Origin of the sequence: Rhizobium sp. BK196 (assembly GCF_014193255.1) — a bacterium.
In the GTDB taxonomy this organism is placed as follows: domain Bacteria; phylum Pseudomonadota; class Alphaproteobacteria; order Rhizobiales; family Rhizobiaceae; genus Rhizobium.
Genome location: NZ_JACHZB010000003.1, coordinates 562315 through 672555, shown reverse-complemented (window position 1 = coordinate 672555; position 110241 = coordinate 562315). Strand labels below are relative to the sequence as shown.

The following is a 110241-nucleotide window of genomic DNA, read 5'->3' as shown; positions in this document are numbered from 1 at the left end:
ATGAGGATGAGGGGGATTGAGGATGGAGTTCGTGGCTGAAACCCCCTCCCCAACCCCTCCCCACAAGGGGGAGGGGCTCCTTCGCCTCAACCTCGGTGCTCCCTTTGAAGCGATCCGGTGGCATCGGCAGTCTAGTCCCTCCCCCTTGTGGGGAGGGGTTGGGGAGGGGACTTTTCCCTTGGTCGGAGGCTCAACATGAAGGCTTTCGCCGATCTCCTCGACCGCCTGGTTCTCACCCCCAGCCGCAACGGCAAGCTGAAGCTTCTGACCGACTATTTCCGCGATACGCCGGACCCTGACCGCGGTTACGGCCTTGCCGCCATCGCCGGCACGCTCGAAGTGCGCGACGTCAAGCCCGCCATGCTGCGCGATCTGGTGCTGGAGCGCATGGACGAGGTGCTCTTCCACTATTCCTATGATTATGTCGGCGACCTCGCCGAAACCATCTCGCTGGTCTGGGACAACGAGCGCGATATCGACCGCTCCGCATTTGCCCAGCCGCGCCTCGGGGAAGTAGTCGTCAGGATGAATTCGCTCGGCCGCACCGAGGTGCGCGGCTTCGTGCGCGACCTGCTCGACCGCCTCGATTCCTCCGGTCGCTTCGCCTTCATCAAACTCACGACCGGAGCGCTGCGCATTGGCGTTTCCGCCCGGCTTGCCAAGCAGGCGCTCGCCGATCTTGGCGACAAGGATGTCACGGAGATCGAGACCCTCTGGCACGGCCTGCAGCCGCCTTATGAATCGCTCTTCAAATGGCTTGAGGGCAGAGAAGGAAAGCCGGTGCTCGCAACGCCCGCCATCTTCCATTCCGTCATGCTTGCCAATCCGGTGGAGGAGGGTGATCTGAGTGCACTCGACCCTGCCGATTACGCTGCCGAGTGGAAATGGGACGGCATCCGCGTCCAGCTGTCGCGCGCTGGAGAGACACGCAAGATTTACTCCCGTTCCGGCGACGATATCTCCGGTGCCTTCCCGGACATTCTGGAATCGATCAGCTTTTCCGGTGTCATCGATGGCGAGCTTCTGGTCGGCGGCACGGCGCGCTCCAATAGTCCGACCCGCACTTTTTCCGATCTGCAGCAGCGCCTGAACCGGAAGACGGTGACGGCAAAGATGCTGGACGAATACCCAGCCTTCATCCGCGCCTATGACATGCTCTTCGACGGCGAGGAGGATGTGCGCGGCAGGAATTATGTCGAGCGCCGCGACCGTCTCTCCGAAATCATCGAGCACGCGCCCCACGATCGCTTCGATCTTTCACCGCTCGTGCCTTTCTCGACCTGGGAGCAGCTGGACGATCTGCGGGCCGCGCCGCCCGATCCCGTCATCGAAGGCGTAATGATCAAGCGCCGCGACAGCATCTATCAGGCCGGTCGCATGAAGGGGCCGTGGTTCAAGTGGAAGCGCAACCCCTATAATGTCGACGCCGTGCTGATGTATGCCCAGCGCGGCCACGGCAAGCGTTCCAGCTATTATTCGGATTTCACCTTCGGCGTTTGGGCGGAGGACGAGGATGGGGAACAGCTCGTCCCGGTTGGCAAGGCGTATTTCGGCTTCACCGATGCCGAGCTCGAAGTGCTGGACAAGTTCGTGCGCAATAATACGACCGAACGCTTCGGCCCAGTCAGGGCAGTGCGTGCGGACAAGGAGTTCGGCTTCGTGGTGGAAGTCGCCTTCGAGGGGATCAATCGCTCCACCCGCCACAAGTCAGGCGTCGCCATGCGCTTCCCCCGCATCGCGAGATTGCGTCCCGACAAGCCGTCCTACGAGGCCGATCGCCTGCGCACGCTCATTGCCATGATCGACGCCAAAGCGGGCTGATATTATCTGCCTGCGCAAAAATGACGCAGACACCATGTTTTCAACAGCATGTGTATTGGCGGCAACGCTCTTCCGGTGCAGGTTTTTTGAGCCGGGGAAACGATGGGTGCCGCGTATGAGCTCGCAAGAACGAAATGCCTTTTTCCGTCAACGCCGCGGCCTGCTTGCAGGCATGGCCGGCTCTCTTCTGCTGCCAAACCTTGCGAAAGCCTTCGATGTGCCCGACGTCCCGAGGCTCGCTAAGCATGACTATGCCAGTGTTCGTCGTCACTTCCGCACGAAGCTGCTGCAGAAGGGGCCGGCGCCGGACAAATACGAGCCGCTGGCAGCACCCGCCGATGCCGACCGGATCTTTTACCGCTCCGGCTATGGCGGGGAGCTGGAGCTGACCGCCTGGGTGTCCAAATACAAGCGTGAGCACAAGGCAAAGCCCGGTATTCTTTTTCTTCATGGCGGCAATGCCATGGGTATCGGCCATTGGCAGCTCGTGAAACCTTACATCGATGCCGGTTATGTCGTGATGATGCCGTCCTTGCGCGGCGAAAACGGCCAGATGGGAAATTTCTCAGGCTTCTATGACGAGGTAGACGACGTGCTCGCCGCGACCGAGCGCCTGCGCCATCTGCCGGGCGTCGATCCCGAGCGCCTCTTCATCGCAGGTCACAGCATCGGCGGCACGCTGACCATGCTGACAGCGATGAGTACCCGCCAGTTCCGGGCTGCGGTGCCAATCTCGGGCAACGCAGATGCCTTCCGCTTCTTCAACCGCTACCCTGAGGACATCCGCTTCGACGATTCCAACGCACATGAATTCGAGGTGCGCACGGCGCTTTGCTACGCGCACAGCTTCAAATGCCCGGTGCGGGTGCTGCACGGCACGGAAGAGTCTCACTTCAACGATCGCGCCGATCTGCTTGTCGTCCGCGCTCGCGCGGCGGGCACGCATATCGAAGCCAATACTGTCGTCGGCAACCATACCTCGGCGCTGCCGGCCGAGATCGCTCAGAGCATCCAGTTCTTCCACGGTGTGGCGGCCTGATGGCTGTCGGGTGCGGGTCCGGCAAGGCCCCGCATCATCATGCTTTTTCAGCCGGCTTTTAGCGTCGGCCACCAGCCTCGCGCCAGCCGCGAATGCCATCCTGCGAGCAGATTATGCTGTCTCTGTTATCGCTGATGAGGGTGGTTAGATGAATTTTCTGCGCCGGGCTTTCCCCTTTGCCGGGCTCGCGGCTGCCGCAATGACGCTCAGCGGCTGCAACATTCTCGTTCCCGATGTCGCAGCCGATTCGCCTGCGCGCTTCGTCCAGGAAATCTCGCCGGTCTTTTACGAGCCGCCCGGCGTCGACCCGCGCCGCGTCAAGCCGATCCCCGATCAGCCGGTGCCGCAGACGCGCGAACTCTACAAGACGCAGTTCCATCAGACTTACGGCCTGCCGGTCAGCAACCCGCTGAACCTGGATATGGGCATGTACGGCCAGGTCAGGGACGGCGATTTCACGCTGCCGGCCATCCCCGCCACTCGCATCCGTCCGGAATATCTACGCCAGGAGGTCGATTACCAGACCAACGAGCGACCGGGCACGATTGTTGTCGATACCAAGGACCGCTTCCTCTATTTCGTCGAAGGCAACGGCAAGGCGATGCGCTACGGCGTCGGCCTCGGCCGGGAGGGCTTCGCGTGGAAAGGCCGTGGCGTCATCCAATGGAAGCAGAAGTGGCCGCGCTGGACGCCGCCGATCGAAATGGTCTCCCGCCAGCCGGAAGTTCGCCCCTTCTCTGCGGAAAATGGCGGCATGAATCCGGGCCTTGCAAATCCCCTCGGCGCCCGCGCCATGTATATTTTCAAGGACGGCCAGGACACGCTCTATCGCATCCACGGTACGCCCGACTGGCAGTCGATCGGCAAGGCGGTTTCCTCCGGCTGCGTACGCATGCTCAATCAGGATGTAATCGACCTCTATGACCGCGTGCCGGCCAAGTCCGAGATCGTGGTGATGTAGGGCTGCAACAGAGCGGGCGAGATCGTCTGCCTGAAGCCGCACACGTCTGCGTGATGCTATGGTTTATTCAGCATAAGCCGATAGATCTTTCCTTGTCGATTTCGCATTGGACGAATCAGGGGTGAGCTGCGTTTATGGCAAGCCCCGCATCACGAAGGAAATCAGTCCCGCGTCATGAGCCTCGATAAACCCCTCTCCCGTCGTAGCTTCCTTTCCTTTTCGGCTTTGACAGCGGCTTCCGCGCTGGCAGGCTGTGCCTCCACTTCGAACACGGTCGAAAATGGCGGCATGTCGATCAGCTACCGTTCGCCCTTCCGCGCGTTCCAGACGACGAGCGTACCCAGCGAAGCAGAACTTGCCGTCATGTACGGCCCAATCGAAGACGGCGGTTTCCTCATCCCCGCCGTTCCCTACCAGCAGATCGACCCGCGCTACTATCGCCAACAGGTCGTGGATCCGACCGGCCAACCGCCCGGCACCATCGTCGTCGATACGCCCTCGCGCTTCCTTTATCTCGTCCAGCCTGGCGGCATGGCCATGCGCTACGGCGTCGGCATCGGCCGCGAAGGCTTTGCCTGGTCGGGTAATGGCGTGATCCAGTGGAAGCAGAAATGGCCGCGCTGGAAGCCGCCGAATGAGATGGTTGCCCGCCAGCCGGAGCTTGCGAAATACTCGATCGAGCGTGGCGGCATGGAGCCAGGGCTCTTGAATCCGCTCGGTGCGCGCGCGCTCTACATCTTCTCCGACGGTGAAGATACGCTCTACCGCCTGCACGGCAATCCCGAATGGCGCTCCATCGGCAAGGCCGTCTCATCGGGCTGCGTGCGCCTGCTTAACCAAGACATCATCGACCTCTACGATCGCGTCCCCAACAAAACCCCGATCGTTGTTTGGCAGTGAGGAGTGATGCCGCGGAGCGGCAACAATCGATCCAGTGAATCGATTGTAACGACGAACGCCCTGAGCCCAAGCGAAGGGCTGGAAGGGTGCCCGACCAAAAACAAAAAAGCCGCTCGTCAAACGGGCGGCTTTTTGTTTGGCTTCGAAATCAAATTATGCCGCCTCGGCGCAAATCCCAGCCTTGCACCCCGAAGCAAGTAGCGCCTTATCCGCCACGTCGACAAACAACTGCCGAAACCACGACGCCCGCTCATCCGCCCTGTCCACCCGCCGATACAGCATCGACACGGGATCGGCCGGCAGCTCGATCGGCGGCATCGAGACCTCGAGATTGTGAAGCTGCGCCATGCAGCGTCCGAGCGATTCCGGCACGATGGCGATCGACGGCATGGCTCTCAGCGCCGGCGGCACGGCCGAATAACGGGGAACGGTCGCCACCACATTGCGGCTCAAGCCTACCTTGTCGAGCGCAGCGTCGACCGCCGTCGTCGCACTGCCGACGAAGGAGATGGCGATATGCGGTGCAGCGACGAAATCCGCGACGCTGATCGGCGGCTTCAGCTTCAATTGCTGCGGGTCATAAATGGCGATCGAACACTGCTCGAACAGCGGCTTGCGGATATGCCAGGAGGCGGGTTCGCCATGCACGGAAATGCTGAATTCGTAGGCGCCGTCATCAAGCATCTGCGCCGCATCGCGTTTGTCGGCTGCCACGCCCACGAGCCGCGCGCCCGGCGCAAGCTGGCGCAGCCGCGCAACCAGCGGGCCGAAGAAAGCGGTTTCCAGATTGTCGCACATGCCGACGCGGAATTCGCCCTGCCAGGTCGATGGGTCGAAACCCTTGGGCGGGCGGATCGCCCGTTCGATGCCGGAAAGCGCATCCTCGATCGCCGGTGCGATGGCCAACGCCCGCGCGGTCGGCTGCAGGCCGCGGCCGACGCGTACGAACAACTCGTCGTCCAGCGCTTCGCGCAGCCGCTTGAGCGCGGCGGAAAGTCCGGGCTGGCCGAGCAACAGCCTTTCGGCTGCACGGCTGACGTTGCGCTCCTGCATCAGCACTGAAAAGGCAAGCAGAAGGTTCAGATCAATTTTGCGAAGCACAGCATCATTCATCATTATGAGTAATACCTGACATAGCTACTATCAATTTGCAATGGGGTTTGAAGCTGTACATTTTCTCGTTCCCTGCCGCCCGCCAGCCTCCCGGCGAAGGCGGCAGCAAAGAAGGAACCGAGATCGATGACCAATTCCCCATCTCCACGCGGAGCCGGCCTGGCGTTGCTGCTGCTCTGCGCTGCGAACTTCCTTGACGCCATGGATGTTTCCACCATCGGGGTCGCCCTGCCTGCCATCCAGACCGAACTTGGTATGCCGGCAACCTCGCTTCAATGGGCCGTCAGCGCCTATGTGCTAGGTTACGGCGGATTCCTGCTGCTTGGCGGCCGCGTCGCCGACCTCTTCGGCCACCGCCGCGTCTTTCTCTGGTCGCTTGGCATCTTCGCGGCCGCCAGCATTGCCGGCGGCTTCGTGGATAGCGGGCCGACGCTGATCGCTGCCCGCCTGGTGAAGGGAATCGCTGCCGCCTTCACCGCCCCGGCGGCGCTTGCCCTGCTGCTCTCCGTCTTCGGCGAGGGCGAAAAGCGGGCCAAGGCGCTCGGCGTCTTCGCCTCGACGGGTGCCACCGGCTTTGTGCTCGGTATGGTGCTCGGCGGTGCCGCCACCCTCGTGAGCTGGCGGGCAACGCTCGTCATGGGCGCTCCGGTCGCGATCCTCACGCTGGCGATCGCTCCCTTTGTCCTGCCTCCGGATGCTCGGCGCGGCGAGGGACGCAAGCATTTCGACTGGGCGGGTGCCTTGACGATCACCCCCGGCCTGCTGCTCTTCGTCTTCGGCATTACCAACGCTGCCGCAGCCGGCTGGAATGACTTCTTCACCTGGGGCTCGCTCGTTGCCTCCGTGGTGCTGATCGCACTCTTCCTGATCGTCGAATCGCGCCATGCCGATCCCATGGTGCCGCTGCATATCTTCCGCCGGGCAAAGCTCAGCCATGCCAATGCCATCGCCGCTTTGTTCCAGGGCGCCTATGTCGGCTTCCAGTTCATCGCGACGCTCTACTATCAGGATGTGATCGGCTGGTCGGCCTTTGCCACCGGCTTCTGTTTCGCTTTCGGCGGTGTCTGCGTGATGTTCCTTGCACCGCGTTTTGCCACTGTCGCGCAGATCCGCGGCACGACGGGCCTGATGGCGGTTGGCGTCGGGCTGCAGGCGACGAGCTATATCCTCTGGGTTGCTCTGGTCGGTCACATCGATCCGATCATCCTGGTTGCCTTGAACCAGATCCCGCTCGGCGTCGGTTATGCCATGACCTATCCGGCAATCCAGGTTGCAGCACTGTCTGACGTCGAGGAAGACAAGTCCGGCCTTGCCTCCGGCCTGCTCTTCGCTTCCTTCCAGATCGGCGGCGGCATCGTGCTTGCGGCCGCTTCCGCCATCTTCGCCGCAGCCCCGCACTTCGGCTGGGATCCCTATGTCGGCGGCATCGTCTTCGTGGCGCTGCTGGCGATCCTGATCACCCTGCTTGCCGCTGTCGGTCCGAAGAGCGCCACGCTTCGCCCGCAGGCCTATCAGGCAGCGGAATAATGCAAAGTGCCCGCGCCGCCCTTGCGCGGGCATCCTCTTTCAGGCCGTGTTCAGTCTCGGCCTATATGCTTGCGTTGAGGTTTCCGCGCAGCCGGGTCAGCATGTCACGCATGACCGCCATTTCCTCCAGCGTGCAGCCGATCGCCTCGCCGATTGAAGACATGATCGTATTGACCTCACCCCTCATCGCCTGACCTTTCGGCGTCAGTGACACGATGACCTGCCGCTCGTCGCGGGAATCGCGGGTGCGCTTGATGAGGCCATTCTGCTCCAGCCGCTTGAGGAGAGGGGAGAGCGTGCCGGAATCGAGATCGAGCTGCTCCCCGATCGTCTTGACCGGCAGTTCGGCCTTTTCCCATAGAACCAGCATGACGAGATATTGCGGATAGGTGAGGCCCACCCTGTCGAGTATGGGCTTGTAGGCGCGGGTGAAGGCATGCGCCGTCGCATAGACCGCGAAACAGAGCTGCTTCTCCAGCCGCTTTTCCTCTTCCGGTATTTCCATCACTTTCGCCGTTCTCGCTTTCATCGCTGCCATCCCTAGAGGTCTCATTGTCCTCTTTTCAATTCTGAATGCAATTTGCAAAATTCACTTGCGTGCAATTTAATTGGACGTTATTAAAAACTCAACCCGAACGAACGGGGCCAACCAAAGGAGATTGTCATGCCTATTCTCTATACGACCAAAGCTTCCGCCACCGGTGGCCGCGCCGGCCGCGCCGTTTCCGAAAACGGCGTTCTCGACGTCACGCTGACCGTGCCGAAGGAACTCGGCGGCGACGGCGCAACCGGCACCAATCCCGAACAGCTCTTTGCGGCCGGTTATTCCGCCTGCTTCCTCGGTGCCTTGAAATTTGTGGCCGGCAAGGAAAAGGTCAAGATTCCCGAGGAAACCACCGTCTCCGCAACCGTCGGCATCGGTCCGCGTGAAGATGGCGGCGGCTTCGGCATCGAAGTGGCCCTGACCGTCAACATCCCGGGTGTCGACCGCGAAACCGCCGAAAAGCTTGCGGCGGCCGCCCATATTGTCTGCCCTTACAGCCACGCGATGCGCACTTCGACCGAAGTTCCGGTCACGGTCGCCTGATTATTCTGTAATATCGATTGAGAAGGGCCGGGGCAGCGCTCCGGCCTTTTCGTTTGAATTCAATACGCCGCCTGCTGTTCCTTTGTTTCGGAATTCAGCCGTTGACTTCGCGCATGCCCATTTCGCCGTAGCGATCTCCGACCGCGCGGGGCAGGGCACTGGCGATTTCCTCGAGATCCTGCGCCGTCAGATCAAGGGCGGCCGCACCGAGATTCTCGTCCAGCCGGCTGCGGCGGCGGGTGCCGGGGATCGGAACGATGTTCTCGTCCTGCGCCATCACCCAGGCAAGCGCCAGCTGCGCCGGTGTTACGCCCTTGCGATGCGCAATCTCTTCGACCACAGCGACCAGTTCGAGGTTACGCTCAAAATTGTCACCCATGAACCGGGGCGAGGTCCGCCTGTAATCGTCAGGCGCAAGATCGTCGATGGATCGGATGGCGCCCGACAGGAAGCCGCGCCCGAGCGGCGAATAGGCGACGAGCCCGATCCCGAGTTCACGCAATGTCTGCAGCACGCCACCTTCAGGGTCGCGGGACCACAGCGAATATTCGCTTTGAACAGCCGTGACGGGATGCACGGCATGCGCTCGGCGGATCGTTTCAGGGCTGGCTTCCGACAGGCCGATATACCTGACCTTGCCTGCTTCGACGAGCTCCTTCATCGCGCCGACCGTTTCCTCGATCGGTGTGTGGGGGTCGACGCGATGGAGATAATAGAGGTCGATGTGGTCGACGCCGAGGCGCCGCAAGGACCCTTCGCAGGAAGCTTTGGCATAGTCGGGCCGCCCGTTGACCGTCTGGGTGCCAGGTATTGCTTCCAATCCGCGTACGATGCCGAATTTGGTTGCCAGCACCACCTGCTCTCGCCGGCCTCTGATCGCTTCACCCACGAGCTCTTCGTTGGTATGCGGGCCGTAGACATCGGCCGTATCGAGCAGGGTTACGCCGCGATCGAGCGCATGATGGATTGTCGCAATCGCCTCGCCCCTGTCCGCTTTCGTCGCGCCATAGGCCCAGCTCATGCCCATGCAGCCGAGGCCGATCGATCCGACCTCAAGTCCGTGCCCGAGCCGGCGTGTCTGCAATGTTTCGTTTCTCATCTCTCGTCCTTTCTTCCGCCTCCGCATAGGAGGCGATTTTGCCGTCGAGGACGCGAAGGCAGGCTTCGAGATCGGCCACATGGGCCCGGACACGCTCGCGATGCTCCTCGAGCATCTGGCGACGCTCGCTGAAAGTGGCTTTCCCGCTGTCGGCAAGCTTTGCATAAAGCAGCATGTCGCGGATCGGCATGCCGGTCGTCTTCAGACGGCCGAGAAATTCGATCCAGGAAAGGATGGAAGCGTCGTAGTCGCGTTGTCCGGATCGGTCGCGGTCGGCATAGGGTAGCAGGCCGATACGCTCGTAATAACGCAGCGTATGAGCCGACAAACCGCACCGTTTCGCGAGGTCACTGATCTTCATGAGACACCTGTTCTCGTCACGACGCCAACGAAGCTACGGCTTCGAGCGCACTCTAAGTCAAGAGGCTTTTGTTGCTTATTTTGCGGTCGTCAGATTCCGGTTTGCAGGATCAAGCCAGGTACTGCAGGTCCCGCCTCAGCTCATCCGCATTGCCGTTCGGCAGCTTCGTTTCCAGAGCAGCATGTGTGCTTTCCCATATCGGCAAGGCCTTCTGCAGTGCCGCTCGCCCGTCATCTGTCAGGCGGAGTAGGCGGCCGCGCCGGTCTCTCGGGTTGGCCACGATATCGACGAAACCCTTGCGCTGCAGCGGCTTCAGCGCCGCCGTCAGCGTGGTCTGGTCCATGGCGAGCAGGTTCGCCACCGGCCCCATGGGCGGTGGCTCCGGCCGGTTCAGGGACATCAGCAGGGAGAATTGGCCGTTGGTAAGGCCGACAGGCCGCAGCGCATCGTCGAACAGCCTTGCGAGCGCACGGGCGGCACGCTGCACATGCAGGCACAGACACGTATCCCGCACCAGAAGCGTCGTAGAGAAAGGAATCGTCACGTTTGACATGGCCTATTTCTATTGATATCAATGTATTTAGTCAAGACGAGGAGACTGTCCGTCGGAAAAGTCCGGCCGCGCCGGAGGAGGGCGCAGACCATGTTGAACAAGGTGATTCAAAATCCCGTCGTTTCCCGCGAGGAGTGGCTCGAAGCCCGCCGCGCCTTTCTCCTGAAGGAGAAGGAGGCAACCCATCTCAGGGACAAGCTGAATGCCGAGCGCATGGCTTTGCCCTGGGTGAAGGTGGACAAGGACTATACGTTCGACACCCTCGACGGCCCGAAATCGCTCGCCGATCTTTTTGACGGCCGCAGCCAGCTGATGGTCTATCACTTCATGTTCGGCCCCGAATGGGAAGCCGGCTGCCCTGGCTGCTCGTTCCTAGCCGATCACCTCGATGGCACACTGCCTCACCTCAACCACCACGACGTCACTCTCGTTGGCGTCGCCCGCGCGCCGCTCGCCAAGATCCGGGCCTACAAGCAGCGCATGGGATGGAAGTTTCCCTGGGTTTCGTCCTTCGGCAGCGACTTCAACTTCGATTATCACGTATCTTTCACGCCTGAGGACCTTGCCAAGGACAAGGTCTTTTATAATTTCTCTCCGATAGCGCCCTCTGATGCCAATGACGAACTGCCGGGACTTTCCGCCTTCTACAAAAATGATAAGGGCGAAGTGTTTCATACCTATTCGAGCTATGCCCGAGGTGCGGAAGAATTGCTCGGTACGTTGATGATCCTGGATCACGCCCCCAAGGGTCGCAACGAAGATTCGACCATGGATTTCGTAAAGCGCCATGACGAATATGAGGAAGCCCCCAAGGCCTCATCCAGCTGCCACTAACGCGATTCAACCTAAAGTAGGCGGCGGTCTTGCATCCGGAATTGCGTCAAAGCAGTGAGACAGAGCAGTTTCGGGACTCGAAGTAACACGGAAATGCTCTAGCCAGCCATCCATCATCCGCAGGAGAAGGACGATGAAGACCGCAGAAGTGCTGAAGGAGCATAGTTTTCTGGAGAGAATGGTCGGTCAATGGACCGTCAACGCTCCAGACATGACCGGTCAGAAGCCTTGGGAGGAGACCGTTCGTTCCCTGCAGGGTATCTGGTTTGTCGCTGAAGGCAGCGGCGAAATGACTGACGGCAAGCAAGCGACGACGATCCTGACCCTCGGCTACGACCCGAGCAAAGGCAAGTACGTCGGCAGCTGGATCGGCTCCATGATGGATTACATGTGGACCTATGAGGGCGAGGTCGAGCCGTCGGGCAACGTGCTGTCGCTGTATACGAGGGGGCCGGCCTTCGACGGCAGCGGCCTTGCTGACTATCGCGAGCAGATCACCTTCCTCGACCACGACGTCAGAACCTTCACATCGAGCACCAGGGAGCCTGATGGCACCTGGAAGCAGTGCATGGAAGCCAGATATACCCGCAAGGGCTGAAATTGCATGAAAGCCAGGAGACAGAACTCAAGCGTGGACCGAGGAGAACACGATGTCCAATACGCATGGCAAGTTCATATGGTGCGAACTGATGACGCCGGATCCGGACGCGGCGGCGAAATTCTATGGCTCGGTGGTTGGCTGGACGTCCAGTAAAATGCCGGCCGAAGACCAGCCGGAATACGTGATCTTCGAAGCGAACGGCGTCAGAGTGGCCGGCATGATGCCTTTTCCCGCAGAGTTGGAAGGGCAGGGCATTCCGCCGAATTGGACCGGCTATGTCGCCGTCGACAATGTCGATCAGTCGGCACGCGACTTCGCGGCAAACGGCGGTACCGTCCGCCGCCAGCCGGCGGATATTCCAGGCATAGGACGCTTTGCCGTGGTAGCCGATCCTGACGGAGCTGTGCTCTGCATCATGACGCCGCTGCCGATGGAAAATCCGCCGCCGGAACTGCCCTTCGACACGCCCGGCCATGTCGGCTGGCGCGAGCTCTACGCCAATGACGGGGCGAAGGCGTTCGACTTCTATTCCAAGCTCTTCGGCTGGACGAAGGATCAGGACTTCGACATGGGGCCGATGGGCGTCTACCACATCTTCGCCGAACATGGAAAACAGACCGGCGGCATGATGACCCGCCCACCCGAAGTCAAGATGGCCTTCTGGTCCTACTATTTCACCGTGCCGGCGCTCGATGCCGCGATCGAGCGCACCAATGCCGGCGGAGGCAAGGTCGTCAACGGCCCCATGGAAGTCCCCGGCGGCTGGGTCTGCCAGGCAGTGGACCCGCAAGGCGCCTATTTCTGCCTTTCGGCGGGCAAGCGATAGCCGCAAAATAGGGCGCATGCATCTCGCGCTTCTTCGTTCCTGAAAACGGCAGGAACGAAGACTTGGAACATGTGCCGTGTGGCCCCCCTCATCTGCCTGCCGGCATCTTCTCCCCGCTGGGGAGAAGGGATATGCCGCACTGCCTCTCATCACAAATGGCGGCGGCAAGAATAGGCTATTGCCGCAACTCCCCTCTACCCATTGGGGAGAAGGTGCCCGAAGGGCGGATGAGAGGGCACACGACGCGGCTGACGACGAATTGTAGCCTTCAAACCCTGTTACCCAGCCCCGCCAACGCTCGCAAAGAAGCCTTCCGGGCTCTCCACCTCCACCAGCTTTTTCCGCTCGATCAGCCAGAAGCGATTGCCGACCGCGCGCACGAAGCTGCGGTCGTGGGAGACGAGCAGGCAGCTTGCCTCATGGGCCAGCAACTCGCTTTCCAGTGCTTCCTGCCCCTCGATGTCGAGATGGTTGGTGGGCTCATCGAGCAGGTAGAAGTTCGGCTGCGTCAGCCTGAGCACCAGCATGCCGAGCCGTGCCTTCTGCCCGCCCGACAGCAGTTTGACCGGCTTGCTCTGCATCTCGATCGTCATGCCGGCACCGGCAAGCAGTGAGCGCGCCCGCTGGTCGCCGACATCGAAGCGGCGGATGATCGTTTGCAGCGGCGTGTCGGCATCGCTGAGATCGGCAAGCAACTGGTCGCCATAGCCGAGCACCAGCGAGGGTGTCGCCTTGATGCCGGCCTTTGCCGTTTCAGGCTCGGCGATCGCCGCGCGCAGCATGGAGACGAGCCGCGACTTGCCGGCACCATTGAGGCCGAGCAGCACGATGCGGTCGCCTTGGCAGATGAACTGCTTTCCCGTTCGGAAGAGCAGCATGCCGTCAGGCGTGGTGACTTCTGCATCCTCAAGCGTGACCAACACCTTGGCATGCGTGCCGCGATTGGCGAGGCGGATCGCGCCTGCTGAACGCTCCAGATGCGCAGGCTTTGCCGTTTCCTCCAGCTTTTCGGCGCGCTGTTTCAACTGCTTTGTCTTGACCACCAGCAGGTCGCTGCCGGAATTGATGCCGATATTGTTGAGCTTGGCCGCTTGCTTCCGCAACTGCTCGACCGTCTTCATGTCCTTCTCGTAGCGCCGCGCATCGGAGGCGTCAGCCTCGTCGAGTGCCGCTCTCGCCCGGCTATAGGGCAGGGAGAAGACCGGCGATTGCTCCGGCCGCAGGAAGAGCGTCCGGTTGGTCGTCGCATCGAGGAAGGCGCGGTCGTGGCTGGAGATGATCACGGGCGTATCGCGGGGCAATGCGTTCAGCCAGTTTTCCACCTGCGCGATCTTTTCGAGGTCGAGATGGTTGGTCGGCTCGTCGAGCAGCAGCACATCAGGTTCGTTCACCCATGTGCGGGCAATCAGTGCCAGCCGCTGCCAGCCGCCGCTGAGCTGTCGGAGCGGCCGCTCGCGCAATTCCTCGGGCACTTCGAGCGATTCCAGCACGACATCTGCACGCCAGCTTTCGCCGTCAGCCTGGTCAGGAGGAAGGGCGAGAAGCACGGCGTCACGGAAGCTGGCGTCGAGAAGTGCCGGTGACATATTCTGCTCCACATGGCCGATGGTGAGCCCGCGCGCCCGCGTAATCTCGCCTTCGGTCGGTTCCAGCTTGCCCGTCATGAGGTGGAGCAGCGTGGATTTGCCGCGCCCGTTCGCCGCCACGAGGCCGATCCGGTCGCCGGCATTGACGACGAGATTGAGTTTCGAAAACAGCGGGGCGGACAGAACGATGCCGAGATTGCGGATATTGATGAGGGTCATGATCGGATCCTGGTCTTGCCAAGCGATCGCGCCTATCCGGGGCTTGCAGCCATCGACGGAAAGCGCGTTATGCTTGGCGGATTATGAAATGCTGCAGCTTGAACGGCGGGCATTCAGGTGCAGCAGTGCCACTGGGGGCAGACCAGGAAGAGATTTACGAGAAACGGTCTCTGGTCAGCCCTGCAAACGCATCTGCAGGGCGTTGACTGGGCCACGCTGGCGATGATGCCGGAAATAGATATTCACGCGCAGCCCTCCTTTCTTTCTCGGTTACACGAGGGAAATACCATTGCTTGCGTCTGGAAACAAGGGATCACGATGGCAGTAAACACGCTCAGATGGTATAAAGGGCCTTCGTCATCCGGGGGCGTGGGGATGATTTCCGTTTCAAGGGCAGGCAGCACAGAGGATTTCGTCATCGCCGCTGGCTTCTGCGAGGCGCTCGGTGCCCTGGATGTGGCGATGGGACGTGATCATGGCGTTCCTGCCGAGATTGTCATGACGCTTTTTCACGGCGAAAATCATGAAAGCCTCGCCCGGAAATACACCTCCGACGAAGCGATGATGTTCCTCGCCAGATGGGAGGGAGCACCGGCGGGCTGCATCGCGCTCGCACCCTTCGAGACCGATGCCATGGAGATCCATAAATTCTACGTAGACCCCGCCTTTCGCGGCCGGGGCATCGGCAATGTGCTGATGCGGCGGGTGTTCGAGGAGGCAAAAAAGAGCGGCCGTCCCACTATGCTCGTCAATACCGCTGCCTATCTGAAAAGTGCGCTCTCGCTCTACGAAGCCTTCGGCTTTACCCATTGCCCGCCTTTTCACACCGTGCCGGCTGAAATCAGCCACACCGAAGTCTTCATGTCGCGATTGCTTTGATCCCGACACAATCGCTTCTTAGCGATGTCAGGCATCACGGGAAGGCACCGCATGCTCATCGCGCATCTGCACTATAGTTGCACAACACCCTGTGATCGTTGTAAGCGGCCGTCGATGGACTGAGGAAATTCCTGATCGAGGACGAAGCGATGGCAGGCGGTGACGACGAATATGTTTACGACGAGGCGACAGGCGAATGGCGCCCTGCCTCCGAGATGGCGGCAGCCGCACAGGCCGCGTCCGAGGTTCGTGACGCCTCGGGAAATGTGTTGAAGGACGGTGACTCCGTCACGCTGATCAAGGATCTGAAGGTGAAGGGCGCCAACCAGACACTGAAGCAGGGCACGGTCATCCGCTCGATCCGTCTGACGGACAATCCGGAAGAGATCGACTGCCGTCACGATACGATCAAGGGCCTCGTGCTGCGCACGGAATTTGTCCGTAAGCGCTGATCAAGGCATGTTGCGCAAAGCGTGCAGCGATTTTGCGCAATATGCGTCAAACAGGGATTTAAAGCGTGGCAAGCGAATCTGAAAGATTGCCCCACGCTTTAGTCTTAGCGCTTTAGGCTGCCGAGGATGCCACGCACCAGCGCCCGCCCAACCTGGGTCGCCACCGTGCGCGCAACGCTCTTCATCGCCGCTTCCACGACGGTTTCACGCTGGTAGCCGGCGCGGCCGCGAGACTGGCCGCGGGCGGGCTGGTCGTCGTCGGCGCCGCCAAAGCCCGGCAGCGTCCAGCCGGACGTCGTGCCGCCCTCCTGTGGCGCCGGGGCCTCTTCCTGCGCCCGCTTGGCGGCTTCGGAATCAGCCGCCTTCTTGGCACGTGCGGCGAGCATTTCAAAAGCGGATTCGCGGTCGATATCCTCGTCATAGACGCCGAGAACGGGGCTATGGTCCATCACTTGCTGGCGCTCGGCATCGCTCACCGGTCCGACGCGGCCGGATGGCGGGCGGACCAGCGTGCGTTCGACGATCGAAGGCGCACCCTTGGCTTCGAGCGTCGAGACCAACGCTTCCCCGGTGCCGAGAGTGGTGATGACCGTGGCGCAATCGAAAGCCGGGTTGGGGCGGAACGTATCGGCGGCCGTCTTCACCGCCTTCTGCTCGCGCGGCGAATAGGCGCGAAGCGCATGCTGCAGGCGGTTGCCGAGCTGGGCGAGTACCGTTTCCGGCACGTCGAGCGGGTTCTGCGTCACGAAATAGACTCCGACGCCCTTGGAGCGGATGAGGCGCACCACCTGCTCAACACGCTCGACTAGCACCTTCGGCGCATCGTTGAAGAGCAGATGCGCTTCGTCGAAGAAGAACACCAGCTTCGGCTTGTCGGGGTCGCCGACCTCAGGCAGTTCCTCGAAGAGCTCGGAGAGCAGCCACAGCAGGAAGGTGGCGTAAAGGCGCGGGTTCATCATCAGCTTGTCGGCGGCAAGCACGGAGATCTGCCCGTAGCCATTGTTCGACGTGCGCATAATGTCGGTGATCTTAAGGGCCGGTTCGCCGAAGAAATGTTCCGCCCCCTGCTGTTCCAGCACCAGCAGCGCACGCTGGATGGAACCGACCGAGGCTTTGGAAATCAGCCCGAACTGGCTGGAAAGCTCTGACGCATTCTCGCCCATATAGTTGAGCAGCGCCGTGAAGTCCTTGAGGTCGAGCAGCGGCAGGCCGGCCTTGTCGGCGATCTTGAAGGCGATATTGATGACGCCTTCCTGCGGCTCGGAAGCATCCATCAGGCGGGCCAGCAGCAGCGGCCCCATCTCGGCGACTGTCGTACGCACCCGGTGACCCTTCTCGCCGAAGAGGTCCCAGAAAATGACTGGAAACTGGTCGAATTCGTAATCGGTAAAGCCGATCTGCTCGGCCCGTTTGGTGAGGAAATCCTTCGGCTCGCCCTTGGCGGCGATGCCCGAAAGGTCGCCCTTGATATCGGCAGCGAAAACCGGCACGCCGGCTCTTGCAAAACCCTCCGCCAGCACCTGCAGGGTCACCGTCTTTCCGGTACCGGTTGCGCCGGTCACCAGGCCGTGCCGGTTGCCGAATTTGAGGTCGAGATATTCGCCCTTGTTGATGCTGTCGTCGGGATTGCGGCTTGCGCCGATGAAAATCTTGCCGTCCTCGAGCATGTAGAATGTCTCCCTCGGTCGATGCCGCCGCTCAATTCCAGAATATGCGGGATGCTCTTTCCGCACAGTCATGCAAATATCGTTTCTCTGTTATAAGCAGGCGACGGGAGACGGACAACTGTCTGTGTCAAAAGGAAAAGCAGGAGCGGGCACTCTCCAACGGAGCCGCTTGAGTTGCCGCCTTGATTCGATTACGTTGACGTTAACGTCAAATAGGAGGCAGACGATGAATGAGATTGTGACTGAAATCGCCAATCGTGTGGGCATTGCGCCTGATCTGGCCGAAAAAGCGCTCGGCATGATGCTCGGCTTCCTGCAGTGCGAAGCGGCCGACGGCCCGGTTGCCGAGATGATCGAGAAGATCCCCGGCGCCACCGAACTCGTCGCCCAGTTCAATGGCGAAGGTTCCAGCGGTGGCGGTGGCCTGCTCGGCGGCCTGATGAGCGCGCTCGGTGGTGGCGGCATCATGGGCCTCGGCCAGCAGCTGATGAGCGAAGGCCTCGGCATGAGCGAAATCACCTCGCTCGCCAAGGAAACCATAGCCATCGCTAAGCAACATGCCGGCGAAGAGGTGGTCGATCAGGTCGTCGCCTCCGTACCCGGCCTCAGCCAGTTCGTCTGAGGCGACTCATCATTTCCTGGGGCCCCCGGCATCGTCCGGGGGCTTTGTTTTTAAAGCCTTTCCCTCTTTTCTCTGTATGTTTTTCATGGCCGACACATTCCCGATCAAAGCTTTGCTGCCCAAGTCGGGCGGCCACCAATTCGTGCTCTATGGCGATTCCTGCTCGGGCGTTGCCGACGCTCTGCACGAGCGTACTATTGCATCCGTTAATGCTGTCTTGCGCAGGCTTGAACCCCAGCCGCAGTTCATTCTCTTTCCGGGCGATGAGATCATCGGCCTGACGACGGATGAAGCATCGCTGCGCGCCCAGTGGCGGCATTGGTTCGATGTCGAGATGGCCTGGCTCGACCGGGCGAGCATTCCGATGTGGCACACGACCGGCAATCATACGACCTATGACGAGATGAGCGAGGCCGTCTTCCGCGACGTGCTCGGCCTTCCGGCAAACGGGCCGGCGGGGCAGGAGGGGCTCGCCTATTGGGTTCGCCGCGGCGATCTGCTTATGGTTTTCGTACATACCCTCTGGAGCGGTCTTGGCGGGGAAGGTCACGTCGAAACGGAGTGGCTGGAGGCGACGCTGAAGGACCATGCTGATGCTCGCTATAAGCTTGTGCTCGGCCATCATCCGGTCTTTCCGGTCAATGGCTACGCCGGCACCTATCAGCGCGAGATCGGCCATGAATATGCCGAGCGCTTCTGGGATATTCTCGTGGAGGCTGGTGTTCTTGCCTATTGTTGCAGCCATATCCTGGCTTTCGATGTGCAGGTCCATCGCGGCGTGCTGCAGATATGCACGGCAGGGGCCGGAACCGCGCACAGAATGCCCGAGGGCGTCGAATATCTCCATTGCATCCAGGCAGCCCTCGATGAAGAGCGCCTTTGCTATCAGGTTCTCGATACCGAAGGCATTGCGCGGGAAAGCCTGCAATGGCCGCCTGTCCTTGCGCGCGAGGATAGATGGCTTAGCCTTCCCCATGGCGTGGGCGACGCTCTCTGGACTGGGCCGATGGGTGCCGACCGGATCATCGAACTGCGCCTGAGCGGCCGCATGGCATCGGACGCCCGGACCCCTCCGCAGACGATCTTCTCGGCTTTCGGCGATGAAGGCTTGGCGCCCCTATGGCTTGGCCTGCGCGGCAGGCGGCAGCAATTGACGCTCATCCTCGGTCGCGATCCCGGTCGCAGCCCCTATTATTTCTTCGGTCCGGACCTGCCGCCGGGCGAGGATTTCGATCTCCACATCCTCCTGCATGGCGGCATGGGACCGGGCGGCGTACTCTGGCGATGCGACGGCAGCGGGGCCTGGTCCTCCTTGGAGGCGATCGCCTCGGCAGGGCTTGAACGCCTCGTCTGGCCGTCTTGCTGGAGTGTCGGCCATGGTCAGAAAGGTAAGCGCGACCGCCCGTTAATGGGCGAGAGCCTGAGGCTGAGTATTGCAGGTTGAGAGGCGCAGGGCGGTTTTTGTCTCGATGAACACGAATGATCGATCTTCGCCGGTGATGAGAGCACCTTATTCGCCAATGGTCGGTTGTTTTTTTGAGATCAAAGCAAACCATCCGGCGGCGTCAGTCGCCGGATGGAAATCCGCACCGACTCTTCCTAGATAAGTGCATGCCGGATTTTTTCACCGACGGCCGGATCGGCTGGAACGATGGATGCCCAGATCCCGTTTTATACCGGCCAGATAAGAAGGAATATGGTCATGCGTACGGTCATTGCAGCAGCCTCGATCATTCTCCTCGGTTTCGCCGCACCGGTCTTCTCCCAAACCCTTGGCGATATGGACTATTCCGGTCGTTTCGGCGGCATGCCGCCTGGAACCGTGCCTGATGCTGACGCCAGCGGCGGCGGCATCTCCATTCCGCTCGACCCGGTCGAAAGCGAGAACATCACCGTCGTCGTTCCGTCCGATCGGACGGTTTGCCCGAAGCATGGCACGCGGGCATATCGCGTGGCCGAGCGCGATGGCACGCTGGCAGCCGCCTGCCGCTGACGGAATAAGTTCAGGTTAGATAGAGCAGGAACGGCTATTTCCCGTTCCTGTGCAGGATCACGCCCAGTTCATGCCACTCGCGGCCGTCGCGCTGAATCAGTTCGTCGGCACAGGCAGGTCCCATGCTGCCCGGAACATAGGGATCAGGAATGCGGTCATCTTTTGCCCACTCGTCCAGGAAGGGCTGCACCGCCGCCCAGCCGGCCTCGATGCCGTCGGCGCGCTGGAAGAGCGTCTGGTCGCCGATGAAGAGGTCGTAGAGCAGGGATTCATAGCCGGTTGTCTTGCTGATATCGAATTTGTCGGCATAGCGGAAATCGAGCGAGACCGGTACGGTGTCGACGGATTGCCCCGGTGACTTGATGGAAATCTCCATGCTCATGCCCTCATCGGGCTGCACCTGGATGACGAGCCTGTTCGGCGGCAGCCGTCGGTTAACCTCCGTCTCGCGGAACTGCGCGAAAGGAACGGGTTGAAAGGTGATGACGATTTCGGTATCGCGCGCCGTCATCGCCTTGCCGGTGCGCAAATAGAAGGGAACGCCTGCCCAGCGCCAGGTATCGGCATAGAGTTTCAACGCCACATATGTCTCGGTCTTGCTGGTGGGTGAAACATCCTTCGTATCGCGATAAGCGGGCAAGCTGGTGCCGTTAAGCGGACCGGCGGTGTAAGCCCCGCGCACGCCATTCGCCTTGGCTTCTTCCGGCGTATAGATGCGCAGCGCCTTCAGCACCTTGCTCTTCTCGTTGCGGATCGCCTCCGCGTCGAAGCTGTTCGGCGGCTCCATGGCGATCATCGCCAGAAGCTGGAAGAGGTGGTTGGGGATCATGTCACGCAGCGCGCCGGTTGCATCGTAGAACTTCCCGCGCGTGCCGACATCAACGATCTCCGAGGCGGTGATCTGCACGTGATCGATATAGCGATTGTTCCATAGCGACTCGATCATCATGTTGGCGAAACGCGCCGTCATCAGGTTCTGCACCGTTTCCTTGCCGAGGAAATGGTCGAGCCGGTAAACTTGGCTTTCGTCCACGCGTGCGAGGATGCGCGCGTTCAAGGCCCGGGCCGAGGCAAGGTCGGTGCCGAAGGGCTTTTCGATCGCCACACGGCGGAAGCAGCCGCCGCTTTCGTCCATCAGCCCGAGATCGGAGAGTTTCTCGACGATCGGGCCGAAGAAGCTCGGCGGCACGGCGAGATAGAAGGCTGCATTGCAGGTCGTGCCAAGGCGCTTGCCGATTTCGAGAAAGATATCGTCCTTGGTGAAATCGCCTTGCAGATAGGAGATGCGCGCTCGCAGGCTCTCCCAGGCTTCATCCTTCGCGCTCGCCTCCTCGCCTTCGAGATGGGCAAGAAAAGCATCCAGCCGCTGGCGCAGGAATTCATCGTCGCCGGGCTCGATGCCGACGCCGAGGATGTTCAGATCCTGGCCGACGAGGCGGCTACGGGTGAGATTGATGATGGCCGGAACCAGCAATCGCCGTGTCAGGTCACCGGTGGCGCCGAAGATGACGAGAGTGACGGGCGGGGTGGGGTGTGCGTCCATACGTGCCATCTCCTGCTGAATTGTCCCGGCCGAATATAAAGCGCTCCGGCTTTGTCGCAAGCACCTTGCGGTTCAACGATAACAAGCGTTTGACATGGTGAGCCAAATATATAAAGACATAAAGATGTCATTATGTCATTCAGGGGGTAGCCATTGATCGACATTGTCAGCGCCGGCTTCTTCGTCATGGCCGCTCTCGCACTTCTCGGCTCGCCGGGGCCTGCGATCGCCGCCCTTCTCGCAACAGGCCGCCTGCACGGCATGGCGACCGGCCTGCGCTTTTATCTCGGTTTGCAGATCGGCCTCGCGATTGCGGCCGCAGCGGCTGCGGCCGGCCTGCTGTCGTTGATCGAGGCAATCCCTCTGGCAATGCTGGTGATGACGGTTGCCGCCTCCCTCTATCTCGTTTGGTTGTCCTGGAAGATTGCCTCGGCGCCAGTCGGTGCCGATCTATCCGTTGCTCGGCGCGAGACGTCTCCGACCCTTGCCGGCGGTGTCGTGCTGGGCCTCACAAACCCCAAGGCCTATATTGCTTTCGCCTCGCTTTTTGCTGCTTACCGGCTTTCGCAGGATGGCGCGCTGGACATGCAGGCCAAATGGGCGCTCTGCGTCCTCGTCATGATCGTGGTCGATATTTTCTGGCTATGGCTGGGCGTTGCTTTGGGCAAGGCGAAGCTGGAACAATCGAGCGAGCGGGCGCTCAACATCTGCTTTGGCCTCGTCATTCTCGCGACTGCGATAGTGTCGCTGGTCGAACTTGTCGGCACCTGAGACAATAAGCCATTGCGGAAGAGCTTTCCGTAATGGCCGTTTTTAGGTGATGACAATTTACGCCTTGGAGGAGGACTTGTCCGTTGTCGTACCGGTGGCCGGCTTCGTTTCGGTCTTTACCGGCCAGGTAATGTAATAATTCTGCGTGCCCACCTGTCCGAAGTAGACCTCATTGCCGGTGCCTTTCTCGATGAAGCTGCCATTTTCGCTTCGGACCAGGCGTCCGTGCGAATCGCGCTGGAGATGGTCGCGCAGGAAGTCGTTCCAGTCGTCGGTCTTGATATCAGTGCCCTTCTTCTGGTCGATATCGGCTTCCTTGGGGTCGGTCACGTCCCAGGCCTTGATCGAAACGCCCTGGGTCGGATCGGTTACCGTCAGCTTGCCCTTCTTGAAGGCGGCAAGCATGGCGGCTTCCTGGCTGCCTTCGCCCTTGGCGTCTGCCGCAGCCGTCATGTTCTGCCGCAGCAGCGCCATGAAAGAGGCGGTGGTGATATCGGTGCTGGCGGTGGTGTTGCCGGATGCGTCTGTCGATCCTGCCTTGCCGGCATTGATCCTGTCGAGCATGACCGACAGAGCCGAACGGGACTGCGAGGGAAGGCTGGAATAGTCGTGATCGCTCGGGCTGCTGGAGCCGCCGTCAGAAGAATTGCCTTTGATCGTCTGCAACGCGATCTGCGCCGTCATGAGCTTCATGTTCGAAACAGAAGAAACCATCTCAAAATCTCTTTATCAGGCCTCGCACATGGCGGCGCAAAGGCGTTTAACGGATAGGGATTGGCATCGATGACGCCAGCAAAAGCACGTCTGGATGGAGAAACACAGGGCTGATCACTACACTTCAAACTTTGCGTGTGGCTTGCCGATGGCGGCAAAGCTGCGACGGCAGTAACCACAAGGACCGCCGCCGGCATTCAGGGCAATAAACCGGGACTGTGCGATCAGGCCTTTACGGCCACCATGAAGAGCCGCGGGAACTTGAGCAGAAGCTTGCCGTCGGCAGTCTTCGGATAGACTCGCTCGATGCGTTCGAGATAGTCGGCCAGAAATGCCTCGCGATGCTCTTCGCCGGCATGATCGAGATAGGGACGCAGGCCCGTTCCCTTCACCCACTCGACGATCGCAGCGGCATTGTCCATCGGATGATTATAGATCGTATGCCAGATGTCGACGCGGGAGGATTTGGCGGTCAGCCGGCTGTAATAGGTGGATGGCGGCGCAAGCCCATTGCGCCGCACGCTCTTCGTCTCGAAGGCCGCCCTCCAAGGGCCGGCATGCGCCGTCTCCTCCATCATCAGATGGCTCTGCTCGCCAAGATTGTCGGGCATCTGCACTGCGAGCACGCCGCCCGGCGCCAGCCCGTCCATCAGCCTGTCGAAAATGTCGAGATGATTGGGCAGCCACTGGAACACTGCATTGGCAAAGAGCAGGTCGGCCGGCTCGGAAGGCTGCCAGGTGGAAAGGTCGGCCTCCACGAAAGCCGTGCCCGGCAGACGCTTGCGGGCCGCCTCCAGCATGTTGAGGTCGCTGTCGAGACCGGACACATTGGCGGCGCCATAGCGGTCGATGATCAGTTCTGTTGAATTTCCCGGCCCGCAGCCGAGATCGACCGCGTGGCGCAATTCCGTCAGCGGCACCTGCGCCAGCAGGTCGCGCGCCGGGCGGGTGCGTTCATCCTCGAATTTCACATATTGGCCTGCTGACCATGCCATCATTTTTCTCCTGATGTCGGGCCACGTCTTGGGACGAGGCGAATGCGAACCTTGTCGATTGCAGCCATCGAGTTTAACTATTTCGAACTCGAACGACCTATTTCCGATAATTTCACTTGCTGCCATTCGGTTCGAATGGGCCGTCCAGCAGAGTTCCTGCGTCGAGGCGAAGATCACTTTTCGCAAAGCAGGCGCTCGCCAGAGTAGGGTTGGTAAGTACAGTCCGACGGCCGGAAGGAACGGTAGCTGCGGGAGCAGGCGATGATGTTGCAGGACTGCGGTGCGCCTTGACCGTCAGTCATTGTTCCTGGCGACTTCGCCGCATTCGGGGCAGGCTCGGTCATAGCCTCCCGCATGAAGTCACGCCAAATCCGTGCCGGCAAGGCGCCGCCCGTGACGCCGTTCATCGGTGCGTCGTCGTCATTGCCCACCCAGACGCCGGCGACGAGCGGTTTCGTGAAGCCGACGAACCAGGCATCGCGGTTGTTCTGGCTGGTGCCGGTCTTGCCGGCCGCGAACGTCCCGGGGTCGGCGCCCCTTCCGGTGCCGCGCTCGACCACCAACTGCAAGAGCCCGAGAAGATCGGATTGATAGGGAGAAAGGTCGATATTCGGCCTGGCTTGTGAACCAACCCGAAACGCCTTTGGCTGCCCCGCCGCCTGAAAGTCGATGATACCCCAGGGCCTTACGGGCGCCTTGCCAAAAAGGACAGATGCGTAGGCACTGGTCAGGTCAAGCAGGTTCACTTCGGATGTGCCGAGTGCCAGGGATGGTGTATTGGCAAGCGGCGCATCGATGCCGAGCTCGCGTGCGGCGGCAATCACATTGTCGAGCCCCACCTGTTCGGCAAGCCTGACAGTCGCGGCATTGAGCGACCGGGCGAAAGCCTCGGCGAGTGTTACCCAGCCGTGATAACGGCCGCCGGAATTTTCCGGCGACCAGCCGTCGATGTCGATCGGCGCGTCGAGAACCCAATCAGACAAGGTGAGCCCAGCCTTCAGGGCGGCGTAATAGACGAACAGCTTGAAGGTGGAGCCCGGCTGCCGCATCGCCGTGGCGGCGCGGTTGAACTGGCTTGCCTTGTAGTCGCGGCCGCCGACCATGGCAACGACAGCGCCGTCCGGTGTCATCGCAACCAACGCTGCCTGCGATACTCCAGCAGCCGTTCCTTCCTTGTCTAAGGCTCTTTTTACGACGCTTTCAGCGATCTGTTGCAGATGCGGCACGAGGGTGGTGCGCACCGTCGTCGATCCTGGCGAGGAGCCGGCGATCTCGCTCGCCTGCGGCGAAATCCAGTCAGCAAACCAGCTTCCGGAGCGCGGTGTCGGTGTCGTGGGATGCAGCTTGGCGAAACTCGTCTTGGCTTTCTCCGCCTCCGGTCCGGTGATCTTGCCATTGGCCACCATCGCGTCAAGAACAACGGCGGTGCGTTGCCGGGCGCCTTCGAAATTATCGATCGGATTCCACTGGCTCGGTGCCCGCAGCAATCCCGCCAGCATTGCCGATTCCGGCAGATCCAGGGCGACGATATCCTTGTTGAAGTAGATCCGTGCGGCCGCAGGCATGCCGGTCGCGCCGGCGCCGAGATAAGCGCTGTTGAGATAGCGTGTCAGGATTTCTTGCTTGCCGAGTTTCCACTCCAGCCAGAGGGCGATGACGACCTCCTGTATCTTTCGTTTTATTGTCCGATCGCTGTCGAGATACTGCAGCTTGATAAGCTGCTGGGTGATCGTGCTGCCGCCCTCTACCACCGAGCCGGCTTGGAAATTCCGCAGGAGCGCTCTTCCGATCCCTCTGACGTCGATGCCAAAGTGATGCATGAACCGCCGATCCTCGATTGAGAGGACGGCGCCGATCAGATACGGCGGAAACTGGCTGTATTGCGCATAGGCTCCTTGATACGGCCCCTGCCTGACCAACGGTGCACCGTCAGCGGTTTCCAGCACCACGACAGGCTTCAAGGTTCCATCGCGGATCTCGCCCCAGGGAACGTCCTTTAGCGCCCACACCAGCAGGCTTCCCGTCAGGAGGAGGCAGACAAGAAAGGCCGATCCCAGAGCGATTTTCCACCATCCTGCATGCGAGCCGCGTCGGCGATTTTTGAAGGGCATCGCACGGATACCGCGTCCTGCTTTAGCCAGAGCAGTCGCAAACCACTTGCCAAGATTGCCGATCGTCGTTGTGGTTTCCGGCCGGATTGATCCCTTGAATTTCGTCCTCAAATACGAAGCGGCTGCGACTGTCTTGGCCTTGGCCCAGGTTGAACTCACCCGCAAATCATGAGCCAGGGCATGCAGTAAATTGTACGCCGCCTGTTTGCTTTGGCCGAAGGACTTGACGGGTTGTTGCGGTTGGTCGGTCTGGGGGGGTGAACTGGTTCCGTCCAATGGGTCCGTGGCGGGCGCCTGCGCCCCAGCATCGTCAGTCGGAAGCCCCATATTTGCCGATTGATCGGCACCCGTGCTTGGGCCACCGGCACTTTGCGTTGGGGATTTGGGAGGACTTGGCATCGGTTACCGCTAAAAGGCTCTTCCCGAAAATAGCGCGCGCTTATAACGCGGCAATGCCAAATGATCCATCGCAAAACGGACGCGTAATGCGTTCGCCGAGGATCCCCGCTTTATGTCATCGGACCTAAGTCCTTGTTCGAGCGGGACCTAGGTCCAGTGTCCAGACATAGTGCAGACGACATATTAAGATTCAGGCGTGGGGAGATTGCCTTCAACGGAGTGCGCATGAATCGGAATTGGAAGAAGACATGAAAAAGCTCATTATCGCAGCTCTGGCCTTAGCGACGGCGTTAACAGCGTCGCCGGCATTCTCTCAGATCTACTTCGAGTATGGGACCGGCCCTCGCTATTACGATCGCCCAGAACCACGGTACTATCGCTATCCGCCACGCTACGCCTACGATGACGACTATGACCGCCCGAGGTATCGCCATCGCGACCGGTGCTGGACACAGAGATACTACGGATATAGGCATCACCACCGCGTGGTACGATACAGGACCGTCTGCGACTAGACTCTGTTGCCACAGGCTGCAATCACGGCGCGTAGAGTCCATTGCCTTTTAAGCGCTGCCCGATGTTACTATCGGCCGGGAAGGCGGGTCCAATCCTCTGGGCGCGCTGAGACCTGCGGGAGCTACGGCGTCCGCAAAGCGTCGGCATCCTTCCGAACGCGATGATGGTGGTTATCTCTGAGGGTATTCAGAGCGTAGGTCCTATCTCCCCGTGAACGTTGGACCGTGCATCCGTCGGCGCAAGAGGATCGGCCGCGCAGGCCGACCGATTCAGGCGACCAGGACCGCCGCACCAACACCTGCACATTTCAGATCTCGACGAATGTCGGCGGGGTCAGCGAAGATTTTCTTTTATCGGCTTGTAGCAGGCATCGGTGTCGCCGATCTCGGTCTTGCTGATGGGCTTCCATGTATTCCGATCGAAGTCGAAGAACTCGATGAAACACTTGTTGACCTCGTAGCTCAGCCACTGGGCGGCAACGAGCCGGCTGTCCGGGCTATAATCGAGGTCCAGATACATATTGTCTTCGCCACCACGGGGGAAAGATGCCGGACGACCTGTCTGGTTGTCGGCGACTATGGCGAAAGAACACCCGGCACCGCAACCAATCTGGATAAGCGTATAGTGTCCAGCGAAATTCGGTCCTTGACGCATTCCCTCGCGGATGCGCGTTCTGAAACTATTGAAGTCACGGTCACGCCTTTTGAAATCCGGCAACACCGTCTTTCCGGTAAACCGGCCTTGAACCGGAAAGTCGGTTGCGTTTGGCCGCTCGACCGTGATTGCGGGAGACACTGCGGCGGGCACGCGCTGTAGTGCGATGTCTGCGCATGCAGTTCCGAACCAGGATGTGGACGTCAAGACCCCTAAAACGACAGTACGCAGAAACACGATCAAATCCCCAGACACCGCAAAATACATGCTAACGGATCAACTGCTGCGCACAATACTGAAAGCGGTGCTTAGGCAGTCAAATAGCGAATGTGTTCAACGCGGGCGACGCCTTGAGGACGACCTCTTCGCTGGTCGCTCCGTAGCATCGGGAGAAACTGACGGCGCTTACGCCGCCAGTATGGTGATCCCGTGGGCGTTTGCAGCGGCCCGCATACGGGCCACGGTTTCCGGTGACGGGCTGCCAGGCGGCTGCTCGGTAACACCCTCGGTTTCGATGAATTCGGCCATGTCGCGATCGACGATGGCGGAAAAGACTGTGGGGACGGTTCCATTGTTGGAATAGCCGTGCACCATGAAGGGCGCGATAGTGACGATATCGCCTTCGCTCGCCTCGATCTCTTCCGGCCCTGTATCGGTGAGCCGCCAGATCGTCAGTGTACCTTCGATGATCCGAAAGACTTCCGGGCTTGCATGGGTGTGGCGCGGCGTCCTGCCACCGGGCTCGACCGTCACGTCGAAGATGTTGAGCCAGTTGCCTGTGAGGCGAGCCCGTCGCTCGACCTTGTCACCCAGCACGAAGAAGCTTTTTGCCTCCGTCCGGGCATTTGTTTTCACAAATGAGTTGGACATGATGTCTCTTTCTTGTTCTTGCGGGGCGGTCCGATAGACCTTCGCGGCGGTTTTGGCAACCGCCGCAAAATCGGGGAGGGAAGGAAAGAGCGGCTTTTGCGTGCTTTCAGGCCCTGAAACCGACCGCGATCATATCGGTATGGCTTCTTCTCTTCGCAAGTGCGACAGGTTGGCCACCACCATTCCTGTAATATCGGCGACACAGAAGAGGCGCATAGAACGCGCCGATCCTTCCCGCCAATCCGGCATACCACCAGCGGAGCAACCCCATGTCTTCTCTTCCCGTCGTCGGCGCCGCCATGACGATCGACGAACTCGTAAACCATCGTGACTGGCTCTTCGAAAAGTCCCGCGACCTCGAATTGCAGAGCTTCATCGATGCCGACGTTCTGAATGGCGACTGGACGCCGCGCGCAGATCGCGCCAGGAAACTGCTCGATGGCTTCAAGGGTCGCGTCGGCATCCATGGCCCGTTCTGGGGCTTTGTCATCGCCTCGCAGGATCCGGATATCCGCGCGGTTGTCTCCCGCCGCATGCTGCAGGGCCTCGATGTCTGCGCTGCGATCGGCGGCACGCATATGGTCATCCACAGCCCTTACACGACCTGGGGCTATAACAATCTCGACAACAATCCCGGCGAGCGCGAGAGTATCATCGATTATTGCCATCAGACGATGCGGGAAGCCGTGAAGCGTGCCGAGGAAATCGGCTGCACTCTCGTCATCGAAAACATCGAGGATAAGGATCCGCATATCCGTGTGGCGCTGGCTGAGAGTTTCAATTCGCCGACCGTCGCCGTCTCCATAGACACCGGCCATGCGCACTACGCTCACGGCTCCACCGGCGCCCCGCCGGTCGATTATTACGTCCATGCCGCCGGCAACCGCCTCGGCCATGTTCATCTGCAGGACGCCGATGGTTATGCCGATCGCCACTGGCCGCTCGGCCAAGGCACCGTCAACTGGCGTGCGGTATTTGCGGCCCTTGCCAAGGTTGAAAGCAAACCGCGCCTGATCATCGAGATCAAGGACAAGTCGAAGATCATCGCTTCGGCCGAATATCTGGCTTCGATCGGCGTAGCGCAGTAAATCACGATTGGCGGCGAGTGATGTCTCGCCGCCGCCCTTCAGGCCGCGGCATCTTTCGGCCGCTGCGCGAACGCGACCGGCAGGCAGAGTACATAGAGACCTGCGCCCAACACCCAGACCAACCCCGGAAAGACATCGCGTGAGGCAAAATAGACCGTGCTGATCGCCAGTGGCCCGACGATCGAGGCAAGGCTCGTCATGCTCGCCAGCAGCCCCTGTGCGCGTCCCTGATGATCGCCATTGACCCGCCCTGTCACCAGAGACTGGAGGGCCGGCGCCCCGATGCCGCCGAGGCAGAAGAGCGGCATGAGCAGGAAGGCCATCCAGCCCTGCGTCACCAGCGCGATGGTGATATAGGCCGCGCTGTCGGCGACGATGCCAATCAGCAGCGTCCGGTGCTCTCCCCATCTTTCGCTGATCGGCCCGGCGATGAAGGCCTGCACGACCGCATGGAAAAAGCCGAAGGCGGCAAGTGAAAGGCCGACCATCATCGGCGACCAGGAGAATTTGTCCTGACCGTAGAGAACCCAGATCGTGCCGCCAACCTCGCCGACAAGGGCAAGGATGAAATAGGCGCCGGCAAGCGGCAGCAGCAGCCGGTAGCCCATCAGCCAGCGGAAATGCGCGAGCGGTGAAAACTCCTGTTTCTCGGCTTTCGCACCGGTCATGCGCGTCTCCGGCAGCATGAAGAGCGCCATCAGCAGATTGGCAGCATTGAGTGCAGCAGCAGCAATGAAGGGCAGCCTCACCGAGAATTCACCCAGAACGCCGCCGATCGCCGGGCCGGCAATGAAGCCGATGCCGAAGCAGGCGCTGAGTTGGCCGAAGCGGCGGGTGCGCTCGGCATCCTCGGTGAGGTCGGTCACGCAGGCTGCGGCCACCGCGTTGCTGGCGCCGGTAATACCGGCAATCGCCCGGCCGACGAAGAGCAGCCACAGCGATGGTGCTGCGGCCATGAAGACATAGTCGACTGCGGCGCCGGCGAGTGACACCATCAACACCGGCTTGCGGCCGAACCGGTCCGACAGTGAACCCAGCACCGGGGAGAAGATGAATTGCATCAGCGCATAAAGTGCCAGAAAGGCACCGAACCGCCATCCGAGATCGTCAGTATGGCCGACATCCTGCAGCAGCCGCGGAAAGATCGGCAGGGTCAGCCCAATGCCGGCGGCATCGAGGATCACGGTGGCATAGACGACTGCGAGCGCTTTTTTCATAGGATCGTCTGAAAATTTATCACTGATAAGTTCCTTATCGCTGATAAATCGAAATGGCAACAGGGAATGGAACCGGGATGAAGGTAGACCGCGCGCAAATCGTCGACGAAGCGCTGAAGCTCTTGAACGAGGTGGGCATCGATGCGCTCTCCACACGAATGCTCGCCGAGCGACTGGATGTGCGCCAGCCCGCCCTTTACTGGCATTTCAAGAGCAAACGAGCGCTGGTGGAGGCCATGGCCGAGGAGATCATGGCGCGAGGTCACACCCACGACTGGTCGGTCGTACCTGAGAATTGGCGGGAATTCATGCTCGAAAACGCCCGTGACTTCCGTCGCACGCTCTTGAGCTATCGCGATGGCGCCCGCGTCCACGCCGGCACCGAAACCAGCCCGCAGGATCTTCCCAATGTCGAAGCCCATATCGCCGTCCTTGTTGGAGCTGGCATCGAAGCGGAATTCGCCATGGAGCTGCTCGTCGCTGTCGCCCGCTACACTGTCGGCTGCGTCATCGAGGAACAGGCCGAACCGCCGCCGGAGCAGGAAAAGCTCGACGCTGCCGCAGCCGATTTCCCGCTGACCCGCCGGGCTATTGCGCATTACCGAAAATCGGGCCACGAAGCCTTTTTCGAAGCCGGTTTGCAGATGATAATCGATGGCGCTGAACGGCGGCTCGCAGAACGCGCCTGAGGCTCAGTCGCGCATCGCCCAGCGAATGCCGGCGGCGACAGACAGCCCCAGCAACGGCCATATTGCCCAGAATGTCCCGTGCCATGTCAGCATGTTGATGGCCACGATGCCAACCCCGCTGACGGCAAGCGCGGCGACGCGCTGATCGAACCGGTCCTGCCTCCGCACCCATATCATTGCCGCCACGAAGGCGAAGGCAAGCAGCGGCCAAACCGCCCAAAACTCGCCTTCCCAAGTGACAATGTTTATGAAGATGAGTACCGCGCCGATAAGAGCGAGAATGCCACCGAGCTTGCGCAGCCTGCCGCGCGGGCGCAGCGCCGGGCCGGGTTTTGACGCCGGCGTTTCGAGGGACCGTTCGGGAGCGGCTGCCGGCTTCCGCGGCTCCGGGCTGATATCGCCGATGCGCACGGCATAGCTCGGCACGGCATCGGAAACATTCTTCATCTCCAGCGGCCCCAGAAAGTCGAACCCCACAGCGACCTTGTTTCGCACCTGATCGTAGACAGTGTTCGAGATCACGATCCCTCCGGCCGGCGCGGAGGCCTGCAGGCGGGCCGCGATATTGACGCCGTCGCCATATATATCCTCACCTTCGACGATGACGTCGCCGAGATTGATGCCGATGCGGAAGAGCATCCGTCCATCCGTGGGCCGCGCCGCATTCTTGCCGGCAAGCTCGTTCTGCACGTCGATCGCTGCCCGGACGGCTTCGACCACACTCGGGAAATCGGCAAGCAGCCCGTCACCCCACGTATTGATCACCCGTCCGCCATGCGAGGCAATCAGGCGGGACATGGCATCGCGGTAATGCTTCAGCATCGCGAGCGTCCCTTCCTCGTCCTCGCCCATCATGCGCGTATAGTCCTGCACGTCGGCTGCAAAAATCGTCGTCAGCTTGCGTTGCGTCTCGCTCATGAAATCCCCCATGCCGCCGGCGAACCCGCGGCCTCATCTACCATAGGTGGGATCGCAATCTTTAGCCCGGTAGTTCGTTTCAAACCCATCCCACGATCCTAGAACTGCGTAATCACGCTGATACCGGTGCCCTCGGCCCTGTCGAGCGCCATCAGCGCCGGCACGGCCTCGGCAAGGCTGATGCGCCGGCCGATTAGTTTCTGCGGCGCGATCTTGCCGGATGCGAGCATCGAAAGCATGGCGTCGTAGCGCCAGGCCTGCATGCCATGGCTGCCGTAGATTTCCAGCTCGTGGCCGATCACCTGCGCCATCGGGATCTGCGGCGTGGAATGCTCGCCGAGCATTAACCCCACCTGCACGTGCCGGCCGCGCCGGCGCAGGTTCTTGATCGAATTGAAGCAGGTGACGGGATGGCCGAGTGCATCGATGGAAACATGCGCGCCGCCCTTTGTGAGCTCGCGCACGGCTTCTGCCACGTCGGCGACTGCGGAGGCATTGATCGTCGCCACCGCTCCGCATTCGCGCGCGAAGGCAAGCTTCTCCTCGGAGATATCGATGGCGATCGCATTGGCCCCAAGTGCGCTCGCGATCATGATCGCCGAAAGCCCGACACCGCCGCAGCCGTGCACGGCGATCCATTCGCCGGGGCCGGTGCGGGCCTGGTCGGCGACAGCGCGAAAGGAGGTGGCGAAGCGGCAGCCGAGGCTCGCCGCGGTGGCATCGTCCACGCTCTCCGGCAGATGCACCAGATTGGTATCGGCATAATCGATGCCGACATATTCGGCGAACGAGCCCCAGTGGGTGAAGCCCGGCTGGAACTGGTTGGGGCAGACCTGCTGATTGCCGGAATGGCATTCGCTGCAATGGCCGCAGCCGGAAACGAAGGGCACCGTCACCCGGTCGCCGACCTTGAAGCGTACCACGCCCTTGCCGGCAGCGACGATCTTGCCGGCAAGCTCGTGCCCCGGCACATGCGGCAGCCGGATATCCGGGTCATGGCCCATCCAGCCGTGCCAGTCGCTGCGGCAAAGCCCGGTCGCGCCGACCTTGATCACCACACCATCTTCAGTCGGTGTCGGATCCGGCACGGTGCGGATATCAGGCGCCTGCTCGAAGGCTTCATAGTACATGGCTTTCATTTGTTCTTCTCCTCGGGCGGCACGGGGCTGTCTTCATCCATGATGCCATGCGGTGAGGGTTTTCATCCAGTCGTCCTTCCATCATTTTCCGTTATGGACCCATCGCTTTGGTACCGTGACACGCGCATCAATATTTCAATCGCAGCGCGGTCTCCGGCATTTTGTTGCTTCGATGTTTCAACCGTCAATTTGCGCTTGACCGGTCCGCGTACGGAGGATTTTGCTTTGCCGACTTCAGAGGAGAGCCCAAAATGCCCGTCGATACATCACCCCGCACGACCACCTGGACTTATGTCGACGGAGAGTGGATTGCCGGCAACCCGTCGCTGATCGGGCCGACTTCGCATGCCATGTGGCTGGGCTCTACCGTCTTCGACGGCGCCCGCTGGTTTAATGGCATCGCGCCCGATCTCCACCTGCACTGTCAGCGCATCAACCGCTCCGCCGTCGCCATGGGCCTGAAACCGGTCAAGACGGCTGAGGAGATCGAAGCGCTTGCCTGGGAAGGTGTCGAGAAGTTCGACGGCAAGACGCCAATCTATATCAAGCCGATGTATTGGGGCGAGCACGGTTCGGCGGGCAGCGTCGTGACCGTCGACGGCGAATCCACCCGTTTTGCGCTCTGCCTGTTCGAGGCGGCCATGGGCGGACACGGCGGCTCCTCCCTCACTGTCTCTCCCTACCGTCGCCCGACCCCGGAAACGGCGATGACGGACGCCAAGGCAGGTTCGCTCTATCCGAATAGCGGCCGCGCCATCGCCGAAGCGAAAAGCCGCGGCTTCGACAATGCCCTGATGCGCGACATGAACGGCAATGTGGCCGAAACCGCTTCCTCGAACGTCTTCATGGTCAAGGACGGCGTGGTCTTCACGCCGATCGCCAACCGCACCTTCCTCGCCGGCATCACGCGGCTGCGCGTCATGGGCCTTTTACGCAAGGCAGGCTTTGAGATGCGCGAGGCAACGCTGTCGGTCGAGGATTTCATGGGTGCCGACGAGGTCTTTACGAGTGGCAACTATTCCAAGGTGGTCGGCGTCAACAGGCTCGACGGCCGTCATTTCCAGGAAGGCCCGGTCACACGCAAGGCGCTGGAACTCTACATGGACTGGGCCTACGGCCGCTCTGCGAGCGATGAATAGTGGTGGTGGTGAGAGCCGGTGCCGCGTAGCGGCAGCAATCGATCCAGTGGATCGATTGCAGGCTCGAACGCCCTGAGCCACGCGAAGGGCCAGGCGCCGCTTGGCCGGTCCGGCAATCGACGGCGCTGCCGGATCGGCACTCTATCACGGCCGGACCGGCGAGCCGATGTAACCGGCGGACTGGATATAGGCGATCGGTGCAAAGAAATTCCCGCCAGCATCGAAGGCCATCAGCCCTTCCTCGCTCAATGCCGTCTGCACTGCCGGCCGCGACCCGACACGCTTCATGAAAGCGGGAAGCGCCGGAAACCGGTCGAGATCGATTTTGATCCATGGCGACCAGTTAAGGCAGACGAAAAGATAAGCATCCGCGACCGTGAAATCCTCGCCGGTGAGATAGGGGCCGGCAAGCTTTCCGTTGATCCAATCGAGACGCTTGTGGACGACCTCCCGCATCGCGTCATGTGCCGTCGCATAGTCGGCGTTGAAAAGCATCGCCATCGGCTTGTGCAATTCCGACGTGATAAAGTTCAGCAGAGACTGCACCTGGTTACGGGCAAAGTTGCCGAATTCCGGCAGCATCCTTCGTCCATCAGGGGAACTGTCGGCGAGAAATTGGGCGATCGCCGGTCCCTCCGTCAGCACCTTGCCATCGTCAAGTACCAGCGCCGGAACATAGCCGTTGCCGTTGATCAAAAAATAGTCGTCTCCCTCGCTGGTCCTGTGCGTCTTTCGATCGACCGTGATGAGCTCGATATCGATATCGAGTTCGCGGCAGATAATGTGCGGCGACAGCGAACAGGCGGCTGCATGCATATAAAGCTTCATGGCTTCTCCTCCTGCGGCGGTTCGCGACCGGCCGCATCAATCCGTTGGACATTTGTACTATTTCGCATAAAATTTCCTCGGTCAATTATTTTATGCGAAACGGTACAAAATGAGCGAGAAGAAGCGTGGCCGCCCGAGAGCCTTCGATGCTAAAGTGACCCTGGAAAAGGCGAGGGACGTATTCTGGGACCGCGGTTTTGCCGGCACGTCGCTGGATACGCTGAGCGCTGCCACCCAGCTCAATCGTCCGAGCCTCTACGGTGCGTTCGGCGACAAGGAGGCTCTCTATCTCGATGTCATGGAGGCGTATCGGGCCGAAAGCATGGATGTGCTGGCGGATGCACTCGATCTGTCACTGCCGCTGCGCGACAATCTCGCGAACGTCTATAAGGGCGCTCTGAAGATTTATCTTCATGGCGAAACCGCTGCGCGCGGCTGTTTTCTCATCAGCACCGCGACGGCTGAGGCAATCCAGCACGAGCGTGTTCGAGAGCTCCTGCGCCGCAGTCTCGAGGATTTTGACAGTGCGATCGAACAGCGCATGGCGCTCGCCGTCGAACGCGGCGAACTGCCTGACGGCAGCGATGTCCACATGCTTGCGAGGCTTGCCTCGGCCGTCATGCATTCCCTCGCCGTGCGCGCCCGGGCCGGCGACAGCCGGAAGACGCTGGAGGCTTTGGCACAGTCCGGCGTAGATATGATCTGCGGCAAAGCCTGAGGTTCAGGCTTCCTCCTTCGTCCGCACCAGCCATGTGAAGGCCGCGCCCGCCAGCAGCAGGACGCTGGTACCGAGAAAGACAGCCGGCATGCCGATATGCCCGCCGACGAAGCCACCAAGGATGGGCCCGGTGACCTGTCCCACATATTGCGAAGAAATGGACAGTCCGAGAATGCTGCCGGCGGCACTATCCGGCACATTGTGCCGGATGACGGCAGTGATGCACGGCAGCAGCCCGCCGAGCGCCAAGCCCATCAGGAAGCGCAGGCCGATCAGCTGCCATGAGGCGGTCACGAAGGCCTGCGGAATGAGCAGCAGTCCCGCGATTGCGAGCGCGCCGGCAATGACCGGCCAGTGGCCGATCCGGTCGGCAAGCTTCCCGAGCCGCGAGGCCGAGAGAATGCTGCCGAGCGCTGCCGCCGACATCACGATGCCGGCCACCATCGTCACCTGATCCTGATCAGGGACGAGTTGCGCCACATAGACGGTGATGATCGGCTCGATCGACATGTTGGCGAGCATCAGCAGCAGGCCGGTCGCGAGCATGGCGACCACCGGCCCCTTGTCTGGAATGGATTTCCAGTCGCCGGAGGCCTTGGCCGCCTGCTTTCGGGCTGCCGATTTCTCCTCCTTGATCAGGAACGTGGTTGCCAGGAAGGCAATGAAGATCATGCCGCCTGCGGCCAGAAACGTGCCGCGGATGCCGATGATGGGCGGCAGTGCCCCGCCGATCAGCGGCCCGACGAGATTGCCGGCCATGATGCCGGACGAGAGCACGCCGAGCGCCCAGGCAGACCGGTCCTTCGGCGTCTGCGTCGCCACCAGCACCGTCGAGCCGGAGGCATAACCGCCCGCCAGGCCCACGAAGAGGCGCAGCGCCACCAACTGCCAGACGCTGCCGGCCATTCCCATCAGCGAGATGGCGATGGTCATGCCGAGGCTGGCGCGCACCAGCATCAGCTTGCGCCCGTAGATGTCCCCCAGCCGGCCCCAGAGCGGCGCCACACAGGCGGCAGCAAAGAAGGTCGCGCCATAGGCGATGCCCGACCACTGCACGATCGCCGCATGATCGCTCACGCCAAGTTCTTCCACATAAAGCGGAAGAAACGGAAGCAGCAGCGTCATCGCCACGATGGTCGTGAACGAACCAAGCAATGAGATGACGAGATTGCGTTTCCAGTAGGCGGATCCGGGCACCACCTTCGCGGCGTCCCATTGAGTGTCTGTCATTGCGGATCTTCTTCGGTACAGTCTGGCGCGGCCAAGATGAAGCGATCCTCACTTTACGCACCGACCGGAATCCTGCCAAGGACGAATTCCCCCCGATCAGACCTGTCGGCAAGGGGACGGCAGTTTGAATGTCATGATTTCGCCGCTTACTGATTGCAATATGCAATCAGTAATGTGAAGGAGCAGACATGATTAATAGCGATCAACACCGCGCACAGATGCTGCGCGATCTCTACGCAGCCTATATCGCTCACCGCAAGGATCTCGTCGGCGCGATGCTGGCTGAGGATTTCACTTTCTCCAGTCCGCAGGACAATCATATCGACCGCACCGCTTATTTCGAGCGATGCTGGCCGAACGAGCCGGCGTTGAAGGCCTTCGACATCGAGTTCCTCACGGTTCAGGGTGATGAGGCGGTCGTCCGTTACCGTGCCGAAATGACTGATGGCAAGGCCTTCCGCAACATGGAAAGTTTCCGTTTCGACGGTGACAGGATAGCCTCGGTCGATGTCTATTTCGGCCGCAACACGCCTAGAAGAGCCGCACGGCCGATGTCGCGATAATGACGATGGAAACTGCGATCATCAGCGGTTTCACCGGCAGCCGCTTGACGAGGATCGCTCCGAACGGCGCGGCGATAACCCCGCCGATGATCAGGCCCGCCGCCGAGCCGAGTTCCGACCAGCCGAGCGCCAGCGCGAAGGTGATCGAGATGATCAGCGTCACGGCGAATTCTGTGAAATTGGTCGAGCCGATCACCCGCTTCGGATCGTGACCAACGCCGACGAGCGAGCTGGTGACGACCGGCCCCCATCCGCCGCCGCCGATAGCGTCCAGCACGCCGCCGCAAAGCCCGACTGGCGGCACCATCCAGTCGCGGACATCGCGCTTCGGCGTCGGGTGGAAGGCCTTCCAGAGAATGAGGAGGCCGATTGCGATCAGATAGGCCGAGACGAAGGGCTCGATCACCTTGCCGTCGACACTGGCAAGCAGGAAGGCGCCAACCGCCCCGCCAATCATGCCGGCCGGCGCCAGCCGCGCCACTAGCTTCCAGTCGACATTGCGATGCCAGACATGGGAGATGCCCGACGCCGCCGTCGTGAACAGTTCCGTCACATGCGTCATGGCGCTGGCGTTGGCAGCAGGCACGCCGAGCGTCAGCAGGCTGGTCGTGGACAGCACACCGAAGGCCATGCCGAGGGCGCCATCAACGATCTGCGCGCAGAAACCGACGATGACGAAGAGGAAGAAATCCGTGCTCATGAAAATCCCTGACGAGCGAAGGCTTGGCCGCAAACATGTCGAGCACGAAAAGGTTCCGTCTCAGACGTTTGGAAAGCGCTGCTTGAGGCGCATGACCTTGAAGAAGCCGTTCGGGAAAACCGGCAATATTTCAATTGCATCGAAACCGCTCCTGCGTGCCCAGTCGGTGATCCGGCTGATCCGGAAAGACGAGCTCCAGCCGATCCGCCGGGCAAGCGGCGCCACCGCCTCCTCGATCGCGCCCTGAAGTCCTGCACCGTCGCCGAGCTTGCTGGCCAGGATGATCTCGCCGCCCGGCCTCAAAACACGGGCGCATTCGTCCAGCGCCCGTTCCGGCTCGGGAATAAGCGTAATGACGAAAGGCAGGCAGACAGCATCGAAAGATTTATCTTCAAAAGCCAGCGCGTGCGCGTCCATCACCTGCAATTGCCGCACATGGAAAAGCTTGTCGCGGGCGATTTTTTCCCGCGCCTTGGCGATCATATGCTCGGAAATGTCGATGCCCGTCACCCTGGAGCGCCGGGGATAGTGGGAAAGAACCAGCCCGGTGCCGACGCCGATTTCCAGAATGTCCGTACCGGCCCTAGCTGCAAGCTGCGCCAGCGTGCGATGCCCGTCGCGCAGGAGACCCCGATAGAGCCGGTCATAGACCGGCGCCCAGCGCTGATAAATTTTCTGCTGGTCTTCCGCCTGATTGTGAACTTGTCCCACGTGCGCGCCTCCTCCAGACCCTGCCTTCAAACTCATGAAGGCAGGCTCCGGTTCCGGCGGCATTGCAATTCCTTGTGGCCACGCCGCTTTCATGTCCCGCAAAGCGCGATACTCCCCGCGGTTTGCGCTTTCGAAGAGAGCCTGTGGCGAGAGGTGTTTTTTCCTCGAAGTCGTTGTTTTTTGATAATTCGCCGGTTGCCTGTCTGTGCTTCCCCTCCTATGTTCCGCCTCACCTGCCGATGACGCAATCTATTGCCAAGAGGAGATCTGATATGGCTTTCGAATTGCCTGAACTTCCCTATGACTACGAAGCCCTTGCTCCCTTCATGTCGAAGGAGACGCTGGAGTTCCACCACGACAAGCACCACAAAGCTTACGTCGACAACGGCAACAAGCTTGCAGCGGAAGCCGGCCTTGCCGATCTCTCCCTGGAAGAGGTCGTCAAGAAGTCTTTCGGCACCAATGCCGGCCTCTTCAACAATGCTGCCCAGCACTACAACCACATCCATTTCTGGAAGTGGATGAAGAAGGGCGGCGGCGGCAACAAGCTGCCGGGCAAGCTCGAAGCAGCCTTCAATTCCGACCTCGGCGGCTACGACAAGTTCAAGGCCGATTTCGCGAATGCCGGCGCCACCCAGTTCGGCTCCGGCTGGGCCTGGGTTTCCGTCAAGAACGGCAAGCTCGAAATCTCCAAGACCCCGAACGGCGAAAACCCGCTCGTGCACGGCGCGACACCGATCCTCGGCGTCGATGTCTGGGAACATTCCTATTACATCGACTACCGCAACGCTCGTCCGAAGTATCTCGAAGCCTTCATCGACAGCCTGATCAACTGGGACTACGTCCTGGAACGTTACGAAGCCGCCACGAAGTAAGTTCTTCTGAGCGTCTGATTTTCCGCACCCGGCGCCGCAAGCGCCGGGTGTTTTCGTTTCCGCGGCTGAAAATCCTTCGAAGACGCTTGACTTACTCATACCTGTTTGGCTATTGGTTTATTCATAGCCAATCGGATATGAATCCATATGTCGAACGCCGATGATGCGCTTTTCAGGGCGCTTTCCGATCCTACCCGTCGAGGCATCTTCGAGCGCCTGTGCCGCGAGGGCGAGAAGACAGTCGGTGCCCTGACGGCACGAGCCGGCGTTTCCCAACCGGTCGTCTCGAAACATCTGGCGGTGCTCAAAACCGCCGGCCTCGTGCGCGACCGCCACGAAGGCCGCCAGACTCACTATACCGCCGAGATCAAGGCCCTTGCCCCTCTGGCGGAATGGACGACGGAGATGGCCGGCTTCTGGGAGAAGCGGTTCGACGATCTCGAAGATCTGCTCAAAAGGATGGACCAATGAACGAGACCTCGCCTGAAATCCGCTCCGTCATCGTCGAGCGGGAGATCGCTTTCCCGCCCGAAAAGATCTGGCGCGCGCTGACCCAGCCACATCTGATCGGGGAATGGCTGATGAAGAACGACTTCAAGCTCGTTCCGGACCACCGCTTCAAGCTGACTGCCGAATGGGGTTCAGTCGATTGCCGGGTGCTGGAGATCGAACCGAACAGGACGCTTGCCTATACCTGGGATGCCTACGGTCTCGAAAGCACAGTCACCTGGACACTGACGCCCGCCGGTTCGGGCACCCATCTGCGCATGGAGCAGGCGGGCTTCCGCCCGGATCAGGAACAGGCCTACCAGGGCGCCAAGTTCGGATGGCAGCGCTTCTTCGAAAATCTGCAGCAGGTTCTGGCGCGCGCCGACTGATCAGTAACATCGGCCTGTTTGAGGAGGAATACCAATGAATTGGAACAAGTCTATCCGCCAGCTCCACCGTTGGCTGTCGATCATCTTCACGGTGACAGTCATTGCCAATTTCGCCGCGATGGCACTCGGAACACCGCCCGCATGGGTGGTCTATTCGCCACTGCCGCCGCTTTTCCTGCTTTTGTTCAGTGGCCTTTACATGTTTGCATTGCCCTACTTTACGGACCGGCGTGACCAGGCATCGGTCGCGAGCTGAGACATCGCGCGGCTTTTTGTTAAGAGGCCGCGGCTGGCAGCGCCGTCACATCGCTGTCATCCGCCGTCTCTACATCACGCCGCATGTCTTCCGCCGATCTTCCCCTTTTCCGCTTCGGCATCATCGCCGATCCGCAATATGCTGCCATCGAACCGCAAGTCGAGATGGGCCGCTATTACGCCAACAGCCTCGCCAAGGTCGCGGCTGCGATCGAAACTTTCAATGGCGAGAAACTGAGCTTCGTTATGACGCTCGGCGATATCATCGACCGCGATTTCAATAGCTTCGACGATATCCTCCCGGTCTATGAAAAGCTGCGGCACGAGGCGCACTTCCTGCTCGGCAATCACGACTTCGGAGTCGCTCCTGAGCATCTGGAGAAGGTCGCGGAACGGGTCGGGATGCCAGCACCTTATTACAGCTTCCAGCGCCATAGTTTCCGCTTCATCGTGCTCAACGGCAATGAGGTGAGCACCTTCGCGCCGCCGGAAGACCATCCCCATCGTGCGCTTGGTCGCGAGCGTCTGGCGGCTCTGCTGGCAGCCGGCGCCAATAACGCCCATGAATGGAACGCGTCGCTGAGTGACGGACAGTTCGCCTGGCTGGCTGGCGAAATCGAAGCGGCGAAGGTCGCGGGCGAGAAGGTGATTGTGATGAATCACTTCCCCGTCTATCCACCCTGTGAACATGATATGTGGGACCGCGAGCGCATCATCGCACTCCTGTCCCCGCAGCAAAACGTCGTCGCTTATCTCAACGGTCACAACCATGTCGGCAATTACGGCAAGGTCGGTGGCTGCCACTTCGTCAATTTCAAGGGCGTGGTCGATACCGAGAGCGAAAACACCTTCGCCATCGTCGATGTGTATGCGAACCGGATGGAGATTCGCGGTTTCGGCCGCGAGGATAGCCGCACGTTGGTTTACTGAATTCGGCGGCCTTCCGTCCTCCTGGCGCAAGCGTCGGTTTCTGTGCTCGCTGCTCCGGCGCTTCCGCCCTCGGTGGTGAACGCCTATTTGCAGGGTATCGCGTACTCAAGCATTCGCGGCCAGCGGCTTCTCCATCCAGCTCTGCGTCCAGAGCGAGCGCAGCCCGTCACCTTCGCCCTTGAAAAAGGTGTCGGCCTCCGAGCAGACCTCCACCCGGTCGCCGCGGAAATTGCGGATCGCCTGCCTGAGTTCGCACCAGGCGACGATATTGGCGGTCTGGGAATAATAGATCAGCGCGATGGGGCGGATCATCCGCTCAGTCGCGCGTCCCATTTCGTCGCGATAGTTGAGCTTGAGTTTGCGTTCGTCGCGGATCGCCCGGCGCACAATGGCAAGGTCCACTCCTGCAGGTGCCGGTGCGACCGTGCCCCAGGCATACAGCGCCTTGGTCTCCATCGCCTGCCGCAACGGCGGCGGCACGGCGCCGGCAAGCTTCTGGTTGACACGTCGGGCCGCGAGCTTCAACTCCTCGTCACCGGTGCGCTCCAGCAACGCCAGCGACAGCACGATCGCCTCCGTCTCCTCGATCGAAAACATCAACGGCGGGAGGTCGAAGCCCGGCCGCATGATATAGCCGATGCCCCGCCCGCCCTCGATCGGCACCCGCATCGCCTGCAGCGCGGCGATATCGCGGTAGATCGAGCGTACGGTCACTTCCAGCTTTTCAGCCATGACCGCGGCGGTCATCGGCTTCTTCGCCAGCCGCAATATCTGGATGATCTCGAAAAGCCTGGAGGCCTTGCGCATTTGCCGCCCTTTCTCCCACGCTCCTGACAATACACTGTCAGTTGGCTTGCCGTATAGAGTCGTCTATCGAATTGAAATTCAACGCGCTTCGTCAGAAGCGTGCCTGAAAGGAAGATGGGCAACTGACATGGACTACCACGAAAGCCTCTGGCTCTACTTCACCCTTCTCTTCGGCATCATCATCGTGCCCGGTATGGACATGCTCTTCGTGCTCGCCAATTCGCTGACGGGCGGCACCAGGCGGGGTCTGGCCGCCACCAGCGGCATCATGCTCGGCGGGGCGGTGCATTCGGCCTATGGTGCGGCGGGCGTCGGCATTCTCGTCGCCATGCTGCCTGGTGTCTTCAACGTGCTGCTCTTTGCCGGCGTCGCCTATATGATCTGGATCGGCATCTCGCTGATGCGTAGCTCGGTCAAGGTCGAAACGGTCGGCCCCAGCACGGCTCGCTCCACCTGGAAGGCGTTCCGGCAGGGTGCGGTCACCTGCCTCGTCAATCCCAAGGCCTATATCTTCGTGCTCGCTGTCTATCCGCAATTCATAAAGCCGGAATATGGCCCGATCTGGCTGCAGGGGCTGATCATGGGCATTATGACTGTGCTCACACAGTTTGCCGTCTACGGCACGCTTGCGATGACGGCCGGCCGCAGCCGCGATCTCCTGGTGTCCAACCCGAAGACGACGGCCGTCATCGGCCGCCTCGCTGGCCTGCTGCTGGTTGTCATCTCCGCGGTCAGTCTATGGCAAGGGTGGAAGGCGGCCTGATCCTGCCTCTTCTTATCACATTGTTTTTATGAGGATCCGGCTAAACGTGACTATTCGGCGACATGGATTTTGTCATGATCACGGTGCAGATTGCCCTCGGCCGGCGTCGCCGGCGGAACAATGGAGAGAGAGAATATGAATTGGAAAGCAGTGGCTGCGGCCATGGCGTTCGCCGGCATCGCCCTTGGCCCGGTTGTGGCCGCCGACGGCACGCACGACGCACGCATTGGAATGATGAAGCAGATCGGCGGCGCAGCAGGTTCTCTCGCTGCCATCGCCAAGGGCACCAAGCCCTATGATGCCGAAGCCGTGAAGACGGCTCTGAAGACGATCGCCGAAACGGCGAAGGCTTTTCCGGACCAGTTCAAGCCGGGTACCGAGACGGGCGACAGCGAAGCCAGTCCGAAGATCTGGGAAAACATGGACGACTTCAAGGCACGCGCCGCGAAGCTGTCTGCCGACACCGAAACCGTTCTCGCTCAGCTTCCGGCCGATGCTGCCGGCGTCGGCGCTGCGCTGAACGCGGTCGGCGGCAATTGTGGTGGCTGTCATCAGCTCTATCGCATCAAAAAAGACTAAGCGATAGAGCGCTTCTCGCATGATCCCATGATCCGCACTGGTCTTGCCGCTGGTGCGGATTGCCTTATTCTTCCGGCTGCCGGGCCGGCAAGCCCTTGATATCGACCGTAAGGAGAGGCGGCGCATGGTCCGCAGGTTCATCCGCATTCTGCTCTGTCTCATCGGCGTGGTGGTGCTCGGCGGCGCGGCCTTCTATTTCGTCACGGCGCCCGATGCGCTGCCGGAAAGCCACTGGGCCAATCTCGGCGCTACCGACGTTGCGAATGGCGAGAAGGTTTTCTGGACCGGCGGCTGCGTCAGCTGTCATGCCACGCCCGGAGCGGAAGGCGATGCGAAGCTGATCCTTGCCGGCGGCCTTGCACTCAAAAGCCCCTTCGGCACCTTCTATATTCCGAATATTTCCCCGGATGAGCAGGCCGGCATCGGCCGCTGGACGCTCGCTCAGTTCGGCAACGCCATGAAGCGCGGCGTCGGCCCCGACGGGCAGCATCTCTATCCGTCCTTCCCCTACGGCTCCTATACGCGCATGAGCGACAAGGACGTCAACGACCTTTTCGCCTATTTGAAAACCTTGCCGAAGAGCAGCAATGTCACTCCGCCGCACGAATTGCCGTTCCCCTTCAACATCCGCCTGGCGCTCGGCGGCTGGAAACTCCTCTATTTCAATGATCAACCCCGCGTCGTGCTTGCCAATGCCGACGACAAGTTGAAGCGTGGCCAGTATCTGGTCGAAGGTCTCGGCCATTGCGGCGAATGCCACACCCCGCGCGATTCCCTCGGTGGCTTCGTCCGTGACCAGTGGCTTTCCGGGGCGCCGAACCCGGAAGGCAAGGGTCGCATACCAGACATCACGCCGGGCTCGAAGAGCGTCGGCTCCTGGAGCGAGGCCGATATCACCAACTACCTGCAGACCGGCTTCACCCCCGATTTCGACTCTGCCGGCGGCCAGATGGTCGACGTGCAGCGGAACATCGCCCATCTGCCGCAGTCCGACATCGAGGCGATTTCCGCCTATCTGAAGGCGGTTCCGAGCAAGTAGCGTCTGTTTGGCACAAGCACAGCTGGCCACACTGGCACAATGAAGCACCCGACCCTTGAGGAAACAGACGCCGCAATTGCCCGCGTGCGTGAACGGCTCGCCGCGCGCAACGCGGTTCTTGCGCGCTGGTTCACCGATACGCTCGCCGTGATGGAGGCAAAGATTGCCAGCCGTCTCGATGATCCCCGCGATCTGGCACAGGCGAGGGCCGCAGCCTTCCTGTTCGTGAGGAGAGCACTGCACCAATGGGCGACCCGCCCGGTGCATGAGGTGGCGCCCGGAGACAGCCTGCCGAAAGAGGTTCGACGGCTCAAATGATTGGCATGCTTGGGGCGTCAGGCCGCCTTCGGCTGATGCTCCGCGCCAAGAATCTGCACATAGGTGTCGAGTTCTTCACTGCCGAAGCCGAGCGCCCGGTAGATTTCAGCCGTAAAAGTAATCGGCGCCGAACCTGGCGCAGTCACGATCATGCCCGATCTTACGGCCTGCGGACCGTCGCGATAATGCGCCTGGCCGCGATAGCCCTCAGCACTGGCAATAAAGTCGGGCGCGTTGCTGGTATGCGGAATATTGTTCAGCGCGCCCGTGCGCGCCAGGGCGAGCGTCCCGCCGCAGATCGCAGCAGTGACCTTGCCACGCGAGATGAAATCATCGATGACCGGTGAAAGATCCGGCGCCCTTTCGGTTTCCCAGATCGTGCCCCCGCAGATAACAAGCGCATCGAAAGCGTCGCCATGCAGGTTCTCGGCCACAGTATCGGCCGCCACCCGCATGCCGCCCATGGAGCGGATTTCCGCGCCGCCGGGACTTGCCGTCACCACATCGAAGCCAAAATGAGTGCGGGCGGAGGCAGCAAGCTGCCCCACTTCCCAGTCCGCGAAGCCTTCGGTCAGAACCACCGCCAGTCGGGTCATGCCTTCCTCCCTTGCAAGATGGCCGAGCGGCTGGAGCCACTCACGACAGAGCCTGCATATAGCGCATGCCGGTGACCGGGCGAGGGGTGAAGTCCATCTGTTCGTAGAAGCGGTGAGCCTTGAGATTGCCGGTCGCAGCGCTGACGGAGAGGTAATCGCAGCCGGCAATGCGCGCCGTTTCGCGGGCGCGGTCGACGAGAAGCTGGCCGGTGCCATGACCGCGATGGCCGTCGCGCACGAAAAGGTGATGCAGGTCCATTCCGCGCTTGCCTTCCTGCGCCCTGTAGAGCGGAACGAGGATCGCGTAACCGATCAGTCCCTCGCTGCCTTCGGCGACAATGGCAGAAATCCAGGGCGTCGGGCCGAAGAGGTCGCGCTCGAGCTGTTCCGGCGTCGAGGCCGATATGTCGCCATGATGGGCGGCAAGCAGGCCGATCATTTCATGGAGTTCGCAGATGTCGCGGGGTTTGGCGGTGCGGATCGTCACCACCGGCGGGCGCATGAGCGATATTTCGCTGTCTTCGATTTCAAGCATGGCCTTCGCGTCCTTTTTACGTTTATGCCGCCAGGACGCTGCTGATACAACAAAGCCGCCTGACGGCGGCTTGTTGACATTATGATCTGTCTCGGCCGCCCTTTACAGGTACAGCCAAAAATACGAGCGGTTATGGTGTGCGTTCTCGATCATGCGCCATAGATTCTCCGAAACCGCCTGATTGTCAATGGCAGTTTGGCCTCAGATCGGAGGCGATTAGGCGGCACCTGCTGGCGCAGCACAGATACCTGCCACACAGCCCTCTGCATTTTCATCTGATGTCGCCGCCCGAACGGATGCTGCAAGCGCCATGCCGATGCGAGCGCCGAGTGCGATATCATCCTCGACGCCGAATGCATGATGCAGGATCGCACCATCGCGGCCGATCAGGACGGATGAGGGTGTTCCCCTGAAACCATAGCGGCGCATCGTCACCGGTATGTCGGAGCGCTGCTCGGCCTGATCGACACCGATGGGCGAGGTCAGCCGGTATTCGTGAATGAAAGCCTTGAGCACGGTTGGCGTCATCGCCTCGTGATGTTCGAAGACCGTGTGCAGGCCGATGACCTGGAGATCCGTGTTGGCGAAGATGCGCTCGATGCGGCGCACCCGCGGCAGGCTTTCAGCCACGCAGCCGGGGCAGAGCAATTGGAAACTGTGCAGGAAGACCACCTTGCCGCGCAGTCCGGCGATGGAGAGCGGCTGCGGTGTGTTGAACCAATCGCTGACGGAAAGTTCCGCTGCGAGTGTCAGGTCGGACATGGCGAAATCCTTGCTCTTTGGGCAGGTGCTTGCGTCATCAGTTGCATCCGGGGCGCAAAGGATTAAACCTGCCTGGTGTTTTCTCTTCTCTATTTGCCTGGAGAGAGGAAAGAGCCCGTCCGGCGATGGCAGTCGCCGGACCGGCGACCCGCTCACTTTGCAGGCATGACCTTGCCCGGCAGGCTGAGATTGCCGGAGGCGACCTTGAAGACATTGTCCACGCAAAGCAGCGGCGCATGCAGGTTGCCGTTGACCTTCAGCCCTGCGGTCACGCCGTCATAGGAAGCGCCTGTGATGCCGCCGAGCAGCGACAGCGGGATGGCGACATCGACACGGTCGCCCTTCAGCACCGTCGGATAATTCGGGCTGTCGATCAGCAGCGGAACGCCCGGCCATGTGGCGGGAAGCTTCGGCTTGGCGCCGTCAGGGATGTCGGTCACCTTCAATCCGCCGGCGCATGCCTTATCCTCATTGAGCACGACCCAGTGCGGATGCCAGACATCGCGGTTTTTGCCCTTATTGGCGGCATCGTCGAAGTCAGGATGGAAAGTCACGGCAAGTGCCACGATGCCCTGATCCCTTTCGAAGCCGATATCGCCGCTGTTGAGCGAGGTCGGCCAGACATAGGCATAGACACCGGAGCCTTCGAACTTGCCTGTCGCAGGGGGCTTTTCTGCGCCGGCCTCGCCGCGTACGCGGGTCGAGAAGACCGCCTTGTCGCCCTTGGTGACGATTTTGGTTTCGATGATGTCGAACGAGGCTTTCACGCCTTCGGACGGTTCGGCCTTGACGGGATGCGCCATGGCTGAGCCGAGCCAAAGGGATAGCGCTCCGGCGATGGCCGCGCCAGTTATCAATTTTCTCAACATTTTGATTTCCTTCTCTTTCTAGGTTGCCTGGAGAGTGCGCCTATCCTTTTTCGAAGGCATCCCAGGTGGCAGCCCGGGTTGCCGGATCGGCGGTTTCATGGTCGCGGCAGTCGATGCGCAGCTCATTGCTGCCGAAGGCCGCGTTCACGAAATTGCAGTGGTGCGGTTTGGCCGCACCGGAATGCTGGTAGGGACGGAAGTAACGACAGCTCGTGCACATCCGCTGGATCGGTATGGCATCTGCCTCCTGCAGATGCCGGATCATCTTGACGAGCGACAGCAGCAGGCCTTCCTGCTCGCCTGGGGAAAGCGATCGGGCTGCTTCCATCGCTGCCGTTTCGATCGGCGAAACGAAGCCGAACGCCGCCTTTCCCTCCGCCGTGATGCGGATCGCGGTGGCACGTTTGTCGCCTTGAGCGCTCGCCTTGACGACGAGCCCCTTGCGCTCCAGTGCCGCAATCGAATCCGTCGCCGTCGGCTGCGAGACGCCGAGATGCGCCGCAATCTCCTTCACCCGCGCACTGTCGCGGCCGGCGAGAAATTCGAGGATCGCAAGCTGCGTCGGCTTCAGTCCGGCCTTTTCGGCCTTCGACCATTCGTCGCTGCGCATCGCGATCGCGATGCGGGTCAGGCCTTCGCTGATGCGATTGTCGATCGATGTCGGGTCTTTTGGCGTTTCCATAGGGTCAATATATAGGAGTCCTATGTAAATTCAAGAGCCGCTGCGATGTATTGCCGCTTTCGTTTTTCGAGGAATAGTATAGGGTACCCCCCTATACTACATCAGAGACTGTCATGTCCCATACGACCCATCAGAAGAAGAAACTCATTGCCCGCGTCAGCCGTATTCGCGGGCAGCTCGAGGCGGTCGAACGTGCGCTGGAGGGCGAGCGCCCCTGCGGCGAAATCCTCCAGCTTCTTGCCTCCGTGCGCGGCGCGCTGACGGGTCTCACGGGCGAGGTGCTGGACGACCATCTGCACGAACACGTGCTGCATGCAGCCGACGAGAAGGCGAGGGCGGAGGCGGTCGAGGAAATATCGGAAGTATTGCGAACCTATATCCGCTGAGCCGGATCGATATCGGTAAGGAGTTGGCAATGATATCAGGAACGAATAGCTACGGACATGAGCATGTCTTCCTGGGGCAGGACCATGCCCGCAACGAACGCCGCATCTGGCTTGTAATCGCGCTGACGGCAGTCATGATGGTGGTCGAAATCGGCGCCGGCACGATCTATGGCTCGATGGCTCTGGTGGCCGACGGCTGGCACATGTCCACCCATGCCAGCGCGTTGCTCATTTCTGCGCTCGCCTATCTCTTCGCCCGTAAGCAGGCCCGCAATCCGCGCTTCACGTTCGGCACCGGCAAACTCGGCGATCTCGCCGGGTTCGCGAGTGCCATCATTCTGGCGATGATTGCCCTGCTGATGGGGTGGGAAAGCTTCCTGCGCATCACGTCGCCGGTGCCGATCAGCTTCAGCCAGGCGATTGCCGTGGCCGTCATTGGCCTTGCCGTCAACCTCGTCAGTGCCTGGCTCCTCAGTGGTGGCGGCCACGACCACCACCATCACGGTCACGGGCATGATCACCATCACGATCATCATCATGCCCATGGCCATGATCACCATGGTCATGCGGACAACAATATCCGCTCCGCCTATATGCACGTCATCGCCGACGCGCTGACCTCGGTGCTTGCAATCGCCGCGCTCACCTTCGGCAGCCTCTATGGCTGGCTCTGGCTTGATCCGCTGATGGGCATTGTCGGCGCTCTGATCATCGCGCAATGGGCCTGGGGGCTGATGAAATCGTCAGGCGCCGTGCTGCTTGATGTGCTCTCGGAAGGGGAAACACTGCCGGACGAGATTCGGGACGTGATCGAAGGCGATGGCGACCGCATCACCGATCTGCATGTCTGGCAGGTTGGCCCCGGTCACCATGCAGCGATCGTCGCGGTGCTGACGCCGGAGCCGCGCGATACCGCCTTCTACAAGGAGAGGCTGGCGAGCCTGGGCGAGTTGTCGCATGTGACGGTGGAGGTCACGCGCGCTGCCTGATCCCGCCAAAAAGCCGAGATGCCGCCGCAATCAAGCCTTACGCCTGTGATCCTGATTCCCCGGAGGTCTTCATGAATCACAGCCTCACCCGCCGCAGCTTTATTGGCTCTGCCTTGCTGCTGCCTGCGCTGGGCTTTGCACCTCGCTTGCGCGCCGAGCAGCAGAATGACGATATCGACAAGCGGCTCGCAGCGCTTGAAGCGCGCATTGGCGGGCGCCTCGGGGTTTCCGTTCTCGACAGCGACACGAATGTCTCCTTCGGCTATCGCGGCAGCGAGCCCTTCGCCATGTGCAGCACCTTCAAGGTTCTGGCCGCAGGCCTCGTTCTTGCTCGTGTCGACAAGGGCGATGAGAGCCTTGACCGGCGCGTCACCTACGGCAAGGACAAGCTCGTCACCTATTCGCCCGAGACCGAAAAGCACGCGGGCGGCGACGGCATGACGATGGCCGAGATCTGCAAGGCAGCCATTACGCTGAGCGACAACACCGCCGGCAACCTGATGCTGGAAAGCTTTGGCGGTCCGGCTGCACTCACCGACTGGCTGCGCTCCGTCGGCGACGGCACGACAAGGCTCGACCGCATGGAAACCGCGCTGAACGAGGCCGCGAAAGGCGATCCGCGCGACACCACGACGCCGGACGCAATGCTCGATTCTCTCGGCAATATCGCCCTCGGCTCGGTTCTGGCAGAAAGCTCTGCAAATCAGCTGATCGACTGGATGATTGCGAACACGACCGGCGGCGCGCGCCTGCGCGCAGGCTTGCCAAGCGACTGGAAGATCGGCGATAAGACCGGCACGGGCGACAATGGTTCCGCCGGAGATATTGCCATCATCTGGCCGCCCAAACGCGGCCCGATCGTCGCCGCCGTCTACATCGGGGAAACAACCGTGAAGATGGACGAATTCAATCCCGTCTTCGCCGAAATCGGCAAGATGATCACCGAGATGGTGTAGGAGAGGCCGCCTGATTTTCTACGATCTTCAGCCGGGGCTGGCGGATCGGAGCAGGCCGGACGTCGATCATTGAAAAGCCGCGGCGCAGCATACTCGCGGCTTTTTGAACTTGCGTAGCGATCAGGTGGCTGAATTTTCTTCGCCCTGCGTGCTCGTCGATTGCGCAGCGGCGGGTTTTTTGTTGCCGTCTCCGTCATCCTCGATACCTGCAAGTTCGCGCTTGATCTGTTCAGCGATTTCCTTCTCGATTGCGGCGCGCTCGTCCGCGGACATCGCCTTGAGGTCGTCCTCGGTGAGATTGTGTGCCGCGAGATAACGCGCACGGATGAATTCTTCGGGCGTCATGCTGCTCCACTCGCTGAATTCAGCAGCGACGCGTTTATTTGCCTCCTTGATCGTTGCCTCCTCATCGGAGGGCGGATTGATGTAGGTTTCGTTGCCGGCCTGCACCGCCCACATCGTATTGGCGATGGACGGAGGCGTCGTGCTCGGCTCTAGGCCCGCGCCGGATTGATTGCGCGCACTGCCGCCAAATTCGTCGGTCTGTTTGTTCTTGGATTTGCCCTGCTCGAAAAGCGCACCAAGGCCGGAATAAATTGAAAGGCTGCTACCGATTTCCATGAAAAAATCCCCCTGAAAAACGGCAGCAGCATGATCGGGCAAACCTGCCCGGAGCTTGTGTCTCTCCGCTGCCGTACTACGGCAGCGTGTAGGCGATGACATAGTCGCCGGGCTTGGTGCCAACAGACCCATGCCCGCCGGCGACCATGACAACATATTGTTTGTTGTCATCGGCCGTATAGGTCATCGGCGTTGCCTGTCCGCCGGCCGGAAGACGCGCCTCCCAGAGCTGGCGGCCGTTCGTCACGTCATAGGCGCGCAGATAGTTGTCGACGGCTGCGCCCAAGAAAGCAACGCCGCCCTTGGTCACCATCGGCCCGCCGATGCCGGGCACGCCCACTTTGAAGGGAAGAGGCAACGGCGTCATGTCATGGACCGTGCCATTCTTGTGCATGTAAGCGATACGGCCGCTACGCAGGTCGACGCCGGCGACATAGCCCCATGGCGGCGCCTGGCAGGGGATCTGCAGCGGTCCGAGGAAGGGTCCCATGAACACGCCGTAGGGCGCGCCATCATTGCGGTTGAGGCCCTGTTCGCTGCCTTTCTCATCCTGCCCGCGCGGCGGAATATCGGCTGATGGCACCAGGCGCGAGGTGAAGGCGAGGTAGGTTGGCATGCCGAACATCACCTGGCGCTCCGGATCGACGGCGACCGAGCCCCAGTTGAAGGTGCCGAAATTACCGGGATAGACGATGGTCCCCTGCAGCGAGGGCGGCGTATATCGGCCCTCATATTTGTAGCGGTTGAAATCGATGCGGCAGACAAGCTGGTCAAACAGCGAGACACCCCACATATCCTTTTCCTGCAGTGGCTCCGGCGAGAAGGTAAGATCGGAGATCGGCTGCGTTGGCGCGGTGTGATCTTCCGGGATCGCTCCGTCAGGTGCCGGGATTTCCTTGAAGGGAATGATCGGCTGGCCGGTGCGCCGGTCGAGCACGTAAATATCGCCCTGCTTGGTGGATGCCACCAGCGCCGGCACCGCCGTTCCGTCCTGTTTCGTCAGATCAAGCAGCACCGGCTGGGCCGGCACGTCCATGTCCCAGAGATCGTGGTGGACGAACTGCTGCACCCAGCGCAGCCGGCCCGTATTGATGTCGAGCGCCACGACGGAGGAGGAGAACTTCTCGACATTCTCGCTGCGGTTCATGCCGAGCTGGTCCGGCACCTGGTTGCCGAGTGGGATATATACCATGCCGAGCTGGTCATCGACGCTGAAGACCGACCAGCTGTTCGGTGAATTCGTCGTGTAATGCTGTCCCTCCGGCAATGGCGTCGTCTGGTCCGGATTGCCGGAATCCCAGTTCCAGATCAGTGCGCCGCTGTTGATGTCATAGGCGCGGATGACGCCGGACTGTTCTTTTGTTGAATAGTTGTCGTTGACCGCCCCGCCGATGATGATTTTTCCCGCAACGGCAACTGGCGGTGAGGTGGAGTAATAATAACCGGCCGGATTGTACTGCATGCCGGCCTGTAGCTGCAGCACGCCCTGTTCCGCAAAGCCCGTGCAGACCTGTCCATTGGTGGCATCGAGCGCGATCAGCCGCGCATCCGAAGTCGGCAGGTAGACGCGCTCCTTGCAGGGCTGGCCTGCCGGCGTTGCCTCGTCGCTGTAATAGGTCACTCCCCGGCAGGTCTGGTGCTGCCGGTCCGGGTTCATGCCGGAATTGGCGTCATATTTCCATTTCTGCTGGCCGGTCTTGGCATCGAGCGCGATCGCCCAATTGTGCGGAGTGCAGAGATAGAGCGTGTTGCCGACCTTCAGCGGCGTCACCTGATAGGTCGTCTCGCCGACGTCGTCGGGCCGTTTCACGTCGCCGGTCTGATAGCGCCAGGCCTCCTTAAGGGAGGAGACATTCTGAACGGTAATCTGGTCGAGCGGCGAATAGCGCTGGCCGTAGGGCGTACGGCCATATTGGTGCCATTCGCCATCAGGCACATTGCCGCCGAAGGTCGGCGTGGCGGTAACCGCCTGCGTCGGCAGGTCGCCCGCGAGGTCGTGCGGATCCGTCGTCATCGAATAGACAGCGACGATGATGGCGGCGATAACAGGAATGGCGAGCGGCCAGGGATTGGCGCCGTAGTAGGTACCGGTCGGGCTGCGGAAGCCGAGCGGCCGGCGGATCCACGGTGTCAGCAGCCAGAGCCCGAAGAGGATGATGAGCCCGCCGCGTGGACCGAGCTGCCACCAGTCGAATCCCACCTCCCAGATCGCCCAGGCAAGGGCCACGATCACAAGCACGGCATAGACCCAGAGCGCCACTGCCTTGCGCATGAGAAGCAGGCCTGCCGTCAGCAGGAACATCAGTCCGGCGAAGAGATAGAAGACGCTGCCGCCGAGCGTGACGAGCCAGAGCCCGCCGGCGCCTAGGGCCAGTCCGAAAATGATGAAAAGGATGGAGGTAATGACGATTGCCATACGGCAGTCTCCCGCTGGTTAGCCGGATCGAAGGATGGCGAAAAACATACGCCGATCAGGCAGGTAGAGCGGAAGGGCTGCCTTTCAACCGCCGCAATTCGCGGCGGTTGAAACTGTCGCACTAATTCGCTTTTGCAAGCTCGCGGTCGATCGCCGAGACCAGACGACTGTCGTCAGCCGTCACGTCGGGGGCGAAACGGGCAACGACCTTGCCGTTGCGACCGACGAGGAATTTCTCGAAGTTCCAGAGGATTTCCTTGTCGTCGGAGGCAAGGCCGGCGCTCTTCAGCCGTTCGCGCATCGGTCCTTCGCCCGTCGTTTCTACGTCTGCGCTGGTCAGGTTCTGATAGAGCGGATGTTTGTCCGGCCCTTTGACGGAAATCTTGGAGTACATCGGGAAATCGACGCCGAAGGTACTGGTGCAGAAATCCAGGATTTCCGCATCTGTGCCTGGCTCCTGGCCTTTGAAGTCATTCGCCGGGAAGCCGGCGATGACGAAGCCGCGTTCGCGCTTGTCGGCATAGAGCTTTTCAAGCCCTTCATACTGCACCGTCAGGCCGCATTTGGAGGCGACGTTGACGATGAGTAGCACCTGGCCGCGATATTCGTTGAGCGTCGTCTCGCGGCCCTGAACGGTCTTGACGGGAATATCGAGAAGATCAGTCATCATTATCTCCCTTTAGTATGACCCAGTTGATATCGACTTGTCTGAAATCAGGTTCCGCAGAAGGTCTGGAGCACCCGCTCTTCGGGTTTCGGCGGCTCCATATAGGCGGCAAATGCCGGCTGCTCATCATAGGGGCGCGAAAGAACAGCCAGCAGCGCCTCGAACAACGAGAAATCGCCATCCTGAGCGGCAGCCTCGATTGCCTGCTCGACGCGGTGATTGCGCGGAATGAAGGCGGGGTTGATCCGTTTCATGGCAGCGGCCCGATCTGCGGGCATCTGCGGATCGCGCGATAACCGCTCGCGCCATTGTGCGAGCCAATCGGCGGTGGCAGCCGGTTCGCGGAATGTCGATGCGAAAGCGCTCTCTGCCTCCGGATCGCCTGCAAGGGCCGAAAGCCGCCGGAATGTCAGTGTGAAGTCTGCAGCCTGTGCCTGCATCAGCGCCAGCAGCGACTGAATGAGTTCAAGATCGCCGTCTTCGGCGGAAACAAGGCCGATCTTGCCGCGCATACCCTGCAGCCAATGGGCATGAAACCGCTCGCCATAGGCCTTGATGATGGCGTTGGCGTGTTCGATCGCCTTGTCTCTGTCAACATCGATCAGTGGCAGCAGCGCCTCGCCGAGGCGCGCCAGGTTCCATTGCCCGATGCCCGGCTGGTTAGCATAGGCATAACGCCCGTGCTGATCGATGGAGGAGAAGACCGTCATCGGATCATAGGCGTCCATGAAGGCACAGGGACCGAAATCGATCGTCTCGCCCGAGATCGTCATATTGTCAGTATTCATCACCCCATGGATGAAGCCGACCTGCAGCCAGCGGGCGATCAGCGCCGCCTGCCGGTCGCAGACAGCCTCGTAGAGCGCAAGATAAGGATTCTCTGCCGCCTGCAACTCGGGATAATGCCGTTCGATCACATAGTCGGCAAGCGCCTTGATGCCATCCTCGTCACCACCAGCGGCAAGATACTGGAAGGTGCCGACGCGGATATGGCTTGCAGCAACGCGCGTGAAGACGGCACCCGGCAAGACATCCTCACGCCGAACGCTTTCACCGGTCAGCACGGCGGCAAGCGCTCGCGTGGCGGGAATGCCGAGTGCAAACATCGCCTCGCTGATGATATACTCGCGTAGCACCGGGCCGAGGGCTGCCCGACCGTCTCCCCGGCGGGAAAAGGGCGTCTGCCCTGCACCCTTGAGTTGGATATCGCGGCGCTGCCCGTTGTGGTCGATCACCTCCCCGAGCAGGATCGCGCGCCCGTCGCCGAGCAGCGGGACGAAATGTCCGAACTGGTGGCCGGAATAAGCCATCGCCAGCGGCTCGGCCCCTTCGGGGATGAGGTTGCCGGAAAAGATCGCAGCCCCGTCGCGCTTCAGAATGTCGACATTAAGTCCCAATTCTCTGGCCAGCGGCTCGTTGAGCTTGATGAGCCATGGCTCGGCCACCTGCGTCGGCGCCTGTAAGGCGAAGAAGTTCTGCGGCAGCCGCACGTAGCTATTGTCGAAGCCGAAGGCCGTGTCCGGCCGGTTTTTCTGCAGGGCGGAGGTCATGGCTAATAGGTAGGGCCGCAGGTGCGATCACGCAAGCCGATCTTGGCGCCAAACTACTCGCTTCACGAAGGGCAAAAAAGTGCAAGGAATGGTGATCTGCCTTTCCCTTTCGTCAAAGCAGATTTGCCATAAAAGACATAGCGCCGCCATGATTGCCGGCGTATAGCAAAATCATCTCCCCTTGGCATTTTTGCCATGTCTTCTCCCGCGGCCCTGTCGCCCCGTGTGCTCCGCTGCGCCACTGCGAGTGATCCCTGACGATGTCGGATCAGATTTACCATGCGCCGTTGGCTCGGCGTGCAGCACCCAATTTCCGGGTGATCGCGATGATTGTCGCGAGCGCCATGCTCATGGAAAATGTCGACGCAACGGTGCTGGCGACCGCGCTGCCGACAATGGCCCGCGATTTCGGCGTCGACGCCCCGGCCATGTCGATCGCCCTGACCTCCTACCTGCTCAGTCTGGCGATCTTCATCCCCGCCAGCGGCCGTGTGGCGGATAGTTTCGGCTCGCGCACCGTCTTCCGCTCGGCGATCGCCGTTTTCGTGGTCGGCTCCATCCTCTGTGCCTTCGCGCCGACCTTGCCGTTCCTCGTGCTTGCCCGCCTGCTGCAGGGCATAGGCGGCGCCATGATGATGCCCGTCGGCCGTCTGGTGCTGATGCGTAGCGTCGACCGCAAGGATATGGTCAGCGCCATGTCCTGGCTTTTGGTGCCGGCGTTGATCGGCCCGATCGTCGGCCCGCCGCTCGGCGGCTTCATCGTCACCTATCTCGACTGGCGCTGGATCTTCTACATCAACGTGCCGATCGGCATCATCGGCATGATCTTCGTCTCGATCTACATCGACGAAGTGAAGGGCAAGGCGGCCGGTCCTTTCGATACTATCGGCTTCATCCTGTCGGGCATCTCGCTCGGCTCGCTGCTCTTCGGCTTCGAACTGTCAAGCCATCAAGGGCAGGGCTCGTTTTCGATCTTCCTCATCGCGATCGGTCTGCTCTTCGGCATCGCTTATCTGCGCCATGCCCGCAAGCATCCGGCGCCGATCATGGATTTCTCACTGATGAAAGTGCCGAGCTTCGGCACTTCGGTCATTGCCGGTTCGCTGACCCGCATCACGCAGGGCGCGCAGCCCTTCCTGCTGCCGCTGCTCTTCCAGATCGGCTTCGGCCTTTCGGCGGCCGCCGCTGGGCAGATCGTCATTTCCACCGCGCTTGGCGCGCTGTTCATGAAGCCGCTGGCGCGTGCCGTCTTCCGCCGTGTCGGCTTCCGCAGAAGCCTGATTATCAATGGTATTCTCGGCACCATCGGCTACGGCCTCTGCGCCGCCTTCCGGCCGGACTGGCCGATGCCGCTGATCTTCATCGCATTGGTGCTCAGCGCCTTTTTCATGTCGTTCCAGTTCACGGCTTACAATACCATCGCCTATGACGAGATCGGCCAGGAACGCATGAGCTCGGCTACAAGCTTCTACACCACCTTCCAGCAGCTGATGCTCTCGCTCGGCATCTGCATCGGTGCGCTGGCGCTGCATGCTTCGATGGCCTTCAACGGTGTCGAAACGCCTGAGCTTGGCGATTTCTCCACCGCCTTCATCGTGGTTGCGATCATCTCAATCACCGCCACCATTTGGAACCTCCGCTTCTCGCCGACCGCAGGCGAAGAGATCAGCGGCTACAAGGCCAAGTAGGCGTTCTCTTGGTGAGGATGCTCTTCAGCAGTCATCCAGCCGCCGCTCGTCGCCGTCAGGCACGGTCTATGGGGCGATGAGCCGGAGCAGCCAGCTTTAAACCTCGCCGTCTTCCATCTCGGCCGCCAGGTCGGCGAGCTTGCGTACGGTGTTCAGGTTGCGGGAGGTCCCCGCCTTCAGCGCCGGCAGCTTCAGCTTCGACCGACCTGAGCCGATGGGATAGTGCACATAAATCTCACGCCCGGCGAGCTTCGCTTCCTCGCCATCGGGCGCCACCATCTTTTCCAGGGCATCTTTGGGTGCCGCTTCTGGCAGGAAATAGACCAGCAGAAAATTCGGCTTGGCGTCGAGGAAGGGAGCGTGGGCGACGATGCCATCGAGTTCCTTACGGCTACGCACCATCACGCCCGGCCGCTTTCCCATCTTCTTGCCCAGCGCTTCGTCGAGCTGTTCTTCAATCGCTTTTTCGGCCTCATCCGAGCGAAACAGCACATTACCGCTCTGGATGTAGGTCTTCACGTCGGTGAAACCGAGCTCCTCGCAGATCGCCTTCAGCTCCGCCATCGGCAGGGAGCCTGTGCCGCCGACATTCACGGCTCTCAGCAGCGCGATATAGACAGCCATTTCTCCCTCCGTTGATTGAGTGGCGTGCAGAGAACACGCCGCATCCAATCTCACATCTTGCCCGCCACCTTGACCGCAAACGCATATTCGAATGCGATCTCTTCGAGCCGCTGGAAGCGGCCGGAAGCGCCGCCGTGGCCGGCATCCATGTTGGTTTTGAGCAGAATGGGCGCGGCACCCGTCGTCTTGTCGCGCAGCTTCGCGACCCATTTCGCCGGCTCCCAGTAGGTGACCCGTGGGTCGGTCAGGCCACCGAGCGCCAGGATCGGCGGATAGGGCTTGGCGCCGACATTGTCATAGGGCGAATAGGCGGCGATCTGCTCGTACTCTTCGCGGCTTTCGATCGGGTTGCCCCATTCCGGCCATTCCGGCGGAGTGAGGGGCAGCGTATCGTCGAGCATGGTATTGAGCACGTCGACGAAGGGGACGGCAGCGATGAAGCCGGCGAATTTTTCCGGCGCCATATTGGCGACTGCGCCCATCAGCATGCCGCCGGCCGATCCGCCCTCGGCAATGATGTTCGCGTAGGACGTGAACTTCTCCTGATTCAGATAGTCAGCGGCAGCGATGAAGTCCTTGAAGGTATTGGTCTTCTTGTCCATCTTGCCGTCTTCGTACCAGGCAAAGCCCTTGTCCTTGCCGCCGCGGATATGAGCGATGGCATAGACGAAGCCGCGATCGGCAAGCGACAGGCAGTTGGTGTTGAAGCCGGCCGGAATGGTGATGCCATAGGCGCCGTAGCCGTAGAGCAGGCAGGGCGCGGAACCGTCAAGCGGCGTATCCTTGCGGTAGAGCAGTGTGACCGGCACTTTCTCGCCGTCCCATGCCGGCGCGAAGACGCGGCGGGTGACGTAATCGTCGGGATTGTGGCCCGACGGGACTTCCTGGGTCTTCAGGAGCGTGCGCTCACGCGTGAGCATATTGTAGTCGTAAAGCTGCGAGGGCGTCGTCATCGACGAATAGGAGAAGCGGATGACGTCGGTGTCGTATTCGGCGGCACCCGAAAGGCCGAGCGAATAGGCTTCCTCATCGAAGGCGATCGCATGCTCTTCGCCGGTGCGGCGGTCGCGGATCATGATCTGCGGCAGGCCGTCCTTGCGCTCCAGCCACAGCAGGTGACGGGCATAGGCCATATGGCTGATGATGAGCGTGCCGGGCTTGTGCGGCACGACCTCGCGCCAGTTTTCCTTGCCCGGCTTGTCAACCGGCGCTTCCATGATCTTGAAATCCTTGGCGCCGCTGTCGTTGGTCAGGATATAGAAAACATCGCCGCCCTCCGCTAGCGAATATTCGATGCCTTCCTCACGCGCGGCCACTAGCGTCGGCTCGGCTGTCAGGTCTTTGGTCGAGAGCAGGCGATACTCGCTCGTTTCGTGGTCGTGGATGTCGATGTAAATGAAATCGTCGAGCAGTGAACCGCCGACGCCCATGAAGAAGCCGGCATCCGCTTCCTCGTAGACAAGGCGGTCCTCGCTCTGCGGCGTGCCGAGAATATGGTGGAAAACTTTCGACGGACGGTGGTTCTCATCGAGCGCCGAATAGAAGAAGCTCTTGCCGTCAGGCGCCCAGACGCCGCCGCCGCCCGTATTCTCGATGAGATCGGGCAGATCCGCACCCGTCGAGAGGTCGCGAACCCTCAGCGTGAAGAACTCGGAACCCTTGTCGTCATAGCCCCAGATGCCGCGGCTGTGGTCGGTGCAATGATCGAGCCCGGCGAGGCGGAAATAGGCCTTGCCGGCAGCCTCCTTGTCGCCATCGAGCAGGATGGTGCGGATCCTCTCGTCCATCACCCCGCCGTCGCGGGGGATGCGGAAATAGCGTGGCTGCTCACCCCCAGTGACGAAGGAAGTGCCGTAGGCATACGGACCATCCTTAACCGGTACGGAACTGTCGTCTTCCTTGATGCGGCCGCGCATCTCCGCAAACAACGTCTTCTGCAGCGGCTTGGTGTCTTCCATGGCCGCATTCATGTAGCCGTTTTCGGCTTCCAGGTGGGCGCGGATGTCAGGATCGAGGATAGAAGGATCCTTGAACATCGCCTGCCAGTTGTCGGCGCGCAGCCAGGCGTAGTCGTCAGTCCGCGTGATGCCGTGGCGCGTGTCGGAGACGGGTCTTTTTTCGGCGGCGGGCGGGGTAGGCAGGTTCTTGAAAGGGGTCAAGGAAGGCTCCGTAAGGGCGGTGTCGGTGGGCAAGAGATAGAGGTGCTGCAGGTCATGATCAAGCGTCGGTGAACCTTCGTGGGACAAATGGCCGGCGCGTCGCCTTGATGTCACCACATTGTTTAAGAATGTCCGCTAGCCCCGCGCGAAAATTGCACCCGCATCAGGCCCCGGCAAGCTGCCGGCGGCGGTATGACGAATACATAACAGTAAAGGTTTCTCCACCATGCCGAAACGTCTGGTCCTGTTTATGTCGCTCGCAGGCCTTGCCGCCTCGTCCGCCCTTGCGGTCGACCCCACGATCAAGAAGCAGCTCGAAAAACTGGACCCGGCCACCCGCCTCGAGCAAAGCTGCGATACCGAAGCGATGAGCCGCATCAACCAGGACGGCACCGGCTTCCGGCCGGACAAGGTCATCGCCTATACGTTCAAGGATCCGATACCGAGCGACGATCGCCTCGAAGCGCCCGGCGCCGTCTTCCGCAGCAAGGGCGACTGGTATCATCTGTCCTATACCTGCATCACCGGTCCGCAGCACATCAATGTACGCGACCTGAAGTACAAGATCGGCGACAAGGTGCCGAAGGATAAGTGGACCAAATATTTCCTCTACGATTGAGTCCTCGCTCTTTTCCCGCTCTTTCGCATTCCCTGTGCCAGGCAAAGCAATGCGGGCAGATTGAGACATGCGCCGTCCTTGGCGGGCGGCATCAGGCCGCATGGATCGGTTCATGGGTTTGCCTTAACATCAGCTAAGACATCAACTGAATCTGATTCTTCATGAACCGACTTCTCCTTGGATCTGCACTGCTGCTTGCTGCTGCCTCTTCGGCGCTTGCCGCGGAAGTTCCACCTGCTGTGCTCGCCCCTCCGTTCGTGACCGCCGGCCCGAAGCTCGTGGAACCGCATTTGCATATCGCCCGCTCGAACGTCACGGGCCATGCCCGCGTTGCGCTCACCTTCGATGCCTGCATGGGCGAGGCCGATGAGCGCATTCTCTCGACGCTGGTGAATGAGCGCATTCCCGCGACCATTTTCGTCACGGCGCGCTGGCTGAAGCGCAATCCGAAGGCGGTTGCCATCTTCCTGCAGAATCCCGATCTCTTCGAACTGGAAAATCACGGCGAGAAGCATATCCCGGCCGTCGACACGCCGGTGCTGGTCTATGGCATCGCAGCTGCCGGCTCGCCCGATGCCGTCAGGCAGGAAGTGGAAGGCGGTGCTGCCGCGATGGTCGCGTCGGGCATTCCGGCGCCTCACTGGTTCCGTGGCTCGACCGCCAAGTATGACCTCTCGGCCATCGGCCAGATCCGCGCCATGGGTTATCGTATCGCCGGCTATTCCGTGAATGGCGACGGCGGTTCACTGCTCGGTGCTGCGATCACCGAAAAGCGCATTTCCTCGGCCAAGGACGGCGATGTCGTCATTTCCCACATCAACCAACCGACCCACGCGGCCGGTGCGGGCGTTGCCAGGGCGCTTGTCGATCTCAAGGCCAAGGGTACGGAATTCGTCCGGCTGCAGGATGTTGCCGATACGGGTGACGACAAGACGACCGAATAGGGTAATTCCAGCAGCAGCGTGCAGCGGCTTTACATCGGAATCGCGTGAAACCAGAATGGGGCGGGGTTACCTCAACTGGTCTCCGGTCCCCGGTCGCCGTCGTTACTTCGGCAGTTGCGGCTGCGGTCTTTCCTCGATTACCAGCTCCTCGATGATGGTCATGACGATGAGCGAGAGCGGTAGTGCCAGCATCGCGCCGACTGCCCCCCACATCCATGTCCAGAAGATGATCGCCAGGAAGACGATGAATGGGTTGATCTCCAGCCGCCTGCCCATGACAGCGGGAAAGATCAGGTTTTCCATCACGAGGTGGACAGTGAAGAAGGCTGCAGCCGGCATAAGGCCGATAATGATGGCATCATGGGTAATAACGCCGGCAATGGCTACCGCAAGGGTCATCATCGTTATGCCGAGATAGGGAATGAAACTCGAAAGAAAGGCGAAGAAACCCCAAAGGATGGGCATGGATAGCCCGCCCGCATAGGCGATAACGGTCATCATGAAGCCGAGCGCCACATAGATCAGCGAAGCCGTGGCGAAATAGAAGCCGAGCGCCTGCTCCACCGCGTTGATGACGCGGATGGCCGCAAGCCGCTGCGCACGGGTGCGAAAGGTCATGATGATCGTCTTGCGCAGGCTAACGCGGCTTGCCAGAAAGAGCAGCAGCGCCGCAAAGAAGATCAGCCCCTGCACCAGCGCCGGCGTCAGGTTCGTCGTCACGACATGCAGCACGTTGCCGGTGTTTTCCAGCAGCGCATCGATGGACATCGGCCCGCTCTGGAAGGTCGCGGGCGTGATGTGCAGCCATTCGATTCGCTCCAGATAAGGCATGATGCGCTGGGTGGTGTGCCCGATGAAGTCAGGCGCCTCATTGGCAAGCATCGCCAGCGGTCCAGCAAGCGAATTGATCAGCAGGGCGATGACGAGCGCGACGCCGGTAGAGAGGATCACCGCATTCGCGAGCCGCGGGACGCCCATCTTCGAGAGCTTTTCCGCCGCCATGCCGAGGATCATGCCCACGACCACGGCGAGCGTGATGGGGATCAGGATCAGCGACATCAGATAGACCGCCGCCAGGCCAAGGATGCCGAAAATGCCGATGATGGCCCATGCCATGCTGACATCGAGCCCGTCCTTCTCGACACGCCGCATCGGTGCCTGTGGAAGCTCTTCGGCAGCTTCCTGAAGCGTTCGTGCCCATGCGCTGGTATGGCGTTCGCCGAGGCGGAGATTGTTTGCCTGTTTTCGGATGCCGTTGGCGATGCCCATGTGCGATATGTCCCCGAAGCCCCATTGCCTCGCCAATCAACGCGTAGGGGGTGCCGCCGGTTCCCCGGGAGGATAAAGGCATCTAGGCCGCTCGCTGCCGCCCGATGAAATCCACGAAGGCACGCAGCGGCGGCGGCATCTGGCGCCGGCTGGGATAATAGAGGTGGAAGCCGGGAAAGGGGGGTGTCCAGTCGTCGAGCATGCTGACCAGCCGGCCGGCGACGAGATGGTCCGCCACGTGATAATCGAAGAGATAGCCGATGCCCACGCCATCGAGCACGGCCCGCAGCATCAGGTCGTTGTCGGTGGTGCTGAGCGGTCCTGAGACGGCCACTTCGAGCTTTTCGTCCCCACGCTCGAATTCCCAGTGATAGAGGCTGCCATCCGTCGGCCAGCGGGAGACGACGCAAGAGTGGTCGCGCAGGTCGCGCGGCGTTTCCGGCACGCCGTGGCGCGCGATGTAATCGGGCGAGGCAATGACGACGAGCCGCATCTCGCTGCCGAGCTTCACGCTTACCATGTCCTTTTCCACCATCTCACCCAGCCGGATGCCGGCATCGAAACGGCCGGCGACGATATCGGTCAGTTTGTCATCGACCACGACATCCATGACGATGTCAGGATAGGCGGCATGAAAGGGCGCAATCAGCGGCGCCAGCCTGTGGACGATTGCGACCCGCGGCGCGTTGATGCGCAACAGCCCGGCGGGCGTATCGCGCAATGCGGCGACATCGGCCACCGCCCGGTCGAGATCGGCAAGTGCCGGCAGAAGCCGCGCGAGCAACCGCTGGCCCGCCTCGCTCGGCGCTACGCTGCGCGTCGTGCGGTTGAGCAGCCGGATACCCATCCGTTCTTCGAGTGTGCGGATCGTCTGGCTGAGTGCGGAGGCCGACATGCCGAGCCGGGCGGCCGCACGGGCAAAATTGCCGTGCTCGGCGACTGCTGCAAAGGCCCTGAGTTCTGCATAGTCGCTGCCGCGCATTATGTTCTATTTTCTAAAGAAGCCATGCTGATAATGTAGCATTGTTGTCAGTATCGGCAAGGCGCATCTTCTGTCTGCAACACAGGAGATCATCCATGACCAATACATTGTCCCTTGACCGCTACCGTCTCCTCGGCCGTTCCGGCCTGCGTGTTTCGCCGCTGTCGCTCGGCGCCATGACCTTCGGAACAGACTGGGGCTGGGGCGCCGATGAGCAGGAGTCTCGCCGCATGTTCGACGCCTATGTCGATCGCGGCGGCAATTTTATCGATACTGCCAATCAATATACGGGCGGCACTTCGGAAAGACTCGTCGGCCGCTTTGCCGAAGGCCGCCGCGACGAACTTGTCATCGCCACCAAATATACCATCACCTCGCGCCCGAAGGATCCGAACTCCGGCGGCAATCACCGCCGCAGCATGGTCCGTTCGGTGGAAGATAGTCTGAAGCGGCTGAACACCGATTACGTCGACCTCTTCTACCTGCACGCCTGGGACTTCACGACCTCCGTCGAGGAGGTGATGCGCGGCATGGACGACCTCGTGCGCGCTGGCAAGATCGTCTATGCCGGCATTTCCGATACGCCGGCCTGGCAGGTGGCGCGCATGCAGACGCTGGCCGACCTGCGCGGCTGGGCGCCGCTTGTGGCGCTGCAGATCGAATACAGCCTGATCGAGCGCACGGTTGAGCGCGAACTGATCCCGATGGCCGCTGAACTCGGCCTCGGCGTCATTCCCTGGTCGCCGCTTGGCATGGGCGTCTTGACCGGCAAATACAGCCGCTCCGATCTCGATATCGGTGCCGGCACCGCAAGCGCGGTCGGTACTCGCAAGAATGTCGCTGCCGGCAACGGTTCGCTGACCGAACGCAATCTCGGCATTGCCGATGTCGTGAAAGAGATCGCTGCCGAAATCGGCAAGACGCCGGCACAGGTGGCGATTGCCTGGACACTGACCAATCCGGCCATCACGTCGCCGATCATGGGTGTGAAGACGATGGCCCAGCTCGAAGACAATCTCGGTGCGCTCGACGTTGTCCTGTCGGACGAGCATCGTGCCCGGCTGGCCGAGGCAAGCGCCATCGTTCTCGGCTTCCCGCATGATTTCCTTGCCAAGCCACTGACGCGCGGCGTCATGTTCGGCGAGGTGACCATCGAGCCCCGTCGTTAAATCATGAGTCTGAAAATGCGAATGGCGGCGGAAACGGCGCCATTGTCGTCTGGATGCGTAAGTAAGGACCGTTTCGGTGAAACCAAACGGCCCTTTTCGATGTCTCGGAATATTCCTTCAGGCCGAAAGCGTGAGCCCAATACCCCAGGGATCTCTCAGGAAGACGCCGCCGTCGCGCTTTTCGCTCTCGATCTCCAGTTCATCGAGCTTGGCAACGGCCTTGTCGAGCGTTTCTTTGTCGTTGAAGCGGATCTTATAGTCGGAGAGGCCGGTCATGTGCTCGGCGCGCGTGCCGGCGCCACGGCTGTTCCAGATATTGGCGGCGACATGATGGTGATAGCCGCCGCTGGCAAAGAAGCTCGCGCCCGGCCGCTGCGCCATCAGCTTGAGACCCAGCACGTCGCGATAGAAGGCATCCGCCTGCGGAATCTCGCCGACCTGCAGATGGATGTGACCAATCGCGGTACCGTCAGCCATCCCGGTCCAGGTATCCTCTGGTGCGCTGTTGTAGAGCGCCTGCAGGTCGAGCCGCTGCGTCGCCATTTCCACCATGCCGTCCGGATGGAATTTCCAGCTTTCATGCGGCCGGTCGGCGTAGATTTCGATGCCGTTGCCCTCAGGATCGGAAAGATAGATCGCCTCGCTGACCAGATGGTCGGACGCGCCTTCGAGGGTGACATTATTGTGAGCGGCATGGCGCAGCCAGCGTGCAAGCTCGGTGCGGTTGGGCATGAGGAAGGCGGTGTGGAACAGGCCGGCGGCGTTGCGGGGCGCCTCGCGCGCGGTGCGGTCGGTCGTCAGCGTCAGCAGCGGCAGGCCGGCGACCCCAAGAACTTCGCCGCTTGCGTTCTCTTCGAGCACCGAAAGGCCGAGCATCTTCTGATAGAAACCGGAAACAGCTGACAGGTCCTTCACGACGAGATGCGACTGGTCGATATAGGCAGGGCGCGTCAGCGCATAGGATGTTTCAGATGACGTCATGAAATGTTCTCCTGCCCTTGAATCGAAAGGCGTACCGGCGGTGGCGGCAAATGTGCCGCCCGTAGCGAGCGCGAGGAATTTTCGCCGGTCCATTCGCCTGTAAACTCCCCTCGGCTGCTGTACTTGATCTCTATATGGCCCATTCGCATTGTTCACAGAAGACCCGTTTTTGATGATGAAGCGTTCTGTAAACATTGACGATGGCTCGTGCCCCACTTGATATCAGTCAATGCGCTTTATCTATCCGAGGAGGAAGTTGACCGTGAAGGGCAACACCTCAAGGAGGATCGCATGTACAAGAAAATCATCGTTCCGATTGAAATCGGCAGCATCGAAAAAGGTGAGAAGATTTTCCGCAAGGCGGCAGAGTTGCTCGACAACGGCGGCGAGATCATCCTCCTCAATGTCGTGGAGGATATTCCGACTTATGTCGCCATCGAATTGCCAGGAAACATCGTCGAGGATGCCATGAAGGAAAGCCGCGAGCGGCTGGGTGGCCTCGTTGCCAAGACCGGCATTCCGGCCGCCGTCGAAGTCCGCAACGGTTCGCCTGCTACGGCAATCATCGCTGCGGCCGAAGAGCGTCGCGCCGACCTCATCATCATCGCCTCGCACATTCCCGATATCTATAATTATTTCATCGGTGCGACCGCCGATCGCGTGGTGCGCCACGCCAAGTGCTCGGTGCTGGTGGATCGGTAGGATGTGAAGCCATGGACACGAAACTTCAGGAAAAGATTCTGCGCGATCGCTGGCACGAACTGACAGCGCGCCTGCGAAAGATCGACACGGACCTTAGCCGCACCAAGACTGCCGATGACGACGACCGCGCCATCGAGAACGAGAATGACGAAGTGCTGGAAGGTCTCGGCCAGGCTGGCGAGGATGAGTTGCGCGCCATCGACGCCGCTCTCGAACGCATCGCCAAGGGCACTTACGGCACCTGCGCCCGCTGTGGCGCCAAGATATCGGAAGCTCGCCTCGCTGTGCTGCCGCAGACGCCGCTCTGCGAGGATTGCGCGGCGGGCAATTAGGTGCGTCATCAAAAACGAGCATGGCTCGTCACAAAGATTTAACCTGACGCCACCAGGCGTCCGGTTGCGCCTTGGCCAATTCAATGCGACGATCTTCTCACTCTGAGTAGGGGTGCGCGCATGGGCGAAATCAACGGCATTCGCTGGGCCTACGACAGATATGAGCTGATCGCCGACGGCATCGTCCACGGTGTCGGGCTGTTCTTTGCCCTGATCGGCGTGACCGTGCTGATCTTCTACGCTACCCTCTGGAGCCCCGCCGGCGCGCTGATTGCCGCCTGGGTTTACGGTGTCGGACTGGTGCTCACACTGGGCATTTCCTTTTCCTACAATATCTGGCCGGTTTCGCGCACCAAATGGTATCTGCGCCGGCTCGATCATTCGGCGATCTTCATCCTCATCGCCGCCACCTACACCCCCTTCCTGGAGCGCGGCGCCGACGATCCGCTGCTGTCTGGCATGTTGATCGTCATCTGGCTGATTGCCGCCTTCGGCATCTTCGTCAAATGTGTTTTCCCCGGCAAATATGACCGGCTGGCGATCCTGCTTTATCTCGCCATGGGCTGGAGCGGCGTATTGGTGGCCGAGCCCGTCGCCTCGCGCATTCCCTATGCTTCCATGCTGCTGATCGTCATCGGCGGCATCATCTATTCGTTGGGCGTCATCTTCCATGTCTGGGAGAGACTGCGCTTCCAGAACGCCATCTGGCACGGCTTCGTGGTCGCCGCCGCCGCCGTGCATTATTTGGCCGTGCTGACCTGCTTCAGCCTGTCGGTTCCCAGCTTCTGATCTCTGGCGTTTACATCGGCCCGCGCCCGGCGTATGCCCCGCCAACCAGCTTAATTCGAACAAGACCATTCCGAACCGGGCCTGCCACATGACCGATACCGTTCTCATCCGGGACGCTGCCGAAGCCGACCTTCCAGCCATCAGGGATATCTACAATCACGCGGTCGAGCATACGACGGCGATCTGGAACGAGACGCTCGTCGATCTCGACAACCGGCTGGAATGGTTCAAGGCGCGCAGGGGCAGGGGCTTCCCGGTCATCGTCGCCGAAATGGACGGCAAGGTCGCCGGCTACGCCTCCTATGGCGATTGGCGCGCCTTCGATGGCTACCGCCATACGGTCGAGCATTCCGTCTATGTCGACAAGAATTGCCGTGGCGCCGGCATCGGCGAAAAGCTGATGCGCGCATTGATCGAGCGTGCGAGCGCCGGCAATGTTCACGTCATGATCGCCGGCATCGAGGCCGAAAATACCGCTTCCATCAGACTGCACGAGAAACTCGGTTTCCGCATCGCCGGCACATTTTCCGAAGTCGGCATCAAATTCGGCCGCTGGCTGGATCTTACCTGCATGGAATTGCGCGTACCAAAAGTCTGACAGGGCCATCTCCAGATTGATTGCCGGCCGGGGCTAACCATATTTTTATCGTAGTCTGCGCCTTGTAGAAATCTCTGGTGGCGCGACTCGCAGAGGAGAGGTTGATGTTTGGACGCTCGGTGCTCGGTCTTTCGGCTTTCCTGGCCATGGCAGCCTATTCGCTGCCGGTGATGGCGGCCAGTTGCGGCAGCACGGCTTCGCCGGAGCTCGACTGGCAGGAGTGCAACAAGAAGAACCTGATGCTTCAGGGCAGCGACCTCCAGGGCGCCAATCTGGCCGGCACCGATTTCTCGCTGACCGACCTCGGGGGCGCCAACCTCAAATCCGCCAATGCCGAAAAGGCAACCCTCGTACGCGCCTCGCTGGCCGGGGCAAGCGTTCAGGGCGCCAACTTCGGCAAGATCGAAGCCTACCGCTCCACCTTTGCGGGCGCCATCGCTGACGGCGCAAGTTTTGTCGGTGCAGAGTTGCAGCGGGCTGATTTTACCGGCGCGCAGCTGACCAGGGCCAATTTCGAGAAGGCCGAACTGGGCCGGGCCAATTTCGACAAGGCGGTGCTGACAGGCGTCAGCTTCGCGCTTGCCAATCTCTCCCGCGCCGATCTGACGGGCGCAAGTTTTGAAGGTCCGATCAGCTTCGACCGAGCCTTCATGTTTCTGACCCGCATCGAGGGGCTGGATCTGTCCGCCACCACCGGCTTGCAGCAGGCGCAGATCGACCTTGCCTGCGGCGATTCCTCCACTAAGCTGCCTTCGGGGCTTTCTGTCCCTTCGAACTGGCCTTGCCCGCAGGAGCAGGATTAGAGGCTTCCCTGGTTAGATTGCAGCATTCTGCCGAAGCAGGTTTTTGTCAGGGCAAAGGCTGACGCAGAAGAGCATACCCCTCGCTACGTCCGAGCCGATCGCGTTCGATCCTGCGGGAAAGATGCCCGATCCTTCGGGGTGGCTGATCGTGCTCATGCGCCTGAATTCTTCTCGCTGATGTAGAGATAGCGTTCCACCGTCTCGCCGGCCGCATTCTTCTTGCTGAAGACCTCCCGTCGCTGATGCACCCGCCCGGCAACCTTCTGCGAGGGAAGATTTTCCAGGCTGACGATACTGACGAGGCGCGACAGTCCCATGACTGAGAAGGCATGGTCGCGGCAGGCAAGCGCGGCCTCGGTGGCGTAGCCCTTGCCCCAGTAGTCCGGCCAGCGATGGTAGCCGAGCTCCGGCTCCATTCTGCGCGATGTGTCCTGCAGCGTGATCCCGCAGTCGCCGAGCAGATCGCCGCTCTCGCGATCGATCACGGCCCAGAGGCCGAAGCCATTTTTCTCATAGCTTCCGAAGGCGAGCCTGTCGAAGAAATCGCGCGTTGCTGCGGCATCCTTCACGGAAGGGTAATACCGCATGCACAAGGGATCGCCGAAGATGCGCTCGAGCGCCGGCACGTCCGCGACGGTGATTTCGCGCAACACCAGCCGGTCGCTGCGCAGGATCTCCCGGACGATGGACATTGTTTCATCCCTCTGTCATGGAGCGGGCCTAAGCCGCGTCCACTCTTTCTCCCTTTATACGAGCGTTCCCGCCATGGCACCTGCAAAGATACGGGTCATCATCGTTGGTGCCGGCATTGTCGGCGCTTCGCTGGCTTTCCATTTCGCCCGGCGTGGAGTCACTGTCCATGTGGTGGATGAAAATGTGCAGGCCGGCAGCGGCGTGACGGCGCGTGCCTTCGGCTGGGTGAACATCATCAACGTCATACCGGGAGCCGCAAATTACGGTCTCGTGCAGCAGGCGCTCGCCGACTATACCCGCCTGCAGGCCGATCTGCCGGATGCATTTCTCTCCGCGCGTCCGGGCTCCCTGTTCTGGCTCAAGAGTATTGCGGAAACCGAAGCCTTCGCGGCAGCCCATCGCGCCGAAGGGACGGATGTCGAACTGGTCGATGCCGCAAGGATCGCGAGATGGGAGCCCAATCTGCTTGAGCCCCCTGCCTGCGCGATCGTCTCGCCACGCGATCTCGCGCTCGATCCTGCAAGGCTGGCGCGGGACCTGATCGATGCCGCCGGCGTGACTGTCACCTTCGGCCGGACGGTCGAAAGCCTCATCCTTTCGGGTGACCGGGTGCGTGGCGTGCGCCTGGCCGACGACACGATCGAGGCCGATCTCGTGATCCTCGGCGGCGGAACAGCAGTCGACCGCCTAACGGAAAGCCTGGGCTTCCGAACCGGCGTCGAAGCCTCGCCCTCGATCATCCTGCGCTATGGTTGCGCAGAGCCTATCGCGAACCGCATCCTCCGCGGCCCTGGCCTGGAAATTCGCCAGTCGGCGGACAACATGTTGCACGTCGCCAAGGGCTATATCGACGATCGCGAGGAGAACGCACCGGAAAGAGTTGGTGAGCGGATCTTGAAGATCATGCATGAGCGCCTGCGCCTGCCCGAAGGCGTCTCATTGGTCGAGGCTGCTGCCGGTTACCGGCCATTCTTCCCCGATGAAATGCCTCGGCTCGGTTTCCTGCCCGGCATCGAGGGCGCCTATGTCGCCGTCGGTCATCCCGGCGTCATTCTCGCACCGCTGCTTGGACGGCTCGCCGCCGAGCACATACTGGAAGACCGGCGCTCGCCACTCATCCCATCGGCTGGCCTGATATGAAAAAAAAGCGGATCGGCTGGGATCCGCTTTCCTTTTACTTACAAGCCTTTACTTGCCGGGCTCGAAAACCATTGCGTGCCCGTTGATGCAGTAGCGCAGGCCGGTCGGCGGCGGTCCGTCGGGGAAGACGTGACCGAGATGGGCCTCGCAGGTACCGCAGCGGATTTCTGTGCGCACGATGCCGTAGGTCGTGTCGCGGTGTTCGGTCACGGCTTCTGGAGAAACCGCCTCGAAATAGCTCGGCCAGCCGCATCCTGCATCGAACTTCGTGTCGGAGCGGAAGAGCGGCGCATTGCAGCCGACGCAGCGGTAAAGACCGGTCTCGAAGGAATCCCAGTAGGGACCGGTAAAAGCGCGTTCGGTGCCGTGCTGGCGCGTGATGCGATACTGCTCGGGAGTCAGCAGTTCCTTCCATTCGGCATCGGTTTTGTGAACTTTCGGGGTAGCGGTCGTTTCGGCCATGGAGTGCTCCTTTCGCCGATGGGGCAATCTCTTTTCGTGCGCAAATGTGGTGCGTTGAGCACGATTGATCAAGTCTGTGATCGGGCTTCACGATCAAACCCGCCGCTTCAACGCCCCAATTGCCATCTACCCAATTCGGGGGAAGACGGCGAATCACCCGTGCTTTATCTTTAGTGTGCCATTAAGCTTAATGCTGCGTGTTTCGGGGACAAACGGTGTTTCATACTCTGATGATTGTTCTGTACGGCGCAGTAGCCGCGATTGCCCTGGGCATCACCCTGCTGGAAGGCTGGGTCAACCATGACCGCTGGACGGTGCATCGCGTTGGCGGGCTGATCGCCTGCATTCTCTGGCCTTTGCCGCTTGCTTTCTTCATCCTGCACGGTTCCATTTCCCGTCTCGCCACACGCCTTTCCTGAACGTCAAGCCTGTGAAAACCGCCGCCTGCATCCATTGCGGGTTGCCGAAATTGCTTGAGGCTTACAGCCGATTCACCTAAGCCTTGGAAAAGGCTGATTGCCGGCTTTCATCCGTGCTCACGGGGAGGAGACATGGCCGATGTCACGGCTCTGACATTTCTGGCCTTGTGCCTGCCGTTGATCGGCGCTCTTGCGGCTCCCCTCGTCATTCGCGCCTTCGGTGCAGGCGGCGCCTGGCTGCTCGCCGTCGCCCCTTTGCTCGCCTTCCTGCATTTCCTGCGTCTCCTGCCGCAGATCGCTCATGGGGAAATCATAACCGGCGGTTATGACTGGGTGGCGGGCCTGGGCCTGCGTTTTTCCTGGTTCCTCGACGGGCTGTCGCTCACCTTCGCCCTGCTCATTACCGGCATCGGAACGCTGATCGTGCTTTATACCGGCGGGTATCTGAAGGGCCATCCGGATCAGGGCCGGTTCTTCTCCTTCATCTTCCTCTTCATGGGCGCGATGCTCGGCGTCGTGGTGTCGGACAGCTTTCTGATGCTCTTCATCTTCTGGGAGCTCACCTCGATCACCTCCTTCCTGCTGATCGGCTTCGACCATGAACGCGAGGCGGCGCGTCGCGCCGCTTTGCAGGCCCTCGTCGTCACAGGCGGAGGAGGGCTGCTGCTGCTTGCCGGCTTGCTCCTGCTTTGGGGGCAGGCAGGCGTTGCGCAGCTATCCGAGCTGCTGCAGTTCGGCGATGTTATCAGGGGCAGCCCGCTCTATTTCGCCACCCTGTTGCTGGTGCTCGGCGGCGCCTTCACCAAATCGGCTCAGTTTCCATTCCACTTCTGGCTGCCGAACGCGATGGAGGCGCCCACACCCGTTTCGGCCTATCTGCATTCCGCCACCATGGTAAAGGCCGGCGTCTATCTGCTGATGCGGCTGAACCCGGTCATGGGCGCGACGCCCGCATGGGAGGTCCTGCTGCCCATTTTCGGGGGCCTGACGCTCGTTACCGGTTCGGTGCTTGCGATCCGCCAGACGGATCTGAAGCTGAAGCTTGCCTATACGACAGTCTCTTCTCTCGGCCTGCTGGTGCTGCTGACCGGCTTCGGTTCGGATTATGCCATCGAAGCGGCGGTACTCTATCTGGTAGCGCATTCGCTCTTCAAAGGTGCGCTTTTCATGGTCGCCGGCATCATCGACCATGAGACCGGCACGCGCAATATCACGCGGCTACGGGGCTTGCGAAAGGCCATGCCGCTAACCTTTGCGATCGCCATGGCTGCCGCCTTTTCCATGGCCGGCCTGCCGTCCTTCTTCGGTTTCCTCGCCAAAGAGGAAATCTACACGGCTCTCGTCGGCGACGATCTCTATTCCATCCTCGCCACGACCATCGCCGTTTTCGGCAATGCCTTGATGTTCGCGATCGCCTTTGCCGTGGCGTTGAGGCCGTTTCTCGGCCGGCCGGTGGAAACGCCGAAACCTCCGCACGAAGCGCCGGTCTTGCTCTGGCTCGGACCTGCCGTTCTTGCTCTGGCAGGCCTGCTTGCCGCCCTCTTTTCCGGGGTCATTCATGGCGCGATTTCCTCACCCATGGCCTCCGCCGTTGCCGGCACTCACAAGGCTGTCTCCATTTCGCTTGTCCCGCATATCGGCGTGCCGCTTGCCTTGTCGCTGCTGACGATACTGCTCGGCATCGCTGTCTACTGGCAGCTCGACCGTGCCCGCACTCTTGTCGCGTACTTGCTGCACTCCGTTCGTGGCCCGGATCGTGGTTTCGATCATGTCATCGCCGGGCTTGTCCGTTTCGCGTACCATGTCATCGGAATCGTCCAGCCAAAACGGCTGGATGTCTACGTCGCCTGCACCTTCCTCTGTGTCGCCGCGATCCTGTTCGTCCCGCTGATCAGCCATGACGAACTGCCGCTGGGCTTTGTCTGGCCTGCAGATCTGCGCCTGCACGAAGCGGGGATCATGCTGATCGCCATGTTCGGCCTTGCCGCCGTGCTGATCGCCCGCGACCGGCTCACCGCGATCGTCTCGCTCGGGATTCAGGGTTTTGCTGTCGCGCTGATCTTTCTGCTCTTCGGCGCTCCGGACCTGGCCTTCACCCAGTTCATGGTCGAAACGCTCGCAGTCGTTATCCTCGCTCTCGTCATGACCCGTCTGCGCCTGTCGCCGACCGATCCGCGCCATGGCACCCGCCGCCTTTTCGACATCGCCCTTTCGCTGGCCTGCGGCCTCGGCTTTGCGCTGCTTTTGATGCGCGCCACCGACGCACCGTTCAACACGGCGCTCACCGATTTCTTCAACGCTCATTCGAAGTTGATCGCCCACGGCGCCAATGTCGTCAACGTCATCATCGTCGATTTCCGCGGCACCGACACGCTCGGCGAAATCGCCGTCGTCGCGGTAACAGGCCTCGCCATCCTCGCGCTTATCCGCATCCGCGGCAATTCGGAGCGCCGGCTGGCAACGAACGATCCGGATGCGGAGGAGGCATGAGCACAGTAGTTGACGTACCGCGGTTCCGCCCCCTCATCCGCCTGCCGGCACCTTCTCCCTGCGGGGAGAAGGGGAGTTTCGGCACCGTCGGCGCACTCTCAAGGGCATCGTGGGGCACGTCCCCTCTACCCACCGGGGAGAGGGTTAGGGTGAGGGGGCCACGAGCACTGCTTTTTGACTTGATGAGAGGGAATAGGTTTCGGCAAGTCAGATCGACCAGCGTCCGCCTTCCTGTGTCTGCCCGCCCGGCCACACCGATAAGCAGGGGCGCCCCATGAACACAGTCATCTTCCGCACGGTCGCGCCCTTTATCACCGCGCTGATGCTGCTCTTTTCCGTCTTCATCCTGCTGCGCGGCCACAATGAGCCGGGTGGCGGCTTCATCGGTGGGCTGATCGCCGCTTCGGCTTTGGCGATCTACGGCATTGCCTTTGGCGTGGGAGCGGTGCGCCGGGCAATCCGCTTCCACCCCCTGGCCATTGCCGGTTTCGGTCTGCTGCTTTCCTGCATTGCCGGCTTGGCCTCGATCCTCTTTGCCGTGCCCTTCATGACCGGCCTCTGGATCTATCCTGTCGTCTTTGGCGTGGAGGTGCCGCTTTCCAGCGTCATGCTCTTTGATCTCGGCGTCTATTTCGTCGTGCTCGGCGCCGTCGCCTCGATTGCGCTGGCGCTGGAAGAAAGAGAGATGGATTGATGGAAGCGCTCTTTGCCATTCTCGTCGGCCTGTTCTTTTCGGCAGCCGTCTATCTGATCCTGTCGCGCTTCTCGATCCGCATCATGCTCGGCATCGCCATTCTCGGGAACGCCGTGAACCTGCTGATTTTCACGGCAGGACGGGTGACGCGGGAGGTGCCGCCGATCATACCCACCGAGGCCGACATGCTGCCATCAGGTGCCGCCAATCCGTTGCCGCAGGCGCTGATCCTGACGGCGATCGTCATCTCATTTTCTTTCCTTGCCTTCCTGCTGGTGCTGACCTATCGCGCCTATCAGGAGCTCGGCACCGACGATACGACTCGCATGCACGATGCCGAACCCGACGACCGGCCGCTGCCGCCGTTGGGGTATTGATGGTGAGTAAGATGCGTATGCTCACCCATCCACTGACCCTCACGGGAGGCACCCACTAAATGGCCGCGCCCGTCTCCAATCTTGCCACCGCTATGGTCACCACCCCGATCCCGCCGGCCCACTGGCTGGCGATCCTGCCGGTCGCGCTTTGCATCAGCCTCGGCGCGCTGCTCCTGATGCTGCGCAGCCTTCCCCGCCTGCAGGCATGGATCGCCATCGCCGGCCTTGCCGTCCTGCTGTTTCTCGACGCCGCGCTCCTGCGGCAGGTCGTCGAACACGGCCCGCTCACCATGGTCATGGGCCGCTGGCTGCCGCCCTTCGGCATTGCTTTCACGGTCGATGTCTTCAGCGCGCTGATGGCGCTCGCCGCAGCGGTCGCTGCCCTCTCGGCCGGCATCTATGCGCTCTCTGATACCACTGAAAGCGGCCGGCGTTACGGTTTCTTTCCGCTGTTGATGCTGTTGATAGCAGGCGTCACCGGCGCATTCCTGACTGGCGATATCTTCAACCTCTATGTCTGGTTCGAGGTGCTGCTCATCTCCTCGTTCGGCCTGCTGATCCTTGGCTCCGAGCGGGCGCAGATCGATGGCGCATTGAAATATGCGGTGCTGAACCTCATCGCCACGACGTTGTTCCTGATATCGATCGGCATCCTCTATGCGAGCTTCGGCACACTCAACATGGCCGATATCGCCGAGCGGGCAGCAGGTTTGAGCGGCACGGCGCCGCTGATGACGCTCGCCTGTCTCTTCCTGCTTGCTTTCGCCATGAAGGCCGCGGCCTTTCCGGTGAATTTCTGGCTGCCGGCCTCCTATCACACGCCGCGCATCGCTGTTTCCGCGCTCTTTGCCGGCCTGCTGACCAAGGTCGGCATCTATGCGCTGCTGCGTGTTCTTGTCATGCTGCTACCGGCCGAGCGCGATGAACTCAGCCTGCTGATCGCGATCGTCGGTGTCCTGACCGTTATCGTCGGCGCATTGGGCGCGCTTGCAGAAACCGACCTGCGCCGTCTGCTCGGCTACGTGGTGATCTCGGGCATCGGCAACATGATGGTCGGTGCGGCACTCGGCACCGCCGACGGTCTCTCCGGTGCTGTCTTCTATGCACTGCATTCGGTGGTGCTGATGACGGCGCTCTATCTTCTGGCCGGCGAAGCGGGCAGGCGGGGCGGCTCCTTCTCGATTGCTGCGCTCGCCGGCCTCTATCGCCAGAACGGCTGGTTCGCGGCGATTTCGCTGATGCTGCTTCTGGCCGCCTGCGGCCTGCCGCCCTTTTCCGGCTTTTGGCCGAAGGTGCTGCTGGTCAAGGCCTCACTCGATGTCGGCGCCTGGTGGCTGGCAGGCGCGATCCTGCTTGGCGGCTTCCTGCTGACGATCGCCTGTGGCCGCGTCTTCCTGCTTGCATACTGGCGTCCCGCGCTCATCGCGCTCCCGGCGGTGCGGACCGGCTGGACGGCCGGTCTGCCGCTTGCTGCATTGACGATCCTGGTCGTCGGCTTCGGCGTCCTGCCGGAGCAATTGCTGCAACTCGCGCGCTCCGCCGCCGATGGGCTTGCCGATCCCTCCGCCTATATCTTCTCCGTCTTTCCGGAAGGGACTATACGATGAGCGTCCTGTTCCTCAGTCTGCCGCTCGCCATTGCTTGGGTCGCCGTGACCGGCAGCGCCTCGCCGCATAATTTCGTTTTCGGCCTGGCCCTGTCGCTGCTGTCGCTCGCCGTCGTGCGCGAGGCTTTTGCCCACCGTTCCCCGCCGCGCCGTATCCGCCCGCTGCATATCCTCCTCCTTGCCGGCCTTTTCCTGAAGGAGCTGGCGCTTTCGGCCTGGCGGGTGGCGCTGACGGTGCTTTCGCCGCGTATGCAGCTTACTCCCGGCATTCTCGCATTCCCGTTGACGGTGAGGGATGATTTCCAGATCACTCTGCTTGCCAACCTCATCACGCTCACGCCCGGCACACTCTCGGTCGATGTTTCCGCAGATCGGCGCACGCTCTATGTGCACGCGCTGCACTGTGCCAATCCGCTGGCTATCAGACGCGATATTGCTGACGGATTCGAGCGCCGTATCATGGAGGCCTTCGGATGATAACGCCCGCCGCAATCGTTTCCACTGCCGCAATCGCAGCGCTTGGCATCCTCTGCGTAGCGCTCTTGATAACGGTCTGGCGGGTCATTGCCGGCCCCAGCCTGCCGGATCGCATCCTGGCGCTCGACATGCTGACGGGTATCGCCATCGGCTTCATCGCTGTCGTCGCGGTGCGTACCGGCTTCTCGCTTTACATCGATATTGCCATTGCGCTCGGTCTCGTCGGCTTCCTGGCAACCGTCGCCTTCGCTCGCTTCGTGCTCTCGCGCGGACAGGTGGGAGATACCGGGCCTGGGGCGCAAAGGAGGAGCGAATGATGATGGACTATGCACTCGCCATAGTCACCGCCGTGCTGCTGTTGGCAGGCGCCTTCTTCGCGCTGGTGGCAGCGATCGGTATCCTGCGCTTGCCGGATCTCTACACGCGCATGCACGCCGCTTCCAAGGCCGGCACGGTCGGTTCCGGCTTGTTGCTGCTTGCCGCCGGGCTTTACTCGGGTGAACTTGCCGTGCTTGCAAGAGCGCTGGCCGGTTTCCTCTTTTTCATCCTGACGGCACCTGTTTCTGCACACCTTCTTGCGAAAGCTGCGCATAAAACCGGGCATTTTCCGGCCGATATCTCAGTACGTGACGATATGCGAATGCGCTGAGGACGAGCCTACTCAGAATTTTAAGCAATTTTACCCAAACTTATGCACCGGAAGCACGAGTAAAGCTTGCTGAACTGCTGACCAATTCTTTGTGAGGGATTTTTTTTCTAGGAAAATCACAATTAATAATTGGCCTTTTGCGAAAACGATGCTATTTGAAAAATCAAGTAGAGTTCTGATTGTGAATTAGAATCGTACTGCTTCTAAGTCCCTTTGCCTTGATTGCCAATGTCTAACTGGGTAACGGCCTGGAAGAATACGTAGTAACCCACCTTCAGGCAGTATTGGTGCAGAATACGGTCTTCGGAATCTAGGGGTGGATTTCCGGTTTTTCGAAACAAAAGGCTGCCACCTGCTCTTTTGCTGTTTTGCTCTACGACGAGGGTTCTTTGTCTCTTGAGAGAAGGACCGTTTGAGCATGCTAACAGGAGAAAGAATATGACGGATATGGCGACCGGCAATGCGCCGGAGCTGCTTGTGGAACTGACGGCCGATATCGTCGCGGCCTATGTCAGCAACCACGTTGTCCCGGTCAGTGATCTGGCCAATCTGATTTCCGACGTACACTCGGCATTGAGCAACACATCCGTACCGCAGCCGGTGGCAGCGGTCGTCGAAAAGCAGAAGCCCGCAGTCTCTGTCCGCAAGTCCGTACAGGACGAGCAGATTACGTGCCTGGAATGCGGCGGTAACTTCAAGTCCTTGAAGCGCCACCTGATGACGCATCACAATCTCGCGCCGGAAGAATATCGCGAGAAGTGGGACCTGCCTGCCGACTACCCGATGGTGGCCCCGGCCTACGCCGAAGCGCGATCGCGCCTCGCAAAGGAAATGGGCCTGGGGCAGCGTCGCAAGCGCGGTCGCGGCTGAGCTTCAAGCGCCGCTGGATAACAAAAAGCCGGGCCTGGGACCCGGCTTTTTTTATTCGTCCTCAAAGTGGCGTTGCCTCTTCGAATGACTTCCAACCTCTGTCAGCTATGTTCAAAAAGTGCGGCAAAAAATGTCGGCCCGGCGATTGCTCATCCGTCTCTAAAGCAATTCCAGCAAAAGTGCGTAGCAGTTTGCGTCCGGAATTGCGTGAAAGCAAAAAGATCGAGCATCTTCGTGTTCGAATAAAACGAAGATCTCAAGACAGGCAGGCGCTCATGCCGCCGCTGATAAGAGGAGAAGAGACATGCGTGTAATGGTTATCGTCAAGGCGACTGCAGACAGTGAAGCGGGCGTCATGCCCTCGACCGAGCTTCTGGAGGCCATGGGCAAGTATAACGAGGATCTCGTCAATGCCGGCATCATGCTGGCGGGCGAGGGCCTGCATCCGTCTTCCAAGGGAAAGCGCGTCGCCTTTGATGGCCCTAGGCGGCTCGTCATCGACGGCCCCTTCGCCGAAACCAAGGAACTCATCGCCGGCTACTGGCTGTGGCAGGTCAAGGATATGGATGAGGCGCTGGAATGGGTCAGGCGCTGCCCCAATCCGATGCCTGGCCCAAGCGAGATCGAGATCCGCCAGGTCTTCGAAGCTGCCGATTTCGGTGAGGCTTTCACGCCGGAGCTTGCCGAACAGGAAGAACGCCTGCGCGAAAAGATGGCCGACGGCAAATAATTCAGGAATATCATCCTTCGGCGCCCGGCGGATGTCCTCCGGGCGCTCGGCCGAATGTCATTGCAGCTCTGGAATATGCCGCTCACGCCTTTCAGGCTGCAGCGTGGACACGTGCTTCCTCGCGGATGCGGTTCACCATCGAACGCAGCCCGTTGGAGCGCTGCGAGGAGAGGTTTTCGGTGAGCCCGATCCTGGAAAAGATCTCGAAGGCATCCAGCGAAGCGATTTCCAACGCCGTCTTGCCGGAATAGGTGGCAAGCACGATGGCGACCAGGCCACGCACGATATGCGCATCGGAATCGCCTTCGAATGTCATGACCGGATCGTCGGGATCGCCTGACGTATGCGTTACCAGCCACACCTGGCTGGCGCAGCCCATCACCTTGTTCTGGGAAGTCTTCTTCTCGTCTGCCAAATCAGGCAGCGCCTTGCCGAGTTCGATGACGTATCGGTAGCGGTCTTCCCAATCGTCCAGGAAGGAGAAGTCGTCGATGATCTGGTCGAGGGTCGCCATGCTGTCAGGCCTTTCACTGTTACCGGATGATATAGGTGAAATGACCGCAGATTTGAACCCGTCAAAAAGAAACGCCGTGAGGGATGAGCATCCTCACGGCGCAGCAAAGTGCTGAAATAAACAGGGCAGGCACGTCAGGCATGGGGCATTTCCGCGTCATGCGGACCGCCGATGCAAGCTTGGGCACGGGCAAGGTGCCCGCGAAATTCGTCAGATTGCCGGTTTCGGCGTCGGCAGCGGGATCGACCCGGCCGGAATGGTACCAGTTACGACCTGTTCGGCCGAGGCGTCGTCATCGACAGGCGCGCGGTAGGGCTGCGGCAGGTGCGGCATCGGCTGGTTCAGTGCAGTCTCTGCCTCGCGCATCGTATTGGTGACCGCTTCCGGCAGGGAAGGCGCGGCGAGCCCCACAGGCTGCACCGCCGTCTTTGCGGAAGCCACTTTGGTGCTGTCATCCCTGAACTGGCTGTCGAGCAGTTCATAGGCGACACGGGCGCCTTCGCGAGCCCGATAGCCGAGAGCCGTCAGCGTCTCCCCGCCTTTGGTGCAGACCTCGGGCTTTTCGGAGCACATGCCGGTCATATAGTCATAGGCGCCGCTTGCCGCCGTAAAGGCGTCTGAAAGCTGCAATTGCGGGTGGCCGCCATTGTCGGAACTCTCCGAGCTGAAAACGGAGAGAGCGACGAGCACGAGGCCAAACCAGAATGATCCTTTGATCAGAAACCACATTGTCTTGCCCATCCTGTTTTCCCGTCCGGTCTTGTCGCCGAATCGGGCCGGTTGTCCGGTATGTCTGCACCCTACCGATAAGTTGCGAATGCCGCTTTTCGAAACTCACCGGCATTTGCGGCAAATTTGTCTCAAATTGTAATGATCGGTATTTTCGGAACATTTCAGTCAAATTCTACCTGATGTCGTTAAGCATGGTGGCAGCCGCCGCCTGCAATTGCTGGGCTTTTGGCCCGCCGCTCTGCCACAAGAGTTAACGCAATGCCGAAATATGAGGAAAATCCGTCGCTTACCTGCTATTAACCACGAAATTCAAAGAGCAGCACAGATGGCCCAAAACGGGACTTTTGGCGTTTTTGCGCTGTGGAAGGCGACTTTGCCTTATCCTTTCCTTAAGCCGCCGGGGCCTATTGTCCAGGTCAACGAAAGGCCTTTTCGGGCAGGTATTGCGTGCGTGTATTGAGTGACATTGGCGGCCGGGCGACAGCCCTCGTAGACCGGGCAGCGGCAGGCTGGCTCTCCCGGACGAACGGCGGCGAAGCCGTGCGCGGGAGCGAACTCGCCATTCTGCGCCGCCTCGTCTTCCTGTCCTCTGCCGCTCTCATCGCCGCTCCTGTCGGCCTCTCCATCGTCACCAGCCCCGCCGTTGCGCTGCCGGCCGGCGTCGCCACCGTCTGCGCCGCCTTTCTCTTTTCCGCCGTCGGCAGCATCGCGCTGGCCCGCCAGGCTATCCCGCAGCACACGACGGCAGCCAGTGCCGACGATCTCTTTCTTGAGATGAGCCCGGGCCTGGTGCTCTTCCTCGACCCGCACGGCAGCGTGACGATGACGGGCGGCCGCGACAAGCGCGATTATCTCGCCTGGATGCGCGACCTGAAGGGCCGTGGCTTCTTCGAGCAGGTGCATGTTTCCGATCGCATCCTTTTCCTGCAGGCGCTCGATGCGCTGCGCCAGGGCGAGGAAAAGGCAATCGTCGATCTGAGATTGGAGCGACCCTCGGTCTCGCGTAATAACAGGCAGTTCGCTTACCTGCGCATGGATATGACCGCGCGGCGCGATGTCGACGGCGTGCTTTCGGCCGTCATCGCCCAGTTGCATGACGTGTCGGTAGAACAGCGGCTTCGCGCCGAGGCGCAGACCCGCGCGGCCGATGCGGAATCGGCAAACGATGCCAAATCCCGTTTTCTTGCTGCCGTCAGCCACGAACTGCGCACGCCGCTGAACGCCATTCTCGGCTTTTCTGATATCCTCATCGGCGAATATTTCGGCAAGTTCGAAAACGAGCGTCAGCGTGAATATGTCGGCCTCATCCGTGAGTCCGGCGCGCACCTGCTCTCCGTCGTCAACACGATGCTGGACATGAGCAAGATCGAGGCCGGCCGCTACGAACTGATGCTCGAGCCTTTCGATATCGGCGCATCGATCCGCTCCTGCGAATCGATGCTGGCCCTGCAGGCCAAGAGCAAAGGCGTCACGCTCACGAGCCGTGTCCAGCGCGGTATCGGAGAGGTCGTGGCCGACCAGCGCGCGCTGCAGCAGGTTCTCATCAATCTCGTCGGCAATGCCGTGAAATTCACCGAAGCCGGCGGCGTGGTGACCGTCGATGCGGCCATGCGCGACGGTATTCTCAAGCTGACGGTCAGCGATACCGGCATCGGCATTCCCGCCGACAGGCTCGCCACACTCGGCCAACCTTTCGTCCAGATCCAGAATGATTATACCCGCCGATTCGAGGGCACGGGTCTTGGCCTCTCGCTGGTCAAAGGCCTCGTCGCCCTGCATGGTGGCCATTTCGCCATCGCCAGCCAGCCGGGCGAGGGCACGATCATCACCATCGAGATCGCGGCGGATGGTTCCGGAGCATCGGCTGTTGAAGATGTCGGCCAGGCGGAAACGGTCGAATTCCCGCCGCGGCTGAAGGGCGCGGTGGGTACCGCAGAACTGGAAGAGGGGCTTTTCGATGGCCGCGCGCAAGCGAAAATCGCCTAAGGGCAGGAAGGGGCGGCAGCAGCCGGGCCTTTTGATGACCGGTGCGGCGGCGCTCGGCGGCGTCGGCCTGCAAGGCGCGGCCGCGCTCGGCGGCCTGGGTCTTCAGGGCGCCGGTGCGCTTGGCGGTGTCATCGGCCGCAATCCCTCTGTTGCCGGAGGTACGATTGCCTTCGTCGTCATCTTCTCCTTCGTCGCCGCCAATGCGCTCTGGTATCAGCCGGGCGCGCATCCCCATCCGATCTTCCGAACGCGCGATCCGGGTGCGCCGAACGCCATCGGCTTCCATCCGCAGGCCGAGCTGCAGGGCAATGTCACCACGTTCCGCATCGAGCGGCCGGACGACTCCACTGCAACGACGCAAACCACGCCGCCGCCTGCCGTGGCCGCCCCACAGCCGAGCCAGCTCGTGATGGATATCCAGAAGGAGTTGATCCGCCGCGGTCTTTATAACGGCAATGCAGACGGCGTTATCGGACCGCGTACCAGTGCGGCAATCCTCTTCTTCGAGGAAACTGTCGGCATGGCACAAAACGGCGAAGCGACGCCCGATGTGCTCGCAGCGCTCAAAACCGATGCCGCCGGCCCTTCGACCGTTCCTGTCGAGAAGCCGCGGGAGGATGTGACGTCGAAGGCGACGGAGGAAGACCCGGTTGCAGCTGCCATCCGCAGCGCCGAAAAGACCGTCAAGACGGCTCCATCAGGGCCGAAACAGGTACCGCTGTCAGGCATCTCCAATGTCGATCTGGTGCTGAAGATCCAGAAGGGCCTGGTCAACATGGCCTACGCCAATGTCGGCGTCGACGGTGTCGCCGGGGAACAGACCCGCGCTGCTATCCGGCACTTCCAGAAGCACTATAATCTTCCGGAAAACGGTGAACCGAGCGAAGCCGTGTTGAAGAAACTCAAGGAAATCGGCGCGCTCTGACCGCGCCCTGAGGAAAACAGGTCGTCTCTGCTTTCCGTTGCCGTCGAATTGCAGACGATGAGCCCCAGTCCGGCATGCTGCCGACCGTCTTTAAGCTTGCCGTGTCACGCTTGACGGCCGGTTCGCCAGCCGCAGGAGCCGGTAGTCCACCGGCACCCGTCCTTCGACATCGACCACCTCTTCGATCGGCCCGGCATTCATGGCTGCCGACGTCCGGTAGCGCTTCGGCGCGATGCCGGTCACGCGCTTGAACGCATTGCTGAAGGCGCTTTCGGAGGTGTAGCCGAGTGAAAGCGCCAGTGCAGAAACCGGTATCGAGCCCTCCCGCAGCGCCCGTTCGGCGAGCCGCATGCGCCAGGCCGTGAGATAGGTGAGTGGGGCGACGCCCGCGACCGTCTTGAAGCGCAGCGCGAAGCTGGTGCGCGACATGCCGGCCGCTTTCGCGAGCTCTCCAAGTTGCCAGTCATGTGCCGGCTCCGAATGCATCAGTCGCAGCGCCGGCGCGATCTTTTCGTCGCCGAAGGCACGCAGCCAGCCGACCGTCAGCGGTTCCGACGTCATGATATGGGCGCGCAGCACCTGCACGAAGATGAGCTGCGAAAGCTGGGCCGAGGCAAGCAACGCGCCCGGCTTGCCGGCGGCCATTTCCCGCACCAACTGATCCAGCAGCCAGCGCAGCACACCAGCCTCGGCAAGGGTCGCCCGCACATGGATGACCGGCGGCAGCACGTCGAGCAACAGCGCCGTACCGGTCGTTCCAAGCGCAATATGCCCTCCGATATAGAGGAAATCTTCGCCCAGGCCGTATCGCGCCATACCGTTGACCTTCCTCTCCTTGAAAGCCGTGACGGCATCGGCCGGCTTCACCGCAAGATCGGTTGTCAGCACGAAGGAATGCTTGCCGTTGAGCAGGACGACGTCGCCGGCTTCGAGCAGGATCGGTGCGCTGCCGTTATCGAGCGCCAGCCAGCAGCGGCCTTTCGCGACGGCGCTGATCTTGATGCGGTTCGGCTGCGGAAAGGCAAGTGCCCAGGCGCCACCGGCAATCAGCCCGCCGGCAATCAGACAGCGGGCATCGAGCAGACTGAGCATTTCGGAGAGGGGGTCGCTGATCATTCTTGTACGATGGCGCAAGAAATTGGGATTTACAAGCATTCAAAATCCCGCAGGCCGGAGATAAATGTTCCCCGACCAGAAAGGAACATTCGATGTCCACTCCACAAGCTCCTATCGGCTCCGGTTTCGGCGCGGCGTCTACGGCCGAAGAGGTGGCTGCCGGCCATGATCTCACGGGCAAGGTGGCGATCGTCACCGGCGGCTATGCGGGTCTCGGCCTTGAGACCGCTCGCGTGCTGGCGGCCGCCGGCGCCAAGGTCATCGTGCCCGCCCGCAATATCGAAAAGGCCAGAGCCGCCGGCGAAATCGTCCCCGGCCTGAAGCTCGATTACATGGATCTGATGGATCCCGACTCCATCGACGATTTCGCCGATCGCTTCCTCGATGACGGTGAGCCGCTGCATTTCCTCATCAATAACGCTGCCGTCATGGCCAACCCGCTGACGCGCGACAGCCGCGGCTATGAATCGCAGTTCTCCACCAATCACCTCGGCCACTTCCAGCTCGCCGCCCGCCTCTGGCCGGCGCTGGCGAAGGCGGAGGGCGCGCGTGTCGTTGCCGTTTCCTCGCGCGGCCATGTCCGCTCCGGCGTCGATTTCGAAGATCCGATGTTTGAGAACCGCGAATATCAGCCTTATATCGCCTACGGCCAGTCGAAGACGGCCAACGCACTTTTTGCCGTCTCGCTGGATGCTTTGGGTGCAAGGGAGGGCGTACGCGCTTTCTCACTGCATCCGGGCGGCATCGTCACGACCGATCTCGTCCGCCACCAGTCGCGCGAATATCTGCAGGCGAGCGGCTATGTAGATGCGGGCGGTAATCCGGTCATCGACCCCGAAAATAACAAGAAAACCATTGCCCAGGGCGCAGCAACTACCGTCTGGTGCGCCGTCAGCGATGAATTGGAAGGCATGGGCGGCGTTTATTGCGAGAACTGCGACATCGCAAAGGCTGTACCCGCCGATTCCCAGGAGCTGCTCGGCGTGCGCCCTTGGGCGACCGATCCGGAACTTGCCGAACGCCTCTGGCAGATGAGCGAAAGGCTGACGGGCCTGACGCCGAGTTGAAGGCCACGTAAGACCTAAGTATAAGCTGCCATATTCTTAGGCAATTGTTAACCATGTTGCTTGAAGCTTCTCTAATATAGCTTGGGGGAGCTCGATCATGCAGGCGCTGAAGGCCGTAGAGGATAATGCGGGAGGTCCAGCCCATGCGCCGGATGGACCGGATCGCGACACCCTGCGCCATATTCTCTCGCGCCTCGCCGAAGAAGCCTCCACGCTTGGAGTAGACCTCGTCGATATAGCCGGCGCCATTCAGGACATGGCGGCGATGTCCGCCCGCCATGCCGCCGCCTTCGACGATGTCACCCGCACAGCCCTTTCCATCGCCGAGACCAACCGCTCCGTTGCCGTTTCGCTGCGCGAGACGGACAGCACCGCCACCCAGGCGCGTCACATGCTGAAGGAATCGGCCGATCGCCTGTCCGGCTCGGTCCAGGAAATCCGCCATATGGTCCAGTCCTCGGAAGAGATCAGCACTGAAATCTCCGGCTTCTCCCGCTCGCTCACCGACGTGGACAAGGTGGCCGCCGAAATCAGCACCATCGCTCGCCAGACTAACCTTCTGGCACTCAATGCCGCGATCGAGGCCGCCCGCGCCGGCGAGGCGGGCAAGGGCTTCGCCGTCGTCGCCTCTGAGATTCGGGCTTTATCGCTGCAGACGTCCAAGGCGACGGGCTCCATTCAGGAAACGCTGGAGCAGCTTCGCGTCAAGATCGATCGTCTCTCGACTGTCGGCGGCGGGGCCCGCAAGAGTGCTGCCGGCGTCAGCGAAAAGTCCGAGGCTATGCGCGGCGCCTTCGAAAGCATGGAGCATGTCATTACCCGCATCCTCGATTCATCCGCCGTCATGGCCAATACGACCGAGGCCGTGGATCGCGACTGCGCCGGCTTCGTCGCTCAGCTCGGCGAAATGTCTGCGGAGGTGCTGGATTCCAACGGCCGGCTGCAGCAGGCGGCCAAACGCGTCGACAGCGTCGTCGGCCTGTCGGAAACGTTGATCCAGTTGACCGCGAGCGCCGGTGTGGAAACCGCCGACCGCCGCTGGATCGAACAGGCGCAATCCGTCGCTGCCCAGATATCGCATGCTCTGGAGCGTGCGGTGGCCGAAGGCGCAATCGGTATGGAAAGCCTGTTCAATCGACAGTATCAGCCCATTCCCGGCACCGACCCGGTGCAGATGATGGCTCCCTTCACAGGCCTCGCCGACCGCCTGCTGCCGCCGATCCAGGAACCGGTTGCCGGTTCGGATGAGCGCATCGCCTTCTGCGCCGCCGTCGACGAAAATGGCTACCTGCCGACCCATAACAAGAAGTTCTCGCAGCCGCAGCGGCCAGGCGACACCGTCTGGAATACCGCCAACTGCCGCAACCGCCGCATCTTCAACGATCGTGTCGGCCTTGCTGCCGGCAGAAGCACCGCGCCCTTCCTCGTTCAGACCTATCGACGAGACATGGGCGGCGGCAATTTCGTGATGATGAAGGATATTTCCGCGCCGATCACCGTCCGCGGCAGGCATTGGGGCGGGCTGCGGCTGGCGGTTAAGGTATAGCGTTGCCGCCACCAGCTGGGCGGTCTATACCGCGCCCATGAGATTGCGCGCAGATATCTACGTTTCCGCACTCGTCCGCAGGGTCTTTTCCGCCGGCGATTTTGCTGCGGTGGAGAAGAAGGGCGCGGAGGAGGCGGGTGCCATCTTCATTCGCCAGCGCTTCCGCGACGGGCTCGAAACCCTCTATGCGCCGGCCCCCCAAAGCTTCTTCGACGAGGAGAGCAGCGGCGACCGCCTGTTCGAAATCAGGCTGGAGCGCGCCGAGCCGCACGAGGTGCAGGAAATGCTGGAGCGCGAGCGCAAGTTCGACCCCGATCTCTGGATTGTCGAGCTGGAGACAGACAAGGCCTCGGAACTCATTCCGATGACGGGCTGATGGTCTGCCTTGAATTTACGCCAATTGCCGCCTAGTTTACCGCCATCCGCAATACCAACAGGACGGTGCAAAATGGATTCCAACCTGATCGCAATGCCAATTCGCCTTGCCATCGGGGATTTCCATGCCTGCATTTATCACACTTGCCAATCTTTCGTGGTCCACGCCTGACGGCCGGCCGCTTCTTTCCAATATCGATCTGAGCTTCAACGCTGAGCGCGCCGGTCTTGTCGGTCGCAACGGCGTCGGCAAGACGACGCTTATGAAGCTGGTGGCCGGCGAGTTGCAGCCGCAGACCGGCTCCGTCACCGTATCCGGCACTATCGGCATCTTGCGCCAGAGTGTGCAGGTCGGGCCGGATGAAACGGTCGCCGACCTCTTCGGCGCAACGCAGGCGCTTGCCATTCTCGGTCGTGCCGAAGGCGGCGAAGCGAGTGCCGATGAACTTGCCGTTGCCGACTGGACGCTCGAAGCCCGCATCGAAGCCGCGCTGGAACGTGCCGGCCTCGCCGCCGCGCCGCAGACGCTGCTGGCTGCGCTCTCCGGCGGCCAGCGCACCCGCGCAGCACTCGCCGCCCTGATCTTCGAAGATCCGGATTTTCTGATCCTCGACGAACCGACCAACAATTTGGATCGGGACGGGCGTGAGGCAGTGCTCTCGCTTCTCGGTGGCTGGCGCCACGGCGCTCTGGTCGTCAGCCATGACCGCGAACTGCTGGAGACGATGGACACCATCGTCGAGCTGACGACCTTAGGCGCCACCCGCTACGGCGGAAACTGGAGCGATTATCGCGCCCGCAAAGCGCTTGAACTTGCCGCCGCCGAGCACGATCTGGCGGACGCCAAAAAACGCGTGGCCGAGGTTTCCCGCAGCGCGCAGGAAACGGCCGAGCGCAAGGCCCGCAAGGACAGCGCCGGCCAGAAGAAAGCGGCCAGGGGCGACATGCCCCGTATCGTTGCCGGCGGCCTGAAACGGCAGGCGGAGAATACCAGCGGCGAGAATGCCCGCCTCGCCGAACGGCGTCGCGCGGAGGCGCTTGCGGATGCCGAGGAGGCGCGCAAACGCATCGAGATCCTGCAGCCGCTCTCCGTCAAACTGCCTTCGACCGGCCTGCCGCCGGGCAGATCGGTGCTGAAGATCGATGCGGTCACGGCCGGTTACGAGGCGGATGAGCCCGTCATCCGCAAACTGTCCTTCGAGATTACAGGTCCCGAACGTATCGCTGTGACCGGCCCCAACGGCTCGGGCAAGACGACTTTGCTGGCGCTGATTTCAGGCGATCTGCAGCCGCGGGAAGGAACGGTCCGAGTGCTGACCTCTTTTTCGATGCTCGACCAGCGCGTCAGCCTGCTCGACCCCGAAACCTCGATCCGCGACAATTTCCGGCGCCTGAATCCGCAATCGGATGAGAATGCCTGCCGCGCAGCACTTGCCCGCTTCATGTTCCGGGCAGATGCGGCGCTGCAGATCGTCTCCACTTTGTCTGGCGGCCAGCTTCTGCGCGCTGGCCTTGCCTGCGTTCTCGGCGGCGCGACACCGCCGTCGCTGCTGATCCTCGACGAGCCGACGAACCACCTCGACATCGATTCCGTCGCTGCCGTCGAAGCAGGTCTCGGGGCTTATGACGGCGCACTGCTGATCGTCAGCCATGACGAGGTGTTCCTGGAGATGGTCGGCATCACGCGCCGGCTGGAATTGCCGGCAAGATAATTACGCGAAGGAGATGCCGAGCTAACTCTCGGCAGACAGTAGCTCGGCAATGTCGCAGACCTCGCGATGGGCGTCATGACGTCGAGCTGGGGCTCGTCGCGCAGCCAGCGCTCATTGCTAAACGGCTAGCGCGCCCGGTTGACGCTCTTGAGGTCGCGCAGCGGCGCCTGCCGGATGAAGCGATAGGATGGAGCCTGCGCCTGGGCCGCGGGAACCGGCTGTGCTGCGGCCGGCTTGACCGGATTATAGGTGTAGCTGTCGGCCCGACACCAGGCCTCAACGCGTGCATGGCACTCTTCCGGGTCCAGCGCATCGAGTACGAGAAAGGCGCGGCTGACATTGTGCTGTACCTCGGCAAGATGCGGATAGAGCTTTTCCAGCACGAAGACGGAATCGAGAAAGCTCATGCCGAGGCTGGTCAGCGTGATGGCGAGCTGCTGGCCCGAGAGGTCGAGCATGATGCGCTCGGCAAGCCATCGGCTGGCCGACAGCGCATCGGCAAGTGCGGTGGCGAAATGCGTGCCCTCGCGCGAGCGGGCAAAGCGCACCAGCAGCGCCTCCTGAATGTCGGACAACGAGCGAAGGCCGAGCCGGTCCTCATCATTGCGGCGGAGATGGCCTGCAAGGCTGCGGATGCGCTCGCGCAGCGCCGCTTCATCGGCAAGACGCCGCGCTTCCTCCCGGTTCACTTCGGGCGGGGCAGGCATCGGCGAAAGCGGCATCGCCGGCTGCTCGGCAGGTGCGGCGGCGACCGGCCGCAGCTCTGCCTGGCGCAAGGCCACCAGCGCATCGATGACTGCAGGCGAGAGGGAATCCCTGCTGACGATAGCCTTTACATGTGCAGCACCTTGTGTGCGGGCAATGGTGATTAGCGTGTCGTCGCTGATCGCCTTGGAGGCGGTGAGAAAAGGGGCGGAGACTTCGATCGGCTGGTTGCCGATGAAGAGTGCGACTGCTGCCGGCATGTTCTCGCACTGGGAAAGGGCTGCCACGGCCTGACGCCTTGCCTCTTCGGAGGAGGCCTGAAACAGCGGCATGAAGAGTTCGGCAAACTGGCGCAGTTCGGAGCGTGTCGGATATGACAGGTTCTCGAAACTGCTGACAGTCGCCATTAACACCACGTCCTTCTTCCTGACGGCCATGGGGCCTTCTAGGTCTCGAAACCGGTCACGCACAAGCACACCCTGAAAACGCAGAACAAGCGGGAGACCGTGGGCTGACAAGCGCTGGCGGAACGCATGTCGGACCATACGGTTATGAACAAATCCTACACCGGTACGGTTAATGCATGCTGAAGATTTTATTAAAATGCAACAGAAATGTACACGTTTTGCGTGTTGCAGCTTGATGAGCCGGCAAAATAAAATCTACCGCGCCGGAGGTGAGGCAATCCTCAGCATTTAAAGATGGAGGTAAATAGCCGGCAATAATCTAAAGGCTCTTGCGGCTTCTGAGCGCCGACAGAAGTTTGTCGTGATCGTCATGGCCGGACTGGTAAAGGTCGAGCGCCGTGGAAGCGGCGAATTGTGCTTCGACACTTCTGATGTCGATACGCTTTTCCGCGCACCAAGCATCCAGTGCATCGCGCAACACATCCAGGTCTTCTGACGTGAAGGCCGAATTATAGAGAAAGGACATGGGCTGCGCTCCGAATGACAGCAAGAGCACGTATGATCTCCCGAGCGGCCGTCGCCTTAACCCTTTTGGCCGATGGGAGGAGGATACACCGATCCAACCCTGCTGCAATTAATATTTTCATGACGCATATTTGCAACACATGCCCCCCGCTTGCGGCTTTGACCCCTAACCATTTGAATTGCCTTCAACTTTATCGGATAGATGTCGGCTTGGCTTTTCTTTTCCGCGGCTGCAACCAAACAACCATTCTGCGCGTTATCTCGGTGCCGAGCAGACTGCTCAAGCAATGGCAGAATATTAGTAATCTGTTAACTGTCGTGTGTCTCAATTCGGACAGGAACGACGCGATTTGGGAATATCGATCGTGGAAGCTCCGCAACATCACGGTATTTCAGTCAGGTGCCGTGAGAAAGGCGCGAATGCCCTCGATCCGGTTCATCCGGCGCTTGAGGACGCGCTGGCCCGCAACATGGCGGGCAGGGTGAAATCCATCGCAAGTTCATCCGTCTCGGGCAGTGCAAGGAGACGAGAATGGCAATTGTAGTCGCATTGGCGGACCGGCTGCGTGAGGAGCCGCGCCGCACGGGCAAGGAGCCCCACGAAGCAAAAATCCTCTGGTTCACCGGCGTCCGCTATGAACGGATCGTCGAAACCCCTGATAAAAGCCCGACGCATTCTGCGCCGCGCGTCAACAACAAGTAACCCACGAAAACAACCCTAGCGGGCATCGAGTTCATCGCAGCCCGCTTCCGTCAGAAAAGCCCGAGCCGCTTCGTCGAAGCTTGACCGCGGCGCCAACGTACGCAGCACCGCATAACCCTCGGGATGCGCCATCTCCACCATGATCGTCTGCTCCAGCGCCTGCGGCAGGTTCTTGCGGAGATCCGTCAATTGGATGGGACTTGCTGCGAGAACGTCGAGCGCGCCGCCGACGGAGGTGCGGTCGTTCATGCTGAAGACCTCGTTCGAGGCGCGGTCGTAGATCGCGATCGACCAGAAAGGCACATTGCCCTTGGCGGTGAAATGCACCGGAGCCTCGCCCACATCGAAGGAGCAGACGGCGGTGCGCACGAAGGGATCGCCATTGGCGAGCTCCGCCTCGTCATATCGGCTGCTGAGCAGATAGAAATTGTTCGGATCGCCTTCCGCCTCCACGCGCGTCGCCGCATCACGGCCGGTGAAGTGTGGCAGCGCGAGAATGATGACGAGGTGCAGAAGCGCTGCGCCGAAAAGCCCGGCGAGGAGGGCGAAGAACACCCTAAGCATTGCCGCATCCGATCTTGGTCAGCTTCGGCATGGAAAGGTCAATCACGCCGGAGCTGCCGGCCGTAGGCGTGTCGAACAGGGTCAGCACCAGCCGGAACGAGCCGGCCTGCGGCAGCGCCAGCCAGTTGCCGGGCTGAGCCCGTGCGGCGATGTCGATGGCGAAGCTGCTGTCGGGCTGTCGCAGCACCGTCCATGAATTCAGCGCCGCCGGCAGGCTCGCCTGCAGGGAAACGGGGTTGCCGGCATTGTCTGCAGTAAACAGCGTCCACAGCCGCGCCGGCGGCGTCTGGCCGGTGATACGGTAGTGGCAGGCGGCGTTCAGCCGCTCGCCGCTATCGTCCACACCTGCTATAAATATCAGCCCTTCCGCGCTGCCATAGAGCAGCTTGCCTGCACGCGCACGATGCGACTTCGCATAGGGATCAGCGTCGACGGTCTGGAGTTCCGGAAAAGCCTCCCAGGCACCGAGCTTGATCGCCCCGAACCCCTGCGTCGCATCCAGCGCATAAAGCGAAATCATGATCCCGCCGCCGAAGGCGACGATCAGCGTGATTAGGATGAAAAGGGGGAACCGAAACACCTTGCGCCCTGAAGATCAAACTTGAAGATCAAATCAGTTGAAAGGGTTACCACTGATTCTGGCAGGGTGGAATGCCATGAGGCGATGTGTCCCCCTGTCTTGAGGAACCAGCCATGCCGGTTTTGCTAGAACAGGTGAAACATCACTCCGCGCTCGCGACCTTCTGCACTTCAAGCGGTGCGGCATCCTTCAGCTTCTCGCCGATGCGCTTGAGGGTGTTTGTCGATTGCACCGAGAGCATGCGCGGGCGAATGAGGGCCGGCGTGCCGTCCTTCGGCTTGTTGGCCTGGGCTTTTGCGACATCCTGTTCGGACGGCAGCGGGTTTTCGATACCGGGGATGGGGCGCAGCGTGACGCCCTGATGGGCATAGTCCATGGCGCGCTTGAAGGTCATGGCGGGCAGCGAGCCGCCGGTCATGTTGTTGGTCGAGGTATAGTCGTCGTTCCCGAACCAGACGGCGCAGGTGTAATTGCCGGTGAAGCCGACGAACCAGGCATCGCGATAGGCCTGCGTCGTTCCCGTCTTGCCGGCGGTGACGACGCCGTTGTCCAGCGCGGCCTTGCGCGCCGTCCCGACATAGGGCACCCGCGACAGCATCTGGTTCATATAGCTGTCGGCTTGTTCGGAAAGCACCCGCTGGGCGGGTGGCTCGTCACGATCGAAATCGTAGAGAACGTCCCCGTCGTAATCGAGGACCTGGGTGATGCCGTGACGGCGCGACTGGAAGCCGCCGGCCGGGAAAACGGCATAGGCGGTCGCCTGGTCGAGCACCGTCACCTCGGACGTGCCGATCGGGATCGTCACGTCGTCGCGGATCGGCGTTTCGACACCCATGGCCTTCGCCATGGCGCGGATCGGCTGAATGCCGAGCTTTTCCTTGGCAAGGCGGACCGGAATAGTATTGATCGATTGGGCGATCGCCGTTTCCAGTGTGATGCGCCCGGCATAGCGGTTTGCGTAATTGTGCGGGCTCCAGTTGCCCCAGGAGATCGGCGCATCGATGATCGTCGTCTTCGGCGTCATCCCGCTCTCCATGGCCACCGAATAGGTATAGACCTTGAAGGAGGAGCCCGGCTGGCGTAGCGCCTTGGTGGCGCGGTTGAACTGGCTCTCGCCATAGTCGCGTCCGCCAACCATGGCGCGCACGGCGCCGCCATTTTCGATCATCACCATCGCGCCCTGCTTGGCGTGATAAGCCTCGCCATATTCGCGCAGCGACGTCTCGATGGAATCGTCCGCCGCCTGCTGGATGCCCATGTCGATCGTGGTGCGCACGATCAGCGAGCGCTGATGGAAGCGCGGTGAAAGGCGCTGCACCTCGTCGAAGGCCCAGTCGAGGAAGAAATCGGGTGACTCCACCTCGTTGCGGTCAACAACGGTTGCGGGATTCCGCCGCGCGGCGATCACCTGTCCCTCGGTCATCAGTCCGCTCTGGACGAGGTTGGTCAGCACCTCGTTGGCGCGCGCGCGCGCCGCCGGCAGATTCACATGCGGCGCATATTTGGCCGGCGCCTTGAAGAGGCCGGCGAGCATGGCGGATTCGGCAAGGTTCACGTCGGTGATGTTCTTGCCGAAATAGAATTGCGCCGCGGCCGCAGCGCCGAAGGTGCCGCCGCCCATATAGGCGCGGTCAAGATAGGTCGCGAGGATCTCTTTCTTGGAGAGGTTGGCTTCCAGCCAAAGCGCCAGGAAGGCTTCGGTGATCTTGCGGTCGATCGAGCGCTCGTTGGACAGGAACAGGTTCTTGGCGAGTTGCTGCGTCAGCGTCGAGCCGCCCTGGACGACTTCGCCGGCTTGGGCATTGGTGACCATGGCGCGAAAGAGGCCGATGACGTCGATGCCGAAATGGTCGAAGAAGCGGCGGTCTTCGGTCGCGATAACGGACTTGATCAGGGAATCCGGCAGTTCGTCGATTGGCACGGAATTCTGATGGATGACGCCGCGATGGCCGATGGTGTTTCCATAGCGGTCGAGGAAGGTGACGGCGAAGTCGCCGCGATTGCGCCAGTCTTCCTTGGTGGCCTCGAAAGCCGGCTGGGCGAGCGCCAGCATCAGCACCATGCCGACGGAACCGAGCGTCAATCCCTCGCCAGCGAGTTCGAAAACCATACGTTTCCAGCCGCGAACACGGAAGCGGCGGAAGAAGATGGTGGTGTCTTCCCAGATTTCGGCGGCGCGGAAGCCGGCGTTCCAGACGGTCGAGTCGATCCACGAATCGATGCGCAGCAGCAGGTGGCGGTTCCTGGCTTCCCGCTTATCTGGCGTCTTGCCTTGCCCGCTTTCGGGTTTATCTGGCCCGCTTTCGGGGTTGTCCGGATCCTGCACGTCCTGTATTCCCGCTTGAACACGCTTGCCGCCGTCGGATTCCGGACGCCGGAGCGGGCCTGAATGGGCCGCCTCACTCTCCGGATAGCCGGAGCAAGTTGAATAATTGGTTGATTTTGCGCACAAGAACAAGAGAGTTGAACGGTCGTCACGCGAATTTGCGGGCGGCTGTTGCAAGAAACGAGCGATGAACGATCTGCCCTTCTGGAAGCGCAAGACGCTTGCCGAAATGAATGCCGAGGAGTGGGAAAGCCTCTGCGACGGCTGCGGCCTCTGTTGCCTCAACAAAATCGAGGAATGGGATAGCGGCGACGTCTATTTCACCTCGGTTCGCTGCAAGCTGCTCGACAGCGAAAGCTGCCGCTGTTCGAGCTATCCGAACCGCTGGGATTTCGTGCCTGACTGCGTTCAGCTCACCAAGGAGAACGTCTCCGAGATCGCATGGCTGCCGCCGACCTGCGGCTATCGCCTCGTCAATGAGGGTCGCGATCTCTACTGGTGGCACCCGCTGGTATCAGGGGATCCGGAAACCGTCCACGCTGCCGGCATCTCGGCCCGCGGCCGCACCATCAGCGAAAACGACGTCGATATCGATGATTTCGAGGATTACGTCGTCGACTGGCCGCTGACGGTCGGCGAAGGCGCCGAAGAACCTGCGGGAAAGGCCGGCTGAGCGTCACGACCAGGTGCTGTGAGGGATCTGGAACAGATGCCTTATACGTGTCGTCAGCGTCGTCGGATGACTGGCGTCGGCCGACACACCGGCGCTGAAACGATGTTTCTCGGATTCGATCCGGCGCGACAGCAGCAGGCCGAGCTCTTCGGCAAGTGCCGGCCGCTCTTGCATGATGGCGGCAAGATGATCCTTGGCGATCTCATAAACAACGACGGATGTGAGCGCACGGATATTGGCTGGCTCCGGCGCCCCCATCAGCACACCGCGTTCGCCGAACAGATCGCCCGGTGCAATTCTCGCAAGTTCGATCGTCTCCTCGCCTTCCTTGCGTTCGACGACGGCCACCCCGCGCCTGACGATCATCAGCGATGTCAGCGACGAATCCTGTGTCGCGATCAATGCATCCTTGCGGAAGGTCAGCCGTTTCATGTCGGCGGCGAGCGACTCCTTCTCGTCTTCCGTCAGCGTCGAAAAGAGCGGGATGGCATTGAGCAGACGCCAGGCCGAGTTCGGATGTTTCCCGGTTTCCTCCGGCGGATCGGCAACCGGTACGGCCGGCGAGCCCGCGGATGTGGCAAGCTGCAGGCCGGCCGCCCTGATGTGACGATAGACGAGATCGTAGACTTCGTTGCGGGCGGCGGTCGCTTCGCCCAATCCGGAGACGCGGAAGGAGAGTTCGAATTCGATGGCACTGCTGTCCAGCCCTGTGATGCTGACGACGGGGGCTGGGGATTTCAGGATGGCGTTGCTGCTGAGCAGCACCGTGCGCATCGTCTCTTCGATGGTCGCCGGCGGGCTTGAGGGCATGACCCGGATCTTCAGCGACACGCCATGGGCTTCTTCAGGGCTCGTCAGGTTCGTCAGCCGCGCCTTGGCAAGCGCGCTGTTGGGGACGATGACGAGGTCGTTCGTGCCGTTCAAAAGGTGGGTTGAACGCCAGTTCGTCTCCACCACGCGGCCTTGAACGCCGTCATCGAGGACGATCCAGTCGCCAACGCTGTAATGCCTGCCGAGATTGAGTGCGATACCCGAGAAGACGTCGTTCAGCGTGCTCTGCAGCGCCAGGCCGAGCACGATGGCGAAGACGCCCGAGGTGGCGATCAACGTGGCAACGGGCACACCGAAGACATAGGCTACGACTGAAAGTGCTGCGCCGACATAGATGATGGCGACGACGAGATCCTGCAGCAGACGCGCCTCGCGCGGCTTGCGCTCGAAGATTAGGAAGAGCCGCACCGAGCTTGCCAGCACCATCGCGCCGCCGATCCACCAGACCGCCTTTGCGACCCCGACGAAAGTGCGCCGGAAAAGATCCGTCGCTTTGCCCATGTCTGATGTATAGGGCGCAATCTCGTTCTCAACGAGCAGCAGCGTCAGCAGTGCAAAGAAGACGAAATTGGCAATCAGCCGGAAGGTCGGGTTTCGTCCGAAGATGAACCGTGCCACGGCGCTGAGCAGAACGAGAGCGATAAACTGATACAGCGGATCGTCCAGCATAGTCCATGACATGCATTGCATCCTGGTTGGGGCGTTCGACCCTATATCACGGATGAAGAAGTTCTGTCCTCTGACACGAATGGATAGGGTATCGCCACCGGTGACGTCGGCCGGCCGCAACCGCTGCTGCGACCGGCCGACGTGACGGCTATTTCGCGGCGTAGGCCTCGAGTGCCTGGACGAGCTTCAGCCCTGCTTCGGCACGGACCGTGTTCGGATAGTTCCGGTTCGCCAGCACCGTCAGCCCGATCTGCATTTTCGGCACCAGCACGACATAGGCGCCGAATCCGTTCGTCGATCCGGTCTTGTTCATCAGCACCGCCCTCTGCGGCGCAAGCGGCTTCGCCTGCTTCTTCACGGGTTGGCTTTCCAGGCTCATCTTTGCGGAATTGCCGTCGAGAAGCTGCTTGAGCGCGACGGGCCAGGCATATTGCTCCCAGACCATGTCCTGCGTGTAATAGGCCGTATCGAAATAGCCCGTATGCGTCTTCTCGATCGCCACCTTGAACTCGGGCGCCAGAGCATCCGGCTTCAAATTGAGCGCCAGCAGATGGACCATGTCGCGAGCCGTGGATTTGACGCCGTAAGCCTCGTCATCGAGGACGCCGGCTCCAACTCGGATCGGCTTGTTGGCCTTGCCATAACCGAACGCGTAGCGATCCATGGCATGAGGCGGAACCGCAATGAAGGTGCTTTTGAGACCGAGGGCAGGAAACAGCCGGCCTTCGGCGGCCTGCCTGTAGGTGCCGCCGAAACGCTCTCCGGCAATGCGCCCGAGAAGGCCGATGCTGACATTGGAATAGGAGCGCATGGTGCCAGCCTTGTAGGCCGGCTTCCAGCTCTTCAGGTAGGTCATCAGCTCGCCATCATCAGTCACGCTATCAGGAACCTGCAGCGGCAGGCCGCCCGATGTATGGGTGGCGAGATTGACGAGGGTGATCTGATCGAAGGCGCTGCCCCTAAGCTCCGGCAGGTAGGTCGAAACCGGCTGATTGAGCGACAGCAGGCCGCGTTGTTCGGCAACGGCGGCAAGCGTGACATTAAAAATTTTGCTGACGGAGCCGAGTTCGAAGATCGTGTCGCTAGTCACAGGCGCCTTCGTTTCGCGCGAGGCTTCCCCTCGGGTATAATAGAATTCCGAGCCATTGATCGTCACGCCGACGGCTAGTCCCGGGATGTCGTATTCCCTGATCACCGGCTGAAAAGCGCGATCTGCCATCTCCTGGAACGCCTTGTCCGTCAGGTCTGCCGCGTGAAGCGGGCTTGCCGACAAGGCGAGGGCGATAAGGCAATATCTTGTGTTCATGGGTAGTTCCTCCTAGCGCATCCGGCGATACCGCCGACACACGCTCGATAGCTTGGCCCTTTGCCCCTCCACAAACGATAAGAACTCGCAGGAGACCCTAGTTTAATTTGGGCTCGAGAGCGGCAAGAAAGAGCCGCAGTTCCCGCTCCACGTAGTCGGCGACCGCGCCATCGGACGAGAACCCCCACCAGAGCAGCGATCCCTGCCATTGCGAGAGCATCAGCCGGGCAATGGTCTGTGCTTGACTGTGCCCCTCGAAGCGCTCGGCAAGTGCCGAGATAAGCACGGACCCCCAGGCCCCGCCGCGAGCGCGCAGCACCGGATCGCGGAAATCTTCGCGTAGCAGGAGCAGGCCTTCCGCGTATGAAACGGGATTGTCGCCATAGTCCTGGGAAAGACCAGTCAGCAGCGCGATCGCACCCTCCGCGGTCTTCGGGAGGGTTTCGGCAAGCCGCGCCGTTTCCGCGTCCAGCCGATCCCAGGCGTGGAGCAGCGCGGCGCGCAACATGCCGGCCTTGGTGGCGAAGCGCTGCACCAGCGTCGAACCGGAAAGCCCGCTCGCCTTGGCGACCGCCGCAAAGGTCGCCGCATCCGGCCCCTCGGACTGGATCACATCGAGAACCATCGAAAGTAGCTGTTCATCTGAAAGCGTGCGCGGACGCGGCATGAAATTTTTCCCTTGCGCTCGCCATATTTATGAACGAACATTCGTTTATATACAAGTAAGCCTACCAGGCCGGTTGATTGTTTGTAGCGGGGAGGACAGCGAAGTGACAGCGAACTTAAAGGGAAAGGTGGCGCTTGTTGCCGGCGGGACGCGCGGCGCCGGTCGCGGCATCGCGGTGGAGCTGGGCGCGGCAGGCGCGACGGTCTATGTGACCGGCCGCACGACCCGCGCGCAGCAATCCGAATATCGCCGGCCTGAGACCATCGAGGAAACAGGCGAGCTGGTGAGCGCGGCGGGCGGTCGTGGCATTGCCGTGCAGGTGGATCATCTGGTGCCCGAGCAAGTCGAAGCGCTGGTTGCCCGCATCCGCGCGGAGGAGGGCAAGCTCGATATCCTCGTCAACGATATCTGGGGCGGCGAGCACCTGACGGAGTGGGACAAGCCGGTCTGGGAGCATTCCCTCGACAAGGGCTTGCATATGCTGCGGCTTGCGATCGACACCCATTTCATCACCGCCCATTACGCTCTGGCACTGATGATCGAGCGGCCGGGCGGCTTGCTGGTGGAGATGACCGATGGCACGGCACAATACAATGCCACGCATTACCGGCTCTGCCCCTACTACGATCTCGTCAAGACGGGCACGAACCGCATGGCCTGGGCGCACGCCAGGGATCTTGCGCCCCACGGCGCGACGTCAGTCTCGGTTTCTCCCGGCTGGATGCGATCGGAAATGATGCTGGATCACTATGGCGTGAAGGAAGAAAATTGGCGCGACGCCACGAAAGTCCAGCCGCATTTCGCTATCTCCGAAACGCCGCGTTTCACCGGCCGGGGGGTAGCTGCCCTTGCCGCCGATCCCGATCGCAGCAGATGGAACGGCCAGTCGCTTTCAAGCTTCCAACTCGCCGAAGCCTACGACTTGACAGATCTCGACGGCACGCGGCCGGATTGCTGGCGCTACCTGGCCGAGGTGCAAGAGCCCGGCAGGCCGGCTGATGAGACCGGCTATCGCTGATCGAGCTGTTGAGGTTACACATCCACCGCCTCGCGGGCCCCGCTTGAAGGGTGATGAGCGGGGCACCGTCTCCGGGTGTCATGAAAGGTTGCCGGTTGACCGCAGCCCGTTTTTTCTACTCGTCTTCCTTCGTCTTCATGGCGTCGGAAACCTTCTTCACCTTGGGGTGGTTGAGGTTCTCGCCATGCGCGTCGCGGGCCTTTTCCGGATCATCCTTCGCAGGCAGATAGCCTGATGGCTTTGTGCCCTGAGGCCCTTCCCAACGCGGCGACTGATCCGTGGTGCCGGGTGCACCATCCTTGGGGCTGTTCGATGCCATGATGTTTCTCCTTGCTGTCCAAAGGCAACAACAGGGCAGGACCGGCATTTGTTCCTCGCAAGAATCTGCTAGTTTCCCACCGGAAAGGGGCTGGCACGGGTTTGCGGATTATTTCACTGAATGTCTGGGGCGGGAGCATCCATGCGCCGCTGATCACTTACCTCGCGGGCGCCGAGGCCGATGTTTTATGCCTGCAGGAGGTGGTGCGATCGGCCGCCAATGCGCCGGAATGGCTGGAATACCGCGATGGGAACGTCGTGCTGCCGCAGCGCGCCCATCTTTATGACGAGATCGCCGCCGTTCTGCCCGATCATGACGGCTTCTTCTGCCCGTTTGCGCGGGGCGATCTCTTTCACGGCGGGAGGGTGTTTGCCACCGAATTCGGCATCGCCACTTTTGTTCGCAAGTCGTATCCGGTCATCGGCCAGGCGGTGGATTTTATTCATGGCCGCTTTTCGCCCAATGGCTGGGGCGAGCATCCGCGCTCCCGCAACGCCCATTGCGTCCGTCTGTTCGATTATACCGGCGGCTTTTCGGTCACCATCGCCCAACTCCACGGTTTGCGTGATCCCGCCGGCAAGGGCGATATCCCAGCTCGCCATGCGCAGGCGGATGCGCTGGTCGAGCTGATCGAACGCGTCTGGCCTGGTGACGAACACCTCGTCGTCTGCGGCGATTTCAACGTGCTGCCTGACAGTATCACCTTCGAAAAGCTCGGTCGCCTCGGCCTCAACGATCTCGTCACCGGCAAGGGTTTTTCCGATACCCGCACTTCGCTCTATCCGAAGGAGGGACGCTTTGCCGATTATATGCTGGTGACGCCTGATATCGTGGTGCAGCGTTTCGAGGTGGTGGAGCAGCCCGAAGTTTCCGATCACCGGGCTCTCTTGATTGACCTCGCTTAGCGCAGCTTGAAATGCCGTTCGAGGTCACCGATCTGCTCGGCATTGAGCTGTCTGACGTTCATGCCGCGGGTGATGATCGAAAGCTTTGCTGCCTCTTCCAACTCTTCGATCGCGAAGACGGCGGAATCGAGCGTGGCGGCTGATACGATCGGCCCGTGGTTTTCCAGAAGCACGGCGCTGTGCTGGCCGGCGATTTCGGCAATCACCGGCTTCACCTCTGTCGAACCCGGCCGGGTATAGGGTACGATCGGAACCTTGCCGACCCGCATCACCACATAGGGCGTCAGCGGCGGAATGGCATCCTTCGGATCGGTATCGGCAAGGCAGGAAAGGGCCGTTGCATAGGTGGAGTGCAGATGCACCACGGCACCCGTTTGCGGCCGCTTCTCATAAAAGGAGAAATGCAGCGGCAGTTCCTTGGTCGGCGCATCGCCGGAGAGATGCTCGCCGTCGCTGTCGAGCTTCGAAAGCCTGTTGGCATCGAGGAAGCCGAGGCAGGAATTGGTGGGCGTCGCAAGGTAGCCGTCTGTGGTCTTCACCGAGATATTGCCGGAGGACCCGGCCGTCAGGCCGCGCTCGAAGAGCGATTTTCCCCAGCGGACGATGGCTTGGCGCAGTGCCGTCTCATTCATGGCCGGCAATCCTGTCGAGAGCCTTGGCGAAGAAATCGGGTGAACCGAAATTGCCGCTCTTCAGCGCAAGCCCGATCGGGCGCATCGGCCGGCTGTGCTCCGACACCAGAACCGGCACGCCGGGATCGATCTCCGCACCGATGGTCATATGCTTGAGGCCGAGTGCCTCCACGACCGCGCCGGATGTTTCCCCGCCGCCGACGACGATCTGGCGCGTACCGGAATCGGCAAGCCGTTTGGCGAGGCTGCCGAAGAAATCTTCGAGGATCTTTGCCGATTCTTCGCGGCCGAAGCGCTGCTGCACGAAGCTCACAACATCGGGCGAAGTGGTGGAATAGACGATCGGATTGTCGGCCGCATTGGAAGCGACCCAGCGGGCGGCGATCTCCACCGACATGGTGCCGCGCACGATGGCGGCCGGGTCGATCGAAAGACCGGGATGGTTCTGCAGATGGCAGGCGACCTGGTTCTGCGAGGCCAGCGAGCAGGAGCCGCAGAGGACGACGCCCGGTCCGGTGACGACAGGCACGTCGGCAGGAATGCCGGAAAGCTTGCCGCGCTTGGCGAAATTGCCGACCAGCCCTTGCGCCAGCCCCGACCCGCCGGTCACAAGCGCATGGTCGGCGACGGCCTCTCCGATCGTCATGAGATCTTCATCCTCGATCGCATCGACGACGACGAGGCGGTTGCCATCGGTGAGCTCGTCGCGCAACCGGCTGCGGATGGCGCCCGAACCTTCGCGCACCGTATCGAGCGTGATGCTGCCGACGCCGCCGCGCGTCTGGTACCGCAGCCAGCGGCGGATATCAGGGTCGGTCATCGGCGTCAGCGGATGGTTTTCCATACCGGATTCGCTGAGCAGCTTGTCCTTGACGAAGAGGTGGCCCATGAACACCCGCCTTCCGGTTGCCGGAAAGGCCGGGCAGACGACGGTGACATCGGCGCCCGTCAGCCGCTGCAGCGCTTCTGCCACCGGGCCGATATTGCCTTCACGTGTGGAATCGAAGGTCGAACAATATTTGAAGAAGATCTGCTCGCAGCCCTGATCCAGCAGCCAGCGCGCCGCATCCATGGATTGCAACACCGCGTCCTCGACCGATGCCGAGCGCGTCTTCAGCGCCACCACGCCGGCTTCGCAATTGACTTTGCCGCGGCCGGGGCCGACGAACTGCATCGTCGCCATGCCGCCGCGGGCAAGGGTATTGGCAAGATCGCTGGCGCCGGTAAAATCGTCGGCAATGGCTCCAAGCAGCATGTCAGGTGCGCTCCGGTGGTCTGTTGCTCAATTCATGCTCGATATGGACGCGGATCCCGTGCCCGCACGAGGCACGGACGAGTTTCCGGCCGATCATCGCGGCCGCGCCGTTGACAGAGATTTTCATTTGAAGCGGTTCCTCCGACCGATGAAGTGAACGCAAAACGAATGAGCGCCGCCCGAGTCGGCATGGACGGCGCATCATAGTTAAAACCTGCCGAGCAGGGCTGTCACGCAATTTCAAGGAGAGGGCGGTTTGATTGTGGGCTGGAGCTGGCCGCAGGCCTTGCTCCCTGGCTGGTTTCACGGCAACAAGCATTGCATGAGCATCCCGACGGACTATCCTTTCGACTTCGATCCCACCTACGGCATGACGCTTGCAGACCTGCAGGCGATCCGCCCGCCGGAATCGCCCCCCGGATTCGATCTCTTCTGGCAGAAACGCTATGCCAGGGCTCTGGCGGTGAAGCCCGAGCCGCGCCTGAGCCCAAGCAAGCATACCCATCCAAACTGGCAGGTATGCGATATCGTCTACACGTCCATGGACGATATCAGCATCGGCGGCTGGCTGCTTACGCCCCGCAAGGGCGAGGTCAAGCGTGGTCTCGTCGTCGGCCATGGTTATGGCGGGCGCGATCAGCCGGACTTCGATATTCCTGTCGAGGAGGCCGCAATTCTCTTTCCCTGTTTCCGCGGCATGTCGCGCAGCGCTCATCCGCCGATTTCGCCTGACGCCCCCTTCCATGTTCTGCATGATATTGATGATCCCGACCATTACGTGATCGGTGGCTGCGTCGAGGATCTCTGGGTTGCCGTTTCCACACTGCTGTCGCTCTATCCCGTGCTTGATGGCCACATCGGCTATAGCGGCATCAGCTTCGGCGGCGGCATCGGCGCGCTCGGCATTCCCTTCGATATCAGGATCAAACGCGGCCATCTGACCGTACCGACTTTCGGCGCCCGAGAGCTCTGGCTGACATTGCCGACGGTGGGCAGCGCCCATTCGGTGCAGGAATATGCGAAGGTTCATCCGGATGTCTTTGAAAAGCTGCGCCTTTTCGATGCCGCAACGGCTGCGGCCCGCATCACCGTGCCGATGCTGGCCGCTGTTGCGCTCTTCGATCCGGCGGTGGCACCCCCCTGTCAGTTCGCGGTGGCGAACGCTCTTCCGAAATCAAAATTTAATGAAATCTTCATCCTGGATGCCGGGCATTTCGACTATGCTGACAGTGCAGTGCAACAGGCTGCACTGCAGGAGCGAGTCGGGCGGTTTTTCAGGAATCTATGAACCGGGAATATCTGCGCTGGTACAGCGATCGGCTCCATCGTGACATGGAGCTTCTGGTGTTCGGGCATGCCGGCGCCAAAGTCTTGGTATTCCCAACGCGGGAAGGGCGCTTTTGGGAATATGAACATCTCGGGATCGTCGCCAGCCTCGCCGAAAAGCTCGAGGCCGGTCATCTGCAACTTTTCTGCATAGAGGGTCTGGCCGGCGAGAGCTTCTACGATTTCGGCCGCCATCCGGCCGATCGCATCCGCCGCCATATCGCTTTCGAGGAATATGTGCTGAACGAGGTTCTGCCGCTGATGCAGAGCCGCAACGGCCACGAATGCACCATCGTCCACGGCTGCAGCCTCGGCGCCTTCCAGGCCGCCAGCCTGGTCTTCCGCCACCCGCATCTCTTCCGCAAGCTCGTGGCCTTTTCCGGGCGCTATGACCTGACGATGAAGGTCGAGTCCTTCGGCGATCTTTTCGATGGCTATTATGACGAGACGGTCTATTTCCACATGCCGACCCATTTCCTGCCGGGTCTTTCCTTTGACTGGCGGCTAGAGAAGCTGCGGCAGGTCGAGATCGTCCTGACGATCGGCAACGAGGATCCCTTCCTCGACAATAACCGCTATCTCAGCCGCCTGCTTGCGGGCAAGGGTGTCGGCCATCGGCTGCATTTCTGGGATGGTAGGGCGCACCGCGCCGGTGCCTGGCGCCGAATGGCGCCGCTTTATATTTAAACGCCGCCGATGGCGCCGCTTTATATCTAAACGCTGCCGAATGGCGCCGCTCTGTATCTGATTTATTGCATCAGCGGCTTTTTGAGGAAGCTGTTGCGATCGGCTGATTTGATGCGCAGCCAGGCTTCGCGGCCGTTCCTCAGCACACGCATGGGAATTTCCGACCCTGCCGGGCCGCTCTTCCAGACCTTGCGGTAGAAATCGGCAAGCCCGTCCACTTCGCCATCGCGAATTTCCGAGATCACGTCGCCCTGCTGTAGGCCGGCCTGTGCGGCCGGGCTGCCCTGAGCAACGCTCATGACCACCACTTCGCCATTGCTTTCGGCCGAAAAAGCACCGAGCCAGGGTCGCGGCGGCCGGTCGATCTGGCCGCGGTTGAGCACATCGTCGAGGATCGGCGGCAGGAGGTTGATCGGCACGACCATGTTGATGTCGGCGACTTCATCGTCCTGCACCATCTGCAGGCGCAGCGAGCCGATGCCGAGCAGCTTGCCTTCATCGCTGATGAGTGCTGCCCCGCCCCAGGAGGGATGGGCGGGCGCGATGAAGATCGCTTCGTCGAGCAGATATTCCCAGTAGCCCGCAAATTCCTGCTTGGCGACGATATGGGCCTGCACGAATTCGCCGAGACCATCGGCAAAGACGACTGCATCGCCGACGGTGGTCCTCACCTTGTCGCCGATTTCGATGGCCGGCAGCTCGAGAGGGGCGAGAGCCTGAATGAGGCCGAAGCCGGTTTCCTGGTCATAGGCCAGAGCATGGCCGGGTACGACCTTGCCGTCATGGCGCGTCAGCCAGATTTCGTCTGCTTCGGTGATCAGATAGCCGATGGTGAGCACCAGCCCGTTTTCCCTGATGACGACGCCGCTGCCTTCCCGGCGGGTGCCTAGCGTATTCGCGGTGAAGGCATCTTCGGGGATGGAGGCGCGAACGGCCACAACTGACCGCAGGATCCTGTCGATATTCATGGTTTCATCCTCGTAAGGCGCGGCACAAAGGCCTGGAATGCTGCGAGGGCCGGCAAGGGCCGGACGCATACCATTCCTTCTATAGGTATGAAACGACTGCCGTTTCTGCAAGACCGCGGCTTGCGTCTTTTATCCTGCTGCGTCTCGGCCGTATTGCCGCGGCGAGCGCGCCATCACACGCTTGAAGGCGGTACTGAAGGCACTTTCCGACTCATAGCCCAGCGAAAGCGCAATCGTTCCGATCGGCTCGCGACTGTTTGCCAGCCGCTCACCCGCCAGCATCATACGCCAGCGTGTGAGATAATCCATTGGCGCGCTGCCGACTTTTTCCTTGAAACGCTCGGCGAAGGAGGAGCGCGACATGCCGGTCAGGGCAGCAAGCTGCCGCAGCGTCCAGCGCCGCGCCGGCTCGGCATGCATGGCGCCGATCGCCATGCCGATCTGCCGGTCGGCGAGCGCGAAGAGCCAGCCCGTGCCCTCCGTCTCAGGTGCTGAAAGATAGAGCCGCAGGATCTGCATCAGCATGATATGCGCAAGATGTTCGGTCATCAGGAAGCCCCCGGGATGCCGGCCGCGCAGTTCCCGTGCCATCTGGTCGATGGCAAAACGCAAGACCGAGGCTTGCTCCGAATGCTGGCTGATATGGACAAGCGGCGGCAACATGCCGACAAGCAGGTCCGCGCCGACGCCGGCAAAGCCGAAGCGGCTGCCGACCAGGAAGAAGGCGCCGCCGCCGTTGCAGGTGGCAATCCCGTCCTTCGCATGCGCATAGATGTCATGGGCCGGGATCGTCGGCAGGCCGCGATCGCTCATCATCCGGAAGGGCCGGCTTTGCGTCAGCAGAAAACAATCGCCTTCCTCCAGCCGGATAGGTTCAGCGATACCATCCATCTCCAGCCAGCAACTGCCCGACAGCACGGCATTGAACTTGATGCCCTGCGGCGGCGGAAAATCGATCGCCCAGTCGCGACCGGCGTCGAGCCCGACCGAGACATAACTCTTGAGCTTTAACAGCGCCAGCACATCGGAGAGGGGATCCATGGAAACGGAACTCATGCGGAAATCCGGACGATCGCAAACATCTCATGGACTTTAACGCATAGATCGTATGGCCGTCACCGCATTAGTCTCCGACAGAAAGCAAAAGGAGACATCAATGGAAAACGCGCAACACCCGATCGGCTCCGGGTTCGGCGCCCGTTCGACGGCCGACGACGTGCTCGCCGGCATCGACCTCACGGGCAAACTGGCAATCGTCACCGGCGGCCATTCCGGCCTTGGGCTGGAGACCACGAAAGCGTTGTCGCGGGCGGGCGCCCATGTGCTGGTCGGCGCGCGTCAGCCGGAAGCGGCGGCCAAGGCGCTCTCCGGCGTCGCCAATGTCGAGGTCGACAGGCTCGATCTTTCCGATCTCGAAAGTGTGCGGCAGTTTGCCGAGCGTTTCGTCGCTTCCGGCCGCAAGGCCGACATTATCATCAACAACGCCGGCATCATGGCCTGCCCTGAGACAAGGGTGGGTCCAGGCTGGGAGGCGCAGTTCGCCACCAATCATCTCGGCCATTTCGCGCTCATCAACCGTATCTGGCTGGCGATTGCAAGCGGAGCCCGTGTGGTTGCCGTCTCCTCCGGTGCGCATGGCATTACGCCTATCCGCTGGAACGACATCCAGTTCTCGGAGGGTTATGACCGGTGGCAGGCCTATGGACAGTCGAAGACCGCGAACGCGCTCTTTGCAGTGCATCTCGACAGGATGGGCAGGGATGCCGGCATACGCGCCTTCTCGCTGCATCCCGGCAAGATCCTGACGCCG

119 protein-coding genes (2 of these 119 cut by a window edge) are annotated in these 110241 nt (G+C 61.1%); 66 read left to right on the top strand and 53 right to left on the bottom strand.

Annotated elements, in window-relative coordinates:
• From FHT78_RS14480 to FHT78_RS14460, 5 genes are all read left to right on the top strand, one after another.
• A protein-coding gene (locus tag FHT78_RS14480; protein ID WP_183744951.1) for a ligase-associated DNA damage response exonuclease crosses the window boundary here: on the top strand, positions 1–20 show its 3' end. 991 nt of this gene lie to the left of the window's left edge; the window shows 20 of its 1011 coding nt (coding positions 992–1011); its start codon lies off the left edge, out of view; the stop codon is at positions 18–20.
• A gap of 175 nt (positions 21–195) precedes the next feature.
• On the top strand, positions 196–1821 hold the full coding sequence (locus FHT78_RS14475; protein WP_183744948.1) for a cisplatin damage response ATP-dependent DNA ligase: 1626 nt from the start codon (positions 196–198) through the stop codon (positions 1819–1821).
• A gap of 115 nt (positions 1822–1936) precedes the next feature.
• Positions 1937–2860, top strand: a complete 924-nt coding sequence (locus FHT78_RS14470; RefSeq protein WP_183744946.1) for an alpha/beta fold hydrolase — start codon at positions 1937–1939, stop codon at positions 2858–2860.
• Between the two features lie 148 nt (positions 2861–3008).
• A complete protein-coding gene (locus FHT78_RS14465) occupies positions 3009–3821 on the top strand; it encodes a L,D-transpeptidase (RefSeq protein WP_183744944.1) in 813 nt (270 codons plus the stop codon).
• A 174-nt stretch (positions 3822–3995) separates the two neighbouring features.
• Entirely contained in the window at positions 3996–4721 is a 726-nt protein-coding gene (locus tag FHT78_RS14460; RefSeq protein ID WP_183744941.1) for a L,D-transpeptidase, read from the top strand.
• Positions 4722–4874: 153 nt separating this feature from the next.
• Here FHT78_RS14460 and FHT78_RS14455 read toward each other — a convergent pair whose 3' ends face one another.
• Positions 4875–5837 (bottom strand): LysR family transcriptional regulator, encoded by a 963-nt coding sequence (locus FHT78_RS14455; RefSeq protein ID WP_183744939.1) that lies wholly within the window; start codon positions 5835–5837, stop codon positions 4875–4877.
• Positions 5838–5960: 123 nt separating this feature from the next.
• Here FHT78_RS14455 and FHT78_RS14450 point away from each other — a divergent pair, with 123 nt between their 5' ends.
• Positions 5961–7361 carry an MFS transporter gene (locus tag FHT78_RS14450; RefSeq protein WP_183744936.1) on the top strand — a complete coding sequence of 467 codons (1401 nt, stop codon included), beginning with the start codon at positions 5961–5963 and terminating at the stop codon, positions 7359–7361.
• Positions 7362–7422: 61 nt separating this feature from the next.
• On the opposite strand, the gene FHT78_RS14445 is transcribed toward FHT78_RS14450, so the two are convergent.
• Positions 7423–7899, bottom strand: coding sequence for a MarR family transcriptional regulator (locus FHT78_RS14445; RefSeq protein WP_183744934.1), 477 nt, complete (start codon positions 7897–7899; stop codon positions 7423–7425).
• A gap of 126 nt (positions 7900–8025) precedes the next feature.
• On the opposite strand from FHT78_RS14445, the gene FHT78_RS14440 reads away from it, so the two are divergent.
• Positions 8026–8448, top strand: coding sequence for an organic hydroperoxide resistance protein (locus tag FHT78_RS14440; protein WP_007818814.1), 423 nt, complete (start codon positions 8026–8028; stop codon positions 8446–8448).
• Positions 8449–8542: 94 nt separating this feature from the next.
• On the opposite strand, the gene FHT78_RS14435 is transcribed toward FHT78_RS14440, so the two are convergent.
• The 3 genes from FHT78_RS14435 to FHT78_RS14425 form a co-directional block, all read right to left on the bottom strand.
• Entirely contained in the window at positions 8543–9532 is a 990-nt protein-coding gene (locus FHT78_RS14435) for an aldo/keto reductase (RefSeq protein WP_183745374.1), read from the bottom strand.
• Positions 9501–9908 (bottom strand): MerR family transcriptional regulator, encoded by a 408-nt coding sequence (locus FHT78_RS14430; protein ID WP_183744931.1) that lies wholly within the window; start codon positions 9906–9908, stop codon positions 9501–9503. Before FHT78_RS14430 ends, FHT78_RS14435 begins: the two co-directional genes overlap by 32 nt.
• A 109-nt stretch (positions 9909–10017) precedes the next feature.
• Entirely contained in the window at positions 10018–10461 is a 444-nt protein-coding gene (locus tag FHT78_RS14425) for a MarR family winged helix-turn-helix transcriptional regulator (RefSeq protein WP_183744928.1), read from the bottom strand.
• 105 nt (positions 10462–10566) lie between these two features.
• On the opposite strand from FHT78_RS14425, the gene FHT78_RS14420 reads away from it, so the two are divergent.
• The 3 genes from FHT78_RS14420 (at position 10567) to FHT78_RS14410 (ending at position 12722) form a co-directional block, all read left to right on the top strand.
• Positions 10567–11295: a thioredoxin family protein gene (locus FHT78_RS14420; RefSeq protein WP_183745371.1), complete on the top strand. Its 729-nt coding sequence runs from the start codon at positions 10567–10569 to the stop codon at positions 11293–11295.
• 133 nt (positions 11296–11428) lie between these two features.
• Positions 11429–11893, top strand: coding sequence for a DUF1579 domain-containing protein (locus FHT78_RS14415; protein WP_183744925.1), 465 nt, complete (start codon positions 11429–11431; stop codon positions 11891–11893).
• Between the two features lie 52 nt (positions 11894–11945).
• Positions 11946–12722 carry a VOC family protein gene (locus FHT78_RS14410; RefSeq protein WP_183744923.1) on the top strand — a complete coding sequence of 259 codons (777 nt, stop codon included), beginning with the start codon at positions 11946–11948 and terminating at the stop codon, positions 12720–12722.
• Positions 12723–13000: 278 nt separating this feature from the next.
• On the opposite strand, the gene FHT78_RS14405 is transcribed toward FHT78_RS14410, so the two are convergent.
• Positions 13001–14527, bottom strand: coding sequence for an ABC-F family ATP-binding cassette domain-containing protein (locus tag FHT78_RS14405; protein ID WP_183744920.1), 1527 nt, complete (start codon positions 14525–14527; stop codon positions 13001–13003).
• A 117-nt stretch (positions 14528–14644) separates the two neighbouring features.
• Here FHT78_RS14405 and FHT78_RS29790 point away from each other — a divergent pair, with 117 nt between their 5' ends.
• Both FHT78_RS29790 and FHT78_RS14395 read left to right on the top strand, forming a co-directional pair.
• Complete coding sequence (locus FHT78_RS29790; protein WP_348644741.1) at positions 14645–15406, top strand: GNAT family N-acetyltransferase; 762 nt, start codon at positions 14645–14647, stop codon at positions 15404–15406.
• Positions 15407–15555: 149 nt separating this feature from the next.
• Positions 15556–15858 (top strand): alkylphosphonate utilization protein, encoded by a 303-nt coding sequence (locus FHT78_RS14395; protein WP_183735631.1) that lies wholly within the window; start codon positions 15556–15558, stop codon positions 15856–15858.
• A 104-nt stretch (positions 15859–15962) separates the two neighbouring features.
• On the opposite strand, the gene FHT78_RS14390 is transcribed toward FHT78_RS14395, so the two are convergent.
• Positions 15963–17525 (bottom strand): helicase HerA-like C-terminal domain-containing protein, encoded by a 1563-nt coding sequence (locus tag FHT78_RS14390; protein ID WP_183744917.1) that lies wholly within the window; start codon positions 17523–17525, stop codon positions 15963–15965.
• A 226-nt stretch (positions 17526–17751) separates the two neighbouring features.
• Between FHT78_RS14390 and FHT78_RS14385 the strand changes: the two genes are divergently transcribed.
• The 3 genes from FHT78_RS14385 (at position 17752) to FHT78_RS14375 (ending at position 20140) form a co-directional block, all read left to right on the top strand.
• Positions 17752–18147 carry a hypothetical protein gene (locus FHT78_RS14385; RefSeq protein ID WP_183744914.1) on the top strand — a complete coding sequence of 132 codons (396 nt, stop codon included), beginning with the start codon at positions 17752–17754 and terminating at the stop codon, positions 18145–18147.
• Between the two features lie 85 nt (positions 18148–18232).
• Positions 18233–19591 (top strand): metallophosphoesterase, encoded by a 1359-nt coding sequence (locus tag FHT78_RS14380; RefSeq protein WP_183744912.1) that lies wholly within the window; start codon positions 18233–18235, stop codon positions 19589–19591.
• 258 nt (positions 19592–19849) lie between these two features.
• Positions 19850–20140 carry a hypothetical protein gene (locus tag FHT78_RS14375; RefSeq protein WP_183744910.1) on the top strand — a complete coding sequence of 97 codons (291 nt, stop codon included), beginning with the start codon at positions 19850–19852 and terminating at the stop codon, positions 20138–20140.
• Positions 20141–20174: 34 nt separating this feature from the next.
• Here the strand turns inward: FHT78_RS14375 and zwf are convergent, their stop codons facing one another.
• A complete protein-coding gene (gene zwf, locus FHT78_RS14370) occupies positions 20175–21683 on the bottom strand; it encodes a glucose-6-phosphate dehydrogenase (protein ID WP_183744908.1) in 1509 nt (502 codons plus the stop codon).
• Between the two features lie 153 nt (positions 21684–21836).
• On the opposite strand from zwf, the gene FHT78_RS14365 reads away from it, so the two are divergent.
• Positions 21837–22454, top strand: a complete 618-nt coding sequence (locus tag FHT78_RS14365) for a LysE family transporter (protein ID WP_183744905.1) — start codon at positions 21837–21839, stop codon at positions 22452–22454.
• Positions 22455–22511: 57 nt separating this feature from the next.
• On the opposite strand, the gene FHT78_RS14360 is transcribed toward FHT78_RS14365, so the two are convergent.
• From FHT78_RS14360 to FHT78_RS14340, 5 genes are all read right to left on the bottom strand, one after another.
• Positions 22512–23168, bottom strand: a complete 657-nt coding sequence (locus FHT78_RS14360) for a hypothetical protein (protein ID WP_183744902.1) — start codon at positions 23166–23168, stop codon at positions 22512–22514.
• A gap of 224 nt (positions 23169–23392) precedes the next feature.
• The gene (gene tam, locus FHT78_RS14355) at positions 23393–24163 is read right to left on the bottom strand and encodes a trans-aconitate 2-methyltransferase (protein ID WP_183744899.1); all 771 of its coding nucleotides are present in this window, start codon (positions 24161–24163) and stop codon (positions 23393–23395) included.
• Between the two features lie 173 nt (positions 24164–24336).
• Complete coding sequence (locus FHT78_RS14350) at positions 24337–26673, bottom strand: PBP1A family penicillin-binding protein (protein ID WP_183744896.1); 2337 nt, start codon at positions 26671–26673, stop codon at positions 24337–24339.
• Between the two features lie 849 nt (positions 26674–27522).
• Entirely contained in the window at positions 27523–28080 is a 558-nt protein-coding gene (locus FHT78_RS14345) for a hypothetical protein (RefSeq protein WP_246715280.1), read from the bottom strand.
• A 168-nt stretch (positions 28081–28248) separates the two neighbouring features.
• The gene (locus FHT78_RS14340) at positions 28249–28713 is read right to left on the bottom strand and encodes a cupin domain-containing protein (RefSeq protein WP_183744894.1); all 465 of its coding nucleotides are present in this window, start codon (positions 28711–28713) and stop codon (positions 28249–28251) included.
• 269 nt (positions 28714–28982) lie between these two features.
• Here FHT78_RS14340 and FHT78_RS14335 point away from each other — a divergent pair, with 269 nt between their 5' ends.
• Complete coding sequence (locus FHT78_RS14335; RefSeq protein WP_183744891.1) at positions 28983–29801, top strand: sugar phosphate isomerase/epimerase family protein; 819 nt, start codon at positions 28983–28985, stop codon at positions 29799–29801.
• 38 nt (positions 29802–29839) lie between these two features.
• On the opposite strand, the gene tet is transcribed toward FHT78_RS14335, so the two are convergent.
• Complete coding sequence (tet, locus tag FHT78_RS14330) at positions 29840–31018, bottom strand: Tet(A)/Tet(B)/Tet(C) family tetracycline efflux MFS transporter (protein ID WP_183744887.1); 1179 nt, start codon at positions 31016–31018, stop codon at positions 29840–29842.
• A 77-nt stretch (positions 31019–31095) separates the two neighbouring features.
• Between tet and tetR the strand changes: the two genes are divergently transcribed.
• Positions 31096–31707, top strand: coding sequence for a tetracycline resistance transcriptional repressor TetR (gene tetR, locus FHT78_RS14325; protein ID WP_183744885.1), 612 nt, complete (start codon positions 31096–31098; stop codon positions 31705–31707).
• A 3-nt stretch (positions 31708–31710) separates the two neighbouring features.
• Here tetR and FHT78_RS14320 read toward each other — a convergent pair whose 3' ends face one another.
• The gene (locus FHT78_RS14320) at positions 31711–32625 is read right to left on the bottom strand and encodes an adenylate/guanylate cyclase domain-containing protein (RefSeq protein ID WP_183744883.1); all 915 of its coding nucleotides are present in this window, start codon (positions 32623–32625) and stop codon (positions 31711–31713) included.
• 98 nt (positions 32626–32723) lie between these two features.
• Entirely contained in the window at positions 32724–33764 is a 1041-nt protein-coding gene (locus FHT78_RS14315) for a zinc-dependent alcohol dehydrogenase family protein (RefSeq protein ID WP_183744880.1), read from the bottom strand.
• 251 nt (positions 33765–34015) lie between these two features.
• Between FHT78_RS14315 and FHT78_RS14310 the strand changes: the two genes are divergently transcribed.
• On the top strand, positions 34016–34903 hold the full coding sequence (locus tag FHT78_RS14310) for a branched-chain amino acid aminotransferase (RefSeq protein WP_183744879.1): 888 nt from the start codon (positions 34016–34018) through the stop codon (positions 34901–34903).
• A 144-nt stretch (positions 34904–35047) separates the two neighbouring features.
• Here the strand turns inward: FHT78_RS14310 and gstA are convergent, their stop codons facing one another.
• Positions 35048–35731, bottom strand: coding sequence for a glutathione transferase GstA (gene gstA, locus FHT78_RS14305; protein ID WP_183744877.1), 684 nt, complete (start codon positions 35729–35731; stop codon positions 35048–35050).
• Between the two features lie 109 nt (positions 35732–35840).
• Between gstA and FHT78_RS14300 the strand changes: the two genes are divergently transcribed.
• Positions 35841–36449 carry a TetR/AcrR family transcriptional regulator gene (locus tag FHT78_RS14300; protein WP_183744876.1) on the top strand — a complete coding sequence of 203 codons (609 nt, stop codon included), beginning with the start codon at positions 35841–35843 and terminating at the stop codon, positions 36447–36449.
• Positions 36450–36452: 3 nt separating this feature from the next.
• Here the strand turns inward: FHT78_RS14300 and FHT78_RS14295 are convergent, their stop codons facing one another.
• Complete coding sequence (locus FHT78_RS14295; RefSeq protein WP_183744874.1) at positions 36453–37679, bottom strand: MFS transporter; 1227 nt, start codon at positions 37677–37679, stop codon at positions 36453–36455.
• A gap of 188 nt (positions 37680–37867) precedes the next feature.
• On the opposite strand from FHT78_RS14295, the gene FHT78_RS14290 reads away from it, so the two are divergent.
• Entirely contained in the window at positions 37868–38242 is a 375-nt protein-coding gene (locus tag FHT78_RS14290) for a nuclear transport factor 2 family protein (RefSeq protein WP_183744872.1), read from the top strand.
• Here FHT78_RS14290 and FHT78_RS14285 read toward each other — a convergent pair.
• Together FHT78_RS14285 and FHT78_RS14280 are read right to left on the bottom strand one after the other, a co-directional pair.
• Positions 38211–38942: a sulfite exporter TauE/SafE family protein gene (locus FHT78_RS14285; RefSeq protein ID WP_183744869.1), complete on the bottom strand. Its 732-nt coding sequence runs from the start codon at positions 38940–38942 to the stop codon at positions 38211–38213. The two genes, FHT78_RS14290 and FHT78_RS14285, sit on opposite strands and share 32 nt — an antisense overlap.
• Positions 38943–39002: 60 nt before the next feature.
• The gene (locus tag FHT78_RS14280; protein ID WP_183744866.1) at positions 39003–39653 is read right to left on the bottom strand and encodes a class I SAM-dependent methyltransferase; all 651 of its coding nucleotides are present in this window, start codon (positions 39651–39653) and stop codon (positions 39003–39005) included.
• Positions 39654–39925: 272 nt separating this feature from the next.
• Here FHT78_RS14280 and FHT78_RS14275 point away from each other — a divergent pair, with 272 nt between their 5' ends.
• From FHT78_RS14275 to FHT78_RS14255, 5 genes are all read left to right on the top strand, one after another.
• Entirely contained in the window at positions 39926–40528 is a 603-nt protein-coding gene (locus FHT78_RS14275; RefSeq protein ID WP_112704194.1) for a superoxide dismutase, read from the top strand.
• Between the two features lie 147 nt (positions 40529–40675).
• Positions 40676–40999: a metalloregulator ArsR/SmtB family transcription factor gene (locus tag FHT78_RS14270; protein ID WP_183744864.1), complete on the top strand. Its 324-nt coding sequence runs from the start codon at positions 40676–40678 to the stop codon at positions 40997–40999.
• Positions 40996–41406, top strand: coding sequence for an SRPBCC domain-containing protein (locus tag FHT78_RS14265; RefSeq protein ID WP_183744861.1), 411 nt, complete (start codon positions 40996–40998; stop codon positions 41404–41406). Before FHT78_RS14270 ends, FHT78_RS14265 begins: the two co-directional genes overlap by 4 nt.
• 34 nt (positions 41407–41440) lie before the next feature.
• The gene (locus tag FHT78_RS14260) at positions 41441–41662 is read left to right on the top strand and encodes a hypothetical protein (RefSeq protein ID WP_183744859.1); all 222 of its coding nucleotides are present in this window, start codon (positions 41441–41443) and stop codon (positions 41660–41662) included.
• Between the two features lie 83 nt (positions 41663–41745).
• Positions 41746–42591: a metallophosphoesterase gene (locus tag FHT78_RS14255; RefSeq protein WP_183744856.1), complete on the top strand. Its 846-nt coding sequence runs from the start codon at positions 41746–41748 to the stop codon at positions 42589–42591.
• Between the two features lie 105 nt (positions 42592–42696).
• Here the strand turns inward: FHT78_RS14255 and FHT78_RS14250 are convergent, their stop codons facing one another.
• The gene (locus FHT78_RS14250) at positions 42697–43398 is read right to left on the bottom strand and encodes a YafY family protein (protein WP_183744853.1); all 702 of its coding nucleotides are present in this window, start codon (positions 43396–43398) and stop codon (positions 42697–42699) included.
• 127 nt (positions 43399–43525) lie between these two features.
• Between FHT78_RS14250 and FHT78_RS14245 the strand changes: the two genes are divergently transcribed.
• The 4 genes from FHT78_RS14245 to FHT78_RS14230 all read left to right on the top strand — a co-directional run bounded on the left by FHT78_RS14245 (position 43526) and on the right by FHT78_RS14230 (position 46097).
• A complete protein-coding gene (locus tag FHT78_RS14245; protein WP_183744850.1) occupies positions 43526–44161 on the top strand; it encodes a LysE family translocator in 636 nt (211 codons plus the stop codon).
• A gap of 135 nt (positions 44162–44296) precedes the next feature.
• Positions 44297–44740, top strand: a complete 444-nt coding sequence (locus FHT78_RS14240) for a cytochrome c (RefSeq protein ID WP_183744847.1) — start codon at positions 44297–44299, stop codon at positions 44738–44740.
• Positions 44741–44864: 124 nt separating this feature from the next.
• Positions 44865–45779 carry a c-type cytochrome gene (locus FHT78_RS14235; protein WP_183744844.1) on the top strand — a complete coding sequence of 305 codons (915 nt, stop codon included), beginning with the start codon at positions 44865–44867 and terminating at the stop codon, positions 45777–45779.
• 39 nt (positions 45780–45818) lie between these two features.
• Positions 45819–46097, top strand: a complete 279-nt coding sequence (locus tag FHT78_RS14230) for a hypothetical protein (protein ID WP_183744841.1) — start codon at positions 45819–45821, stop codon at positions 46095–46097.
• A 17-nt stretch (positions 46098–46114) separates the two neighbouring features.
• Here the strand turns inward: FHT78_RS14230 and FHT78_RS14225 are convergent, their stop codons facing one another.
• The 5 genes from FHT78_RS14225 to FHT78_RS14205 all read right to left on the bottom strand — a co-directional run bounded on the left by FHT78_RS14225 (position 46115) and on the right by FHT78_RS14205 (position 49541).
• On the bottom strand, positions 46115–46693 hold the full coding sequence (locus FHT78_RS14225; RefSeq protein ID WP_183744839.1) for a type 1 glutamine amidotransferase family protein: 579 nt from the start codon (positions 46691–46693) through the stop codon (positions 46115–46117).
• Between the two features lie 40 nt (positions 46694–46733).
• Entirely contained in the window at positions 46734–47228 is a 495-nt protein-coding gene (locus tag FHT78_RS14220) for a GNAT family N-acetyltransferase (protein ID WP_183744835.1), read from the bottom strand.
• A 216-nt stretch (positions 47229–47444) separates the two neighbouring features.
• Positions 47445–47990 (bottom strand): TlpA family protein disulfide reductase, encoded by a 546-nt coding sequence (locus tag FHT78_RS14215; RefSeq protein ID WP_183744832.1) that lies wholly within the window; start codon positions 47988–47990, stop codon positions 47445–47447.
• 152 nt (positions 47991–48142) lie between these two features.
• Positions 48143–48859 (bottom strand): hypothetical protein, encoded by a 717-nt coding sequence (locus FHT78_RS14210; RefSeq protein ID WP_183744829.1) that lies wholly within the window; start codon positions 48857–48859, stop codon positions 48143–48145.
• Between the two features lie 40 nt (positions 48860–48899).
• A complete protein-coding gene (locus tag FHT78_RS14205; RefSeq protein ID WP_183744826.1) occupies positions 48900–49541 on the bottom strand; it encodes a MarR family winged helix-turn-helix transcriptional regulator in 642 nt (213 codons plus the stop codon).
• Between the two features lie 113 nt (positions 49542–49654).
• Here FHT78_RS14205 and dmeR point away from each other — a divergent pair, with 113 nt between their 5' ends.
• The 3 genes from dmeR to bla all read left to right on the top strand — a co-directional run bounded on the left by dmeR (position 49655) and on the right by bla (position 51872).
• On the top strand, positions 49655–49927 hold the full coding sequence (gene dmeR, locus FHT78_RS14200; RefSeq protein ID WP_007816163.1) for a Ni(II)/Co(II)-sensing transcriptional repressor DmeR: 273 nt from the start codon (positions 49655–49657) through the stop codon (positions 49925–49927).
• 29 nt (positions 49928–49956) lie between these two features.
• The gene (gene dmeF / locus FHT78_RS14195; protein ID WP_183744824.1) at positions 49957–50916 is read left to right on the top strand and encodes a CDF family Co(II)/Ni(II) efflux transporter DmeF; all 960 of its coding nucleotides are present in this window, start codon (positions 49957–49959) and stop codon (positions 50914–50916) included.
• Between the two features lie 71 nt (positions 50917–50987).
• Positions 50988–51872, top strand: coding sequence for a class A beta-lactamase (gene bla / locus FHT78_RS14190; RefSeq protein ID WP_183744821.1), 885 nt, complete (start codon positions 50988–50990; stop codon positions 51870–51872).
• A 120-nt stretch (positions 51873–51992) separates the two neighbouring features.
• Here the strand turns inward: bla and FHT78_RS29355 are convergent, their stop codons facing one another.
• From FHT78_RS29355 to FHT78_RS14170, 4 genes are all read right to left on the bottom strand, one after another.
• On the bottom strand, positions 51993–52664 hold the full coding sequence (locus FHT78_RS29355) for a hypothetical protein (RefSeq protein ID WP_246715278.1): 672 nt from the start codon (positions 52662–52664) through the stop codon (positions 51993–51995).
• The gene (locus tag FHT78_RS14180; protein ID WP_183744819.1) at positions 52570–54909 is read right to left on the bottom strand and encodes a glucose/quinate/shikimate family membrane-bound PQQ-dependent dehydrogenase; all 2340 of its coding nucleotides are present in this window, start codon (positions 54907–54909) and stop codon (positions 52570–52572) included. Before FHT78_RS14180 ends, FHT78_RS29355 begins: the two co-directional genes overlap by 95 nt.
• Before the next feature lie 121 nt (positions 54910–55030).
• On the bottom strand, positions 55031–55579 hold the full coding sequence (locus tag FHT78_RS14175; RefSeq protein WP_281412851.1) for a glutathione peroxidase: 549 nt from the start codon (positions 55577–55579) through the stop codon (positions 55031–55033).
• 44 nt (positions 55580–55623) lie between these two features.
• Positions 55624–57126 (bottom strand): protein adenylyltransferase SelO, encoded by a 1503-nt coding sequence (locus FHT78_RS14170; RefSeq protein ID WP_183744815.1) that lies wholly within the window; start codon positions 57124–57126, stop codon positions 55624–55626.
• 260 nt (positions 57127–57386) lie between these two features.
• Here FHT78_RS14170 and FHT78_RS14165 point away from each other — a divergent pair, with 260 nt between their 5' ends.
• On the top strand, positions 57387–58814 hold the full coding sequence (locus FHT78_RS14165; RefSeq protein ID WP_183744813.1) for an MDR family MFS transporter: 1428 nt from the start codon (positions 57387–57389) through the stop codon (positions 58812–58814).
• Between the two features lie 96 nt (positions 58815–58910).
• Here the strand turns inward: FHT78_RS14165 and FHT78_RS14160 are convergent, their stop codons facing one another.
• Positions 58911–59438, bottom strand: coding sequence for a DUF1697 domain-containing protein (locus tag FHT78_RS14160; protein WP_183744811.1), 528 nt, complete (start codon positions 59436–59438; stop codon positions 58911–58913).
• A 50-nt stretch (positions 59439–59488) separates the two neighbouring features.
• Positions 59489–61597, bottom strand: coding sequence for a S9 family peptidase (locus tag FHT78_RS14155; RefSeq protein WP_183744809.1), 2109 nt, complete (start codon positions 61595–61597; stop codon positions 59489–59491).
• A 226-nt stretch (positions 61598–61823) separates the two neighbouring features.
• On the opposite strand from FHT78_RS14155, the gene FHT78_RS14150 reads away from it, so the two are divergent.
• Positions 61824–62216, top strand: coding sequence for a DUF930 domain-containing protein (locus FHT78_RS14150; protein WP_183744806.1), 393 nt, complete (start codon positions 61824–61826; stop codon positions 62214–62216).
• A gap of 161 nt (positions 62217–62377) precedes the next feature.
• A complete protein-coding gene (locus FHT78_RS14145) occupies positions 62378–63160 on the top strand; it encodes a polysaccharide deacetylase family protein (protein ID WP_183744804.1) in 783 nt (260 codons plus the stop codon).
• A 102-nt stretch (positions 63161–63262) separates the two neighbouring features.
• Here the strand turns inward: FHT78_RS14145 and FHT78_RS14140 are convergent, their stop codons facing one another.
• Positions 63263–64429, bottom strand: coding sequence for an AI-2E family transporter (locus tag FHT78_RS14140; protein ID WP_183744801.1), 1167 nt, complete (start codon positions 64427–64429; stop codon positions 63263–63265).
• 82 nt (positions 64430–64511) lie between these two features.
• Complete coding sequence (locus tag FHT78_RS14135; protein WP_183744798.1) at positions 64512–65411, bottom strand: LysR family transcriptional regulator; 900 nt, start codon at positions 65409–65411, stop codon at positions 64512–64514.
• Positions 65412–65506: 95 nt separating this feature from the next.
• On the opposite strand from FHT78_RS14135, the gene FHT78_RS14130 reads away from it, so the two are divergent.
• Complete coding sequence (locus tag FHT78_RS14130; protein WP_183744796.1) at positions 65507–66580, top strand: aldo/keto reductase; 1074 nt, start codon at positions 65507–65509, stop codon at positions 66578–66580.
• Between the two features lie 117 nt (positions 66581–66697).
• On the opposite strand, the gene FHT78_RS14125 is transcribed toward FHT78_RS14130, so the two are convergent.
• Positions 66698–67654 (bottom strand): VOC family protein, encoded by a 957-nt coding sequence (locus FHT78_RS14125; protein ID WP_183744793.1) that lies wholly within the window; start codon positions 67652–67654, stop codon positions 66698–66700.
• A 198-nt stretch (positions 67655–67852) separates the two neighbouring features.
• On the opposite strand from FHT78_RS14125, the gene FHT78_RS14120 reads away from it, so the two are divergent.
• The 5 genes from FHT78_RS14120 to FHT78_RS14100 all read left to right on the top strand — a co-directional run bounded on the left by FHT78_RS14120 (position 67853) and on the right by FHT78_RS14100 (position 70785).
• The gene (locus tag FHT78_RS14120) at positions 67853–68263 is read left to right on the top strand and encodes a universal stress protein (RefSeq protein WP_183744789.1); all 411 of its coding nucleotides are present in this window, start codon (positions 67853–67855) and stop codon (positions 68261–68263) included.
• An 11-nt stretch (positions 68264–68274) separates the two neighbouring features.
• The gene (locus FHT78_RS14115; protein WP_183744787.1) at positions 68275–68595 is read left to right on the top strand and encodes a TraR/DksA family transcriptional regulator; all 321 of its coding nucleotides are present in this window, start codon (positions 68275–68277) and stop codon (positions 68593–68595) included.
• A gap of 120 nt (positions 68596–68715) precedes the next feature.
• Positions 68716–69384 (top strand): hemolysin III family protein, encoded by a 669-nt coding sequence (locus FHT78_RS14110; protein ID WP_183744785.1) that lies wholly within the window; start codon positions 68716–68718, stop codon positions 69382–69384.
• Between the two features lie 88 nt (positions 69385–69472).
• The gene (locus FHT78_RS14105; protein ID WP_183744782.1) at positions 69473–69982 is read left to right on the top strand and encodes a GNAT family N-acetyltransferase; all 510 of its coding nucleotides are present in this window, start codon (positions 69473–69475) and stop codon (positions 69980–69982) included.
• A 104-nt stretch (positions 69983–70086) separates the two neighbouring features.
• Positions 70087–70785, top strand: coding sequence for a pentapeptide repeat-containing protein (locus FHT78_RS14100; RefSeq protein ID WP_183744779.1), 699 nt, complete (start codon positions 70087–70089; stop codon positions 70783–70785).
• A 152-nt stretch (positions 70786–70937) separates the two neighbouring features.
• On the opposite strand, the gene FHT78_RS14095 is transcribed toward FHT78_RS14100, so the two are convergent.
• A complete protein-coding gene (locus FHT78_RS14095) occupies positions 70938–71477 on the bottom strand; it encodes a GNAT family N-acetyltransferase (RefSeq protein ID WP_183744776.1) in 540 nt (179 codons plus the stop codon).
• A 73-nt stretch (positions 71478–71550) separates the two neighbouring features.
• Here FHT78_RS14095 and FHT78_RS14090 point away from each other — a divergent pair, with 73 nt between their 5' ends.
• Positions 71551–72618, top strand: coding sequence for an FAD-dependent oxidoreductase (locus tag FHT78_RS14090; RefSeq protein ID WP_183744773.1), 1068 nt, complete (start codon positions 71551–71553; stop codon positions 72616–72618).
• Between the two features lie 48 nt (positions 72619–72666).
• On the opposite strand, the gene msrB is transcribed toward FHT78_RS14090, so the two are convergent.
• Positions 72667–73080 (bottom strand): peptide-methionine (R)-S-oxide reductase MsrB, encoded by a 414-nt coding sequence (msrB, locus tag FHT78_RS14085; protein WP_183744770.1) that lies wholly within the window; start codon positions 73078–73080, stop codon positions 72667–72669.
• Positions 73081–73295: 215 nt separating this feature from the next.
• Between msrB and FHT78_RS14080 the strand changes: the two genes are divergently transcribed.
• From FHT78_RS14080 to FHT78_RS14035, 10 genes are all read left to right on the top strand, one after another.
• Positions 73296–73499, top strand: a complete 204-nt coding sequence (locus FHT78_RS14080) for a hypothetical protein (RefSeq protein WP_183744768.1) — start codon at positions 73296–73298, stop codon at positions 73497–73499.
• A 132-nt stretch (positions 73500–73631) separates the two neighbouring features.
• Positions 73632–75989: a putative monovalent cation/H+ antiporter subunit A gene (locus FHT78_RS14075; RefSeq protein WP_183744765.1), complete on the top strand. Its 2358-nt coding sequence runs from the start codon at positions 73632–73634 to the stop codon at positions 75987–75989.
• Between the two features lie 274 nt (positions 75990–76263).
• Positions 76264–76683, top strand: a complete 420-nt coding sequence (locus FHT78_RS14070) for a Na(+)/H(+) antiporter subunit B (RefSeq protein ID WP_183744762.1) — start codon at positions 76264–76266, stop codon at positions 76681–76683.
• On the top strand, positions 76683–77060 hold the full coding sequence (locus FHT78_RS14065) for a Na+/H+ antiporter subunit C (protein ID WP_183744759.1): 378 nt from the start codon (positions 76683–76685) through the stop codon (positions 77058–77060). Before FHT78_RS14070 ends, FHT78_RS14065 begins: the two co-directional genes overlap by 1 nt.
• Before the next feature lie 59 nt (positions 77061–77119).
• Complete coding sequence (locus tag FHT78_RS14060) at positions 77120–78667, top strand: Na+/H+ antiporter subunit D (protein ID WP_183744756.1); 1548 nt, start codon at positions 77120–77122, stop codon at positions 78665–78667.
• Positions 78664–79143 carry a Na+/H+ antiporter subunit E gene (locus FHT78_RS14055; RefSeq protein ID WP_183744753.1) on the top strand — a complete coding sequence of 160 codons (480 nt, stop codon included), beginning with the start codon at positions 78664–78666 and terminating at the stop codon, positions 79141–79143. The genes FHT78_RS14060 and FHT78_RS14055 overlap by 4 nt, the downstream gene beginning before the upstream one ends.
• Positions 79140–79460 (top strand): cation:proton antiporter, encoded by a 321-nt coding sequence (locus FHT78_RS14050; protein WP_183744750.1) that lies wholly within the window; start codon positions 79140–79142, stop codon positions 79458–79460. The genes FHT78_RS14055 and FHT78_RS14050 overlap by 4 nt, the downstream gene beginning before the upstream one ends.
• A complete protein-coding gene (gene mnhG, locus FHT78_RS14045; protein ID WP_183745365.1) occupies positions 79460–79792 on the top strand; it encodes a monovalent cation/H(+) antiporter subunit G in 333 nt (110 codons plus the stop codon). Before FHT78_RS14050 ends, mnhG begins: the two co-directional genes overlap by 1 nt.
• 438 nt (positions 79793–80230) lie before the next feature.
• Entirely contained in the window at positions 80231–80662 is a 432-nt protein-coding gene (locus FHT78_RS14040) for a MucR family transcriptional regulator (RefSeq protein ID WP_007821525.1), read from the top strand.
• Between the two features lie 304 nt (positions 80663–80966).
• Positions 80967–81392 (top strand): YciI family protein, encoded by a 426-nt coding sequence (locus tag FHT78_RS14035; RefSeq protein WP_183744747.1) that lies wholly within the window; start codon positions 80967–80969, stop codon positions 81390–81392.
• A gap of 91 nt (positions 81393–81483) precedes the next feature.
• On the opposite strand, the gene FHT78_RS14030 is transcribed toward FHT78_RS14035, so the two are convergent.
• Together FHT78_RS14030 and FHT78_RS14025 are read right to left on the bottom strand one after the other, a co-directional pair.
• A complete protein-coding gene (locus FHT78_RS14030; RefSeq protein ID WP_183744744.1) occupies positions 81484–81906 on the bottom strand; it encodes a SufE family protein in 423 nt (140 codons plus the stop codon).
• A gap of 210 nt (positions 81907–82116) precedes the next feature.
• Positions 82117–82635 (bottom strand): DUF5330 domain-containing protein, encoded by a 519-nt coding sequence (locus tag FHT78_RS14025; RefSeq protein WP_183745362.1) that lies wholly within the window; start codon positions 82633–82635, stop codon positions 82117–82119.
• Between the two features lie 450 nt (positions 82636–83085).
• Here FHT78_RS14025 and FHT78_RS14020 point away from each other — a divergent pair, with 450 nt between their 5' ends.
• Together FHT78_RS14020 and FHT78_RS14015 are read left to right on the top strand one after the other, a co-directional pair.
• Positions 83086–84624: a HAMP domain-containing sensor histidine kinase gene (locus FHT78_RS14020; RefSeq protein WP_183744741.1), complete on the top strand. Its 1539-nt coding sequence runs from the start codon at positions 83086–83088 to the stop codon at positions 84622–84624.
• Complete coding sequence (locus FHT78_RS14015; protein WP_183744738.1) at positions 84596–85549, top strand: peptidoglycan-binding domain-containing protein; 954 nt, start codon at positions 84596–84598, stop codon at positions 85547–85549. The genes FHT78_RS14020 and FHT78_RS14015 overlap by 29 nt, the downstream gene beginning before the upstream one ends.
• A 90-nt stretch (positions 85550–85639) precedes the next feature.
• On the opposite strand, the gene FHT78_RS14010 is transcribed toward FHT78_RS14015, so the two are convergent.
• On the bottom strand, positions 85640–86704 hold the full coding sequence (locus tag FHT78_RS14010; RefSeq protein ID WP_183744735.1) for an AraC family transcriptional regulator: 1065 nt from the start codon (positions 86702–86704) through the stop codon (positions 85640–85642).
• 53 nt (positions 86705–86757) lie between these two features.
• Here FHT78_RS14010 and FHT78_RS14005 point away from each other — a divergent pair, with 53 nt between their 5' ends.
• The 4 genes from FHT78_RS14005 to FHT78_RS13990 all read left to right on the top strand — a co-directional run bounded on the left by FHT78_RS14005 (position 86758) and on the right by FHT78_RS13990 (position 91365).
• Positions 86758–87732: an oxidoreductase gene (locus FHT78_RS14005; protein ID WP_183744732.1), complete on the top strand. Its 975-nt coding sequence runs from the start codon at positions 86758–86760 to the stop codon at positions 87730–87732.
• A gap of 97 nt (positions 87733–87829) precedes the next feature.
• A complete protein-coding gene (locus tag FHT78_RS14000) occupies positions 87830–89278 on the top strand; it encodes a methyl-accepting chemotaxis protein (RefSeq protein ID WP_183744729.1) in 1449 nt (482 codons plus the stop codon).
• Positions 89279–89315: 37 nt separating this feature from the next.
• Positions 89316–89654, top strand: coding sequence for a DUF1491 family protein (locus FHT78_RS13995; protein ID WP_183744726.1), 339 nt, complete (start codon positions 89316–89318; stop codon positions 89652–89654).
• A gap of 124 nt (positions 89655–89778) precedes the next feature.
• Positions 89779–91365: an ABC-F family ATP-binding cassette domain-containing protein gene (locus FHT78_RS13990; RefSeq protein WP_183744723.1), complete on the top strand. Its 1587-nt coding sequence runs from the start codon at positions 89779–89781 to the stop codon at positions 91363–91365.
• Positions 91366–91490: 125 nt separating this feature from the next.
• Here the strand turns inward: FHT78_RS13990 and FHT78_RS13985 are convergent, their stop codons facing one another.
• Both FHT78_RS13985 and FHT78_RS13980 read right to left on the bottom strand, forming a co-directional pair.
• The gene (locus FHT78_RS13985) at positions 91491–92540 is read right to left on the bottom strand and encodes a DUF2336 domain-containing protein (RefSeq protein WP_183744720.1); all 1050 of its coding nucleotides are present in this window, start codon (positions 92538–92540) and stop codon (positions 91491–91493) included.
• A gap of 256 nt (positions 92541–92796) precedes the next feature.
• Complete coding sequence (locus FHT78_RS13980) at positions 92797–93003, bottom strand: hypothetical protein (protein ID WP_183744717.1); 207 nt, start codon at positions 93001–93003, stop codon at positions 92797–92799.
• A 531-nt stretch (positions 93004–93534) separates the two neighbouring features.
• On the opposite strand from FHT78_RS13980, the gene FHT78_RS13975 reads away from it, so the two are divergent.
• Positions 93535–93705: a hypothetical protein gene (locus FHT78_RS13975; protein ID WP_183744714.1), complete on the top strand. Its 171-nt coding sequence runs from the start codon at positions 93535–93537 to the stop codon at positions 93703–93705.
• A gap of 15 nt (positions 93706–93720) precedes the next feature.
• Here the strand turns inward: FHT78_RS13975 and FHT78_RS13970 are convergent, their stop codons facing one another.
• The 3 genes from FHT78_RS13970 to FHT78_RS13960 all read right to left on the bottom strand — a co-directional run bounded on the left by FHT78_RS13970 (position 93721) and on the right by FHT78_RS13960 (position 97175).
• Positions 93721–94269, bottom strand: coding sequence for a DUF1254 domain-containing protein (locus FHT78_RS13970; RefSeq protein WP_183744712.1), 549 nt, complete (start codon positions 94267–94269; stop codon positions 93721–93723).
• Positions 94262–94849, bottom strand: a complete 588-nt coding sequence (locus tag FHT78_RS13965; RefSeq protein WP_183744709.1) for a DUF1214 domain-containing protein — start codon at positions 94847–94849, stop codon at positions 94262–94264. The genes FHT78_RS13970 and FHT78_RS13965 overlap by 8 nt, the downstream gene beginning before the upstream one ends.
• A 142-nt stretch (positions 94850–94991) precedes the next feature.
• Complete coding sequence (locus FHT78_RS13960; protein ID WP_183744706.1) at positions 94992–97175, bottom strand: transglycosylase domain-containing protein; 2184 nt, start codon at positions 97173–97175, stop codon at positions 94992–94994.
• Positions 97176–97362: 187 nt separating this feature from the next.
• Here FHT78_RS13960 and FHT78_RS13955 point away from each other — a divergent pair, with 187 nt between their 5' ends.
• Positions 97363–97848, top strand: a complete 486-nt coding sequence (locus tag FHT78_RS13955; protein WP_183744703.1) for a YcgN family cysteine cluster protein — start codon at positions 97363–97365, stop codon at positions 97846–97848.
• Positions 97849–97851: 3 nt separating this feature from the next.
• Here FHT78_RS13955 and FHT78_RS13950 read toward each other — a convergent pair whose 3' ends face one another.
• The 3 genes from FHT78_RS13950 to FHT78_RS13940 all read right to left on the bottom strand — a co-directional run bounded on the left by FHT78_RS13950 (position 97852) and on the right by FHT78_RS13940 (position 101321).
• Positions 97852–99360 (bottom strand): mechanosensitive ion channel family protein, encoded by a 1509-nt coding sequence (locus FHT78_RS13950; protein ID WP_183744700.1) that lies wholly within the window; start codon positions 99358–99360, stop codon positions 97852–97854.
• 136 nt (positions 99361–99496) lie between these two features.
• On the bottom strand, positions 99497–100654 hold the full coding sequence (ampC, locus tag FHT78_RS13945; protein ID WP_183744697.1) for a class C beta-lactamase: 1158 nt from the start codon (positions 100652–100654) through the stop codon (positions 99497–99499).
• 97 nt (positions 100655–100751) lie between these two features.
• Positions 100752–101321, bottom strand: coding sequence for a TetR family transcriptional regulator (locus FHT78_RS13940; protein WP_183744694.1), 570 nt, complete (start codon positions 101319–101321; stop codon positions 100752–100754).
• 103 nt (positions 101322–101424) lie between these two features.
• Here FHT78_RS13940 and FHT78_RS13935 point away from each other — a divergent pair, with 103 nt between their 5' ends.
• Positions 101425–102339, top strand: coding sequence for an SDR family oxidoreductase (locus tag FHT78_RS13935; RefSeq protein WP_183744691.1), 915 nt, complete (start codon positions 101425–101427; stop codon positions 102337–102339).
• 115 nt (positions 102340–102454) lie between these two features.
• Here FHT78_RS13935 and FHT78_RS13930 read toward each other — a convergent pair whose 3' ends face one another.
• Positions 102455–102658 (bottom strand): hypothetical protein, encoded by a 204-nt coding sequence (locus tag FHT78_RS13930; RefSeq protein WP_183744687.1) that lies wholly within the window; start codon positions 102656–102658, stop codon positions 102455–102457.
• 101 nt (positions 102659–102759) lie between these two features.
• Here FHT78_RS13930 and FHT78_RS13925 point away from each other — a divergent pair, with 101 nt between their 5' ends.
• Entirely contained in the window at positions 102760–103563 is an 804-nt protein-coding gene (locus tag FHT78_RS13925; protein ID WP_183744684.1) for an endonuclease/exonuclease/phosphatase family protein, read from the top strand.
• Here the strand turns inward: FHT78_RS13925 and FHT78_RS13920 are convergent.
• Positions 103560–104195, bottom strand: coding sequence for an aldolase (locus tag FHT78_RS13920; RefSeq protein WP_183744681.1), 636 nt, complete (start codon positions 104193–104195; stop codon positions 103560–103562). The two genes, FHT78_RS13925 and FHT78_RS13920, sit on opposite strands and share 4 nt — an antisense overlap.
• Positions 104188–105450: a 3-oxo-tetronate kinase gene (gene otnK, locus FHT78_RS13915; protein WP_183744678.1), complete on the bottom strand. Its 1263-nt coding sequence runs from the start codon at positions 105448–105450 to the stop codon at positions 104188–104190. Before otnK ends, FHT78_RS13920 begins: the two co-directional genes overlap by 8 nt.
• A gap of 322 nt (positions 105451–105772) precedes the next feature.
• On the opposite strand from otnK, the gene FHT78_RS13910 reads away from it, so the two are divergent.
• Positions 105773–106738 (top strand): acetylxylan esterase, encoded by a 966-nt coding sequence (locus FHT78_RS13910; RefSeq protein WP_183744675.1) that lies wholly within the window; start codon positions 105773–105775, stop codon positions 106736–106738.
• Positions 106735–107463: an alpha/beta hydrolase-fold protein gene (locus FHT78_RS13905; protein ID WP_183744673.1), complete on the top strand. Its 729-nt coding sequence runs from the start codon at positions 106735–106737 to the stop codon at positions 107461–107463. Before FHT78_RS13910 ends, FHT78_RS13905 begins: the two co-directional genes overlap by 4 nt.
• A gap of 62 nt (positions 107464–107525) precedes the next feature.
• Here the strand turns inward: FHT78_RS13905 and FHT78_RS13900 are convergent, their stop codons facing one another.
• The gene (locus FHT78_RS13900; RefSeq protein WP_183744670.1) at positions 107526–108431 is read right to left on the bottom strand and encodes a S1C family serine protease; all 906 of its coding nucleotides are present in this window, start codon (positions 108429–108431) and stop codon (positions 107526–107528) included.
• Positions 108432–108560: 129 nt separating this feature from the next.
• Positions 108561–109472, bottom strand: coding sequence for an AraC family transcriptional regulator (locus tag FHT78_RS13895; protein ID WP_183745359.1), 912 nt, complete (start codon positions 109470–109472; stop codon positions 108561–108563).
• 115 nt (positions 109473–109587) lie between these two features.
• On the opposite strand from FHT78_RS13895, the gene FHT78_RS13890 reads away from it, so the two are divergent.
• Positions 109588–110241: the 5' portion of an SDR family NAD(P)-dependent oxidoreductase gene (locus FHT78_RS13890; RefSeq protein WP_183744667.1), read on the top strand. It continues 303 nt past the right edge of the window; only the first 654 of its 957 coding nucleotides appear in the window; its start codon is at positions 109588–109590; its stop codon lies off the right edge, out of view.

Bases quoted from the DNA above. Each gene is read 5' to 3' on its own strand.
- tam (WP_183744899.1), bottom strand. From the start codon at position 24,163: ATGGCATGGTCAGCAGGCCAATATGTGAAATTCGAGGATGAACGCACC.
- dmeR (WP_007816163.1), top strand. From the start codon at position 49,655: ATGTCCCATACGACCCATCAGAAGAAGAAACTCATTGCCCGCGTCAGC.
- FHT78_RS13955 (WP_183744703.1), top strand. From the start codon at position 97,363: ATGAACGATCTGCCCTTCTGGAAGCGCAAGACGCTTGCCGAAATGAAT.
- FHT78_RS14290 (WP_183744872.1), top strand. From the start codon at position 37,868: ATGATTAATAGCGATCAACACCGCGCACAGATGCTGCGCGATCTCTAC.
- FHT78_RS13910 (WP_183744675.1), top strand. From the start codon at position 105,773: ATGAGCATCCCGACGGACTATCCTTTCGACTTCGATCCCACCTACGGC.
- FHT78_RS14215 (WP_183744832.1), bottom strand. From the start codon at position 47,990: ATGTCCGACCTGACACTCGCAGCGGAACTTTCCGTCAGCGATTGGTTC.
- FHT78_RS14440 (WP_007818814.1), top strand. From the start codon at position 8,026: ATGCCTATTCTCTATACGACCAAAGCTTCCGCCACCGGTGGCCGCGCC.
- FHT78_RS14130 (WP_183744796.1), top strand. From the start codon at position 65,507: ATGACCAATACATTGTCCCTTGACCGCTACCGTCTCCTCGGCCGTTCC.
- FHT78_RS14000 (WP_183744729.1), top strand. From the start codon at position 87,830: ATGCAGGCGCTGAAGGCCGTAGAGGATAATGCGGGAGGTCCAGCCCAT.
- FHT78_RS14270 (WP_183744864.1), top strand. From the start codon at position 40,676: ATGTCGAACGCCGATGATGCGCTTTTCAGGGCGCTTTCCGATCCTACC.
- FHT78_RS14225 (WP_183744839.1), bottom strand. From the start codon at position 46,693: ATGACCCGACTGGCGGTGGTTCTGACCGAAGGCTTCGCGGACTGGGAA.
- FHT78_RS14415 (WP_183744925.1), top strand. From the start codon at position 11,429: ATGAAGACCGCAGAAGTGCTGAAGGAGCATAGTTTTCTGGAGAGAATG.
- tetR (WP_183744885.1), top strand. From the start codon at position 31,096: ATGAAGGTAGACCGCGCGCAAATCGTCGACGAAGCGCTGAAGCTCTTG.
- bla (WP_183744821.1), top strand. From the start codon at position 50,988: ATGAATCACAGCCTCACCCGCCGCAGCTTTATTGGCTCTGCCTTGCTG.
- FHT78_RS14005 (WP_183744732.1), top strand. From the start codon at position 86,758: ATGTCCACTCCACAAGCTCCTATCGGCTCCGGTTTCGGCGCGGCGTCT.
- FHT78_RS14260 (WP_183744859.1), top strand. From the start codon at position 41,441: ATGAATTGGAACAAGTCTATCCGCCAGCTCCACCGTTGGCTGTCGATC.
- FHT78_RS14140 (WP_183744801.1), bottom strand. From the start codon at position 64,429: ATGGGCATCGCCAACGGCATCCGAAAACAGGCAAACAATCTCCGCCTC.
- FHT78_RS14220 (WP_183744835.1), bottom strand. From the start codon at position 47,228: ATGCTTGAAATCGAAGACAGCGAAATATCGCTCATGCGCCCGCCGGTG.
- FHT78_RS14075 (WP_183744765.1), top strand. From the start codon at position 73,632: ATGGCCGATGTCACGGCTCTGACATTTCTGGCCTTGTGCCTGCCGTTG.
- FHT78_RS14150 (WP_183744806.1), top strand. From the start codon at position 61,824: ATGCCGAAACGTCTGGTCCTGTTTATGTCGCTCGCAGGCCTTGCCGCC.
- FHT78_RS14165 (WP_183744813.1), top strand. From the start codon at position 57,387: ATGTCGGATCAGATTTACCATGCGCCGTTGGCTCGGCGTGCAGCACCC.
- FHT78_RS14455 (WP_183744939.1), bottom strand. From the start codon at position 5,837: ATGATGAATGATGCTGTGCTTCGCAAAATTGATCTGAACCTTCTGCTT.
- FHT78_RS14460 (WP_183744941.1), top strand. From the start codon at position 3,996: ATGAGCCTCGATAAACCCCTCTCCCGTCGTAGCTTCCTTTCCTTTTCG.
- FHT78_RS14040 (WP_007821525.1), top strand. From the start codon at position 80,231: ATGACGGATATGGCGACCGGCAATGCGCCGGAGCTGCTTGTGGAACTG.
- FHT78_RS14380 (WP_183744912.1), top strand. From the start codon at position 18,233: ATGGCCGACACATTCCCGATCAAAGCTTTGCTGCCCAAGTCGGGCGGC.
- FHT78_RS13970 (WP_183744712.1), bottom strand. From the start codon at position 94,269: ATGCTTAGGGTGTTCTTCGCCCTCCTCGCCGGGCTTTTCGGCGCAGCG.
- FHT78_RS13990 (WP_183744723.1), top strand. From the start codon at position 89,779: ATGCCTGCATTTATCACACTTGCCAATCTTTCGTGGTCCACGCCTGAC.
- FHT78_RS13895 (WP_183745359.1), bottom strand. From the start codon at position 109,472: ATGGATCCCCTCTCCGATGTGCTGGCGCTGTTAAAGCTCAAGAGTTAT.
- FHT78_RS14090 (WP_183744773.1), top strand. From the start codon at position 71,551: ATGGCACCTGCAAAGATACGGGTCATCATCGTTGGTGCCGGCATTGTC.
- mnhG (WP_183745365.1), top strand. From the start codon at position 79,460: ATGATGGACTATGCACTCGCCATAGTCACCGCCGTGCTGCTGTTGGCA.
- FHT78_RS14390 (WP_183744917.1), bottom strand. From the start codon at position 17,525: ATGCTCGAGGACGGCAAGATTTTCATCGGCGCAAGCCGCAATCCCGAC.
- gstA (WP_183744877.1), bottom strand. From the start codon at position 35,731: ATGAAGCTTTATATGCATGCAGCCGCCTGTTCGCTGTCGCCGCACATT.
- FHT78_RS14470 (WP_183744946.1), top strand. From the start codon at position 1,937: ATGAGCTCGCAAGAACGAAATGCCTTTTTCCGTCAACGCCGCGGCCTG.
- FHT78_RS13930 (WP_183744687.1), bottom strand. From the start codon at position 102,658: ATGGCATCGAACAGCCCCAAGGATGGTGCACCCGGCACCACGGATCAG.
- FHT78_RS14110 (WP_183744785.1), top strand. From the start codon at position 68,716: ATGGGCGAAATCAACGGCATTCGCTGGGCCTACGACAGATATGAGCTG.
- FHT78_RS14445 (WP_183744934.1), bottom strand. From the start codon at position 7,899: ATGGCAGCGATGAAAGCGAGAACGGCGAAAGTGATGGAAATACCGGAA.
- FHT78_RS14160 (WP_183744811.1), bottom strand. From the start codon at position 59,438: ATGGCTGTCTATATCGCGCTGCTGAGAGCCGTGAATGTCGGCGGCACA.
- FHT78_RS14405 (WP_183744920.1), bottom strand. From the start codon at position 14,527: ATGACCCTCATCAATATCCGCAATCTCGGCATCGTTCTGTCCGCCCCG.
- FHT78_RS14010 (WP_183744735.1), bottom strand. From the start codon at position 86,704: ATGCTTGTAAATCCCAATTTCTTGCGCCATCGTACAAGAATGATCAGC.
- FHT78_RS14205 (WP_183744826.1), bottom strand. From the start codon at position 49,541: ATGGAAACGCCAAAAGACCCGACATCGATCGACAATCGCATCAGCGAA.
- FHT78_RS13900 (WP_183744670.1), bottom strand. From the start codon at position 108,431: ATGAATATCGACAGGATCCTGCGGTCAGTTGTGGCCGTTCGCGCCTCC.
- tet (WP_183744887.1), bottom strand. From the start codon at position 31,018: ATGAAAAAAGCGCTCGCAGTCGTCTATGCCACCGTGATCCTCGATGCC.
- FHT78_RS14300 (WP_183744876.1), top strand. From the start codon at position 35,841: ATGAGCGAGAAGAAGCGTGGCCGCCCGAGAGCCTTCGATGCTAAAGTG.
- FHT78_RS14315 (WP_183744880.1), bottom strand. From the start codon at position 33,764: ATGAAAGCCATGTACTATGAAGCCTTCGAGCAGGCGCCTGATATCCGC.
- FHT78_RS13980 (WP_183744717.1), bottom strand. From the start codon at position 93,003: ATGTCCTTTCTCTATAATTCGGCCTTCACGTCAGAAGACCTGGATGTG.
- FHT78_RS14170 (WP_183744815.1), bottom strand. From the start codon at position 57,126: ATGACCTCCGCCCTGCAGAAAAACCGGCCGGACACGGCCTTCGGCTTC.
- FHT78_RS14295 (WP_183744874.1), bottom strand. From the start codon at position 37,679: ATGACAGACACTCAATGGGACGCCGCGAAGGTGGTGCCCGGATCCGCC.
- FHT78_RS13905 (WP_183744673.1), top strand. From the start codon at position 106,735: ATGAACCGGGAATATCTGCGCTGGTACAGCGATCGGCTCCATCGTGAC.
- FHT78_RS13940 (WP_183744694.1), bottom strand. From the start codon at position 101,321: ATGCCGCGTCCGCGCACGCTTTCAGATGAACAGCTACTTTCGATGGTT.
- FHT78_RS14310 (WP_183744879.1), top strand. From the start codon at position 34,016: ATGCCCGTCGATACATCACCCCGCACGACCACCTGGACTTATGTCGAC.
- FHT78_RS14015 (WP_183744738.1), top strand. From the start codon at position 84,596: ATGGCCGCGCGCAAGCGAAAATCGCCTAAGGGCAGGAAGGGGCGGCAG.
- FHT78_RS14060 (WP_183744756.1), top strand. From the start codon at position 77,120: ATGGCCGCGCCCGTCTCCAATCTTGCCACCGCTATGGTCACCACCCCG.
- FHT78_RS14145 (WP_183744804.1), top strand. From the start codon at position 62,378: ATGAACCGACTTCTCCTTGGATCTGCACTGCTGCTTGCTGCTGCCTCT.
- FHT78_RS14035 (WP_183744747.1), top strand. From the start codon at position 80,967: ATGCGTGTAATGGTTATCGTCAAGGCGACTGCAGACAGTGAAGCGGGC.
- FHT78_RS14065 (WP_183744759.1), top strand. From the start codon at position 76,683: ATGGAAGCGCTCTTTGCCATTCTCGTCGGCCTGTTCTTTTCGGCAGCC.
- FHT78_RS14240 (WP_183744847.1), top strand. From the start codon at position 44,297: ATGAATTGGAAAGCAGTGGCTGCGGCCATGGCGTTCGCCGGCATCGCC.
- FHT78_RS14100 (WP_183744779.1), top strand. From the start codon at position 70,087: ATGTTTGGACGCTCGGTGCTCGGTCTTTCGGCTTTCCTGGCCATGGCA.
- otnK (WP_183744678.1), bottom strand. From the start codon at position 105,450: ATGCTGCTTGGAGCCATTGCCGACGATTTTACCGGCGCCAGCGATCTT.
- FHT78_RS14450 (WP_183744936.1), top strand. From the start codon at position 5,961: ATGACCAATTCCCCATCTCCACGCGGAGCCGGCCTGGCGTTGCTGCTG.
- FHT78_RS14135 (WP_183744798.1), bottom strand. From the start codon at position 65,411: ATGCGCGGCAGCGACTATGCAGAACTCAGGGCCTTTGCAGCAGTCGCC.
- FHT78_RS14350 (WP_183744896.1), bottom strand. From the start codon at position 26,673: ATGCCAAGTCCTCCCAAATCCCCAACGCAAAGTGCCGGTGGCCCAAGC.
- FHT78_RS13995 (WP_183744726.1), top strand. From the start codon at position 89,316: ATGAGATTGCGCGCAGATATCTACGTTTCCGCACTCGTCCGCAGGGTC.
- FHT78_RS14395 (WP_183735631.1), top strand. From the start codon at position 15,556: ATGGCAGGCGGTGACGACGAATATGTTTACGACGAGGCGACAGGCGAA.
- FHT78_RS13920 (WP_183744681.1), bottom strand. From the start codon at position 104,195: ATGAATGAGACGGCACTGCGCCAAGCCATCGTCCGCTGGGGAAAATCG.
- FHT78_RS14115 (WP_183744787.1), top strand. From the start codon at position 68,275: ATGGACACGAAACTTCAGGAAAAGATTCTGCGCGATCGCTGGCACGAA.
- FHT78_RS14210 (WP_183744829.1), bottom strand. From the start codon at position 48,859: ATGTTGAGAAAATTGATAACTGGCGCGGCCATCGCCGGAGCGCTATCC.
- msrB (WP_183744770.1), bottom strand. From the start codon at position 73,080: ATGGCCGAAACGACCGCTACCCCGAAAGTTCACAAAACCGATGCCGAA.
- FHT78_RS14235 (WP_183744844.1), top strand. From the start codon at position 44,865: ATGGTCCGCAGGTTCATCCGCATTCTGCTCTGTCTCATCGGCGTGGTG.
- FHT78_RS14360 (WP_183744902.1), bottom strand. From the start codon at position 23,168: ATGGTTTCTTCTGTTTCGAACATGAAGCTCATGACGGCGCAGATCGCG.
- FHT78_RS14475 (WP_183744948.1), top strand. From the start codon at position 196: ATGAAGGCTTTCGCCGATCTCCTCGACCGCCTGGTTCTCACCCCCAGC.
- FHT78_RS14250 (WP_183744853.1), bottom strand. From the start codon at position 43,398: ATGCGCAAGGCCTCCAGGCTTTTCGAGATCATCCAGATATTGCGGCTG.
- FHT78_RS14265 (WP_183744861.1), top strand. From the start codon at position 40,996: ATGAACGAGACCTCGCCTGAAATCCGCTCCGTCATCGTCGAGCGGGAG.
- FHT78_RS14320 (WP_183744883.1), bottom strand. From the start codon at position 32,625: ATGAGCGAGACGCAACGCAAGCTGACGACGATTTTTGCAGCCGACGTG.
- FHT78_RS14275 (WP_112704194.1), top strand. From the start codon at position 39,926: ATGGCTTTCGAATTGCCTGAACTTCCCTATGACTACGAAGCCCTTGCT.
- FHT78_RS14375 (WP_183744910.1), top strand. From the start codon at position 19,850: ATGCGTACGGTCATTGCAGCAGCCTCGATCATTCTCCTCGGTTTCGCC.
- FHT78_RS14180 (WP_183744819.1), bottom strand. From the start codon at position 54,909: ATGGCAATCGTCATTACCTCCATCCTTTTCATCATTTTCGGACTGGCC.
- ampC (WP_183744697.1), bottom strand. From the start codon at position 100,654: ATGAACACAAGATATTGCCTTATCGCCCTCGCCTTGTCGGCAAGCCCG.
- FHT78_RS14230 (WP_183744841.1), top strand. From the start codon at position 45,819: ATGAAGCACCCGACCCTTGAGGAAACAGACGCCGCAATTGCCCGCGTG.
- FHT78_RS14105 (WP_183744782.1), top strand. From the start codon at position 69,473: ATGACCGATACCGTTCTCATCCGGGACGCTGCCGAAGCCGACCTTCCA.
- FHT78_RS14175 (WP_281412851.1), bottom strand. From the start codon at position 55,579: ATGATGACTGATCTTCTCGATATTCCCGTCAAGACCGTTCAGGGCCGC.
- FHT78_RS14335 (WP_183744891.1), top strand. From the start codon at position 28,983: ATGTCTTCTCTTCCCGTCGTCGGCGCCGCCATGACGATCGACGAACTC.
- FHT78_RS13975 (WP_183744714.1), top strand. From the start codon at position 93,535: ATGGCAATTGTAGTCGCATTGGCGGACCGGCTGCGTGAGGAGCCGCGC.
- dmeF (WP_183744824.1), top strand. From the start codon at position 49,957: ATGATATCAGGAACGAATAGCTACGGACATGAGCATGTCTTCCTGGGG.
- FHT78_RS14050 (WP_183744750.1), top strand. From the start codon at position 79,140: ATGATAACGCCCGCCGCAATCGTTTCCACTGCCGCAATCGCAGCGCTT.
- FHT78_RS14340 (WP_183744894.1), bottom strand. From the start codon at position 28,713: ATGTCCAACTCATTTGTGAAAACAAATGCCCGGACGGAGGCAAAAAGC.
- FHT78_RS14425 (WP_183744928.1), bottom strand. From the start codon at position 10,461: ATGTCAAACGTGACGATTCCTTTCTCTACGACGCTTCTGGTGCGGGAT.
- FHT78_RS14245 (WP_183744850.1), top strand. From the start codon at position 43,526: ATGGACTACCACGAAAGCCTCTGGCTCTACTTCACCCTTCTCTTCGGC.
- FHT78_RS14430 (WP_183744931.1), bottom strand. From the start codon at position 9,908: ATGAAGATCAGTGACCTCGCGAAACGGTGCGGTTTGTCGGCTCATACG.
- FHT78_RS14030 (WP_183744744.1), bottom strand. From the start codon at position 81,906: ATGGCGACCCTCGACCAGATCATCGACGACTTCTCCTTCCTGGACGAT.
- FHT78_RS14120 (WP_183744789.1), top strand. From the start codon at position 67,853: ATGTACAAGAAAATCATCGTTCCGATTGAAATCGGCAGCATCGAAAAA.
- FHT78_RS13950 (WP_183744700.1), bottom strand. From the start codon at position 99,360: ATGTCATGGACTATGCTGGACGATCCGCTGTATCAGTTTATCGCTCTC.
- FHT78_RS29355 (WP_246715278.1), bottom strand. From the start codon at position 52,664: ATGACAACAAACAATATGTTGTCATGGTCGCCGGCGGGCATGGGTCTG.
- FHT78_RS14025 (WP_183745362.1), bottom strand. From the start codon at position 82,635: ATGTGGTTTCTGATCAAAGGATCATTCTGGTTTGGCCTCGTGCTCGTC.
- FHT78_RS14125 (WP_183744793.1), bottom strand. From the start codon at position 67,654: ATGGACCGGCGAAAATTCCTCGCGCTCGCTACGGGCGGCACATTTGCC.
- FHT78_RS14095 (WP_183744776.1), bottom strand. From the start codon at position 71,477: ATGTCCATCGTCCGGGAGATCCTGCGCAGCGACCGGCTGGTGTTGCGC.
- FHT78_RS14410 (WP_183744923.1), top strand. From the start codon at position 11,946: ATGTCCAATACGCATGGCAAGTTCATATGGTGCGAACTGATGACGCCG.
- FHT78_RS14055 (WP_183744753.1), top strand. From the start codon at position 78,664: ATGAGCGTCCTGTTCCTCAGTCTGCCGCTCGCCATTGCTTGGGTCGCC.
- zwf (WP_183744908.1), bottom strand. From the start codon at position 21,683: ATGGACGCACACCCCACCCCGCCCGTCACTCTCGTCATCTTCGGCGCC.
- FHT78_RS14255 (WP_183744856.1), top strand. From the start codon at position 41,746: ATGTCTTCCGCCGATCTTCCCCTTTTCCGCTTCGGCATCATCGCCGAT.
- FHT78_RS14385 (WP_183744914.1), top strand. From the start codon at position 17,752: ATGAATGAGATTGTGACTGAAATCGCCAATCGTGTGGGCATTGCGCCT.
- FHT78_RS14070 (WP_183744762.1), top strand. From the start codon at position 76,264: ATGAACACAGTCATCTTCCGCACGGTCGCGCCCTTTATCACCGCGCTG.
- FHT78_RS14285 (WP_183744869.1), bottom strand. From the start codon at position 38,942: ATGAGCACGGATTTCTTCCTCTTCGTCATCGTCGGTTTCTGCGCGCAG.
- FHT78_RS14465 (WP_183744944.1), top strand. From the start codon at position 3,009: ATGAATTTTCTGCGCCGGGCTTTCCCCTTTGCCGGGCTCGCGGCTGCC.